This is a genomic window from Cytobacillus oceanisediminis (assembly GCF_004366035.1).
GTDB classification, from domain to species: domain Bacteria; phylum Bacillota; class Bacilli; order Bacillales; family Cytobacillaceae; genus Cytobacillus; species Cytobacillus oceanisediminis_C.
Window position 1 is genome coordinate 285,300 of sequence record NZ_SOEE01000007.1, and the last position, 92,552, is coordinate 377,851.

Consider the following 92,552-nt stretch of genomic DNA (forward strand, 5'->3'; position numbering starts at 1 on the left):
AGAGGCCCATTAATATGTGAGACAGCCGCAGCCTGCTGTTCATCCAAAAAGACTCCTGCTTGTGAAAGGGACTTTAAGTATTCATCAGGGAAACTTTGATTGTGAGTGCTTTCCTGGATATAAGGGGGGATATTTTTTGCTGGCTGAGCTTTTTTAAAGGCTGATTCGATTTCTTTTACAGCAGCAGAAGCAATTGGCCTTGAAACAGGAATTTTAAAGCCGTTTCTTTCTATATATTCTTCAGTTTCAATCGTGGCTGATTCTTTTTTCGTCACTATATCCTTGCACATTCTGCTGCTTTGCTGAATATGATAAAAATGAGGCTCATCCATAATTCCTAAATACAAACGGACAGAAACTCCACAATCAGGGCAATACAGCTTTCCTTTTTTGCCTTCTTCATAAATATGCTGAAAACTTTCCCGATTCAATTGTTCCAGATTCACTGCTTTATTATGTAAAATTGCTGTCTTCATAAAAAATACCCCATTTTTATAAATTGCCGAGTTTAAATTATTAATCATCTTCCTTACAACAAGACAAATTTTATCATAACAAACCGGCAAAGGATTCTAAAGTGCTTTTCTGTTTAAAATTTTATGTAAACGGGTACATAAAAGTAAATATTGTTTCGTATACCTTTAATAATCACATACATAGAGAAAAGAGAGGGGAGCATTCATGGGCTACATTTTACCTGTAACTTCATATCAATATAGTCAGTATGCAGAAAGAGAGATTGACACAAAATATGATCCATTTCATTTCGTGCCAGTTGCCAAAATATCGGCACAATCCAATTCAAAAGATTTTCGTCATGAGCTTCCTCTTAATATTCAAAGAAGGCTAACCAAATTAAATTCTCAGCAGCGGGCTGACATCCAAACACGGAGCACCAGAAAGAAGGCAGAAGAAACATACGGCGAGCTGACGGGTAAAGGCCGCTATATTAGTGAATGCATATAGGAAAAGCGGAAGCGCATCCAAGGAAGCTTTCCCTTGGTGCTCACCCCTGACACCTCGAGGTGGTAGGCGGCCTCCTAAAAGATGCCGAAACCTTATTAGACAGTTATCTTAATTTCAGCAGTTTCTATCCAAAGAGAAGGAGAGGCTCAGTACGTTTGCACGTGCAAAGCCTCTCCTTTTTTCCACTCTGCATATAAGACATCTTTGACATTATTGGCGCCGTTGCTTTTAATTTCATGGATCAGGTTTGTTTCATCCCAATTGATGCTTTTGAGATTATCCCAAATCACTTCTCCGTCTAAAATTAAAGTTACTGGCAGCTCAATCTTATTTTTAGGGAGTTTTAAATCCCTAATGGTTGGGGTCGAGTAAAGAGGTTTTTTTAATGCACTTACCGTTCCATCTGTTTCAAGAATGGCATATTCGCATTCCCTGATAGAAAAGACGTCCTTTGAACGGAGGAGGTGCTGAAGCTGATTAAGGTCAAGATGATTTTTCTTCAGTTCTTCATAGACGATTCTTCCTTTTTTTATAACAATAGAGGGCTCACCTTCAAGAAGCTTGCGTGCCCGTTTAAATTTCTGGGTAAGGATTTCTGTTGCGTAAATGAGAGTCCCCCATACAGCAACAGCAAAGAATATTTCGGGGATTCCAGTCTCCTGATCGTATAAGGCATTACCCACCAGCTCGCCTAAAACGATGGCAGAGATAAAATCAAAAGGAGTAATCTGTGTGATCTGAGTTTTTCCCAGGAGTTTTGCCATAATAAATAAGAAAATATATCCTATCACAAGTACATTTATGATATGTAAATATTCCATTCAAACCACTCCTTAAAATGCTGTATCTGGAATAGTATTTGCTGATTGCCCCAAAATTATTGCATACAAAAAAGCTCCTGCCATCCTGGCAGAAGCTTGTCCGTTATATCTTTTTTTTCATTGTACGGTGGGGAATCCCGGCATCCATGAATACTTCCGAGATTACCTGATAGCCCAGCTTTTCATAAAAAGGGATAGCCTGCGTCTGGGCATTTAATTTTAAGGCAGGCAAGCCTTGTTTCTTAGCATGCTCTTCAATTTTATCCATTATTGCCTTTCCTGAGCCGCTCTGACGGTTCTCCTTCAGAACGCATATTCTTTCCACTTTGCCATTGCCGTCAACTGTACGAAATCTTCCGGCACCTGCAGGCATGCCATTATTATATAGTACAAAATGGACTGCTTCGTCTTCGAACTGATCGATTTCCTCTTCCTCGGGAACATTTTGCTCGTTGATAAAAACTTGTTTCCTTACTGAGAAGGCATCATGCAATTCTTGTTCAGATGAGACTACTTTTACTTCCACTTTTCACTATTCCTTTCCTAGCCTGAATGTTTCATAAACGGTCCATGAACCGTTATCCAGCTGATATAAAAGATGAAAACGATCCACAACCTCTTCGTGATTAACAGGCTGCATTCTTAAGCTCCCATATACATCGGAATGTTCATCATTGGAGAGTTTTTGTCCGATGGTAATATGGGGAACAAAATTATATTCAGGTGTATCGCCGCTAATATGATCATTCAGTTCAATATGTAACTCTTCAAGCTGGGCTGAAGGCTCAATTTTAAAATAAATGACATTGTTGACAGGCTGGAAAGAGCTGATTTTTGTAGCATTAATATGAAATGGCTCGTGTTTATCAGCTATTCCATGAAGTGTTTCCGTCAGCTGTTTTATTTCTTCTTCAGATGCTTCAAAGCGCGATCTTAATGTTACATGCGGAGGAATTAAAGCATAATGCGGATCATATCGCTTTCTATAAGAATTGGCCAAATCCTGCAATTTTTTTGACGGGAAAATAACTATGCCGTAATTAGTGTTCATACAACAACCTCCATGTTCATTAATGTTTTTTATAACTGGCAGGCTAAAATGAAATGAAAAACACTTGGTTGGTCTATTATAGCAAATTTTCTAAATTCATTATATAATTATACCTTTTTTCATAATAAAAAACAGTATGTCAAGATAATCTTTTTATAGCGAATGAATAGGTCTTTTTACATAATTCTGAAGTTAAAACATAGACTTTAGCGCCCTTTTTAAATCAGGCTGCCAGTATGTCCATGTATGATCGCCATCGAATTCATCATAGAAGTAAGGGAATTGTTTCTGCTTAAACAAACTGGAAAGATCCCGATTTGGTGTAAGGAAATCTTTCTCTTCACCTCCTGTGGTTTTTACAGATGTCTCGCCTTTCCCGATAACGTGATAAATATTAAGAAGGTGGGCCTGCGTAAATTCCTGCACTGCCTCTGTAACGGAGGTGTCAACATAAGGTGATTGAAGAATTAACCTCCCAAAAGTATTAGGGTATTGCAGGGCTGCCATTAATGAAACAGTTGCCGCAAGTGAGTCTCCCATAAGGGCACGTCCCATTCCCATTTGATAAGTAGGAAATTCACGGTCAAGATATGGAACCAGTTCGTGTGCAAGGAAACGAATATAAGCATTATGCTGTTCACCGTCCGGATGATATTTCTTCCATCTGTCTTTGACGTTTTTATAAGGGACTCCAACAATGATAATATTTTCAATTTCTTTTTTGTTTAATAATTCATCCGCTATGCGTCCGACTCTTCCAAGCTGGAAGTAATCTTTACCATCCTGGGCTATAACAACTGTGTATTTATATAAAGGTGAAAAGGAAGCGGGCAAATAAATGAGCAGTTCAACCTCTTCGCCCAGTTCCTTGCTTTCGATTGCAATATCTTGTATTGAACCTCTAGGGTAATCCATCATTTTTGTTCCTCCGTTTAGTTCTAATGTGTTATGTAAGAGTTTACAATGAGATTTTATCATATATATATAGGAATTGCTTTTTACATGCATTCTCATGCATGAGGCATGCCGCTTTATTTTGGATAAAATTCACAGAGAGGGTGAATCAGCATTCAAAAAGACAATTAACGGCAAATTTTAAAAGCAGGGAAGGATCATTTGACAATTCAGATAAGGTTTATGTTAGTATATAATTGATAAAATCTAATCTTTATAAGGGGGAAATAGGATGAAAAAGAGAAGTATATTCCTAGCCACAGCTCTTCTGTTAGCGCTTTCTATGGTTCTTGCAGCATGCGGCGGCGGAAAAGATGAAGGCGGCGGCGATGGAGAAGGCGGCGCAGACAAGCCTAAATTCATGAGCATCGTAACTGGTGGAACAGGCGGTACATACTATCCGCTGGGCGGATCATTCGCTGAGATTATTTCTGATGCTACAGGCATTGATACAAATGCTGAAGTTTCAGGTGCATCTGCAGAGAACATGAACACACTGAAAGATGGCAATGCTGAGATTGCTTTCTCTCAAACAGATATTGCTTCATATGCACAAGAAGGAAAATTAATGTTTGAAGGTGCAGCTGTGGATAATGTGAGTGCGGTCGGCACGCTTTACCCGGAAACGATTCAGATCGTTACTACTGCAAAATCTGGCATTAAATCTGTTGAAGACTTAAAAGGCAAAAAAGTTTCAATCGGAGCTCCTGGTTCAGGAACTGCTGCGAATGCAGAACAGATTCTTGAAGTGCACGGAATCAAATTGGATGACATTCAAAAGCAGGATCTTTCTTTTGATGAGTCAACTGCCGGAATCCAGGATGGCAATATTGATGCAGCATTCGTTACAGCTGGAACTCCTACAGGTGCTGTTGAAGGACTTTCTGCAACTGAAGATGTTGTGATCGTTCCGATTGAACAGGATAAAATCGATGCATTAATCGAAAAATATCCTTACTATGTACAAGATGAAGTGCCATCTGGAACATATAAGCTTGCAGAAGCTGTGCCAACAGTAGCAGTACAGGCAATGCTTGTTGTTTCAAATGACCTTTCAGAGGATGTAGTTTACGATGTTACGAAAGCAATCTTTGAGAATCTTGACAAAGTTACACATGCCAAAGGAAAAATGATTAAGGCTGAAAATGCTGTAAAGGGTACTGGCATTGAACTGCACCCTGGTGCTAAAAAGTACTTTGACGAAAAAGGCTTTAAAGCTGAATAATCTTTCAATAACATAATCCAATGATTAAATTTGGCCGGCTGTAAAACCTAATAAGGTTATTGCGCCGGTCAATTAATTTTAAAATGAAATGGCAATCAATTGTAAAAGCTGACAATATTTTTTAGGTGGAGGTTTCATGAAATTTAATAAGCCAGGGAACAAAAAAGCGGTCCTGGCACTCCTCGTAATCATTACCATCGCAATCATGTTCTTCATACCCATTAAGCAGGCAGTTGTTTTTGAGTATCAAAACAAAGGAAAGGTGATTGCTTATTTCCCGATTAAAGAGGACAGAACCTTTAAGATAAAGTATACACATTCCATCCACCTTACAGATGTTGTAGAAAGCTATACTATAACCGAGGATGGAAGTATTAAATTGTTCGAACTCATGTATGAGGATTTTGCCATCGGCATGCCTGAGAATGCTTCAGATGGAGAAACATTTGAACAAAAGGACGGCAAATATTATATTAAGAATATGAAAAGGGTTTTTCCTTCATTTGACTTAAGGCTGGGTAAGGTCAGAGCGAATCACAGATTGATTTTGCAGGGCGAAGAATATGTCCTTGCAGATTATATCGAACCTGGCACATGGGTACGGATAAAGGCAAAAAAAATAAACTTATTCGAGGTGTTGAAAGGAGTGAATATCCTTGGAAAATAAAGGAGAAACATTATCTCTTGAGGAACAGCAAAAATTGCTGGAAAAATACGATCCAGAGGCTGGTACAAGGAAATTAGGAGGAGTATTAGGCTGGATCGTCTTTTTTGGGCTTTTAGCATTTTCACTGTTCCATCTATATACAGGGGTTTTCGGAATGCTTACAGCCCAGCTGCAGCGTTCGATTCATTTAGGCTTTGCTTTAGCCCTAATATTTCTATTATTCCCTGCAAGGAAGAAAGATAGAGGCCGAAAGCATAGAGTTGCCTGGTACGATATCATTTTAGCTATACTGGGTATTGCTGTCGGAGCTTATTGGCCTCTATTTATTGATGAAATTGTCATGAGAGCTGGCCGTCTGACCGAGATTGATTTTTATGTAGGATTAATTGCAGTACTTCTGGTTCTGGAAGCGACAAGGCGCGCAGTTGGACTTCCAATTACCATTATTGCCGTCATTTTTCTTGCCTATGCTATGTTCGGGCCGTATATGCCGGCATTTTTAGCGCACCGCGGTCTTGATTTAGAAAGATTGGTGCAGACCATGTTCTTTACGACAGAGGGGATCCTGGGTACCCCCTTAGGCGTATCTGCCACCTTTATATTTTTATTCTTATTATTTGGTTCATTCCTTGTAAAAACGGGTGTAGGTCAATATTTTAATGATTTGGCTGTGTCCATCGCCGGAAAGAGAACTGGCGGACCGGCGAAAGTGGCCATTTTCTCAAGTGCTCTCCAGGGGACTATCAGCGGAAGTTCCGTAGCTAACGTAGTAACCTCTGGATCTTTCACCATTCCAATGATGAAAAAGCTTGGGTACAAGAAAGAATTCGCTGGCGCAGTTGAAGCGACTGCATCAACCGGCGGCCAGATTATGCCTCCAATCATGGGTGCTGCTGCATTCCTGATGGTTGAGTTTATTGGCGGCGGCATTACATACTGGGATATTGCAAAGGCAGCTGCTATTCCGGCACTTCTATATTTTGCCGGGGTCTGGATCATGACTCACTTCGAAGCAAAACGTGTAGGTCTCAGAGGGCTGAAAGATGAAGAGATGCCTAACCGTAAAGAAGTATTGAAAAAGATTTATCTGCTGCTGCCTATTTTGGCAGTTATCATCCTGCTAATGAGCGGAATGAGTGTAATACGTGCTGCTCTTTGGTCAATTGTAATTACGGTTGCAGTAAGTATGATAAGCAAGGAAACGCGCATTGGATTCAGAGATGCTATCGATGCCTTGGTTGATGGTGCGCGCACCGCTTTGGGCGTTGCTGCAGCAACAGCTGCGGCAGGTATAATTGTTGGAGTTGTTGTAAAGACAGGTCTTGGATTAAAGATGGCGAATGGTCTTCTTGATCTTTCAGGCGGTCTGTTGATTCCGACTCTAATGCTGACAATGGTTGCAGCGATAATCCTGGGAATGGGTTCACCAACAACTGCAAACTATGTTATTACATCAACAATAGCCGCCCCTGCGATCATCTTGCTGGGTGTACCTGATTTATCTGCTCACTTATTTGTTTTCTACTTCGGTATTGTGGCAGATGTCACACCGCCAGTTGCTCTTGCAGCGTTTGCGGCGGCGGGCGTATCCGGTGGAGATCCGATAAAGACAGGAGTAACAGCATCCAAGCTTGCTATCGGAGCTTTTATTATTCCATACATGTTTGTCCTTTCACCTGAGTTATTGATGATTGATACAACCTGGTATTACTTAATCTGGGTAGTATTCACCGCCTTGGCAGGTATGATGGCAATTGGGGCTGGCGTAATTGGCTTCTGGCTGCGTAAATTAAATATTATTGAAAGGCTGCTGGGAATTGCAGGCGGACTAATGCTAATATATCCTGAAGGGGTAACTGACATTGTTGGATTAGTTATTTTTATCCTGTTGATAGCACTGCAGGTTTTCATTAAAAAAGACGATCAGGCAAAGCCTCAAACAGCTTAATAAATGTAGAAGGAAGGATGCTCACATGATGAGATCCTTCCTTTTTTGCTTCTGCATCCTTAGACTTTCAGGCCCCCTGATCGCTATGGCCGATTGAAAGGGTTGCATTAACATAATCTTCTTCGCTGCTGGTTAATAACACAGTGAATGTGCCTGTTTCTTCTCCTTCATATACTTCATAACTGAGGGCTTCTTTTAATAGTTCGCTTTTATACTCAATGATCTCACGCTGATTGTTATCTTCTTTAAATCTGTTAACTTCTTCAGCATCTTTTGGAATGCGTTTTTCGATAAAAGCAAGAACCTCTTCATTACTCATATCTTTTTCCATATTTTTAAATTGCATCTCAACTTTTATTGCACGATGCGTTTCAAACTCTTCCAGCATACTGTCTCCGTTGAAGCGGGCAATTTCATCATTATTTTTATTTTCCCCATAAGCCTTTGTGAAAAGGTCCCGTATGTCTCCTAAACCAACTTCTTCAGTTATCTTTTTGTTATCTTCCGGAGCTTTCTCTGTTTCCTCCCGCTGTTCCTCCGTAGAAGGATTATTTTTGTCTTCATCCTCGACAATTTGCTCTTCACTCTGATTACAGCCTGCCAGTATAAGGATTGCTGAACACAAAGCAGCAATCAATGAGTTGCTTTTAATAAAATACTTCCTTTCTTCAGTTTAAATTATTTAAGGGCCAAATCCCGGTTAGAGAGTATATACCCGGATGAAGACCAAATAATCGGAGAATGAAAGGAGCATAGTAAAAAGCCGTACTCCCCAAGTGAAATACAGGCTTTGAATGAATAAAATGAAATATTTTGAAAGAAAGCTCCTTTTAGCTGATTTGGCGAGCTTTCTTTTCGGGCAAAATGGACATGATATGGTTCAAGTTGAAGATGCGCATTTGTTTTCTATATAAACAATAGGCTAAAATCGTGCTGCCTCGAAGTTCTTTGATTAATATTTTTCTTTGTGTAAATGAATTGCGTTTGGAGAGATAAATGATTTCCACAGGCTTTCTCTCTTCCATAGCTCGATAAAGAATTCCTTTCATATAGAAATCCCTCCTTACTTTTATTTACATTATATACGAACGCACGTTCCTTTTCAAGCAAAATACGAAAATTTGTTCGCATAAAAAAAGACTTCACAAATGAAGTCTTTTAAATAATCTTTAACCCCTTGTTTTTCAAGTGATTAAGCAAAACAGTGCCGTATTGTATGGCATAGCCTAAAAAGACGGCTACGAACAATGTGCCTAATCCAACGGGACCGCCTAAGATAAGGCCAATGGCCAATGCTAGAAATTCATTAATTATACGTGCAGTCTTAATGCTGATATTGAGCCTTTTGGCAGTTGCGATCATTAATCCATCAATGGGGCCGCTGAATAATTGAGGACGGATATATATAGAGACCCCGAAGCCAAGTAATGAGACGCCTGTAATGAAGGCAAGGATCTGAAGGGATAAGTTTGTAACTGTGATGCCGCTAAAAACAAGCTCCATCCAAAAATCGATCCCCGCACTCGCTAAAATGGTTCCAATAAATGATTTAAACTGGGGCTTTTCCCAGGTCAGCAGAGCATTAAAAAATATAAGAGATGCTGTGACCAGAAATGACCATGTTCCAATTGTCAGACCGAACTTATTAAACAGGCCAACATAAACAGTGTCCCAGGCACCTGCACCAAGGTTGGATAAGATAATTAATGAGACACCGAGAGTGAGAATTAAATATCCTGCAATTATTTGAATGAGTGTTGTATGTTTAATCATGTTGCATCCTCCCCAATACATATTACCGTATTTAAATAAATTCTCAAGGGAAAGAAAAGGAAGAAAATTATTTAGTATTCCAAACAGTCCAGTATAGGAATAGCACATTTTTTAATCCTTAACATATAAAAACAGCTCCCATATATGGGAACTGCTTTAAAAATACTTAAACCTTAATATCGATTTTTGCACTTTTCTTCAATTCTTCTACATGCTTAACCAGCATATCCTGCTGTTTTTGCTGTTCAAGCTGTTGCTTGATCTGAGGTTTTACTTCCTCTAATTTAGGGGGCTCCTGTCCTTCAGCACCACCCTGGCTGGCATATTCATCATAGAATTTCTGAATTTCAGCATCTGTAACTTCTCCTGGTTTAATCTCGCCATTAATATATTTCGTATATTTAATATTGTTGGCAATTTCCTTCTCTAATGAGTCAGGGTTAAGGCCAGCCTGTTTCATTGCTGTTTCGAATTCCTTGTCGTCCTTGAATTGTCCTTTTGTTTCTTCCAGCTGCTTTTTGACTTCCTCATCAGAAGCTTTGTAGCCTTTTTTGTCGGCTTCCTGGAGAAGAAGTGTCTGGCCGACTAGACTGTCGAGTGTCTGCTCCTTGATTTTCTTTGCAGCATCTTTGGTAGTAGGGTCTTGTCCCATTTGCTGATACATCATTTGTGATGAAGTAAGCACACTGTTATACTCGCGGCCGAGAATTTTCTTTTCATTAACAATTGCAACAGTCTTTTCTTCATCAAGCTTTTGTTTGTCCATTTTCTTTTTCTTTTCTTCCATTTGCTTTTGCTGGTCCTGCTGGTCGGTTTCAGCTGTTTTCGTTTCCTCTTTTTTATCTGCACTTTTGCTTTCATCATCAGCTCCACAAGCAGCTAAAACGGCAGATATTAATACTAGTAAAAAGGGATACATTAGTTTCTTCATTAAAATTTCTCCTTCCGTAACCCTGTGTGGTTTGATTCAGCTAACAAAAGAATCATATAGAGGGCATTATAAAGCATTAATTCTTAAAAAGATACCTTTAAGGCATAAATGCAGGATTTGTAATGGGAATGTAATCTCGTTTTAAACCTGATAACCTTATAGTTTATGGTTGAAATTAAGGTATTGACTTTTATGAAAGAAAGAAGTATATTTTATATTGTCCCCAATACAGGGAAATATCCTAACGATTCCGTAGCTCAGCTGGGAGAGCGCTACCTTGACAGGGTAGAGGTCGCTGGTTCGAACCCAGTCGGAATCATACTTGAAGTGTCTGGCTGCAATAGCCAGGCACTTTTTTGTTTACAGGGATTTTGTTTTTGAACTGGGAACTCCTTGCAATGTTTTAACGAAATTATGATAGGGAATCGATAAAATATAAAAATTCACAAAATAATTTTTATTAAAAATCTATGCTATAATTTCATTGTGAAATTACAAGAGTTAGGGGATATTTCTATGTTGAAAGATCTGTTTATCGGCCTTTCCCAAAACGAATTGCTGAATAGCGCTGCAAAGAAATATGGGTTGAAATTGGGAGCGCAGAGTGTAGTTGCGGGAACAAATTTAGATGAAGCAATTCAAAGCATCAAAGAGCTTAATGCTCATGGCATCTCTTGTACTGTCGATAACCTCGGGGAATTTGTATATAAAAAGGAAGAGGCGGCAGAAGCGAAGAAACAAATAATTGAAGTGATAGAGGCCATTCATGAAAATCAGGTGGATGCACATATATCTTTAAAGCCTTCCCAATTAGGCCTGGATATCGACTACTCTTTCTGTCTTGAAAATGTTAGGGAGATAGTAGAGAGAGCAAGCAATTATGGTATTTTTGTGAATATGGATATGGAAGACTCTAAGCGTTTGCAGCCTTCCTTTGATTTACTGGATGAATTATCTAAAGAATATAATAACATAGGTACAGTTATACAAGCCTATTTCCTGGATGCTGAAGAAGATTTAATGAAATATAAAGATTTCCGCTTGCGCATTGTAAAAGGGGCTTATAAGGAGCCTGAAGAAATTGCTTATCAGGAAAAAAGTGACATCGATGCTAACTTTATAAAATTAATAGAATGGCATTTGCTGAATGGCAAATTTACATCTATTGCAACACATGACCATAAAGTAATTAATCATGTAAAAGATTTTGTAAGGGCTAACAATATCCCTAACGAGAAATTTGAATTTCAAATGCTTTATGGCTTCCGCAAGGATATGCAGCTGAAGCTTGCTGGTGAAGGCTATAATTTCTGTACGTATGTACCATTTGGAAATGACTGGTACGGCTACTTCATGAGGCGCCTGGCTGAAAGGCCGCAGAATTTAAATCTTGTTGCCAAGCAGGTATTTAATAAGAAAACCAATACTGTGATTGGTGTGGCTGCAGGAGCTTTCCTATTAGGAAGATTGACAAAGAAGCGGAAAAAATAATGCTGCGAAAGCCTCCCTGTTTTACTTAAGCAGGGAGGCTTTTTTGTCTTGAACGGGTACGGTATACCGGCTATTAGACTTGTGATAGAGGAAATGAAAGAGATGTATGCTTGTGATGAAATCTGCCTATTAGTCATCAAGGAGAATGAGCCGGCTATTCGTGTTTATACGAAAGTTGGTTTTGAACCAACAGGAGATCTTTCAGGCCTTCCATCCTGAACCCATCTATAAGCTAAAAGTGTAAAAAAAGTCCCTTACAGTATTGTCAGGGACTTTTGCCTATATTTCAATTTCAGCGCCATAATGATCTGAAATGATTGGTTTGTGTGTGCCGTTAAAAATTACCCGTGAATATTTCGGCTGGATAGGCTGAGCCGAAAGAATTAAATCAATCCGCATATCATGTTTAATGTCCTCCCAGCCGAAAATCCTTCCTTTAACAGTAACACCCGAATCCTACCTGGAAGCTAATTCATAAGTTTAGTAGAGCCCATTGCCTGTCAGAAAGTCATAACCTTCATTGCGGACACGAGCGGAGCTGTTGAAATCTCTCATTAAAATGGCGGATTAATCCTTTGCGGCTTGTGAAAGAAGAGATTCAACCTGGAATTTATAGGACTCTTCTTCATCGTGCCACCAGCCGAGATGACAAGTATAGAAGGAGATGGGCCTATCTTGATGAACTAATTTAATACCAACTATTTTTCGTGTCTTCCAGTGTTTTTGGTCTCGGTTATTTGTAATGAAAAATGAATGATCTTCCTTTATTTCATGCCTGGTCATGATTGCAGGCCCTCTTCATATATATCATAGCAATATGTGAGAACTCCCATTATGGAAGAAGCAATCGTTCCAGTGTGCCAAAAAATGGGGAAATCACTGGTAGTAAACAATTGACCGAAATCTTTTAATAACCCTTAAATAAATGGCAAACAATTGATAAGATTAACGCTGCTCCAACCGAGCCGCCACAGTGAAGGGCACAAAGCCCTTTCCATTTGAAAAAGGAAAGATGCAACCGTTTATTGTGAAGTGTCTTTCTTAGAACTTTTATGGACATCGAAGTAATTTCCCTTGATAATATTTTTCCAAATCATCCATCTATAAAGAAATACCTTAGAGTTTAATGCATAAAAATAAATTATTTTTATTAAAAATACATTTTCCTCTTGCTAAAGAAGTATTTCATCCTTTAAAATTCTCTTAAAGAAGGAATCCCTTCATGTAAAAGGATAGATTTCTAGATGAATATAGATAAAAATAATTTTGAATAGTAGAAATTCTTCTTGTTAGAGAAGCATTTCATGCTTTATAATTTGCATAAGAAGTTTTTCCTTCACTATTCATGAGGAGCCGGCATGGATAAGAAAACAATGAGCCAGATGATTAAAGAAAGCTATTCCTCACTCTCGCCAGGACAGCGGAAAGCTGCTGAATTTATAATGGAGCATGCTGATGAAGCTGTTCTATTAACAGCATTTCAAGTTGGGAGAAATGCAGGGGTCAGTGAGACAACGGTCATTCGACTTGCGTACGCACTTGGGTTCAGCGGTTATTCCCAAATGCAGGATCGAATAAGAAAAGAGTGGCTTGCTGGGAAACAGGTGGATTACTTTGAACATGACTCTTCCATAGAAAATACTGCGGAAGAGAACCTGTTTAGGAGAGTCATTGATCAGGAGAGGAAAATACTTCGGCAATTGCTTGATCAGGTTGATGAAAGGGAAATTTGGAAAGCGATTGATGCATTAATCCGCTCAGACAGGGTTTATGTGGGGGGGTTTGGCAGCTCTTTTGCCGCAGCATACTGGTTTTATTACACGCTTAAACAAATAAGGGGAAATGTTTATATCTCAAGCCCTAACGGTTTTCTTCCTGAGGATGTGTGTGATTTAACAGATCAATCGGCCGTTGTCATTTTTTCTTTTCCTCGTTACCGGAAAGAAGCGTTAAAGCTTGCATCTTTTGCTGAAAGGCAAGATTCAAGGATTATTGCCATAACAGACCGCCAGCTGTCACCAATCGGGCAGTTGGCAGAAGTTACGCTTACTACGGATGAGCTTATGGATTCTGGGCATCATTCGGCAGCTTCCGTAATAAGTTTACTGGAGGTGCTGATTGCAGGTATCGATGAACGGGATCATGAAAGAGCTGCAAAAAGACAGCAGGAACTGGAAATCTTATATGCTGAACAAGAGCGGTTTTTTGAGTAAGTTTGAACAGCAGGGGAGTTAATACCAGAAATAAAGGGGGCAAAATGAATGAGCAGTTTATCAAAGAAGATGGTTCAGCAGGAGGGAAGGCCATCCTACACAACCGGGGACTATTTAAAATTTTTAATTCCTTCTCTGGTCGGGGTTTTACTATTTATGGTACCGATTCAAGGAGCTGATGGAATTACAATCCCAGTTGCTTATTTAGCAAATCAAATTAATGGATTACTGGGAGATTCCATACCTTCAATTACTGTTTTTATCATGGCACTTTCAGTAATTGGCTCACTGATAGCAGTAATTTTTAAACCGGGCTTTATCTTGGACAGCCCATATCTGAACAAATTACTGAATGTGAGCAAGTTTTGGGTGGCAGCCCGTTTACTTGGAACAGTTTTTGCTATTATTACATTATTTGAGTTCGGTCTGGAACCGATATATTCAGAGAATACGGGTGCACTCTTAATCTATGATTTAATTCCAATACTATTTACTACATTTCTCCTGGCAGGTTTATTGCTTCCGCTTCTATTAAATTTCGGTCTCCTCGAATTTTTTGGTGCATTATTGATTAAAGTTATGAGGCCTGTTTTTAAGCTGCCCGGGCGTTCTTCGCTTGATTGTCTGGCATCGTGGGTAGGTGACGGGACAATCGGGGTCCTGTTAACGACAAAACAATACGAAGAAGGCTATTACACAAAGCGGGAGGCAGCAGTGGTGGCAACAACCTTCTCAGTTGTTTCCATTACTTTTACGATTGTAATTATTCAATATTTAGACTTAGAGCAATATTTCATTCATTACTATTTTACGATTATCCTGGCTGGTTTGGTGGCAGCTATAGTAATGCCTCGAATACCGCCTTTATCAAGGAAAGCAGATACGGCTTATGAAGGGACAGAGCTCAAGGCGGAAACGAATATCCCATCTCATACTACACCTGTTAAATGGGGATTCAATAATGCTATTAAGAAAGCGAGTACAAATAATAGTGCTGCGGCTGTTGTAAAAGAAGGTGTTGAAAATGTTTTGGACATGTGGATGGGTGTTCTGCCAATTGTTATGGCGATTGGAACGGTTGCCCTGGTAATAGCTGAATTTACACCTGCTTTTACTATTCTTGGCAAGCCGTTTGAACCAATCCTCGCCCTGATGCAAATTCCGGAGGCGGCAGAAGCAGCTCAGACAATGGTGGTGGGATTTGCAGATATGTTCCTGCCAGCTGTCATCGGCAGCGGCATTGAAAGTGAAATGACAAGATTTATTATTGCCTGTGTCTCCGTAACACAGCTGGTATACATGTCTGAAATGGGCGGCCTGCTATTAGGTTCAAATCTGCCTGTCAGCATTAAGGATTTAATTCTAATTTTCCTTCTGCGCACTATGATAACACTGCCAATAGTAGCAGCTGTGGCTCATATTATTTTTTAAAACTTTATTGCATTCATAAAAAAGGCAGCATAGAGGCCGGAAAGTCTTTGGATATTCATGGAAAGGGGAAGGTTATGAAGCAAGAAGCATTAACATCACTGGCAATTAAAAACCTTCACACAGTTAAGGACCTTGAAGCTGTATACGAACTTGAAACCCGCATATGGAGTGTGGAAGAAGCTGTGCCGGTTAATCATACGGTGGCAACGGTTAAAAATGGCGGGTTTGTCTTGGGAGCTTTCCTGGAAGAGGAACTGATCGGCTTTCAATACAGCTTTCCTGGCTTTGACGGCACAAGGATATATCTTTGCTCTCACAGCCTTGGGGTTCAAGCGGAGTACCGGGCGTTCGGGATTGGAGAAAAGCTGAAAAATGCTCAAAAAAAGACAGCGCTTGAGAAAGGCTATGATCTGATTTCGTGGACATATGACCCGCTTGAGACGGTTAATGCTAATCTCAATCTGCATAAACTCGGAGCGGTATGCACTCAATATATCGAAAATGCTTATGGTGAAATGTCAGACCATATGAATGCAGGCATACCATCTGACCGATTTGTAGTGGAGTGGCGAATTAAAGGGGAATGTCCTGAACGTCAATGGTCTGAAGAGGTTCTGCCGAAGGCATTGGAAACAGGTATGTCGGATGGCTTTTATTTTCCTGAAAATACACAGTTGTTTCATGAAAATGAAAAAATTCTTATCCCGGTTCCGGGGAATTTTCAGGATATTAAAAAGCGGGATTTTGAATTGGCTTTGAAATGGAGAGAGAGCACGAAAGAAGTATTCATTCATTATCTCAGCAAAGGCTGGATTGTAACGGATTTGATAAGGGACATAACGGCGGAAAACCAATACTTATATCTCTTGGAAAAAGAAAAGGGATACTGCTAGGAGACTGGGAATATGGACATTAAAAGCGTCGTTTTAAGGCACGTCAAAATGGAGCTGCTGAATCCATTTACAACAAGTGTCGGAACGGAAGTGGATAAGGACTTTATTCTGGTAGAAGTAAAGTCAAAAAGCGGAGAGTCAGGCTGGGCTGAATCGGTTTCCATTATGGAGCCTATTTACAATGAAGAAACAGTTAAAACAAATTGGCATATAATGAGTGATCATTTAATACCGATCCTTTTTGCATCAGAAATTCGTCACCCTGATGATGTTTCAGAGGCATTCAGGCCTATCAGGGGAAACTTTAATGCCAAAGCAGCGCTGGAGGGTGCTGTCTGGGACCTTTATGCCCGGGAGAAGGGGATATCTCTCGCAAAAGCTTTAGGTGGAGTAAAGGAAAAAATAGAAGTGGGCGTAAGTGTGGGCATACAGGAGTCAGAAGTAAAGATGCTCAAGCAAATTGAAGGTTATGTAAATGAAGGCTATCGGCGGATTAAGGTGAAAATCAAGCCCGGCTGGGATGTGCATATTTTAAAATCCATCCGTGCCCAATTTCCTGAAATACAGCTTATGGCTGATGCCAATTGTGCCTATACACTTAATGATATTGATCATCTACAAAGGATGGAGGAGTTTAATCTAATGATGATTGAACAGCCTTTAGATCATGATGATATTATCGACCATGCCAAACTTCAAAGTCATCTGAAAACGCCAATTTGCCTTGACGAAAGTATACATACCTTTGAGGATGCAAGAAAAGCGATTGAGTTTGGAAGCTGCAGAATCATAAATCTTAAAATCGGCCGTGTTGGAGGACTGACAGAGTCCAAAAGAATTCACGACCTTTGCGAAGATCATGATATTCCGATGTGGTGTGGCGGAATGCTTGAAGCTGGAATAGGCCGTGCGCACAATATTGCCATTACTTCACTGTCCAATTTCACGCTTCCTGGAGATACGGCCCCATCATCCCACTACTGGAAGGAAGATATCATCCGTCCTGAAGTCATTATGGAAGATGGATTTATATTTGTGCCTCAAAGGCCTGGAATAGGGTATGAACCTAATCGTTCTAAAATGGAGGATGTCACCCTTTATAGCCGTACTTATTCAAAATAATGACATGCATAGCTGCGCCAGGGGGAACTCTGGCGGTTTTTTTTATGTTGAATATTGCATTAGGGCCCGCTTTAATTTGTGATTCATATCACCGAAAGATATTCCGCCTTTTGATAAACTGAATGAAAAATTCTAAATATTGAAATATAAGGGGTGTGGAGTTTGAAGGTAAAACGGCTGGCATTTTTAACAATTGTCATTACCTATTTTCTAATTGTATTCGGAGGGTATGTGGCATCTTCGGAGTCGGGCATGGGATGCGGGCCGGAATGGCCTTTATGCAATGGTAAGGTAATCCCGATATTAGAAGGGGATACCTTAATTGAGTTTGCTCACAGGGTCATCGGTGCAGTACTTGGAATAATGACGGCGGTGTTGTATTTTAGTATTCAAAAGTCAAATCCGGTGCGAGAACTTGATATAGTTTCGAAGGTGCTGATGCTGCTTTTACTAATTCAAATTTTACTGGGGGCTGCTGTCGTTTGGCTGGATTTGCCTGCTGTGGTTGTCTCTGTTCACCTGATGGTGGCAATGCTTTTCCTGGCTGCGCTAATCTGGATCTGGCGCAATGCTGGTGAACAGCGATCACTTGCTGTATTCAGAAAACAAAAGAGTTTCCAAAAAAATTTTAATGGATTGCTGATTGTGACTCTTCTTACATTATTCCTTGGTGCGTATATTAAGCATCAATCATTAGGATTGTCCTGTGGATGGCTTGAATGTGCAAATGGTTTAATGCCTGTATCCATATCTGGGATGATCCAGACCGGACACAGGATTCTAGCTGGAGTTCTGGCATTCTACATACTTATTCTTACATATCTATCATTTAAAAATAAATGTGAGGCTGGGCTGCAGAATCGGCTTATGGCTGCCTCCTTGCTTGTTTTAACCCAAATCATTATTGGAGTTCTTACCATTATAAGTTACATTGAATTATCCTGGGCAGTTCTCCACCTTGCTTTTGGGACAGCGTTGTTTGCAATTGTTTTTGAGGCAAGAGTATTTGTGTCACAATCAGGAGGGGTAAACAGTACATGGAAAATAACCCGTAATCAGAAGTATTTTGTAAATTCAGAATGAATAATAACCACCCAAAAAAAGGCAGTCAAGTGACGTGCCTTTTTTTGGTGTGACGGTTTATTTTTGCAGATCTTTTTTTGTTATTTCGCTTCTGATATTTGCCTCTCTTGAAAACTCCGTATCCTGTTTTTGGTTTTTAGGATATTTGTTTTTTCTTTCGCGGTTATCATTTTTGTTGGTCATAGGTATGCCTCCGTTGGTAATTCAGCTTTTGAGTGAAAGTATTTTATTAATAACCGGCCCATGGGCAGGGCCGGTTAAGTCCAGCAAAAAACATCCTCTACTGATTTTGCTGGTTTTTAAGCTGCTGTTCTGCCATTGCGACAAGGCGCTTTGTCATCTCCCCGCCGACAGAACCGTTTGCTCGTGCGGTCGTATCAGCACCAAGCTGAACTCCAAACTCATTGGCGATCTCCTGTTTCATTTGATCCAATACATTTTCTGCACCGGGTACCAAAAGTTTGTTTCTTGCCATGATACAACACTCCCGACGATTATTTGAGCAAATTAATGCTCGTTTTTAACTTAACCGATTAATGAAAGACAGATGCAACTATAAAATTTCCAATCATTTTAATCTGATAGTAAGATTAATGTTAGATAATATAACATAAAAATTATAAATTTTCTAAAAATAGATTGACTTATGTAAAATTTAGAGTAAAATAAGGATTAAATTTCAAGATGTTAGATAATATAACATCGTTTTTGTATTAATTATTACATTGTAAACAATAATAGGGAGGAATGACAATTGGATGCCACATTTTTAATGAACAGCCTGTGGGTTATGCTGGGAGCAATTTTAGTCATTTTTATGCTTGGCGGTTTTATTATGCTGGAAGCCGGTTCTACCCGGATGAAAAATGCGGGGCATATTGCAGGAAAAACGATCTTTACCTTTGGTTTATCATCATTAGTGTTTTGGGCAGTGGGGTTTGGCTTCATATTTGGCGGTAATGCAAATATCCTGGTCGGGCTTACAAATTTCTTTTACTCAGGTGCTGAACTTGAGGGAATGGGCTTATCATCTTCGGTATTCTTCGTATTCCAGCTGGCATTTGCCGGTATTGCCATCACGATTGCACTAGGCGGATTTGCTGAACGTGCAAAACTATCCGTTTACCTCATTTTCACCGTATTATTTTCCGCAATTGTTTATCCTGTGGTTGCACATTGGATTTGGGGAGGGGGCTGGCTTGCAGAACACGGCAAGCAGGACTTTGCCGGGTCAACGGTTGTTCACTTAACAGGTGCTATGGCAGCCTTGGCCGCTACTATTTTACTTAAGCCCCGAATTGGAAAGTTCAACAAAGACGGTTCGGCTAACAATATCTATGGCCATAACCAAGTATATACAGCCCTGGGTGTGCTGATCCTGTGGGTTGGCTGGTTCGGTTTTAACGCTGGGAGTACATTGACTGTGGAAGATGGGTTCTTTGGATTTGTAGCTCTTAATACAAATCTTGCTGCAGGAGCAGGCGCCGTATCAGCATTGATTATTTCCTGGGTAGTTATGGGGAAATCCGATGTGCCGACAATGCTCAATGGTGCTCTTGCAGGCCTTGTCGCTATTACAGCTTCCTGTGCATTTGTGGATACATGGGCGGCTGTTGTCATAGGGTTTGTAGCAGGGATCCTTGTTTTCTACAGTGTGCGTTTCTTTGAAAAGAGGTCAATTGATGATCCCATCTTTGCACTATCTGTCCACGGTGCAGCTGGGGTTTGGGGGACATTATCCACTGGATTCTTTGCAACACCTGAATTGGCATCAGTCGGAAAGCCTGGATTGTTTTATGGGGGCGGTTTTGAACAGCTGGGAGTTCAGTTCATGGGTGTAGCTGTATCCGGTCTTTATGCTTTTGCTGTATCCTTCATTATTTTGGCAGCTGCCAAGAAAGTATTGGGAGGACTTCGGGTAACAGAAGAAGAAGAAATTATGGGATTAGATTTAAGTGAACATGGAAGCTACGGATATCCGGAAGTCTTCATGGCTGAGGAAAACAAAAGTTTAAGCTCATAAGCAAGAATCGAGCTTTCTTTTAAAGGAAGTGCCTGAATGGAATCATCATTTAATTCTTATCAAACCCTGAAAAAGTGGAAAGAGGAACAGATAATAAAATATCGCTATGATGCCAGTGCTCTGAATGAATTTCACGACCTTATCATGAAAGATGTTATTCGCATAGCTTTGGAGCGATTGAAAATAGAAAGATCACCTTCATGGAAGTTTGCCTGGTTTACGATGGGGAGCGGCGGGCGAAAGGAACATGGCTTTCTGAGTGACCAGGACCATGGATTGGTGTTTGAACCGGAAGAGGATGAAGCAGAAGCGTATTTTTTGCAGCTGGGGGAGGAAATTTCAAAAGGTTTGCATGCAGCTGGATATCCCTATTGCGAAGGGAATGTGATGAGTTCAAATCCACTGTGGTGCAAGTCCATATCTAAATGGAAAAGACAGATCCAAGCATGGATGCAGGAGGAGAGTCTGCAGACGATAAGAAATCTCCACATTTTCTATGACAGCAGAGTGCTTGCAGGCGAGGAGGGATATATAGGTGAATTGAAGTCCATTATCCACATGAACATTCAAAAAAGCCCTCATTTGCTGACCAGGATGATGGAGACCAGTATGCATATAAAAAAATCAGTTGGTCCATTTGGCCAGCTTCTGACAGAGGAAAAGGGGAGCCATCAAGGAGAGTTGGATCTAAAATATGCCGCATTTATACCATATGTAAATGCGGTTAGAATTCTTGCTGTCAAAGAAGGGGTATTGGAGACTTCCACTATTGCCCGAATGAGCAAGCTCAAAGAAATGGATGGCTATGATGAGGAAATGGGTAAATATACAAGTAATTTTGCTGCTTTGTTAAAATGGAGACTTCAGTCTTACAGGCAAACAGATACTTATGATGATACCCACTACATTCAGCTGAAATCCTTATCAAAATCTGAAAGAAATGAATTGAAAAATATTTTAAAGGATGGCAAAAAGCTTCATCAGTTTGTGATCAGGGCCATTGAAAAGGGTGCAGGTTGATGGGATTCCATCCTTTTGTTCAATTTGTCAGAGGTATTCAAGGTAAACTTCAAACGAATATGTTTGGTGGGATGAATGGTCAAAATCCACAGCAAATGGCTTTTATAAGGCAAATGCAGAGGGAACTGGAGAATACCGATTCTATGGCTATTCCATTCGGAAATTTGAATGTTGCTGTCTTTGATATTGAAACAACTGGATTTTATCCGTATAAAGGGGATCAGATTATATCGATTGGTGCGGTTAAAATTATTAAAGGGAAAGTCAGTGAAGACAGTTTTTATTCACTTGTCCGTTTTGAAAAGCCACTTTCAAACGAAATTAAGGAGCTGACGGGTTTATCTGAAGCTGTTTTAGAAAAAGCTCCTCCACTCTCGGAAGTGTTGATTAGCTTCCTTGAATTTGTGAAGGATATGCCGCTTGTAGCCCATCATGCGAATCACGAAAAAAGCTTTATGCAGCACAGCTGCTGGAAGCTATTCCGTACGCCATTCAAGTATAGGATATTAGATACTTCCTTCCTATACAGAATAGCTGATCCTAATAAATCATTCTGGAGATTAGAAGACCTTTGTGAATTTTATAGCATCCCTGTTAAAGACCGACATCATGCGCTGGGGGATGCAAAGCTTACAGCTCTCTTATGGTGCCGATTGATCGAGGAAGTTCATAAATTAGGATGCTCCAACTTAAAAGAGGTTTACGAACGTATAGCAAGGTTTAACTAAGAAGAAAATGGCCTAACACTGCCAAAGTTTGCGTGTAAATCAATAGATAAGTTAAAGCCCCAATCACTATGAGATTGGGGCAAATTTGTTATTCCTAAGGCTCACAGCAAAAAGCACAATGTTCTCCCTTAGAATTCCCCGTCAAAAGGAGTAAAAGGGATGTTAAGTCTATTCTCAACTGCTCTTAGCCTTTGGTTCAGCCGATTAAGCCTTCGTGTATGGCGGTCAACGGTCTGGTTCAGCATTTTAACCTGGTCAGCCAAATTTACCAGCTGCCTGTTCAGCCGTGTAATCTCTCTGGATTGGTCCTGATTTTGCCTTTCTAAAGCTGTAACCCTTCTTTCGAGCTGCTGTGGCTGTCTGTCAGAATCATATTGTTCGAACTGCTGAAATTCATATTCAGGGGTGAAGTGGGCTGCTGGCTGAGGAAGATAACCTTGATAATAGCCATATGGATACATTGGGCACTCTCCTTATATGCAAATATCCTAAAACTCCTTATACTTTATGCATAAATGGGCGGAGAGACACGGCATATGCCTATTTTAATTGCCTGCTGCTAATTTGTGATCGGTATCATCATAGAAGGGAAGGTCTTTAAACAGCCGCATCTGTTTTTACATGAAGGGGGGGACGCCTTTGCTGATTTCTGAAACAAGGGAAGTGAGTGATTGCATCTGCTGGTCATCGAGGTCAAAAGCAATTTTGATCTTATTTTCAAGATCAGCTGTTACTCTTCTCTTGCCTACCTCAACCAGAGCTATTAGAGAGAAGCTGCAGCTGACAACTCTTGCGAAATCACGCTGTGTCATATTATAGCTTTTTCTGATTAGCTTAATAATTTCTTTGTTCATTCATATTCATCCTTTAAAAATTCTCCCTATTTTATCAGGGCAAGATTTTTTTAGTCTTATAGCTATTAAATTAGCATTGTGCTATAGGTTTGTCAAAGTAATTTAATTACAATGGAAAAGCAGGTTAATAGATTGGCTGCAGGTATAATTACTAAAATAAGGGGATAAAAAGGAGTTTGAAGGGAGCTTTGCGTGTTGAATATACTTTGGGATTTTGACGGCACTTTGTTTGATACATACCCAGCTTACACAGCGATTTTCAGGGAAGTAATGGGGGATGAAAAGATCTCGGAAGATGAGATTTTTTGGCAGTTAAAGGTTTCATTCAGCGATGCATTTGAACATTTCAGCTTAAATGATGAACAAATTAAAGCAATCAGGAAGATGGCGAGACAGCTCCAGCCCGAAGATTTAACGCCTTTTCCTGGGGTTGAGCATGTATTAAAGCAGGCTGATAAGAATGTTATTATGACTCATAAGGAAAGAGATGATGTTCTATCTATATTGAAGTTCCATAATTTAGATGGATACTTTACCGATATGGTAGCAGGAGATGACGGCTATCCCCGCAAGCCTCACACCGCTTCATATGAATTTCTGCATGAGAAGCATAAAGTGGATTTAGCAATTGGAGACAGGGAAATAGACATTCTGCCGGCAAAGGACCTTGGCATAAGGACTTGCCTCTTTCAGAATAATACTCCAGGAGCAGATTACTATTTGAGTCACTATAGGGATTTTAATAAGATAATAAAATAGAGCATTCATAGAAAATATGCTACTGGCTAATATGATGGAAGCATACAATAAAAGACGCCTGGCACGTTATTCGATGCCAGGCGTCTTGGTTTATAAATCAAGTGTTCTTGTAGAATTTTCCTTTATGTTCATCAGTGTTATTTTATCCGGGTTAATTTCAAGAACAATTAAATTGGAATCGTTTGGACCATCGAACCATGGTTCCATATTTTCATTCCATAGTTTTTCTTTTAAATCATCCGAATCATTAATAGAAGCGGTTCCTTCAATTTCTACATAGGAATCACCAAACCCTTCACCTTCATATCCTGCTAAGATATGAACGTTTGGGTTGGCTTTAATTTCATCTGCTTTATCTGTCTGAATGCTGGTGGGTGTAAACAAGGTAAGATTATCGTTAAAAAATGTCATGTAGCGCGAATATGGTTTGTTGTTTTTTACGGTAGAAAGGGTGCCTATTTTGCTGTTTTCCAATACATTCATGATTTCTTCCTTTAGGTTATTTTGACTCATACCCTCCTGCCTTTCTTATGTCCTTGTTCCATCGTCATATTTATCGCCAAACAGCTTTTTCTTTTTTATCGTTTCAAAGTCAGCTTTGTACTTTTCCTCTGTAGAAGAGCTGCTCTTAATTTTTGAGCCGTTTTTTTCTTCTTCTTTTTCCTGTTTTAAGTCTTCCACTGGGATAGGATCTACATTCTTCTCACTTTCATACTTGTCAAATAAACTTTCTTTTTCGGTTTTATATTGTTCGGGGTTATCCATCTTTCCATCCTGAATGTTTTTGTCAGCCATTTTAGACATCCTCCTTAATTCCGCTGTTCTTCCTGAGGTTTTTCAGGCTCTCTTTGGGGCTCAATATCATTGTTGTCTTCTTTCTTTTTTTCTTGTTCTATAGAATTATTTTTTTCTGACTTGTATTTATCTGCCATCGTAAAAAACCTCCTTTAACTGTTAGTATTCATTACCCGCTTCATGAAGAGTAAAACGTAACGGGACAGATATCCAGAGTGCGGGGCTAACCGAAAAGAAAGACAGACAACAACTGAAATCTGAAAAAAGGGGATTGAGCTGAAGGTTATCAGCCAATTAAAAAATGCACCTTCACTCTTGTGAATGAGGTGCATTTTTACAGTTAAGCCGCTGTTAAGCTGGTACTATTTTTGCCAAGCTGTCTATGTTTTATTATCTGGTAAACATACCACACTGCAATTGCAAGTGTAATGACTGAACCGATAATCATCGACAATTGATAATCCATCTGAAAGCCTTCGGGTGCATAGAAAATATACGTGGATACTACACCAGTCATAAACAATGCAGGCACACCGCAAATCCAGTGAAATTTCTTATTTTTCAAGAGATACATCGTGGCGGTCCAAAGCATGACTGCAGCTGTAACCTGATTTGTCCACCCAACATATCTCCATAAGAAAGAGTAATCGATTGTTGCAAGGTATAAAGTTGGAAGAGCCACTGGCAAAGTGGTGATGACAACCTTCCATCTTCCATCTATTTTCATAAAAGAGGACAGCGATTCAGCCAGCATCATTCTTGAAGAGCGGAGAGCTGTATCACCGGTTGTAATCGGGAGAATAATAACGCCAAAAATAGCAAGTATCCCACCGAATGTACCTAGGAGGCTGCTCGAGATTTCATTAACAACTCCAGCTGGGCCTCCAGCAGCTAAGGCTTCCTGCAGACCTCCTGTTCCCCCGAAAAAGGTCATGCCCGCTGCAGCCCAGATTAAAGCGATTATTCCTTCTCCAATCATTGCTCCATAGAATACCTTTCTTCCGTCGCTTTCCTTTTTCAGTGTGCGTGAGACAATCGGACTTTGTGTTGAATGAAATCCAGAAATGGCACCACAGGAAATGGTGACCATCAGTAAAGGCCAGATAGGAAGCTCTCCGGGATGATAGTTAGAAAGCGTTACATTCGGTATGGATTTTTCGCTGAAAAGCAATGCGACTGCAATGGATACAGCCATAAAAATTAAAATTGCTCCGAGAAAAGGATAAATTTTTCCGATAATCCGGTTTACAGGCAACACAGCTGCCAGGATAAAGTAAGCAAAAATAATGAACAATGAAGCCATAAAACTTAATGGTGTTAAGCTGGAAATAAGCTGTGCGGGTCCAGCGGTAAATGCAGCGGCAACCAGTACCATTAAGAGAATAGAAAAAATATTAATGGCTGTTTTGGCCGGTTTTCCTAAATATCTGCCAACAATAGAGGGAAATTGCTCACCTTTATGCCTCAAAGAGAGCATCCCTGAAAAATAATCATGAACGGCACCGGCAAAAATGGAACCGGCCACTATCCAGATAAAAGCAACTGGTCCATATAAAGCCCCCATGATAGCACCGAAAATCGGCCCCAGTCCTGCAATATTCAATAATTGGATCAGGCTGCCTTTCCACCAGCTCATTGGAGCATAGTCCATTCCGTCATTTTCTGTGTATGCCGGTGTTGGGATACTGTCATTTATACCAAAGATTTTCTCTACTAATTTCGAATAAGTGGCATATCCTGCCACCAGCAAAACAATCGATCCTAAAAAAGTCACCATGTAATATGCCTCCTGTTGTAAATGAATTGTATGTAAAGTCTGAAACTTATGAATATGTGGAATATTGTACAAGCAAAATAGAAGGAAAAGCAAGTCTATTTCAGAAAAAAGATATTTTCCGATAATAAATAACGCTTACATTTTTCAGAGAGTAAAAAAAGAGAAGAAAAATAATGAAGGAACCCTCCTGCAAAAGAAACCATAAGCTACTATAAGTTCATTTGAAGGGGGGAAGACAATGATTATCCTTTCGAATAATCAAAATAAACCGGGGGCTTCCAGCTTTTTTGGTGTTCAGCGTGAAATTTATCTGGCCCTGGAGAGCAGTCCGGAGACTCATCAATATGATTCAATGCATGAACTGCTGTTTGATATCCTTCTAAGGGAGAATATCATCAAAGCAGCCAGACAGCTTTATGCGAGCCGGGTTGAATTTGCACCCTTTAACACATCACGTTTCAATCCGCGCATATGGAGAGGGACAAAATATGGATACCTGCTCGATCCATCCGTTTTACCGTCAGATGCGATTATGGATGTGTTTACGAACAGCTGGGAATATGCTTTTGAATGTACAACAGCCATTGTGCTGATTTTTTATAAAGCTGTCTTGGACTCCATCTCTGTCAGCCGCTTCAATACAATATTTCAGGGGCTTCTTGTATGGGACTGGAATTATGATTATGATCTATCGATTGTTACAAAAAGAGGCAGGAATTTCATACCAGGTGATGTCGTTTATTTTTATAATCCTGACTATGATCATCCAGTTTGGACAGGTGAGAATTCCGTTTATTTGGGAGGAGGCATGTTCTTTGGTCATGGGGTTGGCATGGAAAGTGAAGCAGGGATGATAAGAGCTCTTAATACGTTAAGAAAACCTGGTGCTACAAGAGATGCTTATCTTATTTCGCAGCACAGCCGGTTGAATGTGAAGTATTTATCCCAGTTTGCAAAGCGGCCATTGTCTATCGTCTAATACGGAAGTAAGCTGGCATTTCAATAGGGTGAATCGCTTATTTTCAGAAAGCCATTCACCCAAATTTATCCTCAATTCTAGTATATTAAGACGATTTTCCCGTTCCCCCGTTATTTGTGTCCTTTAGAGGGCATATTTCCTGTAAATGTGGGAAAACAAAAGATAATGAATATAGATATATACACCAAATTACTTGTTGTTTAAACATTAAAGGAGACAGAAATATGAAATTATCCCAGGTTATTAAGTGCCTAAAGGATAGCGGGGAGATGGATGTTTTTACAAACGACCCTGAAATTAGAGGGGTAGAAATGGATTCACGCAAAGTAGGGAAAGGAAGCCTTTTTGTTGCGATAAAAGGCTTTCAGACAGATGGACATCATTTTATTGGACAAGCTGTTGAAAATGGCGCGGCTGCCGTGGTGGGTGAAGAAGCCCTTGAATTGAATGTGCCATATATACAAGTAACGGATAGCAGAACCAGTCTGGGGAAGCTGGCAAGCTGTTTTTATGATCGGCCATCAAGGAAACATAAAATAATTGGCATAACAGGAACTAACGGGAAAACGACCACTGCCTATATATTAAAGCATATCTTGGAGGCTGCAGGCAGGACATGTTCCCTCCTGGGAACTGTTTCCAACATTATTAATAACAAGGAATATAAGACCAGCAATACTACACCAGATGCTTTACAGATCCAAAAAATGCTGAGTAAAAGCCTTGATGAGTTTGTCGTTATGGAGATTTCTTCTCATGCGCTGGAACAATCAAGAACAGAAGGTCTGGAATTAGACTACGGGCTATTTACTAATCTGGCTCATGACCATCTTGATTATCATGAAAATATGGATCAGTATTTTCATGATAAAAAGAAAATCTTCACCTTGTTAAAAGACGGCGGTAAAGGAGTTATAAATTTCTATAATTCATGGGGAGAAAAAATGGCAGAGGATCTTCAAAAAGAAAAGATTCCTTTGATTATGCTTGGTGATGAAAAGTTCTGTTCAATAAAAGACGTTGCTATTAATGGGAGAACAGTATTTATTTTGGAGATGAAAGGCCAGTCTTTTGAAATTGAATTTCCTCTTCCGGGACACCATAATGTCTATAATGCAGCAATGGCTTTTATGACAGGCTTTGATCTGGGGATAGACCCTGCAGATATAATTAAGGCCCTGGCTGCATTCCCGGGCATACCGGGCCGCTTTGAAACGATTATCCACCCTTTAGGAGCTAAGTTCGTTGTGGATTATGCACATACAGTGGATGCGTTTGAATATTGCCTGGAAGCAGCAAGGGAACAGGGAGCGGAAAGAATCTCTCAAATCTATGGATTCCGCGGCGGCAGAGATCAATCTAAACGCATGGACATGATTAAGGCATCCGCAAAATACTGCCATAAATTTTACTTAACGGCTGATGATTTAAACGATGAATCTGAGGATGAGATGATAAGCCAATTGCAACGGCTGAATAAAGAATTTGGATGCGGAAAGGGTGAAGTGATTCCCGACCGTACTTTGGCTATCCAGAAGGCATGGCGGGAAGCCAGGGAGAATGACTGGATTTTTATTACGGGAAAGGGGCCGGAAGCTTATCAAAAGCCATTTGCTCTTCCGGCTGAAAGTGATTTGGAAACCCTGAATTTGCTCCTGGAATCTGGAAGAAAACAGGCGGTGCTATAAGAGAAGCGGAAGTGCCTTGCCCTGTGGCAACGTCTGCATGACGCCCATCCTCCCAAAAGCTGCCGCTTTTGGTCGTGCGATGAATAAGCTGGCGAAGTCATCCTTTTCCTGGGAGCCTCACCTCGAGGGGCAGGCTGCTTGTGCTAGACAGTTATCGACCTTCGGAATTTTATATATACTTCCTCATCTCTCAAAACAAAGGATGCAGACCCTCATCGGTCTGCATCCTTTTTGTTATTCAATAAGATCTAAATAATCGGCCACAATCCCATCCAGTGGATAATGCTTCAATTTTTCTGCTTCTTTCCTGGAACGCACAGTCCAGGCGATTGCTTTCATGCCATTTGAGTGAATCAGATCGATCACGCGTTTGTTAACCACAGTCCATTTGGGGTTCAGGTAACTGGCATATTTGGCAATATTTTTAATCTCAACAGTGTCAGGCGGATAGTTAATTAAGATGGCGACAGGGATTTCCGGCACCAATTCATGGAATCTTTTCATTGATTCGGTTTCGAATGACTGCACAATAATATGGTCGTCCCCTTTTGTGTGAAAATTTCTTTTCTTTAGTTCCTCTGCAATCATTTTTTCAATGCCAGGGTATAGGGCCGGTTTTTTTAATTCAATTAAAAGCCCGACTCGATCTGCATATTTGTCTAAAACCTCTGCAAAAGAAGGGATGCAGGCACCGCGGAATTTTTGGGAAAACCAGCTTCCGGCATCCATCTTTCTAAGCTCATCAAAGGTAAAATCGGACACCTTGCCTTTATGGTCAGTTGTACGGTCGACAAGTGAATCGTGAATCACAACAATCTTTCCATCCTTGCTTAATTGGACATCAATTTCCAGATAATCTGCACCCATTTCGATCGCGCGGTCATATGAAGGGAATGTATTTTCAGGACAGTAGCCGGCTGCTCCCCGATGTCCGATTCTTTTCATTTTGTGAGTGGTGCTTGTCATTTTCTTTATGCCGAAAAATGAAATAACTGTAGCTAAAGCTGTAAAAAAAACATTTTTCATTACCTTCAAAGTCATTTCTCCTCGCCATTTTTTGCTCATCTTAAAGGATTTGAAAACATTTTGTCAACTGCAGAGGATTTCTTCAAAATAAAATGACTCTGCCCTCGGGATGAGGAACAGAGTATCTTATCTCTGTTTATTCCCATTCTTCATAAACAATAGTACCGCCAGTCAAATCCAGTGTATTTCTTTCTCCCTTATAAAAAAGCTTTCCATCTTCTTTAACAACCAAGTTCTCATATGTAAATACACTCTTTCCGGAAGGAAGCTGGATAATAATTTTCTCACCTAGTTCTTTTTTAGGGGCTTCTATAGTAATGAGACTTTGAGAATAAAAATATAATGCTGTAAAGACAGCAAAAAAGCCCAATAGGACAATTGTCATCAGCATAAATTTGCTCTTTGGCTTCTCTATGTGCAATTCAGATCTTGTCATGTTCCCTATCCCTCCGCTAACTAGATATATTCGTCTATTCCACCGATTTTCGGCATTTAATCCCCCGTGGCGAATGTTAATCCCAAAATAAGGTATGCAGAAATAGAGATGAAAATGACAAAAATGGGCTGAAAGTTAGACAAGCTGAACAAATTGAAGTATGAATATGGAAAAAACTGCGAAAATTGAAACAATTACAGGTTTTTGTCCGTATATAAATTAATCCGTTAAGAGAAAAGGGAAAGGAGGCATGGGATAGAACAGCTGGACAATAAAATATGGATAGGGTGCATGTAATGGAACTATTTGGTTTTCCTATTCACACAATATATCTCTTCACACTTGTTTTTTCGGGCATCTTAATTATTTTGTATGTGTTTTTTGGAGATATTGCTGACGGAATTGCGGAGGGAAGCTTTCTAAATCCTGTACTGATTCTTGCATTTATCACTTTTCTTTCCGCTGCAGGCTATATCTTTGAAATGACAACCTCTCTTAATAGCGTGGTCATTCTCTTGATAGGAGCTGGAATAGCAGGACTGCTGGATATAATGCTGAATATTTTTGTTCTTATACCATTATCAACTGCTGAAGAATCTCTCGTTTACACAGATGAATCCTTAAGGGGAAGATTAGGTACGGTATTAATTCCTATACCAGAGAATGGTTTCGGTGAGGTTTTGATTGAAAATATTAGCGGGAGAATTTCCAAGCCTGCTCTAAGCTATGAAAATACGTTCATAGCAGAAGGCAGCAATGTGCTGATAGTTGAAGTGGAAAATGGAGTTATTAAAGTTATCGATTATAAAGAATTATAGACAGGGGGACATAAAATGATAATGATTTGGGTTGTAATTGGAATTGCAGCATTTTTGCTAATTGCGCTGCTTGGTGTGTTCATTACAAAATATCGGACTGCAGGGCCAGATGAAGCGTTGATCGTAACAGGAAGTTATTTGGGCAGCAAAAATGTCCATGTGGACGAATCAGGAAATAAGATAAAAATAATCCGAGGCGGAGGAACATTTGTACTGCCGGTCTTTCAGCAGGCAGAGCCATTGAGTCTCCTTTCTAGCAAACTGGAGGTTACCACTCCTGAAGTATATACCGAACAGGGAGTTCCTGTTATGGCAGATGGTACTGCGATCATAAAAATTGGAGGGAGTATTGGAGAAATTGCTACTGCTGCAGAACAATTCCTTGGTAAATCAAAGGAAGATCGTGAAAATGAAGCGAAAGAAGTTCTTGAGGGGCATTTACGATCAATTCTGGGTTCTATGACAGTCGAAGAAATATACAAAAATAGGGATAAATTTTCCCAAGAGGTTCAAAGGGTTGCTTCACAGGATTTGGCTAAGATGGGCCTGATCATCGTTTCTTTCACAATCAAAGATGTCCGCGACAAAAATGGCTATCTGGACTCACTGGGAAGGCCAAGAATTGCCCAGGTAAAGCGGGATGCGGATATTGCCACAGCTGAAGCTGAAAAGGAAACCCGGATTAAACGGGCGGAAGCAGCCAAGGATGCCCAAAAGGCAGAACTTGAAAGAGCGACAGAAATAGCGGAAGCTGAGAAGGAAAATCAAATGAAAATGGCTGACTACAGAAGGGAACAGGATATTGCCAAAGCCCGGGCTGACCAGGCATATGACCTTGAGACAGCCAGGGCAAAGCAAGAAGTTACGGAGCATGAAATGCAAATCAGGATCATTGAACGCCAAAAGCAAATTGAGCTCGAAGAAAAAGAAATCTTAAGAAGAGAACGCCAATATGATTCCGAAGTGAAAAAGAAAGCTGATGCAGACAGGTACGCTGTTGAGCAGGCAGCTGAGGCTGAAAAGAAAAAGCAGATTGCCGAAGCGGATGCAAACCAATATCGAATTGAATCACAGGCCCGTGCTGAAGCAGAAAGAGTTAGGGCTGATGGGATGGCGAAGGCTGATTCACAGCGCGCTCAAGGTGAATCAGAAGCCGAAATCATCCGCCTCAGAGGACTAGCGGAAGCGGAGGCAAAGAGGAAAATCGCGGAAGCGTTTGAACAGTATGGCCAGGCGGCCATGATGGATATGGTCATTAACATGCTACCGGAATATGCGAAGCAGCTTGCAAGCCCACTATCAAATATTGATAAGATTACAGTGGTTGATACAGGAAGTGACAGCAATAATGGCGGGGCCAATAAAGTAACCGGCTATGCCACTAACCTGATGTCCACGATGCAGGAAAGCCTGAAAGCTTCGTCTGGCATAGACGTGAAGGAGCTGCTCCAAAATTTTTCTGGCAAAGGAAACGTCCGGCAAAGCCTGGAACAGCTGACTGAGGAAATTAAAGAAAAAGAACCCGTCCAATCCTCTAAAGGAATCCAAGCCACTCTCTCTCATAAAAAATAATGAAATTGCCTATTTTTCTCAAGGAAGATAGTCAGGAAATACTGTTATATCAACAAAAATCAGAAGCCTTCCCATGGAAGGCTTCTTTTTTGCGATAAAAACTGTGTATTCGTCTATCGCACAAATTGGGTGAATTGAATAGGATATATTGAATCAAACAAAGGAGGTAATTGACTATGTCAGACGGATGCGGATACGGCGGCGGTTTCGCCCTTTTAGTTGTATTGTTTATTTTACTGATTATTATCGGTGCTTCTTGGGGTTACGGTGGTTTCTAATAATAAAACATGGTGACATAGTTTATTAGTAAGGGAGGGGATTCTATAATGTATGGCTACGGATATGGCGGCTGTGGATATGGTGGAGCTGGATACGGCGGCGGTTTTGCGCTAATCGTTGTTCTGTTCATCTTGTTGATCATCGTAGGTGCTTCTTGCTTTAAGTGGTAATAGATTAAAAGAAAAGCAGGGGGACCTGCTTTTCTTTTGTATGCATATATATACCTTTGGATGTGAGTGCTGGAAGCCCCGGCAAATTCCGCTCGAAAATGGAAAATACCCGCGCGCAAAGAGTCTGTCTCCGCGCAATAATACAAGAAAGCGCGTGCAAAAGGAAAAGCACCGCCCAAAATAACCAAATACCTAGCGTAAAAATCCGTCTCCGCATACAAAACCTGAAATCAGCCAGCAAATTCACCAATTGCAAACTCGTGTTTCCTAATAAGTCAAATAGGGAAAAGAAGCTGCATAAACGAAATTGGGAGGTTTGCAAAATGGATGAACTTAAAACACAGGATCGGGAAAATACGATGAGGGAAATATACTCCATATTGGAGGGCGGACTTCAGCGGAAAATGCATAAAAGCGAGTACAAGCTTGTTTCAGAATGGGTAAGCGGTTTTAATCTGGAGGAAAGAGCAACGATATTAAATATGCTTAAGGAGCTAACCAACAAGCATATCCGGATTGATTAATGAAAGCAGGCAGATGCTTGCATTCAAGCTGCCGATCATTTGCCTATTGACAAAAAAAGCCAGAAGCTTATATACTACAAGCAAAGAGTTTGAAAGGATGATTTAGGGGCATGAAGTTATAATCTTATTTTTTCTGGTATCTTTTTATATTTAAAAAGTTTAACCCGGAGAACATAGGATTAGTGTGCCTTTTTTAGTCATCCCGTATCGGAACGGATGTTTACTATATTTGTCTGTAAGCGGCAAATTTTATTTAGGCGCATGTTTTTTTATGTATTTGCACCATTTCCAATGATGGGTGCATAATCCTCTCCGGGTATGGGGAGGTTTTTTTATGTGTGCAAATAAACGTTTAATCGGCAATCAGAACAATAATAACCTGCCGATTCTCATGGCCAGGGATCTTCAAAAGTCATTCGGTGATAAAACGGTGTTTTCTAATTTGGCCTTCGATATTTATCAGCAGGACCGCATCGGCCTTGTTGGCTTAAATGGTACAGGTAAAACTACATTGGCCAATATATTGTTCGGCAGTATTCAAGCGGATAAAGGCACGATCGAGCGGATGAAGGAGCCATGCAGAATTGGCTACCTGCATCAGTCGGCAGATTATTCTGTCAGTGAAATTTCCGATTTTAACCAATATCACAATGAAAAGATTCTTCAGCAGGCAAGCAAACTAGGCCTTTCAAAACTCCATGAATGGGAACCGGATAGACTTGATTCTTTGAGCGGCGGCGAAAGACTGAAGCTTTCTTTGGCTAAAGTCTGGTCAACAAACCCGGATATGCTGATTTTGGATGAACCTACTAATCATTTGGATTTACAGGGCATCGAATGGCTCATTAGCGAAATCTGCAATTTCAGCGGCCCGGTTCTGATCATTTCCCATGACCGTCATTTCCTTGATCAGGCTGTCCGGAAAATTTTTGAATTGCAGGAAGGCATCCTCACCATTTATCAGGGTAATTACACAGACTACCGGGAGCAAAAACGGAAAGATTTTGATGATCGGCTTCATCAATTTAATGTCCAGCAGAAGGAGATCGAACGAATCGAAAACCAGATGTCCAATTTAAAAAAATGGTCTGAAAAAGCTCACAGGGACTCAACTAAAGGCGGAAGTCCTTCTGAGAATAGGCAGATGGGCTTTAAAGAATATCACAGAGTAAAAGCCAAAAAGATGGATCAGCAGATTAAGTCAAAAATGAAAAGGCTTCAGCAGGAGCTGGATAAAAATAAAGTTGAGAAGCCGGAAGAAGAGGCGAAAGTACATTTTCAATTTGATTCGTCAGGCAAAAGAGGGAAGAGAATCATCGAAGCTAAAAACCTCTCAAAAAGCTTTGGCGATCGGACTCTTTTCGAGGATAGCCAATTTTATATCAAGCATGGTGAAAAAATAGGGATTCTTGGAGCAAACGGGGCAGGCAAGACCACATTTATCCGTATGCTTTTAGATAAAGTACCACCTTCTGATGGAGAACTTTGGGTCAGCAGCACTTTAAAGATTGCTTATTTAAATCAGGATGTCAATGATTTGCCCTTAACAAAAAATGCCGTTGAGGCACTTGATCTCACCGATCGTATGATGATTTACAAGGCAAGGACCCTGTTAGCGAATTTGGGGATGAAGGAAGCAAAGTTAAATCAGCCGATTGAACAGCTTAGCATGGGAGAGCGAATCAGGGTCAAGCTTACAGACATGCTTTTAAAAGAATATGATGTGCTAATACTAGATGAGCCGACAAATCATTTGGATTTGCCGAGCAGGGAACAATTTGAAAAAACGCTCAAAGAATTTTCAGGGACGCTTATCATTATTTCTCATGATTTATACTTTTTGGAGAAGTTAAGCTCAAGGTTACTTGTATTTGAAGAAAATAAAATTACCAGATTTGAAATGGACCTGAAGGAATATCAGAAGAAATCCAGGACTTCCAAACAGGAAAAAGATCATCACTCCACCAAAGAGCAAATTATGGTTATTGATAACCGCATCAGTGCGATACTGGGAGAACTCAGCCTGCTTGTTCCGGGTGACAGCAAATATGCAGAATTGGATAAAGAGTTTAATGGCTTAATAACTAAAAAAAGAAAATTATTAAATCAATAAGTGCAAAAAGGCGGGCCCTTATAAAAATGGCCCGCCTTTTCATCTGATTTTTACTTCGTTTTAGTGCTATTATTATTCTTTTTCGCATTAATCCACAGTTTGCCTTCTGCTGTCTTGCGAGTTTCATTGCCGTAGTCATCCGTTACTTTCACTTCGATTTCGGCACTAGGTGCCTTTACATTTGATGTGGCGGTATAGTAGCCGACATAATGGCCTGGGGAAGTTTCCATCATTGGAAGCTCAGTAGCGTTATTCAGCTGTCCCCCAGCATTTGTTAAAGGCATTCTGATGGCAAACGCCGCTTTTAACCCTGGTTCGCTATCAAATTCGATTTTTACCGATTCGCCTTTCTTAAGTTCCTTGTCTTCTGCAGGAAGAAGATTTTCTATGGCTGGAGCGGTGTATTTAGCATCGACCGTGATTGTTTTTTCTTCGGTGTTTTTCGCTTTATCCTGTGCTGTTACCGTAATGGTGTTTTCACCTTCATCCAGCAGGATGCGAAGGGTGTATTCACCATCTGTAATCTTTGCTGCCTGGCCGTTGACTTTAACCCAATCAAGGTTATCGTCTGAAACGGTTCCTTTAACAGTGACTGTTTCTTTGTTTGTTTTGGATTTATCTGCCGGACTTGTTATTGCCAATTCCGGCTTTGTTTTGTCATATATTACTTTTACAGGTTCAGAGGCATCGGTAGATCCTGACTCTGTAGATGCCTTCGCTGTAAGAGTATTTTCCCCTTCAGAAAGGGAAACTTCACTTGAGAATGTACCTTCCTCAGTTGTTTCTGATGATGCGACTTCTTCACCATTATTAAATACTTTTACAGTAGTTGTAGGGGCTGAAGTACCTTCAACTGTAACTTTCCCTTGGTTTGTGAAGCCTCCGTCAGCTGGAGAAGTGATGACTGGTGCAGTTACTTCATAGTTCACTGTGGCACGGATCATATAGTTTCCTTCATCCTCAGGAGCAGGAGACCATGCTCCGCCTACAAGCTGCCAGCTCCGTCCTGCATTTTCTCCATCCTCATCTGTACCAAGACCTGGAGCATTAGGATTCGGTGCTGATTGGATATATACCAGATAGAAGTCGCCATCTGTAACGATTCCTTCGTCACTAAGATCGACATGTGTCCATTCACCGTTTCTTAGGGCTGTTGCTTCAAATGGACCTGCCAGCTTTTTGCCAGGTGCTCCATCTGGTCCGCTTGCATCGTATACTTCTACTTTGAAGTCTGTTCCGCCCGGAGTCGGCCAGGTGGTATCCCAGAAGCGGAATAAACCGCCAGTAACCATCGCACTGTCATGGCCGGATGCAAGGGACATCTTAACTGCCCAGCCGTTGCCGGCATCGTAGAATGCACGTGCATTTTCAGCTGTACCATCATCATATCCGATTTCACCCGGGTATCCGATAAATGGCTTTAGCTCAATATTTTGCTCTAAAGAAGAGCCGCCTTCGATCGTGATGCTCTGCTCCTTGCTGTAGTAGGAAGGTGCCATAGCTTTTAAAGTGTATGTGCCTTCATAGGCTGTGATTGTATATTCACCGTTTTCATTTGTTGTTACTGGCTGTACTGCTGCATCTTCTATTAAAAGAAGCGCAGTATTTGCAACAGGGTCTCCAGTTGCTTCATTTGTCACAACACCTGTGACTGTCCCTTTTGGTATTTCCTCAAGGACGAAATTTGCAGTCGCTTCTCCATCCTGCGGGATATTTACGTTCTGCGTTTGAGAACGATAACCGTAAGCTTCCGCTTTTACAGTGAAATCTCCTGAAGCATGTGTCATTTCAAACGCTCCATTTTGAGGATTAGTAAATACGGACCTGCCTGATTCCAGCACACTTACTTCGGCAGTAAGCGGAAGCAGCATAGGCGCAGGCTGTTGCTGTTTATCATCATCTTTTGCAGGTGTATCCTTTTTAGGAACAATGCTATCCGGATTTACCTTTTCTTTCTTTAGTTCTGCAGAAGGTTTATCCTTGCTGATGCCAAGCTGAGCTTTACCTGCAGGTTCAACTGGAGAATCAGATAATTGGACATCATCGATATACCAGCCTTGCTTCTGTACTGATCCATCGGTAGTCACATTGAATGCTACATAAATTCTCTGTCCTGCATACGCACTTAAATCCACTTCTGCATTAACCCAGCCTGTTGTATTACCGTTTACGCGAAGAGCCTGTTCCCAGTTTTCCATGTCAGTTGAAACGAATACATGGCCGTAATCATAACGGTTTTCAAGCTCGTGCCATTGCTTGAACTGGAGGTAGGCATTGCCTTCCGGCAGGTCAATAGGAGGCATCTGCAGATTCATGTTTGCTCTATTTGCATAGTTGCCGTCAAGTTTAGTTGCATATACATTGTCCCCGGATGCTGCATTGCCAGGACCTGAAGATGGAACACCCCACTCCCAGCTGTTTTCCGGTCCATATGAAGTCCAGCCGGCCGGCTGTGATTCAAAGTCCTGAGAATAGCCGATGCTGATTCCAGGTCTTACCGCAACTTCATAGGAGTCAGTTTCAGTTAAATTTCCGCCAAAATCATTTACCTTCCATTTATAAGTTACGGAAGGCTCGGCGATGTCTTCTCCAGGAATAACTGCCTGGTAAGTACCTTCTTTATAGTTTCCAGCTGTTCTTTTGGCCTCAATGGCTGCCCAGCTGCCGTCAGCTTTTAAGTATTCAAGATCAACTCTTGTGACGCTTACATTATCTGATGCCGACAATTCAAGTGCCAGATCCATTCCTGTATATGTTTCCTGAGGTGCTTCGTGATTGGCTGCAGGAGCTTCTGAGTCATCTCCTTCTTTTGCAACCTGGCCTTTAATTTTCCCAAGGCCAGTCAGTACGGAAGAAACCGCATCGAACGCATTGATGAGCCCATATCCAAAACCATTATTTGGCGTCTCAGGATAAGTACCATTTGTCAATGGAGTAGAGGTAGTCAGTAAAATTTCCTCCATCTCTTCAACAGTCAGACTTGAATCAACCTGGCGGAGCAGCGCGGCAACCGCAGAAACATGCGGGCCAGCCATGGAAGTTCCATTCCAGCCGCCTTCATATCCGCTTCCAGGAACTGACGAACGAATGTTGACTCCGGGTGCAGATACATCAGGTTTAATCTCATCGTATGGTGACGGTCCCAGCAATGAGAAGCTGCCTAAACCATTATTAATGTCTGTCGCACCAGTTGCGAATGATTCCGGGTAGTTAGCCGGTGTAGCAACGGAACCAGGCCCGCCTGGATTAAACAAAGTTGTGTTTCCGGCAGAGAACTCTGGGAAAATTTCAGCTGCTCGCCATGCTTGAACCATTGGACGATACCACTCATCCAGCCCAGGTCCGCCGCCCCATGAATTGTTGACAACATCCGGAGCTTTTTCAGGATGAGGGTTTCCTTCAGCATCCTTTGGAGCTAGAATCCATTCACCTGCTTCAAGCAGATCTATATCAGTTCCGCCGCTTGCAGTGAAGGCTTTTACTGCAATCCACTTTGCACCAGGTGCAACCCCAATCTGATTGGCTCCATTTGGCTCGGAACCCACCATTGTTCCAGTTACGTGGGTACCATGTCCCTGATCATCATATGGTGCTGTCTGACCTGCAGTGGCATCAAACCAGCTGAATTCATGCGTTGGTGAATCGGGTTGTGCTGCGTTATAGCCCCGGTATTTTTCTTTTAACGCCGGGTGGTTCCACTGAACACCTGTATCAATGGACGCAACGACAGTACCCGAACCGTCGATTCCCATTTCCCATACAGCAGGAGCGCCGACACGGTCAATATTCCACTCGATTGAATTTGTTTTTGCTTGTGTTTTTAGAGTCTTTGCGGCTTCCTTTACTGGCTTATGAAGCTGTCTAGTTTCGTTTGGAAGGATTTTTTCTACTTCAGGGAACACGGCGATTTGTTCCATAACGTCCTTTGTAGCTGTTACTGCAATGGCGTTGACGATGTAGAAGGATTGAACATCTTTTGCCTTGCCGTCTTTTTCCTGCTTTTTAAGGAAATCTGTGACTTGGCCTTGAGTTTCAATAGCTGTAGATCTTAGTGAGGATAGGACTGCAGAACGTTTCATGTACTTGGATTTAGAGGCTGTCAGTTTTTGGGATGCAGCCGATTTTTGAGCTTTCTTGGCTGCTGCTGAAGTATCAGCTTGTTCTTTAAATTTTATCAGGAATGTTACTTTATCTTCTTTATCAAATTGTTTCAGCAATGAGCTGTTTATTTTGCTTTTTGCTGTCTGAGGTGCAGCTTCCTTAACTGAGGTATGCGGAGAGCTTTTACTTTCTGCTGATCCCATGCCCGGGAACATCAGCGGCAAAATCAAAAAAGCTGTCAGCATCACATAAAGAATGCGATTCAATGAGTTTCTTTTTCTTTTCAAAAAATTCCCTCCTTGTTTTGTTTAATTTCTTAAATAGTTTTCCGGCAGAATGAACTCGATCACCTCCTAAGGGTTTCTTCCAAAAATGGAAAACCCTTCCGTTAACAAGAACTTTAGCTGAAGAATCAGCTGGAGATTGTCGAAAAATGAAGTTTATTGCTGTGGAATGAATAAAATAGCTAGAAGGTTTTAGAGCATTCATAAGGTTACAGTCTTAAAGAATCAACTTAACCTGGTTTTATCTAGATGAAAGGAATCATTTATACCCAGGAATATTGAAATAATAATAATTTTTGGAAAAAATAAGAAAAAGGAGGGAGGCAGTATTTTCCCAGAATGATAAAATGAATAAAAAGAGGGGGATTTTTAAAAGATGCCTTTCGTCAATCCAATAGGAAAATAGCAAGTAAATTATATGAAAATGGGTATTTTGAAGTGTAACTTTCTTTGTATTTACTTGTGAATTGTGGCTGGAAGAATGGTTACAGGGAAAATGACTCTTTCTTCGGAATTCGTCTTAATTAATACAATAGAATCAGGACATTTAGAAAAAATAGGATAAATGAACAAAATTTGGATTCTTGGCCTGCATGAAATTTCTTTTGACTATTTTACATAAATATTGGAAAAGTGTTTCTTTTCTATTTTTCATTCGTCTAATAATACGCGAGGGGGCGCCGCAATGGAGAGAATATCGGCTGAAGCTTTTGAAGATATATACAGCGAATACAGCGATCGAATTTATGGATACATATTTCTTCTCGTGAATGATAAGGAAGTCGCCGAAGATTTGACACAGGACACCTTTATTAAAGCTTATAAATATATGAGCCAATTTAATGGGGAGTCCCAGATCTTTACATGGCTGGTCCGAATATCAAGAAATGTAGCCATTGATTATCTGCGTAAAAAAAACAGATTCAAATTTTTCTCAATTGAAAAATTCCAGCTCCAATCAGATGAAGAGACCCCAACCGAGATTATGATTAAGGGTGAAAAAGTTACACTCTTATATGAAGCAATCCGACATTTGAAATTAAGCTATCAAGAAGTGCTGATTTTGAGAAAAATAAAGGAGTTTTCCATCAAGGAAACGGCAGAAATCTTGAATTGGAACGAAAACAAAGTTAAAATCACCACTTCCAGGGCACTCGCAGCACTAAAAAAAGAATTGCAGAAAAGGGGGGAAATCCATGAAGAGCTCATTCGGATTCGATAATTCTTTTCGTGAATTAGACCGTATTCCGCGATCGCAAAAGCAAAAGCAGGATAGCCTGCAAAAAATATGGAGTGGCATAGAGGATAGGCCAAAAAGAAAGAAAAATATTTTCCCTGAATTTTTATCTGCCGCCGCAGTAATGGCTGCTTGTATTATGTTCGCTTTCATTATTTTTTCTGAGGATTCAACGACAAGAGGCAGCAGCAGTACAGATATGCTTGGGGATAGTTTTATCAGTCAAACAGCTATTGCTCTATCAGAAACTGAGAATTCCTTCTCTGCTGATGGAACGTATTCTGCTGAAACCGCGACTGTAAAAGATGAAAAGTGGGAAAACACGGCAAGAACTGCCATAAATTCAGCAATGCCTGCCGAGGCCGTCATCGACTCAAAACCATTATATGATATCCAATTTATTATGAAAGGCAAAGACCCTGTAAAGGTGAAGGTCTGGAACGAGCGTGGTGAGGTATATTTCAAGTCAATGGACAGTGAGATAATGTATGCAGTTCCCTCTGAAGAAGGTGCCATATTCATTGAGTATTTGGAAGCCATTGCGCAAAGCATTCAAAAAACTCCTTAATTCAGACTCCTTTTTAGGGGTCTTTTTTTTATTAGGCGTAAAGTCCTGGAGATTTACAAATTACGAGAATTTTTTCAAAATAATGTTTTATCCCCAAATAACAGGGTAGTACTATCTTAGTTGATTATTAATTTATTTGCTGGCCAGTATTTTTCCTTGCGCAGGGGTTAGGCACAAGCTTAAAGCAGAAGATTAAATATTATTTAGGGGGAGCATTATGAAAAAGGGATTAATCTTTATCATTTCCGCCATCCTGCTTATTGGTACCTTGGCAGGCTGTTCAGGTGGGGAAAGTGTTCAGGCAGAAAAAACGAAGGATGGAAAAGTAATTGTTGATTTTTGGAGCTTCTGGGGTTCAGAAACGAGGCGTCCGATCATTGAAAAAATCATAGAGGATTTTAACAATTCACAGGATGAAGTTTTTGTAAAGCATACATATTTGCCCTGGGGAGATATTTGGACCAAGAACCTGGCATCCGTTGCAGCGGGAAACCCGGCGGATGTTATTATAAACGATATCAATTCAGTCGCCCAGCGAGCTGAAAATGCCCAATCGGAAGATCTGAGCAAGTATATCGATGAATCCTTCAAAGATCAATTTTATCCTCATTTATGGGAAACTGTAATGTACGGGGACAAACCTTATGCAGTTCCATTCAATACAGATACAAGATTGCTATTTTACAATAAAGATGCTTTTAAAGAAGCTGGACTTGATCCGGAAAAGCCGCCAGCAACATGGGCGGAGCTTGAGGAGTACGCCGCAAAGCTTGATATAAAGGATGGAGACCGCTATGAGAGAGTTGGCTTTTATCCGCTATGGGGCAGCATTGGTGCTGCTAGCTGGATGACAAGCGCTGACGGCGGAAAAGGATTCATTCAAGATGGAGAACTTTACATCAATACACCTAAAAAGCAGGAAGCGCTTCGATGGCTGCTGGGATGGAAAGAGCGTCTTGGTGAGAAGACAGTTCAATCTTTTGAAGCTGAATTTGGCAGTGAGCAGTCAAATCCATTCATTGCAGGCAAAGTGGCAATGTGGGTTGATATCGGTACTTTTTATACACAGATTCGTGACTATGGAGAGGATATGAACTTTGGGGTAGCCCCTATTCCTGCATATGAAAAAGGTTCGGGGAATTGGAGCGATGGAGGCGGTTTCGTAGCTGAAATACCGAAAGGAGCCAAACATCCTGAGGAAGCTATGAAATTTATCAAGTATTTAACTGGCCAGGAGGCACAAAAATACTGGGCTATGAAAAACTATGATAATGTTGCAAACAAAGAAGCTGCAGAAGCAGTTGTTAATGATCTTAAGGGTGATGATAAGTACGTATATGAAGCTTCGGTGAAAAACCTGGATCAAACGCAATTGTTTCCGGTTCCAGTAAAGTATCCTGATTACCAGAGCCGCATAAATCCGCATATTGACAGTGTGCTGCTTGGAAAAACGAAGCCGGAAAAAGGACTGGCGGAAGCAGAGAAAGATGTTGAAAAACTAAAGAGAAAATAGAACAAAGAGAGAAGGGGGCCTCCTTCTCTCTTTAAAAATAAATAAAAGAAGGTGTATGGGTTGAAATCATATGATACAACGATTGCGCGCCGGGGAGCGGGACTTGCGGGAAAAAAAGAAAAGACATCACGCAGACGGATGTCCCGCCAAACAAGAGAAAATATCTTTGGCTATCTATTCATCAGCCCGTGGATTATTGGTTTCCTTGGACTGACATTTGGTCCGCTATTATTTTCCTTATTTGCCAGTTTTACAGATTATAATATTACTTCAAGAATGAATTTTATCGGCCTTGATAATTTTAAACGCATGTTTACAATCGATGATCTTTTTAAAACGTCTTTATGGAATACCCTTTATTACGTTTTATTCTCTGTCCCGCTGACTACTGCAGGGGCGATTTTTCTATCGGTTCTTTTAAATCAGAAAGTAAGAGGCATGAAATTCTTCCGCACACTTTATTATCTGCCTGCTATCCTCTCGGGTGTTGCGGTTTACTTTTTGTGGATGCAGCTGCTAAGTCCTTCGACAGGACTGGTAAATACGTTTCTTGCATGGATTGGGATTGAAGGGCCAGCCTGGCTGTTTGATCCTGAATGGACGAAACCGGCTTTGATTTTGATGAAAATGTGGAGTGTCGGCGGCGGGATGCTGCTTTACCTTGCAAGTCTGCAGGGAGTTTCAGCTTCACTGTATGAAGCAGCCGATCTTGATGGGGCAGGTGTTATGAAGAAATTCTTTTATATCACACTGCCAATGATTTCACCAATCATTTTCTTCGATGTGCTGACTAGTACCATAGGTGCCTTTCAGATCTTTCAAGAAGCATATGTCATGACAGAAAACGGAAGCGGGGGACCAGGAAATTCACTCCTATTCTACAATCTGCATATGTGGAATAACGCGTTTGAAGTGTTTGACATGGGCTATGCATCTGCAATGGCCTGGCTTCTGTTTATTGTCGTTATGGTACTGACAATCATTAATATGAAACTCGGCAAAAAATGGGTTCATTATGAGGGGGGGGGATAATAAATGAGAACTGCCGCAGCACCTAAGTTTTATGAGACAAAAAAATTCAAAGATAAATTAAAGCAGACGATTATTTTTACCGTTTTATTAGCAGGAAGTGTACTGTTCTTATCTCCGCTGTGGTGGATGATTTCGACATCATTGAAATCTCCTGCTGAGATTGCCCAATATCCGCCTACCTTTGTGCCAAAAGAATTCCATTTTTCCAATTATGTTGAAGCCTGGAAAACAGCGCCGTTTACCCGCTGGGCAATGAATACGTTTTTTATTGCCTTTTGCGGAATGGCTGGAAGTGTTCTTGTCAATTCGCTAGTTGCTTATGCGTTTGCAAAAATCCGTTTTAAAGGAAGAAATGCTTTGTTTATAGTTGTGTTATCAACCATGCTGATTCCGGGGTTTGTCACGATGGTGCCTCAGTACATTTTATTCTCGAAGCTCGGCTGGGTAAATACGTACCTGCCGCTGATTGTTCCAGCTTTTTTGGGGAGTGCCTTTTTCATCTTCCTATTGCGCCAGTTTATGATGACCATTCCTAATGAACTAATAGAGGCGGCAGTACTTGACGGCGCGAATCATCTGCAGATCTGGTGGCATGTCATGCTGCCGCTGACGAAGCCAGCTCTTATTACAGTGGCCATTTTTTCATTTAATGGGGCATGGAATGATCTTCTCGGACCATTATTGTATATAAATGATGAAAGTCTGTACACACTGCAAATCGGGCTTCAGACCTTCAAGGGAACAGTTCAGACACAATGGAATTACCTGATGGCCATGTCAGTCATGGTTCTCCTGCCAGTTGTACTGCTATTTTTCTTCTTCCAGAAGCACTTCATAGAAGGTTCAAATATCACATCAGGCACAAAGGGATAACAAAACCGGCTAAGCATCTGCTTAGCCGGTTTTATAAATGCCTGGCTCCAGGCGCGATTTGCTTATACATGTCGAAGGTAAGCATAAGCGTTCCGCTTTTCTTTTATTGAATAGGGCAATATGTTCTCCATTCCCCGCTAACACATACTTTATGGCGGGGTACATAACAGTCAATGATTACCGAATCTGGATTAAGTCCACTTTCTTTCAGCTGGGAAGAAACTGAAACTTCAGGCTCAGTATTTGCGGATGAGCAAGGGTATCCGCCGCGCCATTCATATTTTGTACAGTAGTAGCATAACTCGCCAGCTGCAGTGATTTTATCGGAAGTGACAGCATTGCTTACTGCTGCTTCTTCAATCAAATGCATTTTCTTCATTTCTACCTCTGTCAAATATTCAGTAAAGGTGCTGTCTTTTGAGATATCTATTTTGGTTTCTTCATCAGATTTCAGGTCTTTTACATAAAAAGCCTGATCTTCAATAAGTCTGCTGTAATCAACAAGCCGGACCTTTAATCCTTTTCCGTCGGACTCATACGAAAACGATAGAAGGGAGGAGAAATTTACAAGTGCTTTTTCATTTAAGAAAACATGCTTTTCATTGTAATCAATTTCATATTGAACTGTCCAGCCATATTGTTTTCCTTTTTCATCAATAAGAGCTTTTGGCTGGCTGCGTGCATCTTTTAAAATGGAGGATTTAAATTCCTTAAATTCATCAGCCATCATCACGGCTTTTATGAAATCTTTTTCAGTCAATTCAGCAGAAAAGCTTTTGGGCTGTGCAGAAACATTGCCTGAGAAGACTAGTAAAATAGTCAATAACAAGAAAATATACTTTTTCATCACATACCTCCTAAAAGTAGTGTCCAATATAAGATTAACTTATATTTCCAAAATTAGGAATGGTGCGAAGTGATTATATTTATCTGGTATTTTTTAACTAACCTGTATTTTAAAAAGCTCTGCGGTAATAGACCATAAAGCCATTTAATTAATCTATATTATAGAAGCTTTTCGTATTTTCATATACCTGGTTAAGAGCGCTGTTGAAAGATATTTCTTTTATTTCAGCCAGGGTGCTGATAGAATGTGCCATCATGGCAGGATGGGTTGGCTTGTTTTTAAAAGGTCCCTCAAATGCCCATGGCCCATCTGTTTCAGCCATCATTTTATCCAGTGGATAATCCCGGATAAGATTCTGTATTTCTTTTTCGTATACAATATCTGGGGTAAAAGAGATGGAATAATCATTGGAAATAAGCCTGCTGACAGCGGAAATGTCACCTTTAAACCAGTGAAAATGAGCTTTTTTAATCGAATGTTTTTCCAATAAATCACAGACAACCGGTGTATCTTCATAAACAGCGTGGAGGACGATGGGCTTATCCCACCTTTTAGCAAGCTTAATAAATTCTTCGAGGAGTTCAATATATCCATCAAGCTTTATGTCCTCTTCAGACCTTAAATAGTATGGAAGCCCAACCTCCCCAACAGCAGCCATCTGGTCTTTGTGAGCGTTTATCCAGCTGAAAAGATCTGAAATATCGTTATCACTGGGTAAACCTTGTTCAGGGTGAAAACCAAAGGCTGGTTTAACAAAAGGATAAATCTCTGCAAGAGCAAGATTCCTTTTACAGGATTCTAAATCGCATGAAACTGTAACAAGCGAAAGCTGGAACGGCAGCTCATGAAACATTTTCTTTAATTCTTCATTGCTGTACTTATCAAGATGAATATGGGCATCAATATACTTATCCATTGCTGTTGCCTCCTATTGATTCTTCAGCGCATGATGAATGTTTCTTTTGCAGGCGAGGAAATTTTCATCGAGAAAAAGCTCCTCCATTCTTGGCCTGTTAAAGGGTACATTATATTCTTGAGTTACTTTAGCAGGTTTGCTGCTCAGTATTAAAATTCGATCAGAGAGGTAAATGGCTTCTTCTATACTGTGAGTTACAAACAGAATCGTCGGTTTATGCTCACTCCAAATATCGAGCAGCCATTTTTGCATTTCAAGGCGGGTAAGCTCATCCAATGCTGAAAAAGGTTCATCCAGTAAAATGATTGGCTGAGGGCTCAATAGTGCCCGGATAAAGGCTGCCCTTTGCTTCATGCCCCCTGATAATTCATGAGGATAAGCATTTTCATAGTCGCCGAGGCCAGCTTTTTGAAGCATTTTTCTGGCGGTTTGTGAGTCGGTTTCTCCTTTTAGTTCCTGGCCAAGCAGAACGTTTTGGAGAATGGTTCTCCATGGCAAAAGGGAAGGTGTCTGAGGCATATAGCTGATTGAACCGCGTTTTCCGTCGATCTTCTCACCACCAAGTATTATGCTGCCTTCGTCAGGCAGGAGCATGCCGCCAATCAGATTAAAAATAGTGCTCTTTCCGCTCCCTGATGGACCTAAAATCGAAACAAACTCCCCAACATTTACATGGAAACTCAAATTATTTAAAACCTGATTTGTATCAAAACTTTTTGTTAAATGTTCAACAGATAATTGTATCATTTCACGGCACTCTCCCGGGACTTCCATTTAATAAGCAAACGTTCAGCCAGTAATATGCCTCCAAAAAACAGCAAGCTTAACAGCATAATCGCAAAAATGGCAACGAAAACACGGTCTGTCCGAAATGAAGAAGAGGCCAAAGTCATATAAACCCCTATTCCAGCTTTAGCTCCGAGCCATTCGGATATTACAGCACCCATCACACTATAGGTTGCGGAGATTTTTAGCCCTGAAAATAAAGAAGGAAGGGAATAGGGAAGCTCCAGCTTCCAAAACAGCTGTCCTTTGCTGGCCCCTGCCATCAGCATATAATGCTTAAATTCATCAGGGGTTTGACGAAAGCCATCTAATGCTGCAACAGTAATGGGGAAGAAGCAAACCAGTGTGATGACAATCAGCTTTGGAAGCAGGCCGAAACCAAACCAAACAACCAGCAAAGGGGCCAGAACAATTATAGGCACATTTTGTGAAAGTATAAGGATAGGGTAAACCGACTCCCTTATAAAAGGCAATAAATGCAGTGTAACAGCTGTGAGTAATCCTATGCCGGTGCCAATGGCAAATCCTAATAAAGAAAGCATGACTGTCGATTGAAGATGAAAACGGAAGCCCTCCCAGCCCGAAATCGCTTCCTGAACAATATCTGTCGGCGGGGGCAGGAGCCATGCAGGGACTTCTGCCAGATTTACCGCCAATTCCCAGGCAATGAATAAAAGGAGGAGAACCGAAGCCGGCCTCCATCCTTTTCTTAACACATTTATCATGGGCGGTATTTCTCCGTTAAATCACTCATTTCAATACCGTCCGGCTGATATAGAATCTTAACCTGTGAGATTACATTTCGGCTTCCTTTTTCAATCATTTGTTTGTTCATATCGGCAATGATTTTCAATAAATGTTCTAAATCGCCTTCCATTGTTGTTTCGAGGGGGTGTACTTCGTACTTGACACCGGATTGCTGAATAATACTAATTGCTTCATCGACGTAAGGGATAACATCTTCCCCATCTTTTGTTTTTGGAATGATTTGAATGCTTACAAGTGCGTTTGCCATATTTCTAAACTCTCCTTATTCCGGCAGGAAGTCGTTTGTAAATGCTTTGCCGGCATCTAATTCTTTATCTAAAAGACCATTTTCATGCATCCAGTCTGCATAGTTTTCCCAGACCGCAAGCTTTTGTTCACCCCATCTGGAAGCATCATCCTGATATCGGGGGGATAGCCATTCCTGGCTTTTTTTGACCAGTTCGCTGTCCAGGTCAGGAGCATTCTTGATTAAAATATCTGATGCTTGGCCAGGCTGTTCGATTGCAAATTCATAACCTCTGGATGCAGCTTTAACAAAAGCTTTTACGGTATCCGGGTTATCTGCAATCATTTTTTCACTGGTTGCCAGGACAGGCGTGTAGTAATCCAGTTTTTCTGAGTAGTCGGTAAGGTAGACCATATTAATCTTTTCCCCCCGAAGCTCTGCTTCTACACCTGTCCATCCGTAATAAATCCATGCGAAGTCTATATCTCTTTTAACAGCTGTAAAGAAGTCCGCATCCCCCATGTTAACAATGGAGACCTTATCAACATCAGCATTTTCTTTTTTCATTAGGGAGTCTATTACCGATTTTTCCACAGGAGCTCCCCAGCCGCCATAGGTTTTTCCTTCAAAATCCTTTGGCGATTTAATGTTTTTTTCAGCAGGGGATGCAAAACCGGAAGTATTATGCTGAATAACAGCTGCTATCGATACAAGCGGAACACCCTGTACACGTGCTTCCGTGATGCTTTCCTGATAGCTGACACCAAAATCCGCCTTGCCTGATGCAGTCAATTGATCTGCACCTGCTTCACCTGGCATTATAATTTCAACATCAAGTCCTTCTTCTTTAAAATAGCCTTTGTCCTTTGCGACATATAAGCCAGTGTGATTGGTATTGGGCGTCCAATCCAGTACAACAGTAACTTTTTTCAATTCTTGTTTGCTGTCTGTATCTTCATTTCCAGTCTGAGCATCCTGGCCATTGCCGGCACATCCTGAAAGAATAAGCAGCGCAGTGATAGCTGCAATCCATTTCTTCATAATGAAACCTCCTATAAGCTTTTATGTAACAAGGAAAGTCAATGATAGTTTGCCCTGAAAAAATAAAAACGCCCCGGCATAAACCGGGACGCATATAAAAAACATGTAGTATGTTTAAGAATATGTTCCCTACGCCGGTATTAGCCAGATCAGGTTCAAAGGGTCATCATCATAAGGATGAAGTCTCAACCGGCATACCGGTTCCCCTACATTTCTTGCTATTTAATTTTTACAGGCATGAATACTTTCCATCATTATTATAGCAAATAATATCAAAAACGACAGCATATGATATTTATTTCATTTCATTTCAATAGTCCGACCGTCTTTCCATGTTTTGAATTTCTCAAGTTCACCTGTAATTTGGCTTACGGCGAAGCCAAGGACTGCTGCATCATCCAAGATCCCCATCCCAATTAAAAAGTCTGGAACAAGGTCGATAGGGGACACAAAGTATAGGATGGAAGCAATAATAAAGATGATCGATTTTTTTGAGATGTGCCGGTAATCGCCTTTTGACCAAGCCTTAACTAAATCGGTCAGAAGCTGAAACTTTTCCCATATATCACTTAATGAAGATTTGTTTTTATCTGCTTTAAGTGTCGCCTTTCTTAGCAGTCCTTTTGTTTTTTCAGGGTCGTTTGCATACCGTTTGGCCCTGGAAGAAAATCTTTTATATCCGTCCTTATAATCTGTCGTTTCTATTTTAGGCATAGCTATCACTCCTATATTGATAATTCGCATAAAAGGTTATAATCTAGTATTTACCGCATATCTAACATGACATAAACATTTCACTTGGAGAAATAAATGGAAGTCCTATTTAACCTGTGACAAAACCTTATTGGGAGCTGATATCTTTGCTTGAGCAATGGCTGAAGGAATCAAATTATACAGTAATATTAACTGGAGCAGGAATGTCGACGGAAAGCGGACTGCCTGATTTCAGGTCTGCCAATAATGGATTATGGAGTGTGAAAGATTCTAGAAAAATAGCCAGTACAGACGCACTAAATGAAAATGTGAACGAGTTTATAGAATTTTATCGGCACAGGGTAATCGGGCTAAAGGAGTGCAATCCCCATGAAGGACACTATATTCTAGCAGATTGGGAAAAGAGAGATATTATTAAGAGCATTATAACCCAGAATGTGGATGGTTTTCATGGACTGGCTGGGAGCAAGAATTTATCAGAGCTCCATGGGAATTTGCAGACACTCCATTGCCAGAAATGTAAAAAAGAGTTCCCGAGCGAGGGGTATTTGCATGGACAATTCCAATGTAGTTGCGGTGGTGTACTCCGTCCTTCAGTAGTCCTTTTTGGGGAAATGCTACCTGAGGGAGCTTTAGATTTCGCAGCAGATGAAACAGAAAAGGCAGAACTTTTTATTGTTCTGGGATCATCCTTGACTGTAACACCGGCAAATCAATTTCCGCTCATAGCCAAACAAAACGGAGCAAAACTAGTGATTATTAATATGGAACCTACAGATTTCGATATCTATGCTGATGATGTGATCCATAATCGCAAAATTGGTGAAGTGCTGGAAGAACTTGATAAAGCACTTAAATAGTGAAAAAACGAGAATTCATAAAAATAGCTCTCATGCTATGATTTTTTTAGCCAATCCACTATAATGGACAATGAACATGATTATTACTGCCTCAAGCGATATGATAAATAAGGAGTGTTCAGCATGTTATCAAACATCGGTATTCCAGGTTTAATTCTCATCCTGGTTCTGGCTCTTATTATTTTTGGTCCTAAGAAACTACCTGAAATAGGGAGAGCTTTCGGAGAGACCTTAAAGGAATTTAAGAAATCTACCCGTGAACTCACAAAAGATGATGACGATGATAAAAGGAAATAACCTATTCAATAGGTTTAGAACCGGCTTTGCAGACAAATTAGTCTCGAAGCCGGTTTTTTTATTTTCTGGCTTCTGAAGCGATTGAGTGGGTATATAAAATAGTGAATGAAAAAAATGTTGACTAACATGTATATACAAGATAGAATGAAAGCGTAAACAGTTCATGTATATACAAGTTGGTTTGCGTCAATAGATAGATGTATTAAGGGCGAGAACAATAAATAAGAACCTTATAACTGTTTTTTTTCTTTAATATGAAAACGGTAACAGGAGGAGAGCGAAGAATGGCTACAAATAAAGAGTCAGCAGAGCAAATTGTAGAAGCTATAGGGGGCAAGGATAATATCGCAGCGGCTACTCATTGTGTAACACGGCTGCGTTTTGCCTTAAAAGATGAACGAAAAGTCAATAAAGAAAAGCTCGAAAATATAGATATTGTGAAAGGTTCTTTTTCCACAAATGGACAATACCAGGTTGTCATTGGACAAGGCCTCGTTGATAAAGTGTATAAAGAAATGACAGAAGCAACAGGAATTGGCGAATCGTCAAAAGAAGATACAAAAAGTGCTGCTGCTGAAAACTTAAATCCATTGCAGCGCGGCATTAAAACTCTTGCAGATATATTTATTCCAATCCTCCCAGCTATTGTAACAGCTGGTTTGCTGATGGGGATCAACAACATTATGACAGCACCGGATATTTTCTTCGATGATAAGTCATTTGTTGAAGTTTATACAAACTGGGCTGATCTGGCTGGCATCATTAACCTGATAGCCAATACTGCTTTCGTATTCCTTCCCGGTTTGATTGGATGGAGTGCTGTGAACCGGTTTGGCGGAAGTCCACTTCTTGGTATTGTGCTAGGTTTGATGCTAGTGCACCCGGATCTTTTAAATGCATGGGGCTATGGTTCAGCAGAAGAAGTTCCGAAGTGGAATTTATTCGGTCTTGAAATTGAAAAGGTGGGTTACCAGGGACAGGTATTGCCTGTATTATTTGCTTCATACGTATTGGCTAAGATAGAAGTATTTCTGCGAAAAAGAATTCCTGATGCTTTTCAGCTTCTGACTGTCGCGCCGATTGCATTACTGATCACTGGATTTCTTTCTTTTATTGCCATTGGACCGATTACATTCACGATCGGCAGCTGGATTACAAATGGGGTTGTAGGAATCTTTGATGCTGTTCCAGCCCTTGGAGGCTTGATTTACGGAGGATTATATGCTCCTCTCGTTATCACTGGTATGCATCATACCTTCCTGGCAGTTGACCTGCAGTTAATTGGGAGCATTGGCGGCACGTTTTTATGGCCGATGGTTGCACTGTCTAATATTGCACAGGGTTCCGCGGCTTTTGCCATGATGCTGTTAAGCAAAGGGAACGAAAAGCTGAAAGGGCTTGCACTTACTTCTTCAGTATCAGCGTGGCTTGGAGTAACCGAACCGGCTATGTTTGGGGTAAATCTTCGCTTTAAGTACCCGTTCTTTGCAGCGATTATTGGGTCAGCAATTGCAGGAATCTTCATTACTATTAATGGAGTTAAGGCACCGTCGATAGGAGTAGGAGGCTTGCCTGCATTCTTCTCCATCTTTGCGGAAAACTGGGGTGCTTTCTTTATCGGAATGGGTATTGCACTTGTCGTACCTTTTGTATTGACTTTAGCTTTCTCGAAATTTAAAAAAGCAGAATAGAAAGATTGATGCCATGGGGTTCTAAAATTCCATGGTATCTCCATTTTACCGAGGATTGCAGAAAAATGTAAATATAGGAGGTCCACATATGAAGAAGCATTGGTGGAAAGAAAGTGTAGTTTACCAAATATATCCTCGGAGCTTCATGGATAGCAATGGAGATGGAGTAGGAGATTTGCAGGGAATCATCTCCAAGCTGGATTATTTGAAGGAGCTTGGGATTGATGTAGTCTGGCTTTCGCCAGTTTATAAATCGCCAAATGATGATAATGGCTATGATATCAGCGATTATCAGGACATTATGATGGAGTTTGGAACAATGGAAGATTGGGAAGAACTTCTCCGAGAGCTGCATAAGAGAGAGATTAAACTCATTATGGACCTGGTGGTGAACCATAGTTCGGACGAACATATCTGGTTTGCAGAGTCAAGGAAATCAAAAGACAATCCATACAGGGATTATTATATATGGCGCGAAGGAAGGAATGGAAAAGAGCCGAATAACTGGGGAAGTAATTTCGGCGGATCTGCCTGGGAATTTGATGATCATACAGGAGAATACTATTTGCATCTGTTTTCAAAGAAACAGCCAGATTTAAATTGGGATAATCCAGAACTAAGAAATGAAATATACAGCATGATGACTTGGTGGCTCGGAAAAGGCATTGATGGATTTAGAATGGATGTGGTTAACTTTATCTCCAAAGAGGAGGGACTTCCTGATGATGAACCAAAGCCGGGTAAGAAATATGCTTCAGGAAGCAGGTATTATCGAAACGGTCCAAGAATTCACGAATACCTGAAGGAGATGAATGAAAAGGCCTTATCAAAGTATGATGTTATGACTGTTGGTGAAATGCCTGGTGTAACTCCTCAGTTGGCCAGGCAATATACAGGAGAATCACGCAATGAGTTAAATATGGTCTTCCAATTTGAACATGTTAGCCTGGATAACGGGCCGGGTGGCAAGTGGGATCTTAAACCCCTTGATCTGCGTGACTTAAAAGCTAATCTGACAAAATGGCAAAATGAGCTGGATGAAGTTGGCTGGAACAGTCTTTATTTTAATAACCATGACCAGCCTCGCTCTGTTTCAAGATTCGGTAATGACGGAGAGTATAGGGAAAAGTCGGCTAAGATGCTCGCAACATTGCTTCATATGATGAAGGGAACTCCTTATGTTTATCAGGGCGAAGAAATTGGAATGACGAATGTCCGTTTCTCACGTATTGAAGAATACAGGGATATAGAAACACTAAATTTTTATAAAGAAGCTCTTAATGGTGGCTGGACAGAGGAAAAGACCCTTGAAAGCATCTATGCCAAAGGACGTGATAACGCCAGGACACCAATGCAGTGGGATTCTTCCGATCACGGAGGATTTTCGCATGGAATCCCCTGGATAAAAGTAAATCCTAACTATAAAAACATTAATGTGGAAAAGGCCTTGAATGACCCTGACTCTGTTTTTCATTATTATAAAAAGCTTATTGAACTCAGAAAGAAAAATGAAATTATTGTTTACGGCAAGTATAACCTAATACTTGATAACCATCGTGTGGTGTACGCCTATACAAGAACATTGGGCAATCAGATTCTTCTTGTTTTGTGCAACTTCTATGGAGGAAACCCCGAAGTCGAACTCCCTGCTGACATCCAGGAGAAGAAATTTGAGGTGCTGATAGGGAATTATAAAGATACACAAGTTAGCAGAATAATTAAGCTGCGCCCCTATGAAGCTCAGGTCCTTCTTTTTAACAGCTAAAAGATAAAATGTTGATGAGTACCATGATCACTGATTAAATATAGTATTAAAATTTTATAGTCAGCCAACTAAATTTAACCACTGTGTGGATAGGAGCGGAAAGTGAATGCCTGCAGCGGAAATCAACGGGCAGAATAATAAGCATAATACATCATTTATAAGCCAACAGCTTAAAAAAACTCAATTTCAAAAAAACTAAAACAGGTGTGATTATAATGAAACAACCGTGGTGGAAAAAATCAGTAGTATATCAAATTTATCCGAAAAGCTTTAACGATACGACAGGGAATGGGCTTGGAGACATCCCTGGAATTATTGCCAAACTTGATTACTTAAAAGAGTTGGGTGTCGACGTCGTTTGGCTGACACCAATCTATAAATCTCCGCAGCGTGACAATGGATATGACATTAGTGATTATTTCAGCATTCATGAAGAGTATGGAACAATGGAAGACTTTGATAAGCTTCTTGAAGAGGCACATAACCGGGATATTAAAATCATTATGGATATTGTAGTAAACCATACTTCCACTGAACATCAATGGTTCCAGGAAGCTAAAAAATCAAAAGACAATCCATACCGAGATTTTTATATCTGGAAGGATCCTAAGGATGATGGAAGCGAACCGACGAACTGGGAATCTAAATTTGGCGGTAATGCATGGCAATATGATGAAGCAACCGGCCAATACTATCTCCATCTATTTGATGTCACACAGGCGGATCTAAATTGGGAAAATGAAGAGCTTCGCCAAAAAGTGTATGACATGATGGAGTACTGGTTTGAAAAAGGTGTAGATGGATTCAGACTTGATGTAATCAATCTGATTTCTAAAAACCAGGATTATCCCGATGATGACGGGTCTGTGCCTCCGGGTGACGGCAGAAGATTCTATACAGACGGACCTCGTGTGCACGAATTTATGCATGAAATGAATGAACATGTTTTTTCAAAATACGATAGTATGACAGTTGGCGAAATGTCTTCCACTTCCATTGATCATTGTATAAAGTATTCCAATCCTGAGAGGGAAGAGTTGAGCATGACTTTCAACTTTCATCATTTAAAAGTGGATTACCCTAATGGGGAGAAATGGGCACTTGCTGAATTTGATTTTGGGGCGTTAAAGCAGATTTTATCCAAGTGGCAGACGGAAATGTACAAAGGCGGAGGCTGGAATGCTTTATTCTGGTGCAATCATGATCAGCCCCGTGTTGTATCAAGATATGGTGATGACAGACAATATCATCGTGAATCTGCTAAAATGCTAGCGACAGCCATTCATATGATGCAGGGGACCCCATATATTTATCAGGGTGAGGAGTTTGGCATGACAAACCCAGGCTTTGAAAGCATTGAAGACTACAGAGATGTAGAATCACTGAATGTTTATAATATCCTTAAGGAAAAGGGAATGGACGAAGAGGAAATTATAAACATTCTCAAAAGCAAATCTCGTGATAATTCCCGGACGCCAGTTCAGTGGGATGGTTCTGAAAATGCTGGTTTCTCCGATGGAACGCCATGGATTAATGTTGCATCTAATTACAGGGAAATAAATGCCGAAAATGCATTGAAGGACGGGAATTCTATTTTTTATCATTATAAAAAGCTGATCGAGCTTCGCAAGCAATATGATATTATCACGTTTGGAGAATATGAACTGATTTCTATGGATCATCCTGATGTGTTTGCTTATCTTCGAAATGGTGAAAATGAAAAACTTTTGGTCGTTAATAATTTTTATGGGAAAGAAACATCATTTGTCATCCCTGAACATATTCAAGCTGACGAATATAAGGGTGAAATCTTACTGTCCAATTACAATCAGTCACCTTCTGCAGCACAGACCATTAATTTAAGGCCGTATGAATCCGTTATCTATCATTTAAAGAAATAAGATCGAAAAACTCCTCCCGTAAACAGTGGGAGGAGTTTTCACATGATTTTTTTAAAATAGCATTCCAGCTATGGCAGCACTTAACATAGATGCTAAGGCACCCGCAGCAACTGCTTTCAGGCCAAGCCGTGCAATGTCCTGCCTTCGGTTTGGCGCCAATCCTCCAAGCCCTCCAAGCAGAATGCCCAATGAAGAAATATTGGCAAAACCGCAAAGAGCGAAGCTGACGATTGCCACAGTTTTATCAGATAAATTTGGGATATCAGGTGCAAAAGCAGAATAAGCAACAAACTCATTCAAAATTAATTTTTGGCCGATATAATTACCTGCCTGCACTGCTTCTGACCAGGGAACCCCTATAGCAAATGCGAGCGGAGAGAAAACATACCCGAGAATGGTTTCGAGCGTTAAGCCTTCTAAACCAAATAACCCTCCTGCCCATCCAAGAAGCCCGTTAATTAAGGCAACCAGAGCAATAAAGGCAAGCAGCATCGCACCGATATTCAAAGCGAGTTCTAATCCGACGCTTGCTCCTTTTGCGGCTGCATCAATGACATTAGCTGAATCGCTATCCACTTCCATATCAAATTCTTTAGGCTCTTCTTTTTCCTCCGTTTCAGGCAGCATAACTTTGGCCAGGATCAAACCTGCAGGTGCCGCCATAAAACTTGCTGCCAAAAGGTATTCTAGAGGCACTCCCAAAAGGGAATAACCAATCAAAACAGATCCTGCCACAGAAGCAAGCCCGCCTGTCATAACTGTAAATAGCTCAGATTTTGTCATATTGGCAATATAAGGGCGGACAACAAGAGGGGCCTCAGTTTGACCAACAAATATATTTGCTGCTGCTGACATTGATTCCGCTTTTCTGGTCCCCAGTAGCTTCGACAGACCTCCGCCGAGGATTTTAATGAAAAACTGCATAATCCTTAAATAATATAAGACGGATATTAATGAAGAGAAAAAGATTACCACAGGGAGAACCTGCAGTGCGAAAACGAAGGTAATTCCAGATTCATCTGTAAAAAGTCCGCCAAATAAAAAATTTATTCCCTGATTGGCGTAATTGATAATATCGTTTACCTTCATTGTGAGCCATTCCAATCCCTTTCTGCCGCCTTCCCATTTTAGAACGAGAAAGGCAAAAATCAGCTGAATGGCAAGCCCTCCTGCAACAGTTCTTAAACTAATCGCCCTTCTGTTGCTTGAGAGCAGGAAAGCTATCCCTAAAATGACAATAATACCGAATATCCCCCAAATAAAATTCATGTTTACACCTCTTAACTATGTAGTTTTTCCCTGCAAAAATCTTTAGGGAGTGTTCAGGCAGTACTTCTATTCCCTAATAACACTGCTTGTAAAGCTCAATAGTTGTATTATGTGCAAAAGGAATAAATTCATGAAAATTCTATGCATGTAAAATAAATGGGGTGAAATGAAAAAAAGATGAGCACCAGACTCATCTTTCAGTATTTTTCTCGATATATTCAAATAAAAAAGACTGACCGTTTCTGTAAAAACGGGGGTCATAAAGGCCAAGCCTGTCTGTATCATCAACAAGAACGACAAAAGGGGACCATTCATAAAGTGTTTTAGCTTCAGGGCGCTGAGAGAACAATTTGTCCAAATCAGCCGTTTCCTTTGATTGAAGCACGTATTGGGCTTCCTTTTCAATGAAAAGATTATCATTGAAAATGGTCACTTCATCATCTTTTTTTGTAATAACGGAAAAGGTCCATGGAATAAAGTCTGCAGACAGGGCCACTTGATCATAGTGATCATCATATTGCTTATAAATGATAAATCCCTGTGTGCTTTGGATTATCACATGAATCAGCAAAAAAGACCATGCCATTTTAAAGTAGTAGGGGGATTTAGGTCTATTTCTTTTTGAAAAAACAAAAGCTGTCCCCAGTATAATCCAAAATACTAAATCAACAATAGGAATGGTGCCAAAGGTAACCCGGATATCTGAAAATGGCTCCAAATATCCTGTGCCCCAAGCATTGAATAAATCACTTGTATTATGTATGAAAACGGAAAGCCATCCCAGCAGGAAAAGCTTCTTATCCTTAACTTTGAACAGCAGGAAGGACAGCAGAAAAAATAAAAGTGCCCAGAGAGGGGTTAGGAAAATAGAATGGGTAATGCCTCTGTGCCACATCTGATAAAGTCCTTCTGTGTCCCATAAGCGGGAAATGACATCAATATCCGGAATTTGGCTTGCACCTACAGCAGTCAGCAAATACGCTCTTTTCGTATTCTTATCCATGTCTTTTTTATCAACTGCTCCGTAAAGGCTCAAACCGAATAAAGTGTGTGTAATTGTATCCATCATTAACCTCCTTTTTTATATTTAGTTTCATTATTATAAGCCTGAAAAAGATTTATAAAAAGAAATATGCAATCTTAAAATGCGTTGCAAACTTTACTTTAGAGAGATAAAATTGAAGGTATTGCAATAATTAAGTGACACATGATTGCTTGATAAACAAATTTTCATATAAGTAAGTGAGGAACGAATATGTCCAAAAAATTTAAAGAAGAAGTTTTATCCCGCCGCACCTTTGCGATCATTTCCCACCCGGATGCCGGTAAAACGACGCTGACAGAAAAACTCCTGTTATTCGGGGGTGCCATTCGTGACGCGGGTACAGTTAAAGGGAAGAAGACAGGCAAGTATGCGACAAGCGACTGGATGGAAATTGAAAAGCAGCGCGGTATTTCTGTTACCTCCAGTGTGATGCAGTTTGAATATGATGGTGCGCGCGTTAATATTCTAGATACTCCTGGTCACCAGGATTTCAGTGAAGACACGTATCGTACGCTGACAGCAGTTGATAGTGCTGTTATGATCATTGACTCAGCAAAAGGCATCGAAGAGCAGACACTTAAATTATTCAAGGTCTGCCGCATGAGAGGAATTCCGATTTTTACATTTATGAATAAGCTTGACCGCCAGGGAAAGGCACCACTTGAGCTCCTTGCAGAATTAGAAGAGGTCATGGGAATTGAATCATATCCAATGAACTGGCCAATCGGGATGGGGAAAGAATTCCTCGGAATTTATGATCGGTTTAATAATCGAATTGAGCAATTCAGAGTAGAGGAAGAGGACCGCTTTATTTCCCTGAATGAGGAAGGTGAAATAGAGGGCAGCCATTCCATCAAGGATTCTGGGCTATATGATCAGACGCTCGAGGAAATTATGCTGTTAAATGAAGCGGGCAATGAGTTTTCAAGAGAGAGAATTGCAAAGGGAGAATTGACCCCTGTGTTTTTTGGAAGCGCGTTGACCAACTTTGGCGTACAGACATTCCTTGAGTCTTATCTCCAATTTGCACCGCCGCCGCAGCCGAGGGATTCTTCAGCAGGTGAAATAGATCCGCTGTCAGAAGAATTTTCTGGCTTCATATTTAAAATTCAGGCAAATATGAATCCTGCTCATCGCGACCGGATAGCATTTTTAAGAATTTGTTCAGGCCAATTTGAAAGAGGCATGGCTGTAAATATACCAAGAATCGGCAAGTCCATCAAGCTTGCGCAGTCCACACAATTCATGGCTGATGACAGAAGTACAGTAGATACTGCAGTAAGCGGGGATATCATTGGAATCTATGACCCGGGAACTTACCAGATTGGTGATACGTTAACGGCTGGTAAAAATAATTTCCAATATGAACGTCTTCCTCAATTTACACCTGAGTTATTTGTAAAAGTAACTGCCAAAAATGTCATGAAGCAAAAACATTTTCATAAGGGCATCCAGCAGCTGGTACAGGAAGGAGCAATCCAGCTGTTTAAAACAGTAAAAATGGAAGAATACCTTCTCGGTGCAGTAGGACAGCTGCAATTTGAAGTTTTTGAACATCGCATGAAAAATGAATATAACACAGAAGTTTATATGGAAAGGCAAGGCTCCAAAATCGCCCGCTGGGTAGAAGGCGATGAGGTCAACGAAAATCTTTCCAGCGGAAGAAGTCTCCTGGTTAAAGACCGTTATGACAAAAACGTTTTTCTATTTGAAAATGACTTTGCACTCCGATGGTTCCAGGAGAAAAATCCGGATGTTCAACTATATAATCCGATGGACTCAGAATAATCATGCGGCCTCTTTTAGGGGCCGTTTCTGTTTTTGGTCTCTGTAAATGATTGCCTCTTTTTTTTCTGCTTCAATTCCTGTATATTCCTCTGTCATTCTATTGACATATTCATCAATTGATAATATAGTATTAACACACGCGCTTTAGCACTAAAAAGCGTTTAAGTTAAAAAGCAGGAAGTTCAATCTCGATAAAAATATAGACATTGTCCGCAGAAGAAAGTAGAGCAGTTGCCGTCAGCAGATAGAAACTGGATGGGTGATGAAAATCCAGGCAGCAATTGGTCGAAATACAACTGCATTGCAACAGGACATTCTCTTTAAGCGGGTAAGCGTAAATGGCTTATCAATTAGGGTGGTACCGCGGAGCTCCTTCGTCCCTATTGGCGAGAGGGCTCTTTTTGTTTGCTCCCAACTTAATGGTAATTTTTAGGAGGAATACATTATGCATCAGGAACATGCAGCATTGAACTTGAAGCCGTTAGAGGCACTTATTATCACTCTATTAATCCTTGGAGGGATAAGTTATTCAATTATTTTCGCAGGGGCAGTACCTCATATTCCCGTTGTTTTCGCGATAATGGGGTTAATTGCTTACGGTTTAATAAAAAAAGTATCCATTACGCAGCTGGAAAAGGGGCTGATTGAAGGTGCCCAGTCCGGATTAGGGGCGATTTTCATTTTCTTTTTAATAGGCATGCTGATAAGCAGCTGGATGGCAAGCGGAACCATTCCTACATTTATTTACATGGCTTTGGAAGCTGTTAATGGAAAGTTCTTTTATGCCATTGTGTTTGTGGTAGCATCAGTGATTGGCATGAGCATTGGAAGCTCGCTTACAACGGCTGCTACATTGGGGGTGGCCTTTATGGGAGTCAGCTCTGCTTTGGGTCTTTCGGATGCTATTACGGCAGGTGCAGTTATTTCCGGTGCATTTTTTGGAGATAAAATGTCTCCGTTGTCCGATACAACTAATCTGGCATCATCGACAGTTAAGGTGGATTTATTTGAACATATAAAGACCATGGCATGGACAACGATCCCTTCGTTTATTATTTCTTTGGCAATTTTTGCTGTGCTGTCACCAGGCGAGGCAGCATCTGATTTTTCAAAAATTGCCCAGCTGAAAAAAACTCTGCTGGATGAGGGGCTTGTACATTGGTACTCCCTAATTCCATTTGTCATTTTGTCAATACTGGCCATTAAAAGAGTATCGGCTATCATCACACTTTCAGCCGGAATTTTATCGGCTTTAATCCTGGCGATCTTTGTTCAAAACAGTTTCGGTTTCGAAAAAGTGATGTCATTGCTGTTTTCAGGATATGCCTCTAAAAGTGGTTCAGAGGAAGTAGACGCACTATTATCAAGAGGCGGCATGGAAAGTATGATGTTTTCTATTTCTTTGGTATTGCTTGCACTTTCCATGGGAGGTTTATTCTTTAAGCTTGGCATTCTTCCAGCTTTACTAGAAGGCATCAAAGGAGTTTTGAATCGTGTGTCCGCTTTAGTAGCGGCAGCAGCAGGAACAGCAATCGGGATTAACTTCCTCCTTGGAGAACAATATCTGTCGATTCTCTTAACTGGGAATGCGTTCAGAGGGCCTTTTGAAAAAGCCGGGCTGCACCCGAAAAATCTTTCAAGGATTCTGGAGGATGCCGGCACCGTGGTAAACCCGTTAGTCCCGTGGAGTGTTTGCGGAGTTTTTCTAACAGGTGTACTAGGGGTGGAAACAGCAGCTTACATGCCGTTTGCGTTCTTCTGCATACTAAGTCCAGTTATTACTCTTATCTATGGATTCACTGGTTTAAAGATCGAAAAAATGGAGAAAAAAGCAGCTGTGTAATGCTGCTTTTTTCTGTGGACAAAAAATCCGTAGTTGTAGAATTTTGCATGATGGAACCACTTTAAAGTCAAATAGAATGTTCTTTTTCTCCATTTAACAGCACACTGATTTCTTGCATAGTGATTGCTGCTTTAATATAGTTATAATGTGTTTAAATCAATCATTGCCTGCCGTCATATATTTATTGACTTTGAAAGGAGCAGAGTGTGTGCGAATAAGTGATTTTTCAATCAAAAGGCCAATCTTTACATTGGTTACAATGTTCTTAGTGCTTATTTTAGGGGTTGTCTCCCTCTTGAATATTCCATTAAAGCTCATACCTGATCTGAATCCTCCTGTAGGAGTAGTAGTAACTTCGTATCCTGGAGCAAGTCCCGATGAAGTTGTGGAAAAAGTAACAAAGCCGCTCGAGGAAAATCTGGCAACATTGCCGGGGATTAAAACCTTAACCTCTACCTCGCAAGAGAGCGCAAATTTCATTCTGATGCAATTTTCCTGGACTACTGATATTGATGAAATACAAAATGAGGTTATTCAAAGACTGGACCAGACACAGCTTCCTGATGAAGCCGAAAAACCGCGATTTATGAAGTTTGATCCTGCCCAGTTTCCTATCATACAATTATCCCTTAGTGCAGATGAAGAGCCTGAAGCATTAAGAAGGCTTGCAGAACAACTGAATCTGGAGCTGGCCAAGGTTGAAGGAGTAGCAAGCGTAAATCTCTCCGGAACAGCCATTAAGGAAGTAAGGGTGGAACTTGACCAGGAAAAACTAAGAGATTTCAAACTAAGCCAGGCTGATGTTGTTGATGTAATTGAATCCAATAACATTTCAATGCCGGGTGATCCGGTATTAACTGAGGGAAAAGAACTGACAACCAGGATCATTAGTTCTATTGATTCCCTTGATACGCTGAAAAAAATTACTGTAACAGTTGACCCTGCAACAGGCGATAAAGTAAGCCTTGAAGATATCTCAGAGGTTAGGCTGGCCAGCCAGGATGATCGCACCATCACGCGCACAAACCAGTCTCCATCTGTTTTGCTAAGTGTCCTGCAGCAGTCAGACGCTAATACGGCAGAAGTTTCAAATCAATTCATACAGAAATTGGATGATCTTCTTGAGAAAGAACAGTTTGAAAATATTGAATCAGAAATTCTTTTTGACCAGGGGGATTACATAAACCTTGCAATAGGGAATATCTCCAATTCACTGATTCTTGGCGGTGCTTTTGCCATGATTGTGCTATTTTTCTTTTTGAAAAATGTTAAAAGCCCGCTTATTATTGGTATCTCTATCCCTTACTCTGTAATTTTTACGTTTGTTTTAATGTATTTTTCAGATTTCACCTTAAATATTATGACGCTAGGCGGATTAGCGCTTGGAATTGGGATGCTGGTGGATAATTCCATTGTAGTTATTGAAAATATTTACCGTCATTTATCAATGGGGAAAGATCCTAAAACAGCCGCCAGTGATGGAGCAAAAGAAGTAGGCGGTGCGATTACTGCTTCAACACTAACGACTGTGGCTGTATTCCTCCCAGTAGTATTTATTACTGGAATCATCGGTGAGTTGTTTAAGGAGTTTGCCCTGACCATTTCCTTTAGCCTATTTGCATCTCTAGCTGTTGCACTGACAGTTGTGCCCATGCTGGCGAGCCGGCTGCTGAAGTCTCCAAAAGCAAACATTGAGACAAAAAGGCAGGAATCAGGCTTAATGCGTTCACTTGAAAAATCAATTAAGTGGTCTTTGCGGAATCGCGCAGTGGTAATAGCGATCACCATGCTGTTATTGGCGGCGGGAAGCTTTGGAATGACCACTGTAGGTACACAATTTCTTCCAAATACAGATGAAGGCTTCTTTACGGTGCGGATGGAGCTTGAAAATGGCACTGCACTTTCAGAAACTGAAAAGGTTATATCTGCTTTAGAGGAAGAATTAAAGGATGAAGAAGAGGTAGATACATATGTCAGCCTCATCGGAACCACACAGGAAGGGTCCTTCCGGGGCTCGAAGAATGCCAATATCGCTGAATTGTACATCAAAATGAAAGAGCTTGATCAGCGTGAAAGATCAACCTTTGAATTTGCCGATGATATCAAAAAGGATCTGGAAAATGCTGCATCAAAGGTTAATGATACGGCCGAACTCTCATTTAACATGCAATCCTCAACCGGTACAACTCCGAATACACTGACTTTCAGTGTAAAGGATACAGATCCAAATCGCTTAACAGAAAATGTAAATAAAATCTATAATGCATTAAGAGACTTAGATGATGTAACAGATTTATCGACAGACCTTATGGATACAGTTGAAGAGATTCAAATAACTGTGGACCGTGAAAAGGCACTTAAGCAAGGACTGGCTCCTGCCCAGGTAGCCATGGCAGTAAATGATGTAACACGTGGAAATCGGGCAACACAAATGATAGATGAAGAATCGAATATATATGGCGTTTTTGTTGAGTATGATCGGGAAGTCACACAGGATATAGAGAATTTAAAAAAATTGCTTATAAAAAAGCCTGATGGGAATTATGCTGCTCTGAGTGACGTAACTAATATAGAACGCGGAGAAGGACCGGTCAATATTCAGCGCATCAATCAGCAGGACGCTGTTCAATTTACATTAAAATACAAGTCTTCAACAAACATGGGTGCCGTGTCAAAAGAAGTGGATAAAGAAATTGCTGACCTGGATTTGCCGGATGAAACGGAAATCGTTTTTAGCGGTGACAGGGAGTTGCTGGAATCATCCATTGATGACCTGATTCTTGCCTTTGTTCTGGCAATCATCTTTATATATCTAGTCATGGCAGCCCAATTTGAGTCGCTGAAATATCCGTTAGTTATCATGTTTACTGTGCCTCTCATGGTGATAGGGGTGGCAATTGCTCTTACAGCAACCCAAACACCTATTAGCTTAACAGCAATAATCGGGATTATTGTGCTGGCAGGAATTGTAGTTAATAATGCAATAGTCATTGTTGATTATATTAACCAAAAGAAAGGACATGGCCTTAAGACCTACGATGCCATAATCATTTCGGTTAAGGACCGTGCAAGGCCAATACTTATGACAGCTTTAACAACCATACTTGGGTTAGTTCCTCTTGCCCTTGGTATAGGAGAAGGAACTGAAATTAACCAGCCTATGGGAATAGCTCTGATAGGCGGGCTGATCAGCAGTACGTTCCTGACACTATTTGTGATACCTGTTGTATATAGTTTCTTTGACAGGGATACAAGGCGGTTAAATAAAATGTATGCAACACCGGATGGCCACTTAGTGCCAGCTTACCTGCTTGAAGAAAGAGTGGATAAAGACTGGATTCACAATAAAGGTGCAGAAGACAAAAATCAACTTCAAACCTCTGAAGCCAGTTCCTACAGCAGAGATGATATGGCAGCCATGCTGGAAGAGTTATTAAAAATTTTAAAAGAAGATAACAAGGAAAAAAAAGAACAAAACGAGGATGAAAACCCCTAATCCGTGCTGGCTCCTTCCGTAAGAAGGGGCCTTTTGGCATAGTGAGGTCAAAAGAGAAATAATTTTCCAATGGATTTTCAGGAAAATATCTGGAAAATTCATTGATAATTGGCTTATAAACAGAGCACAATAAAAGTATCGACTTGTAGCTGGTGGTAATGAAATGAAAAAATTCAGTAAACTAGAAGCAGTTTTTTGGAGTATTGCATTGCCTGGTTTTAGCCAATTATTAATGGGGCAGCTGTGGAAGGGAACTTTATTTGTCGCGCTTGAATTCATCATTAATGTATACAGCCATTTTAATTCAGCCATCATGCTCAGTTTCATGGGAGAAATTGATAAAGCGGTTCATGTCCTTAATTATCAGTGGCTCATGTTTTACCCATGTCTTTACATGTTTGCAATGTGGGATGCATATCGTACGGCTATGCCGGAAAATGAAGAATTATCTTTCCTTCCCTTTGTGTTCAGTGCCTATTTTGTAACAGTAGGACTTATGTACTCAACCAAGCTGAAATTATTTGGGGTTTTTTTCGGACCGGTCTTTCTTCCTATGCTCTTTGTTATTCCGGGTGTATTCACCGGTCTATTGATCAGGTGGATCATTTTGAAATGTAGAAAGCGCCCGGTGGAAAGTTAAGATGGCACATGATTTAATTATTGAAAAAAGCTTTGGCACACTAATCAATTTAGTGATTGTTAAAGCTTTTTATCTTTTTTTAAAATAATTTTTTTAATAACCCCCAAAAATCTCTTTCATGAAACCGTACAGTTGTAATGAACAAGCGGCCGCTTAAAATAATTTTTGGGGTGAAATCATTGGAATTTTTATCCAGTAAAGAAATGAATAAAATGGCAAAAAGCACACTTGCACTGGTGATTGCGGGAACATTCACATTTTCAGCCGCAACAGCCTTTGCAAGTGAGAACAAGGAAGATGAAGAATTTGAAACAGTTGAACTAAAAAATGATCCTTCAGCTGAAGCAACAGCTGAAACAAATAAAGATACAGCAGAATCCATTGAAAATGCTAAAGAAAAGCTTGATAAAATTGAATCAGAAGCCCCATCTCTGTTGCCTGGAAGCTTCTTCTACTTTGCAAAGCTTGCATTGGAAAAAGTGAAGCTTGCTCTAACTTTTGATGACATTAAAGAAGCAAAACTGCTTGCCGGCTATGCTGCAGAGCGTATGGCTGAAGCAGAAGCACTTTTTGCTGAAGGAAAGGAAGAGGAAGCTTTAGAAGCAATAGAAAAAGCACTGGAACAAATGGAAAACGCTGAAACCATCGTTGAGGAAGCGAATGAAGACCCAGGAAAATCAAAATCAGGTGATGAGGACAACGGTAATCTAATTAGTGAAGACGAATCAGCTGAAGAGGGTGCTCCTGATGAAGACGCTGCAGACGGTGAAGATTCTTCTGATAATGATAGCGCTGACAAGGAAACTGAAGATGAAGTAAAAGAAATCCTTGCACAGAATATCATTGCCCTCCAGGCAAATCTTGCTAAGTTTTCAGAAAGATTCGATGAAAACCATCCTGCAGTTTTAGCGATGCAAAAGAACATTGCTAAGTTCACTGAAAAATGGTCTGAACAATTGATAGATGAAAAAGAATATACTGAAATTGACCAGGCTGGGCAATCTGAAGAAAAGGCGCCTGCTCCGATTAAATCTGAAGACCCTGAAGCAGCAGGAGATCCGGCGAAAGAGATTGATGAATCAGCTTCTGAAGAGCAAACTGTGTCACCTGAAAATCCCGTGAAGGTGTCTAAAGAGGCAAAAGATGCAGCTAAAGCTGAGAAGAAAAAAGCACATGAAGAGGCAAAGGTTTTAGAGGCTCAAAAGAGAGCAGAAGCAAAGGCGGCACGTGAAGAAGCTAAAAAAGCAGAAAAGGAAGCACGCGAGGCAGCTAAACAAGCTGAAAAAGCAGCACGTGAGGCAGCCAGGAAAGAAGCAAAAGAACAGCAGGTAAAGAAAGTTCAAGAAAAGCAGGCAGAGGCAATGAGCCATGCCGGCAAAGGAAAAGAGAAAGCTGAAGAAGTAAAAGGTCAAGGAAAAGAGAATAAAGGCAACTGATTTAAGATGGAAAAGAAAGCGCCTCGAGGCTTACATTTCCTTTGCCAATACCACCCTAAAAAAAATAACCTGGACACCGTATGATATAATGTGTTTTGAAAAGAGGTGGGGCAATTGCTAAGTTTATTGTTTTTGGCAAAGAAGCGTAAAAGAACGCTCGAAGAAACGGTAGAGTTAATACAGCAGGGAGATACAGCATTAAATAATGAGCTAATAGAGTCATATAAGCCGTTTATTGCTAAAACAGTATCATCAGTCTGCAAAAGATACATACATGAATCAGATGATGAATTCAGCATTGGTCTCATCGCTTTTAATGAAGCCATTGAAAAGTATAGTCCTGATAAAGGGAGTTCATTGATCAGTTTTTCGGAAGTGCTGATCAAAAGACGGGTTATTGATTATATCCGCAAGCAATCCAAATTTCAGAATCTTAGTTTTAATGGAGGCTCTAATCTGGAAGATGATGATACGGGTTCTGCGATTGAAGACGAATTGTCCATAGAAGACTTCAGGAAAAAAACGGATGAAGAACTGAGAAAAGAAGAAATTCTCCAGTTTACACAGATTCTGCAGGAATTCGACCTTACCTTCAGCGATCTGATCGAGCAGTCTCCAAAACATGCTGATGCACGAAAAAATGCGATGACAGTAGCCAAGATTCTGGTTGAAAATGATGAACTCAAAAAAATACTTTATGATAAAAAAAAGCTGCCGATAAAGCAGCTGGAGAGCTATGTATCCTTAAGCAGGAAAACAATAGAGAGAAACAGGAAATATATAATTGCCATATCACTGATATTAACTGGTGATTATATCTTTCTAAAGGATTATATCAAAGGGGTGTTGGAAACGTGAAAACAGGAATTATCATGGAAATAAACGAACGTTTTTTAACACTATTAACCCCGGAAGGAGAATTTCTGCGGGCCCGAAAACAAGATGGGGCATATGCACTTGGCCAGGAAATTGAATTCTTCCCAATAGAACTGAAAAACGGAAAAAAGTCCTCGCCTTTAACTATTTTTAATCTATTTAAAGGAAAAGGATTAATGGCAGCAGCTTTTGCGCTAATGCTCGCAATCGTTTCTTTTTTGCCGTTCCTTCAAAACGACGAAGTGTATGCATATATGTCAATCGACGTTAATCCGAGTATTGAATTAGGGGTCAATGAAAAATATCAGGTAGTAGAGCTCGTTCCTTATAATGAGGAAGGAGAACTAATTATCCAAAACATCAAGAATTGGGAAAAAACCAGCATTCATGATGTAGCTGACAAGATTCTGCTTCAAATAAAGAAACAAGGCTATTTTAAGGAAAATAAAGAGGTAGTGATTGCTGCCGTTTATACAGAACAGAGTAAAGAAGCGGATAAGCGCATTCAGGAGGAGCTGGCAAATATTAAACAAGCTGCACAAAAAGAGCAGCTTGAAGTAACTTTACTGGAAGCAAGTGAAGAGGAAAGAGAAGCTGCTATTGAAAAAGGGCTCTCACCTGGAATATATAAAGAAAATAAATTAAAAGCTGACGCTGACAAGAAAGAAAGACCTGAACCTGCAAATCCGGATAAACAGACAGATAAAGAAACTCGTGCTCCGCAAAAGCCGGCAGAAAATACGCAAAGCCAGTTAAAAAAGCAGGAGAAAATAGAAGATAGTAAAGAAAAACCTGATGTTCCGGGGCAAATAAAGAAATCTGAGAACCAGCAAAATAACAGCGGTAAAAACAATGGAAACAATCCTGGAAAAAGGCAGGATAATAAAGAAAAGAAAGATCAAGAAAATAACGTAAAAGCCCAAAAACCTCAAAATCATTCAAGCGAAAAAAAAAATAATAAAGGTAATGAAAACAGAAATAGCCCCGAGAGAAATCCCAAAGAAAAAGATAATGGGAAAAACAGAGGCGGGAATGGACCTGAGAAAAACCAGAAAGACAGGGACAATCGAAATAATGCCAGCGGAAACAATCAAGGGAAGCATAATGACAGAGGGAAATGGTAAGAATAAAGTCCGGAGATGGCTCCGGACTTTTTCCATTTATATGAAGTTGTTATTGGTTATTTTGGCCGGACATTTGTGCCTGTGCCTGCTGGACTAGGCGCTTAGTAATTTCTCCGCCCACAGATCCGTTAGCCCGGGATACAGTATCAGAGCCTAATTGAACACCAAATTCCTGGGCAATTTCATATTTTACCTGGTCCATGTATTGTTCAATCCCAGGAACTAAAAGCTTATTGCTGCTTCTTGCCATTGTATTCAACTCCTTTTTATTGGTCTTACAGAGTTTATCTTCCCTCTGTATTTGTAGTATGAATTAAAAAGGGAGTTTCATAAGTGGTAATATTTCGGCATAAGCAATTTCTTTACTTTTTTTTATCAACAGCAGCTTCCAGAAGAATATCTGCAATATGAACGGCTTTTACGTTTCCTGATAAACCTTCACGTTCTATCCCCAGCTTCATCTGCAGAAGACAGCCCGGATTAGAGGTCACAATTACTGCTGCATCTGCCGACTTGGCCTGAATCATTTTATGATCAAGTATCTGCATTGACATTTCAGATTCAACAATATTATAAATACCGGCAGAACCGCAGCATCTGTCTGCATCCTTCATTTCCCTGAATTCGATGCCTTTAATTGAATTCAGAAGGGTGCGCGGGGCTGTTGATGTTTTCATGACATTGCGCAAATGACAGGAATCCTGATAGGTTATAATCTGCCCTGGCAGCTCAAGATTAACTTTTTTGTGGAATTCTAGTTCGTATAGAATCTCGCTGATATCTTTGAGCTTTTGAGAAAAATTTACAGCTCGTTCATGCCATTCCCGGTCATCTTTAAGAAGATGGCCATAGTCAATAAGGAATGCTCCACATCCACCTGCATTTGTAATAATATAGTCTGCGTCCAGCTTCTCAAAAGCCTCTATGTTCCGCTTTGCCAAACTTTTAGCCGTCTGTTTTTCACCGCTATGGCCATGAAGAGCGCCGCAGCAGGCTTGATTTTGAGAAATATGAATTTCACATCCTGCAAGCTGAAGAAGTTTTATTGTCGCATTATTGGTCTCCAGGAACATCGTATCCATTAGGCACCCAGTAAAAAAAGCGGCTTTTTTTATAGGTTTATCTGCTGAGAGATATGATGGCCTATTTTTCATTTCTTTTAATTTTGGCACTTGAGGAAGTACCTTTTCCATGGCCGTGAGGTTTTTTGGAAGCCAATTCAGCATTCCTGTTTTTCTGGCGGCCGATTGCAGACCTGAACGCTGATAAAAGCCCAATAGCCCGGCAGCTGCCCTCATTCTGTTCTGGTGGGGGAAAAGCCCATTAAAGACCAAACTGCGAACCGCTTTGACCGGAAGCGAGTGTTTCTTATTCTGAATAATAATATCTCTTGCTTCTTCCAGCAAGTGCCCATATTTTACTCCTGAAGGACATACAGGCTCGCAGGCCCGGCAGCCCAGGCAAAGATCAAGAGATCTCTCTACGTCTTCATCCGGTTCAATTAATCCGTCTGCAACAGCTTTCATTAACGCGATCCTGCCCCTTGGAGAATGTGTTTCTTTAAAGCCTGACTCGACATAAGTGGGGCAGGAAGGGAGGCAAAAGCCGCAGCGCATGCAATTCAGCAGCTCATCTTCATTCATTCGGTTCTTAAATTCTTCCTGAATGATTGTTTGTTCTTTTAATGTTGTCATTGGGCAACCACCACTCGTTTTCTGTCATCCTTGGCAAAAATTTTGCCGGGATTAAGAATGTTATTGGGGTCTAAAGCAGTCTTAACAGCTTTCATTGCATCAATGCCAGCCTGGCCAAGTTTCAGTTCAAGATAGGGAGCTTTCATGACCCCTACTCCATGTTCGCCTGTAATAGTCCCTCCAAGTTCAATTGCCTTGATAAAAATCTCTTCAAAAGCATTTTCAACCCGTTCCATTTCATCTTTATCCCGTGCATCTGCAGGGCAGGTCGGATGCAGGTTTCCATCACCGGCATGGCCAAATGTACAGATGGAAAGTCCGTATTTTTTTGAAATTTCACTTATTGCTTTTACCATGTTGGCAATTTCAGATCTTGGCACTGTAGCATCTTCAAGAATGGTTGTCGGCTTAAGGCGCGCAAGGGCGGATAATGCGGCACGCCTTGCAGTCCGCAAGGCTTCTGCTTCCATTTCAGAATTTGCAAGCTGTACAGATACAGCTCCTTGTTTCTTGCAGATTTCAGCCATCTTCTGCATATCTTTTTCCACGACCTCAATAGGACCATCCTGTTCAATAAGAAGGACAGCTTGGACATCGGTTGGCAATCCAATTTGGGCAAAATCCTCAACTGCTTTTAATGTAGGCTGATCTAAAAATTCAAGGGTGGCGGGTATGATTTTGTCTGAGATGATTTTTGAGACTGATTTTGCAGCTTGTTCGAGATCCTGATATAATGCGAGCATTGTCTTTTTTGACTCAGGAAGCGGGATTAATTTTAATGTTGCTTCCGTAATGATCCCCAAAGTTCCTTCAGAGCCAACCAGCAGTCTGGTAAAATCATATCCTGCTACATCCTTCGCAAGCTTGCCGCCGGTTCTAATAATGTCGCCGCCTGCAAGTACAGCTTCCAGCCCCATCACATAGTCCCTTGTAACTCCATATTTCAATCCACGCAGTCCGCCTGAGTTTTCATTTATGTTTCCTCCGATTGTGCTTATTTTCATCGAACTTGGATCAGGAGGATAAAAGAGCCCTCTTGCTTCAACCTCGTTTATCATGTCAAGCGTGATGACCCCAGGCTGTACTGTAACCGTAAGATTTTCTTCATCGATTTCAATGACCTTATTCATATGCTTAAACAGGAGTACAATTCCGCCTTCTGTAGGACAGGTGCCTGCACATAAATTGGTGCCTGATCCCCTTGGCACGATTGGAATTCCTGAGCTGCTGCAAATATTGAGGATACTGGATACTTCCTGAGTATTTCGCGGACTGATGACTGCATCGGGCATCGATTGGAAATTTGGAGTAGCGTCATATGAATAGACGAGGCGCCCTGCTTTGGAGTCATCATAATTTTCTGCGCCGACAACGGCAATTAATTTTTCTTTTATTTGAACGTCAACCAAATGGATCCACTCCTTTAATGGAAGCTGGCAATATCTATTTCTTTAAGTATAAAAAAACAGGGAGCGCCCTGCTATGGTTAACTATACAAATATTTATGGATATTTTAATTGTTTTTTGTGCCTTCCTCTAAAAGTTTAATCGCGATGTATAATTTCATTAAATCATTCAAATTGGATGTATATAGGCCGGAAAGATCCGATATTTTCTTGAGTCTGTAATGAAGGGTGTTAATATGTATATGCAAAGCTTCAGCAGTATTTTTCAAAGAGTGATTTTGCCTGAACAGTTCCTGAAGGGTTACCATAAGATCCTGTTCATTCATGAATGTCCCGATCGTTCTTTCAATGAAGTCCTTTTTAGTTTCTGGAGAGAGATCATCAAATATCATTTCAATGGTCAAATCCTGATCAAATATGATGGTGTCCCGGTCTTTTGCGATTTTTAAAGCTCGTTCTGCCTGCATAAATGAGTCGGAAAGGCAGAAGGGAGGCAATGGTTTACCGGTGCCAATACTTACTTCAGCAGCCAAAAGGTTTTCAAGAAAACGATGGAAGCGAGTGACCCTTTCTCTTAACCTATTTTCTTTTTTTGCTGAAGAAATACCTGATAAAAGTACAATCCGGTTGTTTCCCCAGCGAATTAGAATATCATGCGGACCCGCTTCTTTCCAGGATAAAATTCTATTCCAAGGATCCCTATGAAGCAATTGGCTATTTTGCCTGAATTCTGCGATGGAAACCTGTCTGTCCACAGCCAGATTAATTTTCAGAAGATGAGCCCGTTCTTTGAAGGCAGGATCCCATTCTTTTGCCTGCAGCCAGTCAAACATAAAACCTTCCAGTGCACGAGCCTGCCAATCGAACTGCTCTGCAAAGTAACTCTCACTGATAAATAACTCTGTTAGTTTGCGGATGATTTCCGCGAATGGGGAAATTTTATCGGGGTTTCCGGTTATGCCAATAACACCAACTGTTTCCCCTTTAAAAAAGATCGGCAGATTAATGCCGGCTTTTACACCTTGAAGGCGCGACTGATCCTCCCTGGTAATAATCAGCTTTTCTTTATTTTTTATGCAAATCAGTGCCCCTTCATGAAAACTGCCTATTCTGCCTGCATCTGTACTTGCAATGATCCCCCCGCAGGTATTGGCAACTATGATATCTTCCTGAAGAAACTGACGCACTTCAGCTATAATTTTTTCAGCCAGGTCAGGCAACAACATGTCATATCTCCCTTTGATTTTTTGACTTTATTATATATAAATAAAAAACTTCCTGCGAATTTTCTAATATCCCTTTTAAAAACCGGGTATATTCATTATGATAAGGGTTAGAAAAATTTTGAAGGGGACAGGTATGATATGTGGAAAGACGTAAGAAATTGGCTGGATAAACTAACACCTGCCCAAGTAATATCCGGATATTATTTATTGGCAGTATCTGTATCGGTACTTTTATTAAAAATACCGGCTGTACATAAACCAGGAGTGGAGGTTGCATTTATTGATACGGTTTTCACGGCTGTCAGTGCAGTAAGTGTGACCGGTCTTTCTGTAGTTGATATATCGGCAACATATAGTGTTTTTGGTTATTTTGTCATCATGTTTGTCCTTCAGTTTGGCGGAATAGGGATCATGGCGCTTGGCACATTCTTTTGGCTCCTGCTGGGCCGCAAGATTGGATTAAGAGGGCGCCGCCTCATCATGGTTGATCATAATCAATATGCCTTGTCCGGCCTGGTCAATTTAGTAAAAGAAATCATTAAAATTATATTAGTGATTGAAACGCTTGGTGCGCTCATATTGGGTTTTCATTTTCTTAAATATTATCCTGCATGGGATGACGCATTCCTGCATGCGCTGTTTGCATCTGTCAGTGCAACAACCAACGGGGGCATGGATATAACAGGAGCCTCTCTTAAACCATATGCCGGCGATTATTTCGTGCAGCTGATCAATATTATTCTGATTACTTTAGGAGCTATAGGTTTTCCTGTTCTTATCGAATTAAAGCAATATCTATTTAGGAATAAATGGGACCAGGAACCATCTTTTCGCTTTTCTTTATTTGCAAAATTGACGACCGTTACATACGCCGCCCTTCTTGTGTTTGGTACGGTTATTTTGCTCATCCTGGAATTCAATCAATATTTCAAAGACATGAATTGGCATGAAAGCTTCTTTTATTCCTTCTTCCAATCTGCTACCACCCGGAGCGGCGGTTTATCAACGATGGATGTTAATGAATTTACAATGCCTACTCTCATCATAATGAGTATTTTAATGTTCATCGGGGCATCACCGAGTTCTGTCGGTGGTGGCATCAGGACGACTACCTTTGCAGTGAATATCCTTTTTATATATCACTTTGCCAAAGGAAATCGGGATATAAAAATATTTAAAAGAGAAATTCATGAAGATGATATTCTGAAGTCTCTTGCTATCACATTGCTAGCTATTGGAATGTGTTTTCTCTCTGTAGTCATTTTAAGCATTACAGAAAAGCAGATGGAGCTAATTGAAATCATTTTCGAGGTCTGTTCAGCTTTTGGTACTACGGGGCTATCGTTAGGAATCACACCGGAATTATCAATGATCGGAAAATGTATCATAATGGCCTTAATGTTTATTGGAAGAATTGGATTAACTTCCTTCTTATTTATTATAGGCGGCAAAGAAAAACAGCCGAATTTTCATTATCCTAAAGAGCGTGTTATTATTGGCTAAAAAAGCAGCCCGGAAGATTATTCCGGACTGTTTTTTTTGTATCCCTTCACCTATACGGCTGGGCTTTTCTTATTAATCCGTCCCGCGGCTGACATCTTTAGTAGGATGCATGAATGGGTAGCCTTGAGGCGGCTTTTTGCTTTCAAGGAGTTCTTTGTTTTCCGTTGTATTCCAGCCGATATCATTTGTCGGATGAATCCAATCCTCACCTGCCATCACTGCAGGATCTGTTTCATCGCTCCAGTTTTCCAGCGGTGAACTGTCCGAAGAATAATAACTATCCCCAATGGTTACGCCAAAAGAATTCGTGAAGGGCGGCTGAAGTTTCATGCCTGTGTCTTTAAAGCTCGGTGCTTCTATTTGATGTGGAAGTGTCTCATCAATGCCAATGCTTCTGATATCTTTATTCCTTTTATTAGTCATATCGCTCATTCCTTTTTACTCTATTTTTTGCACCCCAGTAAAATTTATGATTGTAAAATAAGGAAGGCTCAGATAGGAATGAAACTGTGTTTTTTACTAAAAATAAAGCTGTGTTAAACCTGACAATGGATTTAGCACTATGAAATATATTTCAGGAGGAGATTGGGATGGCCAAACGAAAAGCTGAGTATAATGCCGTTGAAAAATACAGCAAGACGCCTAAAAAGAACCTGCAGGAATCTGAGTTTTCAGCAGAATTCAGCCAGGGCGAGAATCCCATGAAAATGGCTAACCGCAACTCCAAGCATGGGAGAGAGGGAAGAGCCTAGTGGATCATAATAAACCACGAAAAAAAGGACGGAAAAATGGCTCGGCCAATGTAGAATTCGGTATGGAGTTTGGTGATATAAATGCCGGAAAACTTTATGAGCTGCCATTTATGAACCGTGATAAAGATAAAAAGAAAGATCGGGATAAATGTTAAAAAACCGGCAGATTCCTGCCGGTTTTATCAATCATGTATAGGGCCGGTAAAGATGGAAACCTTTTCTGAGCTTGAGTCGAAATAGGCAAGCAGAACTGAGTCTCTCTTTTCAATTATTCCATCCTTAATATATTTTTCAATATCAAAAGATAATCTTTCACTTAAGGTATGTTTGTATATTTCTTTTTCATTCAGCTGAAGGCTTAAGAAGCCTTCACCCAGATGGATTGGATTTTCAAGCAGAGACTGGTAAAGCTTTGATCTCTCGGATTTTTCAAAGCTTGGCTGCCACCAGGGTTTTCTTGGCTTGTATTTTTGTTTTGAAATATAGTCAAACTTCATAAGGCCTTCTGCTATATCCAAATCAGCAATTTTTTTTGATTCCAGGAATTCAAAAAGACGTTTGAAAAGATCCTCAAGCTGATGGCCGATTCTGGACCATCCTTTTTGCTCCCAATAACTGCCGAATTCCTGGAAGAAATCGAATGGAGTCGGAAATACCTTTGTAACCAAATATTCAATAATCGCATCCATTCTATGATCATTCCAATACTTCTCTAAAACATCTTCAACCTGCTTAATGCGAATGATATCATCAAAGGACAAAACATTATTTCCAAGTATTTCATATGGAGAATGGTCCATATAAATATATTGATGATCTTCTGCTCTCAAGCGAAGCCCGGTGCCTCTCAGCATTTTTAAGAAGCCGAGCTGAAGCTCTTCGGGCCGCATTGCAAATACATCGTTGAATGTTCTTTTGAATGAATCATAATCTTCCTCAGGAAGCCCGGCAATTAAGTCAAGATGCTGGTCAATTTTCCCTCCATCCTTTACCATTGTGACCGTTCTGCAAAGCTTGTTAAAGTTCTGCTTCCTCATGACCAATTCATTTGTATAGTCGTTTGTAGATTGTACACCAATTTCAAATCGGAATAATCCTGCTGGAGCTTCCTTGTTTAGAAATTCAATCACTTCCGGTCTCATGATGTCGGCAGTGATCTCAAATTGAAAGACAGTACCAGGCAGATGTTCATCGATTAAGAATTGGAACATTTCCAAAGCATAACTGCGGCTAATGTTGAATGTGCGGTCCACAAATTTAAGGGTTTTTGCACCATTCCTCATTAAATATCGGATGTCGTCCTTGATTTTTTCCCTGTCGAAGTATCGCACACCTACTTCAATAGAGGAAAGGCAAAACTGGCAGCTGAATGGGCATCCCCGGCTGGTTTCTATATAAGTGACCCGTTTAGAAAGGTGGGGAATATCTTCATCAAATCGGAATGGTGAGGGAAGCTCACGCAAATCCAGCTTATTCCGCTGAGGATTAATACGAACCTGGCCATTTTCCCTGAAAGCAAGACCATGCACATTTTCCATATTCATTGTGCCATTCAGCTCTGTCAGCAGCTGTTTGAACGTTTCCTCACCTTCTCCGATAACAATGTAATCAAATTCTTTTACATTGTTCATCCAATCCGCAACATCATAGGTCACTTCAGGTCCTCCGACTGCAATATGAATGGAGGGGTCAATCTTTTTTATCATTTTAATTACCTTAATGGTCTCTTCGATATTCCATATATAGCAGCTGAATCCGATCACATCAGGTTTTTTGCGGACCAGATCTGTAACGATATTCATTACCGGATCTTTAATTGTATATTCGGCTAATTCCACATCGAAATCAGGCTGAGCGTATGCCTTTAGATAGCGGATCGCTATATTTGTATGAATGTATTTGGCATTAAGCGTACTGGCGATAACTTTCATTTATTTTTGAACTCCCTTTTTAGCAACTTAAACATCATATAATTGTATCATATTTTTTAATGAAAAAAAGGAAGTAAAACATTGACATATGATCTGTAAGGTGACTTATACTAATTATTAAAATATTTATAAAAATTCAACAATTTGTATTATAACTATAGTAAGATAGTAGAAAAATACAATATCTAGCTGGGAGAGGGAATGAATGAAGGTAAGTCTTTTTGCAACATGTCTTGTAGATATGTTTCAGGGAAATGCAGGCAAAGCAGCTGTTGAACTGCTTGAACGCCTGGGATGTGAAATAGATTTTCCGGATGAACAGGTCTGCTGCGGCCAGCCTGCCTACAACAGCGGCTATGTGAAGGAATCAAAGGAAGCCATGAAAAGGATGATCACAGCATTTGAACATGCAGAATATGTTGTTTCCCCTTCTGGATCTTGCGCCTATATGTTTCATGAGTATCCGCATGTTTTTAAAGGCGACTCTGTATGGGAACCCAAAGCAAAAAGGCTTGCTGAAAAGACATACGAACTTACTCAATTTATCGTTGAAGTTCTAAACGTTGACGATGTCGGGGCAAAGTTAGAAGGGAAAGCCACCTATCATACCTCCTGCCATATGACCAGGCTTCTTGGGGTAAAAGAAGCACCTATGAGGTTATTAAAAAATGTAAAGGGCCTGGAATTCGAAGAGCTTCCCGGCAAGGAGCAATGCTGCGGTTTTGGCGGTACTTTCTCCGTGAAAATGGCTCAAATATCTGAACAAATGGTAGATGAGAAGGTTGGGCATATAGAGGAGACAGAAGCAGATATTCTCATTGGAGCTGACGCAGGGTGCCTGATGAATATTGGAGGCAGGATCGGTAGGCAGGGAAAACCAATAAGGGTTATGCATATTGCTGAAGTGTTAAATTGCCGGTAAGCCATTAATGGTCATGCTTTCTTGCAAAGCAGGAAAGACAGTTTTGAACGTTGATAATTGTCTTGCGTAAGAGCCTGCCCCTCGTGTGTCAGGTAAGGTGCTTGCGCTTTTCTAAAGGGGGAATAGAAATGGCTATGAAAATAGGAACAAACGACTTTAAGGATCGTGTAGATTCCGGGATAAGCAATTCCTTTATGAGAGGGGCAGTTTCAGGTGCACAGGAAAGGCTTCAGACAAGAAGGCTTGATGCTGCCGCAGAACTTGGAAATTGGGAAGAATGGCGGTCGCTATCAGAAGAAATTCGCCAGCATGTACTTGAAAATCTTGATTTTTATTTATACCAGCTCAGCGAAAATGTAGCTAAAAGGGGAGGGCACGTTTATTTTGCTGAAACTGCTGAAGAAGCCTCTGCCTATATACGGGAAGTAATTGAAAAGAAGAATGCAAGAAAAGTAGTTAAATCTAAATCGATGGTAACCGAAGAGATTCATTTAAATGCCTCACTGGAAGAGGCCGGATGCCAGGTCATTGAAACTGATTTGGGGGAATACATCCTTCAGGTGGACGACCATGATCCCCCTTCACATATAGTGGCGCCTGCCCTTCATAAGAATAAAGAGCAGATTCGTGATGTTTTTGCAGAAAAACTGAACTATCAGAACACAGAAAAGCCGGAAGAACTTGCGTGGCATGCGAGAGAAATGCTGCGCCACGAATACTTAACCGCTGATGTTGGCATTACGGGCTGCAACTTCGCTGTGGCTGAAACAGGTTCAATCACATTAGTGACTAACGAAGGCAATGCAGATCTTGTCACTGCCTTGCCTAAGACGCAAATTACGGTAATGGGCATGGAAAGGCTGGTCCCGACTTACGAGGAAATGGAAGTGCTTGTAAGCATGCTGACAAGGAGCGCTGTTGGACAAAAGCTTACGAGCTATATTACTGTTCTGACAGGTCCAAAAGAAGAACTCGATGTCGATGGTCCTGAAGAATTCCACCTGGTTATAGTAGATAATGGCCGCTCTTCGATTTTAGGGGGAGAGTTTCACTCCATTCTCCAGTGTATCCGCTGTGCTGCTTGTGTAAATGTTTGTCCCGTATATAGGCATGTTGGCGGCCATTCCTACGGATCCATTTATTCAGGCCCGATTGGAGCGGTTCTGTCACCCCTTTTAGGCGGCTATGATGATTATAAGGAATTGCCTTATGCATCAACACTTTGCGGAGCCTGTACGGAAGCCTGTCCGGTCAAAATCCCTCTTCATGAACTTCTTCATAAACACCGGCAGGTAATTGTCGAAAAAGAAGGAAGGGCTCCCATATCGGAAAAAATGACCATGAAGGCTTTTGGGCTGGGAGCTGCTTCGCCGTCCCTTTATAAACTGGGGTCAAAGCTGGCACCGGCAGCCATGAATCCATTTACCGCCGGCGACAAAATTACAAAGGGACCAGGCCCCTTAAAGGCCTGGACAGAAATCAGGGATTTTCCAGCTCCTAATAAAGAAAGGTTTCGCGATTGGTTCAAAAACCGGCCGAAAGGAGGCGGACAGCAGTGAAGGGAACCATTCAGAATCGAGATGCTTTTTTAAATAAAATTGCAGGCAGATTGGGCAGAGAAAAAAGAGTTACTGGAGTAGAAAGACCAAAATGGAGCTATAACCCGCAGGATGCAGTCTTGAAAGAAGCAGATGCTGATGAGCTTCTTGAAGCATTAAAGACACAGTGTACGAAAATCCACACTGATCTTGCTGTAACCAATGCTGCCAATTTGACGGAAACGCTTAAAGAAATTGTAGCCCAGTATGGCGGGGGTCCAGTTGTGACCTGGAAGGATGACCGCTATAAACAGTTTGGGCTTACACCGCTATTTAAGGAAATTTGGCCAAAAGAGAAAGTGGAAGTATATGAATGGGATTATTCTGAAGAAGGAAGAAATATTGAATATGCAGAACATGCCAACATCGGCATTACGGTCAGTGAAATAACTCTCGCTGAATCCGGCACAGCAGTCTTGTTCAGCAGTAAGGATCACGGACGGACAGTCAGCTTTCTCCCTGCTGCTTCAATCATCCTTATTCCGAAGAGCACCCTGGTCCCGCGTATGACACAGGCTGCAAGGATCATTAGGGAAAGGGTAAACTCAGGGCAGCTGGCACCTTCCTGCATTAATTTCATTACTGGGCCAAGCAACTCCGCTGATATTGAGATGAACCTCGTTGTTGGTGTACATGGGCCTGTTAAGGCTGCGTATATTGTTATTGAAGATTTATAAAGCCTTAGACACCCGGCATCCTGGTTTGTAAGTACGAGAAAAAACGCCAACTTTTGTTGGCGTTTTTTTCTGAAAGCGTCCCAGGCGAGATTCGAACTCACGACCTACAGCTTAGGAGGCGGGCTATCCTAAAAGGAAAGACTTTGGGTAACTTTGAAGAACCCTTGTTAAATCAACTTTTTTGAACTGAGAACCGGATTGAGTTGGTTAGGATTTGGGGCTTAATGATGAGTTTCGACCCCAAATCGACCCCAACGACCCCAAATTAACTCTTTGCCTGAGAGTAATAAAACAATCTGCACTTAAACTAAGAATAATTTTGTTTAAGTGTAATACTTCACAATCTCCTGTTTAGTAAATAATCACTGTCACAGGAATCAGATATTCAAACTAATTGAATTGAAATGAAAAAAATTGGAATAATAATGACGATTATGAAGGGAGGATGATTTTTTTGTGTTTTGATGTAGGTAAATTACAGCAAAAAGGTATGGATACATTAAAGGAAATTAATGGAAAAGCTAGTACTCTGATAGAAAATACAGAAGCTGATGGTACCGCATTACAATTAATGATGAAACCCTTGAACCTGGTGTTGGAACTGATGTCGATATTGATGCTATTACTTGCTCTTGGGTTTGGTCATCATGGGATTATTATACAGTTACAGCAGACTGGAAAGCAGGGACTCAAGTAGTTACTCAAGCCATTCTAAGCTTAATACCAAAGGTTGGATGGGCTGCAGGAGCATTGGCTAATGTATGGATTCAATTTCAACTAAAGACCGGATACTTTAAGAGACGTGGAGCAACAGCTGCCGACACAGATCCTAATTATCTTTGGTCAAAAATGCAAGTAAACCTGTATAAAGATAGTGCTAGAACTATACTATTGAGTTCTAAAACTTCTTCTCCTCAGAAAGTAAGAGTTTACTAATAAAAAAGCCATTTCCTAAAAGTAGGAGAGGGCTTTGTTCTAACTTTTACTCGATTTTTTTCTTTTTGATAATAAAAAGAATTGATATAACCCAAATAGGATCGCTAATAAAATCAATGCGTAAAAACCATATTCACGTGGGACTGTAAAATAAACAATTATCATAGCAAGAACAAATACTAAATATCCCCCAAAATACCCTTTATTAAAAGTCACCGGCTAGACCTCCTTTGTAAAATTATAACATATTAAATTACAATATTTAACAGATGTTTGGTCTGACTTTTTTTGCTTTAACTTAAAAAAGGTATTTCATTGACCATTAAGATTATTTGGCCCCTTTTGAGTACATTTTTCTCTTTGTATTAAAGAATAGTAAGCTCAACTGTTCATCAGATTTAACATTTTTTAATTCTCATCAACTCAATTACATCCACAAATCAACGTCCTTTTTGTAATAATTTGTGAATAATATACAACCTTCATTTATTCTGTAATGTTTGATATATTATCTTCTGAGGTGACTACATGGAATACGATTACGATAATATTGATCTGGATAAAATCTACATTTATAATGAATTTCCTGATAAACAAGCTGGACGTTGGGACAACTGCGGTAATTCTCATTTTAAGTCAAAAGTTGGAAATGGGGAATTCCTTAGAAAGTGCAGTAATTGTGGATTGAAGAAGTCAATTTAATTATTGGCTTTTTTGTTTACTTAAAAAGGTAAATCGTCCTCAACAACCGGCTCGATTTCTTTAACAATTTCAGTAATATCATTCTCCTCGTTCCAGGTAACCATCTCAATAATCAAATCCCTGCAGCCAGATTCCCTCCATTGTTGCTGGATCCATTCGTAGGCTACAACTGCTACTGCAAAGTTTGGATCATCCTTAAAATCTCGGTCTCGAACGAAAAACTTTCCGCGGCTTGAACCTCTATTGCCTTCAATATTGAGCTTTGTTTCAATTACTACCCTCATTTAGATTTCCTTTTTAATTTAATTATATACAAACAAATGTTCTGTTTTCGATAAATACAAAGCATTAATGTCTTATTCAACTAACGGGGCAGCATTCCTGTAATGAAGGAAAATGAAGTTTGAACAAAAAAATAACCTCTTGGTAGAATGAGAGAGTCCTGAAGCCGGCAAGCGAAAAGGACATTACTCAAATACCAGGAGGCTTTAAAATGAATTATAACCAGAATAAGAAGATTGCTCAAATTACTCCTTACACCCTGATTATAGGGGTGGATATCGCGAAATTCAAGCATGTGGCACGTGCCCAGGATTTCAGGGGAATGGAGTTTGGAACCCCTTGTTATTTTGAAAATACAAAAGAAGGTTTTGAGCATTTTCTTCATTGGATTTCGGAAACGAAGAAAGCACGTAGTATGGAGAATGTGATTGTCGGTATGGAGCCAACAGGTCATTATTGGTTTAACCTGGCTCATATTTTAAAAGAGAACGAGATTAAGTTTGTAGCTGTAAATCCCTTACACGTAAAGAAAAGTAAGGAACTTGATGATAATTCTCCAACTAAAAATGATGTAAAAGATGCCAAGGTCATTGCCCAACTGGTCAAGGACGGAAGATACGCCGAACCTACCATACCGCAAGGTGTTTATGCCGAACTCCGTGTGGCAAAGAAAATACGCGATCTTTTAACGGAGGACCTTCAAACGGTCCAGGGCCAGGTGCATAACTGGATTGACCGGTATTTCCGGAATTTCTTAAGGTCTTTAAGAAGTGGGAGGGCAAGGCTGCATTACAATTCTTACGGCTTTATGCTCTACCGCATGAAATAGCCAATTTCACAGAAGATGAATTGCTTATCCATTTAAGAAAATCCGTAAAAAAAAGTGTAGGTGCTAATAAGATTCGGAAGTTAAAGCAAGCAGCGAGTCAGTCCATCGGACTTCGCCAAGGCTCTGAGATGGCAAAAATGGAGCTGAAAACTCTTCTGGCTAAATATGATTTGATTCAGAAGGAATTCGAAGAATTGGACGGAAAAATAGATTACCTGCTTGATGAAATTCCAGGTGTAGCCCAAATGTTAGCGATCAAGGGTGTTGGAAGAGATACAGTCGCTGGTTTCTTTGCGGAAGTGGGTGACCTACGTGAGTACACTCACCCCCGACAAATTATTAAGCTGGCTGGCTTGAGTCTGAAGGAAAATACGTCTGGAAAGCATAAGGGAAAAACCACCATCTCCAAGAGAGGACGGAAGAAGCTAAGGGCTCTGTTGTTTAGAGTTTGCATGATTCTCGTTGCCAAAAATTCAGCTTTTAAGGCCCTGCATGCTTACTTTACTCAACGGCCAGACAACCCGCTAAAGAAGATGCAGTCCCTTATCGCTTTGTGTAATAAATTGATTCGTATTTTCTTTAGTATAAGTAAAAAGCAATTTGAATTTAGTGAAGAAAAGATGTTAAAAGATATCCCTCACTTGGCAGGATCAAAGAAGGCAGAACTGGCCGCTTAATTCTGGTTTCGTTTAGATTAGAAATGGTTCTTGGCTTATAGTTTTGGAGACATTGAAGCACGGATTAGTCGGCAAAGCAACTAAATTACGGGCATGGACCCTGTGGGGCAGCATGGCCGACATCCACCTCATGGAAAGGTTGGACGAAGGAATTTGAGAGCGAAGACTCTGTGAGGCATGGGAGGGTTGACCTCCATGAGATATGTGGACATCTACCAGTGCGGTCATATTCTTACTACTCCACCAATTTCTGTAATAGATTGGTTAGAGGGATGTAGCTCGTTTTTCTCGGCGTGTCCGAATATATCCTTTTCAGTGACTATCCTCCAATTGAAACCCATTTACCGGCAGGTAAATAACTATGAAAATCTAAGAAATCAGGAGTAATCGGGTGTGTACGCTTCTTTTATTGAGGGAGGTTAGTTTATGTACAAAGAAAAAAGACATTCCTTTGGAATACCTTTTTTAACAGATATTTTCTTTAGTAGCAATATCCTTCACAACATCTTCTAAAGTAACATTTCTTAAAACCTTCTCCATTGCCAATTGTGCTGCTGCGAATAATGGTTCAATTGTATTCTGGATGTTCCTACCTACGAGACAATCAGGATGTGGACTTTCATGTATGCTAAACAATTCTTTCTCCTGTACAACATTCACTGCCTTATAAACGTCGAACAGTGTAATATCAGATAATTCTTTTGCGAGTTTAGCCCCTGCAATGCCTGGATGGACCTCTATCAAACCAGATTTTTTTAGCATTCCCATTAGTTTTCTTATCACCGCTGGGTTTGTGTTAACACTTGAAGCTAAGAATTCAGAAGATGTTACTCCTTCTTTATTTAATTCAATTAGAGCCAATATATGAATTCCGACAGCGAATCGGCTGCTGATGGACATGTTCGATCACCACCCATATTAACTATTCCGTTACTTAATTTTATTTCTTCATCGTGTAATTAATTTGATTACAAGTTTATTATACCAAATTATGAACAAAATAATAAATAGCATTTTCACATGTTGACAAATTGATTACATGTAACTAAAATGATTACATGTAATGAGTATTGTTACAGAAAAAGCCGAATGAGAGGAATACAAAATGAAAATATTAATTACAGGAGCAACAGGGAAATTAGGTTCAAAGGTTGTAGAATCATTATTGAAATCTATACCTGCAAGTGAGCTAGCAGTGAGTGTTCGAAACCCAGAGAAAGCAGAAGGACTTCGGTCCCGTGGAGTGGAAGTTCGTCAAGGAGATTTTGACCGTCCAGAAACATTAGATAATGCTTTTACAGGGATTGATCGCTTATTAATTATTTCTGCCGATGGTGACAATGAAACAAGAATTCATCAACATACTAATGCTGTCCAAGCAGCTGAGCGTGCAGGGGTAAAATTTATTGCTTACACAAGTTTAGCAAACGCAACGGAAAGCAAAAATTTAATGGCTCCTCCTCATGTTGCGACAGAAGCAGCCATCATTAAAACGGGTATCCCATATTCTTTCTTACGTAATAATTGGTATTTGGAAAACGAAATCGGAAGCATTCAAGGTGCTTTGAAAGGAGCTCCATGGGTAACCTCTGCTGGAGAAGGTAAAGTAGGCTGGGCACTGCAACAAGATTACGCAGATGCAGCGGCAGCGGTTCTTGTTGGAAACGGTCACGAAAATACAGTGTATGAACTTTCTGGTCCTCTTTTAACTCAAGAAGAATTGGCATCTGCTCTTGGTAATGTATTGGGTAAAGAAGTACCTGTACAACAAGTTAGTGACGAAAAATATGCAGAGGTCATGAAAGGCTTAGGTTTACCTGATTTTGTGATTCCGATTGTAGTAGGAATTCAAGAAAGCATTCGGAACGGTTCACTAGGTGTTGAAAGCAATGATTTTGAGAAAGTTCTTGGTCGCTCAGTTACGCCGATCAACGAAGCACTGACCCAACTTGTTAATACAATTTCACATACAAAATAAAATTAAAAAAACCGACTTAAAGTCGGTTTTTTTGCAGAATTATGCAGTTGTAATCCTAAAACCGAGGAGGTTAAACATGAAAATTAATTATCAGATTGTGAAAAAATATACTTAAACTAAAGGGTGCTTATATTCAAGATCAGCTGCTGAACCAGGCAGCTTTTTCTTATTTAACAAACGGGGCAGGTTTGTATAATAAGCGGTATATTTAATTTCGTATAGATTATTTTTAATGTTACGAAACCTTTAAGGTGTTGTTCCGTATATATAGTGAAAAAGGAGATGTTAAAAAGTGAAAAAAGGTTTTTTGATTGGCATTTTACTAGCTTTTTTCCTTTTTCTCTTTGGTTTTTTTACAAATTTGGATGTGTTTATTTTGATTTCAGGCGGTATTGGATTAGGTTGCCTTTTAGTAGCAGGATTACTTTCTGGAGTTTTTATAAGTGGTGATAAAATCAGAGCTAATTTTACTACTGAAACAAGTTCTGAAGGGCAAAAAAGGTACAATAGAATGCTTACTCTGGTTGCTGTTGGAGCACCCAATTTTTTAGTTGCTATCTTATTGACAATGATTTCTTAATAGTGTTGATAATTAGAGCATTTCTGGACTCTATTAACTTATAACCCCCTCGGCGTTGTGTGAGAGTTCAAGAGTACAGAAAGAATTTTTAAATACTTTACTTTCTAAGCTACCAGTTGCAAAGGGGTCGAAAGATGTATAAGAAAATACTGGCTTTCATAGTCCTAACATTTTTAGTTCTTGTCGGTTGTGCAGACGGTCAAGAGAAATTCCCAACTGCATCGATTACAAAAGAAATGGAAGAAGCACTGGGAACGGACATTGTTATTCCAAACTTGGACGGTTATCAAATTAATTATGCCGAAATTCAGAATCCACCAGTCTTTGAAGGTAAGCCACTTGGAGACAGACAAGTTGCTACAATCACTTATACAAAAAATAGGGGGAAACTTGTTGAATTAACGGATAAGCAAAAAGAAGCTATTGAAAATGCTAATGAAAGAAAAATATTGTTCGGAGAATTTAAAGGCGAGCGACTCGTTACTTTAGAGGTCAGTAATTACGAAGTGTTGCAGGCAGATTCTGAAACAAAAAAAATTGAAGGAATCCTAGTGGATTATTCTTTCAAGGAAAGTGAAGATGGCGGCAGGTTTGAATTCTATGCAATTAATCTAGAGGGAGTTTCTTATGTCTTTACGGTAACTCCTTCTGACGATAATGACCCTTTGGAACTTGTTAAAAGTGTAATCAGACAAATTAAACAGTAAACACTAGTCGGGATGAAATTAAGGTCAGTCTTCTTCAACATAATGGAGCTTATGTTCAAGATCAGCTGCCAAACTAGGCGGCTTTTTTCTTGTTGAACAAAAGGGGCAGATTAATGAAATATAGATATACTCACTAATCAACAAAATGTTACAATTATTGGTAGAGGTGAAAGAGTTGAGTATTTTTCTTTTTGCTGTCATTCACATTTTGATAGGATTAGCCTTAATTTATTTTTATGGAAAATTGCCAAAGGCACTAACGGTATTTTTATCTGTGTTCTTTATTATGAGTTTTCTTTATTGGGGAACAATTTTAATAAATTCTTCGTTAAGCTAATGGGTGCTTATGTTCAAGAACAGCTGCTAATCAGGCATCTTTTTTCTTATTCGATAAACGGGCAGGTTAGTGGAAGAAGGGAATTATCCGTTTCTATTGAATAATGGTAAATGAACATAAATATAGGCGGTGGCATATGTTTAAGAAAAGCATCAGATTCCCTTTACTATATTTTATGGCAAACACAATTTGGCAATTAAGTGTTAAAGATAAAGTTACGTGGATAGAAAGTTTAATTATCTGTTTTATAATGTTTTTGTTTTTTCTACTTTATGAATGGTCAAAAATTCCTTATAAGTGGAATAAGGAAAAACATTGATTAGGTTACCTGGTAAGAATATAAATTGTTTCAGGTGCGTTCCTTTAAAGATCTGTTGCTAAGACTTTTAGAAATTCTACCGTCTGAGAACTCAGAACGCCTTCTAAAGGTACAAGAATTTGCAGGAGAATAAGGGGTTTTAATTGAATATTATTAAAACCTGGAGGTAAATTGGAACCGACTGGAGTAAGCTTGGAGCTGTCATTAAAGGCAGCTTTTCTTATTGAACTAAAGGGGCAGGATAGTTGAATTTGACCTAGAACGGGCAAGGTATCAGTGCTTAATAAATTGCAATAGGAATTGTAGAACAGAAGAAGTTAAAAGGGATCTTTGATAAATTCAGGGACTTTGTCAATAATAAAACGCCTAGAAAAATTCCCTAAGCGTTTTATTATTAATTATTTTTCATTCGGTATTGGCTTGCTTGTATTGTTTGGAGATGATGATATCATCTTCAAATAAAACATATGGATGAGTTTCCATCAAAATAGTCGTAAGGTAATCTGGCATCCTCTCTCCTTCATACGCACAAATTAATGGAAACGAAAGTGTATTAACAGCTTCGTCTACGATTTTCTCAAAGTCCTCAATTAAATGAAGCGGATCTTTCATGCTGGACCACTCCACATGTGCCCATGATCGAAATGAGATTTTATTATCTACAAACGGCTGTACCATGTTATTAAAATATTCAGTGATTGCAGGAGGATGGTAGCTTCCACTTGAATAATAGAAATCGTAGTTGTTTATACGATGAACGAATCTCAATTGTTCCTCATTGAACCGTCTGCTCAGTTCTTTTTGTATAATTGGGTAGACACGGTCATTTTCTATAAGAATAATGTAATCCCCTGCCGAGATACCATGCTGGATAAAGCTTACAACCTTTTCTATGTAATGCTCCATTCCATTATAGGAATATAGCACATGGACACTCTTTTGTTCCTCAAACAGCTGGTTCATATTTCTATTCAAGTGGTCTCACCCCAACTTCATTTTATCTGTCTTAGTTCCCGATCCTTTATAAAGGTCAGGTCACCAAGAAATGTCTAATCAATTCCTTTAACCTTAACATAGTGAAATTCACATATATATAGTAGTTTTGTCTGAAAACAATGTATAGTACACAGCATCTATGAAAAGGATATATATTTCATTCGGGCGTTTAGCCAACAGGGACGAATTAGTTTTGAATGAAGGGCTTATTGAAGAAACGGGCAGGTTAGTTTAATAAGGGTGTATTCACAGTAGATAATAAAGTATAAATAAAATAACTAGGAGCAAATATGACAGAAATATGGATTGTAGAAGAAAGAATTTCATGAGGAGAAATATTTTCCCCTTAATAAATTTGTTTCGAGCTTACCAAAAGGAACAGTCATAACACAAATAAACGATACATTGGTGACTGGTGATAACATTAAAGAAGAATAATGTTTTTTAACTAACAGGTGCTTGAGTTGAACAATGATTAAAAGGAGTAATTGGAAATGAGTTTGGCTTCTTACATTGGCTGTAATATAGAAATACCGATTAATGATCATGAATACTCAGATGATTTTTTTTACATTGGCGGTTGTTTCGCAGGTGATGACGAACTACAAAACGTAAAGAAATATCAATTTACTACGCCGTATATTTATGAAGTATCCAGCCATTGGGGAATTCAGATTTTTAAATATATGGATCCAGAAGCGTCTACCGAATCGAAAAAGAAGCTAATAGAACTATGTAAAATTATGGACAGTTACCTTGAAAAAGGTGATTTTTTTGAATTATATAGTTGTTGGGTAGGAGAAGAAACTGATAAACGGGAAGGTGAGTTAACTCTTCAAATCAATAACTTTGATATTAACCAGATTGAAATACCCGAAAAGACTTTAGTTAGATTTGAAAAATGAAGTTTTCTTCTTCAACTAACGGGGGCATTCCTTCAATAAGGGATGCTATTTGTAGCTAAAACATTGGTGTTGCTACATTAACTTACTTTGACGAAAATAAATAATGAAAGCTAAGCACCGTCCTTTCTCTACATTTTGTAATAGGGGAAGGGTGGTGTTTTATTATATAAATTACAGCCAACGGATCTTGATAGAAATAATTGTAACCTTTTATCTTCTTTTGTAGAAAACAACCAACTAATACATTAATCATGCTAAAGTGAACAAAACATATTTGAGGAGGAAGGGTAGTGCAGTATATTAATAGTTTTGGTTGGGTCCTAAATATAATTCTATTGATCTGTTTTGTTATAGCATTATTGGCGCTAATGAGAAAACCGAAAGAAAATCGAAAGAACACAAAGGAGAAAATGTGAAGGAATGTACTTAAACAAAACCAGCTAATAGTTTGTCAACATTTTTCAATGAAATAGAATTTTTAGTATGGTAAGCTAAAAATAAGCATGCCAAATAACCTTCCATTATGTC

91 protein-coding genes, 1 tRNA gene, 1 pseudogene and 1 riboswitch (1 of these 94 only partly in view) are annotated in these 92,552 nt (G+C 40.2%); of the genes and pseudogenes, 53 read left to right on the plus strand and 40 right to left on the minus strand.

What is annotated here, in order from left to right:
• A protein-coding gene (locus DFO72_RS18985) for a UvrD-helicase domain-containing protein (RefSeq protein ID WP_113883557.1) crosses the window boundary here: on the minus strand, positions 1-476 show its start. 1,843 nt of this gene lie to the left of the window's left edge; 476 of the gene's 2,319 nt are visible here — the first part of the coding sequence; the start codon lies at positions 474-476; its stop codon lies beyond the left edge, outside the window.
• A gap of 205 nt (positions 477-681) precedes the next feature.
• Between DFO72_RS18985 and DFO72_RS18990 the strand changes: the two genes are divergently transcribed.
• Positions 682-966: a hypothetical protein gene (locus tag DFO72_RS18990; protein WP_113883309.1), complete on the plus strand. Its 285-nt coding sequence runs from the start codon at positions 682-684 to the stop codon at positions 964-966.
• A gap of 146 nt (positions 967-1,112) precedes the next feature.
• Here the strand turns inward: DFO72_RS18990 and DFO72_RS18995 are convergent, their stop codons facing one another.
• From DFO72_RS18995 to DFO72_RS19010, 4 genes are all read right to left on the minus strand, one after another.
• Positions 1,113-1,787 (minus strand): DUF421 domain-containing protein, encoded by a 675-nt coding sequence (locus tag DFO72_RS18995; protein ID WP_113883308.1) that lies wholly within the window; start codon positions 1,785-1,787, stop codon positions 1,113-1,115.
• Between the two features lie 103 nt (positions 1,788-1,890).
• Positions 1,891-2,313, minus strand: a complete 423-nt coding sequence (locus DFO72_RS19000) for a GNAT family N-acetyltransferase (protein ID WP_113883307.1) — start codon at positions 2,311-2,313, stop codon at positions 1,891-1,893.
• 6 nt (positions 2,314-2,319) lie between these two features.
• Positions 2,320-2,838: a YjcG family protein gene (locus DFO72_RS19005; protein ID WP_113883306.1), complete on the minus strand. Its 519-nt coding sequence runs from the start codon at positions 2,836-2,838 to the stop codon at positions 2,320-2,322.
• 192 nt (positions 2,839-3,030) lie between these two features.
• Entirely contained in the window at positions 3,031-3,756 is a 726-nt protein-coding gene (locus tag DFO72_RS19010; protein WP_113883305.1) for an alpha/beta hydrolase, read from the minus strand.
• 268 nt (positions 3,757-4,024) lie between these two features.
• Here DFO72_RS19010 and DFO72_RS19015 point away from each other — a divergent pair, with 268 nt between their 5' ends.
• From DFO72_RS19015 to DFO72_RS19025, 3 genes are all read left to right on the plus strand, one after another.
• Positions 4,025-5,017: a TAXI family TRAP transporter solute-binding subunit gene (locus DFO72_RS19015; protein WP_113883304.1), complete on the plus strand. Its 993-nt coding sequence runs from the start codon at positions 4,025-4,027 to the stop codon at positions 5,015-5,017.
• 136 nt (positions 5,018-5,153) lie between these two features.
• On the plus strand, positions 5,154-5,684 hold the full coding sequence (locus DFO72_RS19020) for a DUF1850 domain-containing protein (RefSeq protein WP_113883303.1): 531 nt from the start codon (positions 5,154-5,156) through the stop codon (positions 5,682-5,684).
• Positions 5,674-7,632 carry a TRAP transporter permease gene (locus tag DFO72_RS19025; RefSeq protein WP_113883302.1) on the plus strand — a complete coding sequence of 653 codons (1,959 nt, stop codon included), beginning with the start codon at positions 5,674-5,676 and terminating at the stop codon, positions 7,630-7,632. Before DFO72_RS19020 ends, DFO72_RS19025 begins: the two co-directional genes overlap by 11 nt.
• Positions 7,633-7,699: 67 nt before the next feature.
• On the opposite strand, the gene DFO72_RS19030 is transcribed toward DFO72_RS19025, so the two are convergent.
• The 4 genes from DFO72_RS19030 to DFO72_RS19045 all read right to left on the minus strand — a co-directional run bounded on the left by DFO72_RS19030 (position 7,700) and on the right by DFO72_RS19045 (position 10,336).
• Positions 7,700-8,269, minus strand: coding sequence for a hypothetical protein (locus tag DFO72_RS19030; protein ID WP_243856205.1), 570 nt, complete (start codon positions 8,267-8,269; stop codon positions 7,700-7,702).
• Positions 8,270-8,462: 193 nt separating this feature from the next.
• Complete coding sequence (locus DFO72_RS19035) at positions 8,463-8,681, minus strand: hypothetical protein (protein ID WP_035327332.1); 219 nt, start codon at positions 8,679-8,681, stop codon at positions 8,463-8,465.
• Positions 8,682-8,790: 109 nt separating this feature from the next.
• The gene (locus tag DFO72_RS19040) at positions 8,791-9,405 is read right to left on the minus strand and encodes a YczE/YyaS/YitT family protein (RefSeq protein ID WP_113883300.1); all 615 of its coding nucleotides are present in this window, start codon (positions 9,403-9,405) and stop codon (positions 8,791-8,793) included.
• Between the two features lie 166 nt (positions 9,406-9,571).
• Positions 9,572-10,336 carry a SurA N-terminal domain-containing protein gene (locus DFO72_RS19045; RefSeq protein ID WP_113883299.1) on the minus strand — a complete coding sequence of 255 codons (765 nt, stop codon included), beginning with the start codon at positions 10,334-10,336 and terminating at the stop codon, positions 9,572-9,574.
• A 246-nt stretch (positions 10,337-10,582) separates the two neighbouring features.
• Here DFO72_RS19045 and DFO72_RS19050 point away from each other — a divergent pair.
• The 3 genes from DFO72_RS19050 (at position 10,583) to DFO72_RS19060 (ending at position 12,046) form a co-directional block, all read left to right on the plus strand.
• Positions 10,583-10,655: transfer RNA gene (locus tag DFO72_RS19050), tRNA-Val, on the plus strand.
• A gap of 197 nt (positions 10,656-10,852) precedes the next feature.
• Positions 10,853-11,827 (plus strand): proline dehydrogenase family protein, encoded by a 975-nt coding sequence (locus DFO72_RS19055; protein ID WP_113883298.1) that lies wholly within the window; start codon positions 10,853-10,855, stop codon positions 11,825-11,827.
• A gap of 48 nt (positions 11,828-11,875) precedes the next feature.
• Positions 11,876-12,046 (plus strand): GNAT family N-acetyltransferase, encoded by a 171-nt coding sequence (locus DFO72_RS19060; RefSeq protein WP_243856206.1) that lies wholly within the window; start codon positions 11,876-11,878, stop codon positions 12,044-12,046.
• A 348-nt stretch (positions 12,047-12,394) separates the two neighbouring features.
• Here DFO72_RS19060 and DFO72_RS30030 read toward each other — a convergent pair whose 3' ends face one another.
• The gene (locus DFO72_RS30030) at positions 12,395-12,610 is read right to left on the minus strand and encodes a hypothetical protein (protein ID WP_243856207.1); all 216 of its coding nucleotides are present in this window, start codon (positions 12,608-12,610) and stop codon (positions 12,395-12,397) included.
• 575 nt (positions 12,611-13,185) lie between these two features.
• On the opposite strand from DFO72_RS30030, the gene DFO72_RS19070 reads away from it, so the two are divergent.
• The 5 genes from DFO72_RS19070 (at position 13,186) to DFO72_RS19090 (ending at position 18,569) form a co-directional block, all read left to right on the plus strand.
• Positions 13,186-14,040, plus strand: a complete 855-nt coding sequence (locus DFO72_RS19070; protein WP_113883297.1) for a MurR/RpiR family transcriptional regulator — start codon at positions 13,186-13,188, stop codon at positions 14,038-14,040.
• A 48-nt stretch (positions 14,041-14,088) separates the two neighbouring features.
• Positions 14,089-15,471, plus strand: coding sequence for a YjiH family protein (locus DFO72_RS19075; RefSeq protein ID WP_113883296.1), 1,383 nt, complete (start codon positions 14,089-14,091; stop codon positions 15,469-15,471).
• A 74-nt stretch (positions 15,472-15,545) separates the two neighbouring features.
• Complete coding sequence (locus DFO72_RS19080) at positions 15,546-16,364, plus strand: GNAT family N-acetyltransferase (RefSeq protein ID WP_113883295.1); 819 nt, start codon at positions 15,546-15,548, stop codon at positions 16,362-16,364.
• Positions 16,365-16,376: 12 nt separating this feature from the next.
• Positions 16,377-17,486: an o-succinylbenzoate synthase gene (gene menC, locus DFO72_RS19085; RefSeq protein ID WP_113883294.1), complete on the plus strand. Its 1,110-nt coding sequence runs from the start codon at positions 16,377-16,379 to the stop codon at positions 17,484-17,486.
• A gap of 162 nt (positions 17,487-17,648) precedes the next feature.
• Positions 17,649-18,569, plus strand: a complete 921-nt coding sequence (locus tag DFO72_RS19090; RefSeq protein ID WP_113883293.1) for a COX15/CtaA family protein — start codon at positions 17,649-17,651, stop codon at positions 18,567-18,569.
• A gap of 57 nt (positions 18,570-18,626) precedes the next feature.
• On the opposite strand, the gene DFO72_RS30435 is transcribed toward DFO72_RS19090, so the two are convergent.
• Both DFO72_RS30435 and DFO72_RS19095 read right to left on the minus strand, forming a co-directional pair.
• Positions 18,627-18,752, minus strand: a complete 126-nt coding sequence (locus tag DFO72_RS30435) for a hypothetical protein (RefSeq protein ID WP_258549822.1) — start codon at positions 18,750-18,752, stop codon at positions 18,627-18,629.
• 97 nt (positions 18,753-18,849) lie between these two features.
• Complete coding sequence (locus tag DFO72_RS19095; protein WP_113883292.1) at positions 18,850-19,044, minus strand: alpha/beta-type small acid-soluble spore protein; 195 nt, start codon at positions 19,042-19,044, stop codon at positions 18,850-18,852.
• A gap of 279 nt (positions 19,045-19,323) precedes the next feature.
• Between DFO72_RS19095 and DFO72_RS19100 the strand changes: the two genes are divergently transcribed.
• The 3 genes from DFO72_RS19100 to DFO72_RS19110 are packed head-to-tail and all read left to right on the plus strand — an operon-like array spanning position 19,324 to position 22,340.
• Positions 19,324-20,592, plus strand: coding sequence for an ammonium transporter (locus tag DFO72_RS19100; RefSeq protein ID WP_113883291.1), 1,269 nt, complete (start codon positions 19,324-19,326; stop codon positions 20,590-20,592).
• 36 nt (positions 20,593-20,628) lie between these two features.
• Positions 20,629-21,612 (plus strand): DUF294 nucleotidyltransferase-like domain-containing protein, encoded by a 984-nt coding sequence (locus DFO72_RS19105; protein ID WP_113883290.1) that lies wholly within the window; start codon positions 20,629-20,631, stop codon positions 21,610-21,612.
• Positions 21,612-22,340 carry an exonuclease domain-containing protein gene (locus DFO72_RS19110; protein ID WP_113883289.1) on the plus strand — a complete coding sequence of 243 codons (729 nt, stop codon included), beginning with the start codon at positions 21,612-21,614 and terminating at the stop codon, positions 22,338-22,340. The genes DFO72_RS19105 and DFO72_RS19110 overlap by 1 nt, the downstream gene beginning before the upstream one ends.
• Positions 22,341-22,468: 128 nt before the next feature.
• Here DFO72_RS19110 and DFO72_RS19115 read toward each other — a convergent pair whose 3' ends face one another.
• On the minus strand, positions 22,469-22,801 hold the full coding sequence (locus tag DFO72_RS19115; protein ID WP_113883288.1) for a hypothetical protein: 333 nt from the start codon (positions 22,799-22,801) through the stop codon (positions 22,469-22,471).
• Positions 22,802-22,957: 156 nt separating this feature from the next.
• Complete coding sequence (locus DFO72_RS19120; RefSeq protein ID WP_009331127.1) at positions 22,958-23,194, minus strand: helix-turn-helix domain-containing protein; 237 nt, start codon at positions 23,192-23,194, stop codon at positions 22,958-22,960.
• A 195-nt stretch (positions 23,195-23,389) separates the two neighbouring features.
• Here DFO72_RS19120 and DFO72_RS19125 point away from each other — a divergent pair, with 195 nt between their 5' ends.
• On the plus strand, positions 23,390-23,953 hold the full coding sequence (locus DFO72_RS19125; RefSeq protein WP_113883287.1) for an HAD hydrolase-like protein: 564 nt from the start codon (positions 23,390-23,392) through the stop codon (positions 23,951-23,953).
• A 90-nt stretch (positions 23,954-24,043) separates the two neighbouring features.
• Here DFO72_RS19125 and DFO72_RS19130 read toward each other — a convergent pair whose 3' ends face one another.
• From DFO72_RS19130 to DFO72_RS19145, 4 genes are all read right to left on the minus strand, one after another.
• Positions 24,044-24,466 carry a pyridoxamine 5'-phosphate oxidase family protein gene (locus DFO72_RS19130; RefSeq protein ID WP_113883286.1) on the minus strand — a complete coding sequence of 141 codons (423 nt, stop codon included), beginning with the start codon at positions 24,464-24,466 and terminating at the stop codon, positions 24,044-24,046.
• 15 nt (positions 24,467-24,481) lie between these two features.
• Positions 24,482-24,748, minus strand: coding sequence for a hypothetical protein (locus DFO72_RS19135; RefSeq protein ID WP_113883285.1), 267 nt, complete (start codon positions 24,746-24,748; stop codon positions 24,482-24,484).
• Positions 24,749-24,762: 14 nt separating this feature from the next.
• Positions 24,763-24,885: a 3-methyladenine DNA glycosylase gene (locus DFO72_RS19140; RefSeq protein WP_113883284.1), complete on the minus strand. Its 123-nt coding sequence runs from the start codon at positions 24,883-24,885 to the stop codon at positions 24,763-24,765.
• A 203-nt stretch (positions 24,886-25,088) separates the two neighbouring features.
• Entirely contained in the window at positions 25,089-26,525 is a 1,437-nt protein-coding gene (locus DFO72_RS19145; RefSeq protein WP_113883283.1) for a carbon starvation CstA family protein, read from the minus strand.
• 238 nt (positions 26,526-26,763) lie between these two features.
• On the opposite strand from DFO72_RS19145, the gene DFO72_RS19150 reads away from it, so the two are divergent.
• Positions 26,764-27,504 (plus strand): protein-glutamine gamma-glutamyltransferase, encoded by a 741-nt coding sequence (locus DFO72_RS19150; protein WP_113883282.1) that lies wholly within the window; start codon positions 26,764-26,766, stop codon positions 27,502-27,504.
• Positions 27,505-27,728: 224 nt separating this feature from the next.
• Positions 27,729-29,192: a UDP-N-acetylmuramoyl-L-alanyl-D-glutamate--2,6-diaminopimelate ligase gene (locus DFO72_RS19155; protein ID WP_113883281.1), complete on the plus strand. Its 1,464-nt coding sequence runs from the start codon at positions 27,729-27,731 to the stop codon at positions 29,190-29,192.
• 234 nt (positions 29,193-29,426) lie between these two features.
• On the opposite strand, the gene DFO72_RS19160 is transcribed toward DFO72_RS19155, so the two are convergent.
• Both DFO72_RS19160 and DFO72_RS19165 read right to left on the minus strand, forming a co-directional pair.
• Positions 29,427-30,233 carry a glycerophosphodiester phosphodiesterase gene (locus DFO72_RS19160; RefSeq protein WP_243856208.1) on the minus strand — a complete coding sequence of 269 codons (807 nt, stop codon included), beginning with the start codon at positions 30,231-30,233 and terminating at the stop codon, positions 29,427-29,429.
• 121 nt (positions 30,234-30,354) lie between these two features.
• Entirely contained in the window at positions 30,355-30,654 is a 300-nt protein-coding gene (locus DFO72_RS19165; RefSeq protein ID WP_113883279.1) for a hypothetical protein, read from the minus strand.
• A gap of 296 nt (positions 30,655-30,950) precedes the next feature.
• Here DFO72_RS19165 and DFO72_RS19170 point away from each other — a divergent pair, with 296 nt between their 5' ends.
• From DFO72_RS19170 to abc-f, 6 genes are all read left to right on the plus strand, one after another.
• Complete coding sequence (locus tag DFO72_RS19170; protein ID WP_113883556.1) at positions 30,951-31,472, plus strand: hypothetical protein; 522 nt, start codon at positions 30,951-30,953, stop codon at positions 31,470-31,472.
• Between the two features lie 15 nt (positions 31,473-31,487).
• Positions 31,488-33,044 carry a flotillin family protein gene (locus DFO72_RS19175; protein ID WP_113883278.1) on the plus strand — a complete coding sequence of 519 codons (1,557 nt, stop codon included), beginning with the start codon at positions 31,488-31,490 and terminating at the stop codon, positions 33,042-33,044.
• Between the two features lie 176 nt (positions 33,045-33,220).
• Positions 33,221-33,322, plus strand: coding sequence for a YjcZ family sporulation protein (locus DFO72_RS19180; RefSeq protein WP_019381583.1), 102 nt, complete (start codon positions 33,221-33,223; stop codon positions 33,320-33,322).
• Between the two features lie 48 nt (positions 33,323-33,370).
• Positions 33,371-33,493: a YjcZ family sporulation protein gene (locus DFO72_RS19185; RefSeq protein ID WP_076256871.1), complete on the plus strand. Its 123-nt coding sequence runs from the start codon at positions 33,371-33,373 to the stop codon at positions 33,491-33,493.
• 323 nt (positions 33,494-33,816) lie between these two features.
• Entirely contained in the window at positions 33,817-34,017 is a 201-nt protein-coding gene (locus tag DFO72_RS19190; protein ID WP_113883277.1) for a hypothetical protein, read from the plus strand.
• Between the two features lie 334 nt (positions 34,018-34,351).
• A complete protein-coding gene (abc-f, locus tag DFO72_RS19195; RefSeq protein ID WP_113883276.1) occupies positions 34,352-36,130 on the plus strand; it encodes a ribosomal protection-like ABC-F family protein in 1,779 nt (592 codons plus the stop codon).
• A 50-nt stretch (positions 36,131-36,180) separates the two neighbouring features.
• Here the strand turns inward: abc-f and DFO72_RS19200 are convergent, their stop codons facing one another.
• Positions 36,181-40,518, minus strand: coding sequence for a S8 family peptidase (locus DFO72_RS19200; protein WP_113883275.1), 4,338 nt, complete (start codon positions 40,516-40,518; stop codon positions 36,181-36,183).
• Positions 40,519-41,200: 682 nt separating this feature from the next.
• Between DFO72_RS19200 and DFO72_RS19205 the strand changes: the two genes are divergently transcribed.
• From DFO72_RS19205 to DFO72_RS19225, 5 genes are all read left to right on the plus strand, one after another.
• Positions 41,201-41,737: an RNA polymerase sigma factor gene (locus DFO72_RS19205; protein ID WP_019381590.1), complete on the plus strand. Its 537-nt coding sequence runs from the start codon at positions 41,201-41,203 to the stop codon at positions 41,735-41,737.
• The gene (locus DFO72_RS19210; RefSeq protein ID WP_113883274.1) at positions 41,712-42,320 is read left to right on the plus strand and encodes a hypothetical protein; all 609 of its coding nucleotides are present in this window, start codon (positions 41,712-41,714) and stop codon (positions 42,318-42,320) included. Before DFO72_RS19205 ends, DFO72_RS19210 begins: the two co-directional genes overlap by 26 nt.
• 217 nt (positions 42,321-42,537) lie before the next feature.
• Positions 42,538-43,833: an ABC transporter substrate-binding protein gene (locus DFO72_RS19215; protein WP_113883273.1), complete on the plus strand. Its 1,296-nt coding sequence runs from the start codon at positions 42,538-42,540 to the stop codon at positions 43,831-43,833.
• 60 nt (positions 43,834-43,893) lie between these two features.
• Positions 43,894-44,865 carry a carbohydrate ABC transporter permease gene (locus DFO72_RS19220; protein WP_113883272.1) on the plus strand — a complete coding sequence of 324 codons (972 nt, stop codon included), beginning with the start codon at positions 43,894-43,896 and terminating at the stop codon, positions 44,863-44,865.
• A gap of 3 nt (positions 44,866-44,868) precedes the next feature.
• Positions 44,869-45,738 carry a carbohydrate ABC transporter permease gene (locus tag DFO72_RS19225; protein WP_113883271.1) on the plus strand — a complete coding sequence of 290 codons (870 nt, stop codon included), beginning with the start codon at positions 44,869-44,871 and terminating at the stop codon, positions 45,736-45,738.
• 103 nt (positions 45,739-45,841) lie between these two features.
• Here the strand turns inward: DFO72_RS19225 and DFO72_RS19230 are convergent, their stop codons facing one another.
• The 7 genes from DFO72_RS19230 to DFO72_RS19260 all read right to left on the minus strand — a co-directional run bounded on the left by DFO72_RS19230 (position 45,842) and on the right by DFO72_RS19260 (position 51,036).
• Entirely contained in the window at positions 45,842-46,585 is a 744-nt protein-coding gene (locus tag DFO72_RS19230; RefSeq protein ID WP_113883270.1) for a hypothetical protein, read from the minus strand.
• Positions 46,586-46,733: 148 nt separating this feature from the next.
• Complete coding sequence (locus tag DFO72_RS19235; RefSeq protein ID WP_113883269.1) at positions 46,734-47,501, minus strand: TatD family hydrolase; 768 nt, start codon at positions 47,499-47,501, stop codon at positions 46,734-46,736.
• Between the two features lie 12 nt (positions 47,502-47,513).
• Complete coding sequence (locus DFO72_RS19240; RefSeq protein WP_113883268.1) at positions 47,514-48,248, minus strand: ABC transporter ATP-binding protein; 735 nt, start codon at positions 48,246-48,248, stop codon at positions 47,514-47,516.
• The gene (locus DFO72_RS19245) at positions 48,245-49,012 is read right to left on the minus strand and encodes an ABC transporter permease (protein ID WP_113883267.1); all 768 of its coding nucleotides are present in this window, start codon (positions 49,010-49,012) and stop codon (positions 48,245-48,247) included. Before DFO72_RS19245 ends, DFO72_RS19240 begins: the two co-directional genes overlap by 4 nt.
• A complete protein-coding gene (locus DFO72_RS19250) occupies positions 49,009-49,302 on the minus strand; it encodes a thiamine-binding protein (RefSeq protein ID WP_113883266.1) in 294 nt (97 codons plus the stop codon). Before DFO72_RS19250 ends, DFO72_RS19245 begins: the two co-directional genes overlap by 4 nt.
• 15 nt (positions 49,303-49,317) lie before the next feature.
• Positions 49,318-50,322 (minus strand): ABC transporter substrate-binding protein, encoded by a 1,005-nt coding sequence (locus tag DFO72_RS19255; RefSeq protein ID WP_113883265.1) that lies wholly within the window; start codon positions 50,320-50,322, stop codon positions 49,318-49,320.
• A 109-nt stretch (positions 50,323-50,431) separates the two neighbouring features.
• Positions 50,432-50,540, minus strand: a riboswitch (TPP riboswitch).
• Between the two features lie 82 nt (positions 50,541-50,622).
• Positions 50,623-51,036 (minus strand): YkvA family protein, encoded by a 414-nt coding sequence (locus tag DFO72_RS19260; protein WP_113883264.1) that lies wholly within the window; start codon positions 51,034-51,036, stop codon positions 50,623-50,625.
• A gap of 146 nt (positions 51,037-51,182) precedes the next feature.
• Here DFO72_RS19260 and DFO72_RS19265 point away from each other — a divergent pair, with 146 nt between their 5' ends.
• From DFO72_RS19265 to treC, 5 genes are all read left to right on the plus strand, one after another.
• Entirely contained in the window at positions 51,183-51,896 is a 714-nt protein-coding gene (locus DFO72_RS19265) for an NAD-dependent deacylase (protein WP_113883263.1), read from the plus strand.
• A gap of 123 nt (positions 51,897-52,019) precedes the next feature.
• Entirely contained in the window at positions 52,020-52,193 is a 174-nt protein-coding gene (tatA, locus tag DFO72_RS19270; protein ID WP_113883262.1) for a twin-arginine translocase TatA/TatE family subunit, read from the plus strand.
• 284 nt (positions 52,194-52,477) lie between these two features.
• Positions 52,478-53,884, plus strand: a complete 1,407-nt coding sequence (gene treP / locus DFO72_RS19275) for a PTS system trehalose-specific EIIBC component (RefSeq protein WP_113883261.1) — start codon at positions 52,478-52,480, stop codon at positions 53,882-53,884.
• Positions 53,885-53,972: 88 nt separating this feature from the next.
• Complete coding sequence (locus DFO72_RS19280; RefSeq protein WP_113883260.1) at positions 53,973-55,649, plus strand: glycoside hydrolase family 13 protein; 1,677 nt, start codon at positions 53,973-53,975, stop codon at positions 55,647-55,649.
• Positions 55,650-55,864: 215 nt separating this feature from the next.
• On the plus strand, positions 55,865-57,550 hold the full coding sequence (gene treC / locus DFO72_RS19285; RefSeq protein WP_113883259.1) for an alpha,alpha-phosphotrehalase: 1,686 nt from the start codon (positions 55,865-55,867) through the stop codon (positions 57,548-57,550).
• A 51-nt stretch (positions 57,551-57,601) separates the two neighbouring features.
• Here the strand turns inward: treC and DFO72_RS19290 are convergent, their stop codons facing one another.
• Together DFO72_RS19290 and DFO72_RS19295 are read right to left on the minus strand one after the other, a co-directional pair.
• A complete protein-coding gene (locus tag DFO72_RS19290; RefSeq protein WP_113883258.1) occupies positions 57,602-58,819 on the minus strand; it encodes a NupC/NupG family nucleoside CNT transporter in 1,218 nt (405 codons plus the stop codon).
• 190 nt (positions 58,820-59,009) lie between these two features.
• Positions 59,010-59,885, minus strand: coding sequence for a metal-dependent hydrolase (locus DFO72_RS19295; protein WP_113883257.1), 876 nt, complete (start codon positions 59,883-59,885; stop codon positions 59,010-59,012).
• 189 nt (positions 59,886-60,074) lie between these two features.
• Here DFO72_RS19295 and DFO72_RS19300 point away from each other — a divergent pair, with 189 nt between their 5' ends.
• From DFO72_RS19300 to DFO72_RS19330, 7 genes are all read left to right on the plus strand, one after another.
• A complete protein-coding gene (locus DFO72_RS19300; protein ID WP_113883256.1) occupies positions 60,075-61,652 on the plus strand; it encodes a peptide chain release factor 3 in 1,578 nt (525 codons plus the stop codon).
• A gap of 445 nt (positions 61,653-62,097) precedes the next feature.
• Positions 62,098-63,495 carry a Na+/H+ antiporter NhaC gene (gene nhaC / locus DFO72_RS19305; RefSeq protein ID WP_113883255.1) on the plus strand — a complete coding sequence of 466 codons (1,398 nt, stop codon included), beginning with the start codon at positions 62,098-62,100 and terminating at the stop codon, positions 63,493-63,495.
• A 208-nt stretch (positions 63,496-63,703) separates the two neighbouring features.
• Positions 63,704-66,991 carry an efflux RND transporter permease subunit gene (locus DFO72_RS19310; protein WP_113883254.1) on the plus strand — a complete coding sequence of 1,096 codons (3,288 nt, stop codon included), beginning with the start codon at positions 63,704-63,706 and terminating at the stop codon, positions 66,989-66,991.
• A 163-nt stretch (positions 66,992-67,154) separates the two neighbouring features.
• Positions 67,155-67,631, plus strand: coding sequence for a hypothetical protein (locus DFO72_RS19315; protein ID WP_113883253.1), 477 nt, complete (start codon positions 67,155-67,157; stop codon positions 67,629-67,631).
• Positions 67,632-67,801: 170 nt separating this feature from the next.
• Complete coding sequence (locus DFO72_RS19320; RefSeq protein WP_243856214.1) at positions 67,802-69,067, plus strand: DUF5667 domain-containing protein; 1,266 nt, start codon at positions 67,802-67,804, stop codon at positions 69,065-69,067.
• A 114-nt stretch (positions 69,068-69,181) separates the two neighbouring features.
• A complete protein-coding gene (sigI, locus tag DFO72_RS19325; RefSeq protein WP_113883251.1) occupies positions 69,182-69,925 on the plus strand; it encodes an RNA polymerase sigma factor SigI in 744 nt (247 codons plus the stop codon).
• Complete coding sequence (locus DFO72_RS19330; protein WP_113883250.1) at positions 69,922-71,067, plus strand: anti-sigma-I factor RsgI family protein; 1,146 nt, start codon at positions 69,922-69,924, stop codon at positions 71,065-71,067. Before sigI ends, DFO72_RS19330 begins: the two co-directional genes overlap by 4 nt.
• A gap of 49 nt (positions 71,068-71,116) precedes the next feature.
• Here the strand turns inward: DFO72_RS19330 and DFO72_RS19335 are convergent, their stop codons facing one another.
• The 4 genes from DFO72_RS19335 to DFO72_RS19350 all read right to left on the minus strand — a co-directional run bounded on the left by DFO72_RS19335 (position 71,117) and on the right by DFO72_RS19350 (position 75,393).
• Positions 71,117-71,317: an alpha/beta-type small acid-soluble spore protein gene (locus tag DFO72_RS19335; RefSeq protein ID WP_009331086.1), complete on the minus strand. Its 201-nt coding sequence runs from the start codon at positions 71,315-71,317 to the stop codon at positions 71,117-71,119.
• Between the two features lie 112 nt (positions 71,318-71,429).
• Positions 71,430-72,761, minus strand: a complete 1,332-nt coding sequence (locus DFO72_RS19340) for a (Fe-S)-binding protein (RefSeq protein WP_113883249.1) — start codon at positions 72,759-72,761, stop codon at positions 71,430-71,432.
• Entirely contained in the window at positions 72,758-74,170 is a 1,413-nt protein-coding gene (gene glcD / locus DFO72_RS19345) for a glycolate oxidase subunit GlcD (RefSeq protein WP_113883248.1), read from the minus strand. The genes DFO72_RS19340 and glcD overlap by 4 nt, the downstream gene beginning before the upstream one ends.
• Positions 74,171-74,274: 104 nt before the next feature.
• Positions 74,275-75,393, minus strand: a complete 1,119-nt coding sequence (locus DFO72_RS19350; RefSeq protein WP_113883247.1) for a CdaR family transcriptional regulator — start codon at positions 75,391-75,393, stop codon at positions 74,275-74,277.
• Between the two features lie 138 nt (positions 75,394-75,531).
• On the opposite strand from DFO72_RS19350, the gene DFO72_RS19355 reads away from it, so the two are divergent.
• A complete protein-coding gene (locus DFO72_RS19355; protein ID WP_113883246.1) occupies positions 75,532-76,896 on the plus strand; it encodes a TrkH family potassium uptake protein in 1,365 nt (454 codons plus the stop codon).
• Between the two features lie 72 nt (positions 76,897-76,968).
• Here the strand turns inward: DFO72_RS19355 and DFO72_RS19360 are convergent, their stop codons facing one another.
• The gene (locus DFO72_RS19360; RefSeq protein WP_113883245.1) at positions 76,969-77,319 is read right to left on the minus strand and encodes a DUF3905 domain-containing protein; all 351 of its coding nucleotides are present in this window, start codon (positions 77,317-77,319) and stop codon (positions 76,969-76,971) included.
• A 167-nt stretch (positions 77,320-77,486) separates the two neighbouring features.
• On the opposite strand from DFO72_RS19360, the gene DFO72_RS29585 reads away from it, so the two are divergent.
• Complete coding sequence (locus DFO72_RS29585; RefSeq protein ID WP_166672519.1) at positions 77,487-77,648, plus strand: hypothetical protein; 162 nt, start codon at positions 77,487-77,489, stop codon at positions 77,646-77,648.
• Positions 77,648-77,803 (plus strand): hypothetical protein, encoded by a 156-nt coding sequence (locus tag DFO72_RS29590; RefSeq protein ID WP_166672520.1) that lies wholly within the window; start codon positions 77,648-77,650, stop codon positions 77,801-77,803. The genes DFO72_RS29585 and DFO72_RS29590 overlap by 1 nt, the downstream gene beginning before the upstream one ends.
• A 27-nt stretch (positions 77,804-77,830) precedes the next feature.
• Here DFO72_RS29590 and DFO72_RS19365 read toward each other — a convergent pair whose 3' ends face one another.
• Positions 77,831-79,579: a B12-binding domain-containing radical SAM protein gene (locus DFO72_RS19365; RefSeq protein ID WP_113883244.1), complete on the minus strand. Its 1,749-nt coding sequence runs from the start codon at positions 79,577-79,579 to the stop codon at positions 77,831-77,833.
• Between the two features lie 205 nt (positions 79,580-79,784).
• Between DFO72_RS19365 and DFO72_RS19370 the strand changes: the two genes are divergently transcribed.
• The 4 genes from DFO72_RS19370 (at position 79,785) to DFO72_RS19385 (ending at position 83,473) form a co-directional block, all read left to right on the plus strand.
• Positions 79,785-80,501, plus strand: a complete 717-nt coding sequence (locus tag DFO72_RS19370; RefSeq protein ID WP_113883243.1) for a (Fe-S)-binding protein — start codon at positions 79,785-79,787, stop codon at positions 80,499-80,501.
• Positions 80,502-80,629: 128 nt separating this feature from the next.
• A complete protein-coding gene (locus DFO72_RS19375) occupies positions 80,630-82,060 on the plus strand; it encodes a LutB/LldF family L-lactate oxidation iron-sulfur protein (RefSeq protein WP_009331076.1) in 1,431 nt (476 codons plus the stop codon).
• Positions 82,057-82,776, plus strand: a complete 720-nt coding sequence (locus DFO72_RS19380) for a LutC/YkgG family protein (protein WP_113883242.1) — start codon at positions 82,057-82,059, stop codon at positions 82,774-82,776. The genes DFO72_RS19375 and DFO72_RS19380 overlap by 4 nt, the downstream gene beginning before the upstream one ends.
• 454 nt (positions 82,777-83,230) lie before the next feature.
• Positions 83,231-83,473, plus strand: coding sequence for a hypothetical protein (locus DFO72_RS19385; protein WP_113883241.1), 243 nt, complete (start codon positions 83,231-83,233; stop codon positions 83,471-83,473).
• A 278-nt stretch (positions 83,474-83,751) separates the two neighbouring features.
• Here DFO72_RS19385 and DFO72_RS29595 read toward each other — a convergent pair whose 3' ends face one another.
• Both DFO72_RS29595 and DFO72_RS19390 read right to left on the minus strand, forming a co-directional pair.
• The gene (locus DFO72_RS29595; RefSeq protein ID WP_166672521.1) at positions 83,752-83,928 is read right to left on the minus strand and encodes a hypothetical protein; all 177 of its coding nucleotides are present in this window, start codon (positions 83,926-83,928) and stop codon (positions 83,752-83,754) included.
• A gap of 506 nt (positions 83,929-84,434) precedes the next feature.
• Positions 84,435-84,698, minus strand: a complete 264-nt coding sequence (locus DFO72_RS19390; protein WP_113883240.1) for a hypothetical protein — start codon at positions 84,696-84,698, stop codon at positions 84,435-84,437.
• Positions 84,699-84,907: 209 nt separating this feature from the next.
• Between DFO72_RS19390 and DFO72_RS19395 the strand changes: the two are divergent.
• A pseudogene (locus DFO72_RS19395) lies at positions 84,908-86,202 on the plus strand (IS110 family transposase).
• 465 nt (positions 86,203-86,667) lie between these two features.
• On the opposite strand, the gene DFO72_RS19400 reads toward DFO72_RS19395, so the two are convergent.
• The gene (locus tag DFO72_RS19400; RefSeq protein WP_113885666.1) at positions 86,668-87,102 is read right to left on the minus strand and encodes an Rrf2 family transcriptional regulator; all 435 of its coding nucleotides are present in this window, start codon (positions 87,100-87,102) and stop codon (positions 86,668-86,670) included.
• Positions 87,103-87,307: 205 nt separating this feature from the next.
• Here DFO72_RS19400 and DFO72_RS19405 point away from each other — a divergent pair, with 205 nt between their 5' ends.
• The 3 genes from DFO72_RS19405 to DFO72_RS19415 all read left to right on the plus strand — a co-directional run bounded on the left by DFO72_RS19405 (position 87,308) and on the right by DFO72_RS19415 (position 89,467).
• Positions 87,308-88,180, plus strand: coding sequence for an SDR family oxidoreductase (locus DFO72_RS19405; RefSeq protein WP_113885665.1), 873 nt, complete (start codon positions 87,308-87,310; stop codon positions 88,178-88,180).
• Positions 88,181-88,472: 292 nt separating this feature from the next.
• On the plus strand, positions 88,473-88,760 hold the full coding sequence (locus tag DFO72_RS19410) for a DUF5316 domain-containing protein (RefSeq protein ID WP_113885664.1): 288 nt from the start codon (positions 88,473-88,475) through the stop codon (positions 88,758-88,760).
• Between the two features lie 134 nt (positions 88,761-88,894).
• A complete protein-coding gene (locus tag DFO72_RS19415) occupies positions 88,895-89,467 on the plus strand; it encodes a hypothetical protein (protein WP_113885663.1) in 573 nt (190 codons plus the stop codon).
• Positions 89,468-90,528: 1,061 nt separating this feature from the next.
• Here the strand turns inward: DFO72_RS19415 and DFO72_RS19420 are convergent.
• Positions 90,529-91,098 carry an MEDS domain-containing protein gene (locus DFO72_RS19420; RefSeq protein WP_113885661.1) on the minus strand — a complete coding sequence of 190 codons (570 nt, stop codon included), beginning with the start codon at positions 91,096-91,098 and terminating at the stop codon, positions 90,529-90,531.
• A gap of 515 nt (positions 91,099-91,613) precedes the next feature.
• Between DFO72_RS19420 and DFO72_RS19425 the strand changes: the two genes are divergently transcribed.
• Entirely contained in the window at positions 91,614-92,024 is a 411-nt protein-coding gene (locus DFO72_RS19425; protein WP_113885660.1) for a hypothetical protein, read from the plus strand.
• The last annotated feature ends 528 nt before the right edge of the window (positions 92,025-92,552 follow it).

Excerpts from the sequence above, each read along its gene's own strand:
- DFO72_RS19015 (WP_113883304.1), top strand. The coding sequence starts at position 4,025 with ATGAAAAAGAGAAGTATATTCCTAGCCACAGCTCTTCTGTTAGCGCTT.
- DFO72_RS19315 (WP_113883253.1), top strand. The coding sequence starts at position 67,155 with ATGAAAAAATTCAGTAAACTAGAAGCAGTTTTTTGGAGTATTGCATTG.
- DFO72_RS19005 (WP_113883306.1), bottom strand. The coding sequence starts at position 2,838 with ATGAACACTAATTACGGCATAGTTATTTTCCCGTCAAAAAAATTGCAG.
- DFO72_RS19245 (WP_113883267.1), bottom strand. The coding sequence starts at position 49,012 with ATGATAAATGTGTTAAGAAAAGGATGGAGGCCGGCTTCGGTTCTCCTC.
- DFO72_RS19045 (WP_113883299.1), bottom strand. The coding sequence starts at position 10,336 with ATGAAGAAACTAATGTATCCCTTTTTACTAGTATTAATATCTGCCGTT.
- DFO72_RS19080 (WP_113883295.1), top strand. The coding sequence starts at position 15,546 with ATGAAGCAAGAAGCATTAACATCACTGGCAATTAAAAACCTTCACACA.
- DFO72_RS18990 (WP_113883309.1), top strand. The coding sequence starts at position 682 with ATGGGCTACATTTTACCTGTAACTTCATATCAATATAGTCAGTATGCA.
- DFO72_RS19170 (WP_113883556.1), top strand. The coding sequence starts at position 30,951 with ATGGAACTATTTGGTTTTCCTATTCACACAATATATCTCTTCACACTT.
- DFO72_RS19010 (WP_113883305.1), bottom strand. The coding sequence starts at position 3,756 with ATGATGGATTACCCTAGAGGTTCAATACAAGATATTGCAATCGAAAGC.
- DFO72_RS19070 (WP_113883297.1), top strand. The coding sequence starts at position 13,186 with ATGGATAAGAAAACAATGAGCCAGATGATTAAAGAAAGCTATTCCTCA.
- DFO72_RS29585 (WP_166672519.1), top strand. The coding sequence starts at position 77,487 with ATGGCCAAACGAAAAGCTGAGTATAATGCCGTTGAAAAATACAGCAAG.
- DFO72_RS19120 (WP_009331127.1), bottom strand. The coding sequence starts at position 23,194 with ATGAACAAAGAAATTATTAAGCTAATCAGAAAAAGCTATAATATGACA.
- DFO72_RS19230 (WP_113883270.1), bottom strand. The coding sequence starts at position 46,585 with ATGAAAAAGTATATTTTCTTGTTATTGACTATTTTACTAGTCTTCTCA.
- DFO72_RS19185 (WP_076256871.1), top strand. The coding sequence starts at position 33,371 with ATGTATGGCTACGGATATGGCGGCTGTGGATATGGTGGAGCTGGATAC.
- DFO72_RS19150 (WP_113883282.1), top strand. The coding sequence starts at position 26,764 with ATGATTATCCTTTCGAATAATCAAAATAAACCGGGGGCTTCCAGCTTT.
- DFO72_RS18995 (WP_113883308.1), bottom strand. The coding sequence starts at position 1,787 with ATGGAATATTTACATATCATAAATGTACTTGTGATAGGATATATTTTC.
- DFO72_RS30030 (WP_243856207.1), bottom strand. The coding sequence starts at position 12,610 with ATGACCAGGCATGAAATAAAGGAAGATCATTCATTTTTCATTACAAAT.
- DFO72_RS19165 (WP_113883279.1), bottom strand. The coding sequence starts at position 30,654 with ATGACAAGATCTGAATTGCACATAGAGAAGCCAAAGAGCAAATTTATG.
- DFO72_RS19300 (WP_113883256.1), top strand. The coding sequence starts at position 60,075 with ATGTCCAAAAAATTTAAAGAAGAAGTTTTATCCCGCCGCACCTTTGCG.
- DFO72_RS19020 (WP_113883303.1), top strand. The coding sequence starts at position 5,154 with ATGAAATTTAATAAGCCAGGGAACAAAAAAGCGGTCCTGGCACTCCTC.
- DFO72_RS19360 (WP_113883245.1), bottom strand. The coding sequence starts at position 77,319 with ATGACTAATAAAAGGAATAAAGATATCAGAAGCATTGGCATTGATGAG.
- DFO72_RS19210 (WP_113883274.1), top strand. The coding sequence starts at position 41,712 with ATGAAGAGCTCATTCGGATTCGATAATTCTTTTCGTGAATTAGACCGT.
- DFO72_RS19095 (WP_113883292.1), bottom strand. The coding sequence starts at position 19,044 with ATGGCAAGAAACAAACTTTTGGTACCCGGTGCAGAAAATGTATTGGAT.
- DFO72_RS19180 (WP_019381583.1), top strand. The coding sequence starts at position 33,221 with ATGTCAGACGGATGCGGATACGGCGGCGGTTTCGCCCTTTTAGTTGTA.
- DFO72_RS19215 (WP_113883273.1), top strand. The coding sequence starts at position 42,538 with ATGAAAAAGGGATTAATCTTTATCATTTCCGCCATCCTGCTTATTGGT.
- DFO72_RS19205 (WP_019381590.1), top strand. The coding sequence starts at position 41,201 with ATGGAGAGAATATCGGCTGAAGCTTTTGAAGATATATACAGCGAATAC.
- DFO72_RS19260 (WP_113883264.1), bottom strand. The coding sequence starts at position 51,036 with ATGCCTAAAATAGAAACGACAGATTATAAGGACGGATATAAAAGATTT.
- DFO72_RS19190 (WP_113883277.1), top strand. The coding sequence starts at position 33,817 with ATGGATGAACTTAAAACACAGGATCGGGAAAATACGATGAGGGAAATA.
- DFO72_RS19390 (WP_113883240.1), bottom strand. The coding sequence starts at position 84,698 with ATGAGGGTAGTAATTGAAACAAAGCTCAATATTGAAGGCAATAGAGGT.
- DFO72_RS19355 (WP_113883246.1), top strand. The coding sequence starts at position 75,532 with ATGTGGAAAGACGTAAGAAATTGGCTGGATAAACTAACACCTGCCCAA.
- DFO72_RS19110 (WP_113883289.1), top strand. The coding sequence starts at position 21,612 with ATGGGATTCCATCCTTTTGTTCAATTTGTCAGAGGTATTCAAGGTAAA.
- DFO72_RS19075 (WP_113883296.1), top strand. The coding sequence starts at position 14,089 with ATGAGCAGTTTATCAAAGAAGATGGTTCAGCAGGAGGGAAGGCCATCC.
- DFO72_RS19160 (WP_243856208.1), bottom strand. The coding sequence starts at position 30,233 with ATGACTTTGAAGGTAATGAAAAATGTTTTTTTTACAGCTTTAGCTACA.
- DFO72_RS19055 (WP_113883298.1), top strand. The coding sequence starts at position 10,853 with ATGTTGAAAGATCTGTTTATCGGCCTTTCCCAAAACGAATTGCTGAAT.
- DFO72_RS19295 (WP_113883257.1), bottom strand. The coding sequence starts at position 59,885 with ATGGATACAATTACACACACTTTATTCGGTTTGAGCCTTTACGGAGCA.
- DFO72_RS19225 (WP_113883271.1), top strand. The coding sequence starts at position 44,869 with ATGAGAACTGCCGCAGCACCTAAGTTTTATGAGACAAAAAAATTCAAA.
- tatA (WP_113883262.1), top strand. The coding sequence starts at position 52,020 with ATGTTATCAAACATCGGTATTCCAGGTTTAATTCTCATCCTGGTTCTG.
- treP (WP_113883261.1), top strand. The coding sequence starts at position 52,478 with ATGGCTACAAATAAAGAGTCAGCAGAGCAAATTGTAGAAGCTATAGGG.
- DFO72_RS19115 (WP_113883288.1), bottom strand. The coding sequence starts at position 22,801 with ATGTATCCATATGGCTATTATCAAGGTTATCTTCCTCAGCCAGCAGCC.
- DFO72_RS19350 (WP_113883247.1), bottom strand. The coding sequence starts at position 75,393 with ATGTTGTTGCCTGACCTGGCTGAAAAAATTATAGCTGAAGTGCGTCAG.
- DFO72_RS19375 (WP_009331076.1), top strand. The coding sequence starts at position 80,630 with ATGGCTATGAAAATAGGAACAAACGACTTTAAGGATCGTGTAGATTCC.
- DFO72_RS19145 (WP_113883283.1), bottom strand. The coding sequence starts at position 26,525 with ATGGTGACTTTTTTAGGATCGATTGTTTTGCTGGTGGCAGGATATGCC.
- abc-f (WP_113883276.1), top strand. The coding sequence starts at position 34,352 with ATGTGTGCAAATAAACGTTTAATCGGCAATCAGAACAATAATAACCTG.
- DFO72_RS19040 (WP_113883300.1), bottom strand. The coding sequence starts at position 9,405 with ATGATTAAACATACAACACTCATTCAAATAATTGCAGGATATTTAATT.
- DFO72_RS19250 (WP_113883266.1), bottom strand. The coding sequence starts at position 49,302 with ATGGCAAACGCACTTGTAAGCATTCAAATCATTCCAAAAACAAAAGAT.
- DFO72_RS19155 (WP_113883281.1), top strand. The coding sequence starts at position 27,729 with ATGAAATTATCCCAGGTTATTAAGTGCCTAAAGGATAGCGGGGAGATG.
- nhaC (WP_113883255.1), top strand. The coding sequence starts at position 62,098 with ATGCATCAGGAACATGCAGCATTGAACTTGAAGCCGTTAGAGGCACTT.
- DFO72_RS19405 (WP_113885665.1), top strand. The coding sequence starts at position 87,308 with ATGAAAATATTAATTACAGGAGCAACAGGGAAATTAGGTTCAAAGGTT.
- menC (WP_113883294.1), top strand. The coding sequence starts at position 16,377 with ATGGACATTAAAAGCGTCGTTTTAAGGCACGTCAAAATGGAGCTGCTG.
- DFO72_RS30435 (WP_258549822.1), bottom strand. The coding sequence starts at position 18,752 with ATGACCAACAAAAATGATAACCGCGAAAGAAAAAACAAATATCCTAAA.
- DFO72_RS19365 (WP_113883244.1), bottom strand. The coding sequence starts at position 79,579 with ATGAAAGTTATCGCCAGTACGCTTAATGCCAAATACATTCATACAAAT.
- DFO72_RS19140 (WP_113883284.1), bottom strand. The coding sequence starts at position 24,885 with ATGGCAGATAAATACAAGTCAGAAAAAAATAATTCTATAGAACAAGAA.
- DFO72_RS19105 (WP_113883290.1), top strand. The coding sequence starts at position 20,629 with ATGGAATCATCATTTAATTCTTATCAAACCCTGAAAAAGTGGAAAGAG.
- DFO72_RS19240 (WP_113883268.1), bottom strand. The coding sequence starts at position 48,248 with ATGATACAATTATCTGTTGAACATTTAACAAAAAGTTTTGATACAAAT.
- DFO72_RS19235 (WP_113883269.1), bottom strand. The coding sequence starts at position 47,501 with ATGGATAAGTATATTGATGCCCATATTCATCTTGATAAGTACAGCAAT.
- DFO72_RS19255 (WP_113883265.1), bottom strand. The coding sequence starts at position 50,322 with ATGAAGAAATGGATTGCAGCTATCACTGCGCTGCTTATTCTTTCAGGA.
- DFO72_RS19415 (WP_113885663.1), top strand. The coding sequence starts at position 88,895 with ATGTATAAGAAAATACTGGCTTTCATAGTCCTAACATTTTTAGTTCTT.
- DFO72_RS19370 (WP_113883243.1), top strand. The coding sequence starts at position 79,785 with ATGAAGGTAAGTCTTTTTGCAACATGTCTTGTAGATATGTTTCAGGGA.
- DFO72_RS19400 (WP_113885666.1), bottom strand. The coding sequence starts at position 87,102 with ATGTCCATCAGCAGCCGATTCGCTGTCGGAATTCATATATTGGCTCTA.
- DFO72_RS19130 (WP_113883286.1), bottom strand. The coding sequence starts at position 24,466 with ATGAGTCAAAATAACCTAAAGGAAGAAATCATGAATGTATTGGAAAAC.
- DFO72_RS19335 (WP_009331086.1), bottom strand. The coding sequence starts at position 71,317 with ATGGCAAGAAGCAGCAATAAGCTTTTAGTTCCTGGGATTGAACAATAC.
- DFO72_RS19280 (WP_113883260.1), top strand. The coding sequence starts at position 53,973 with ATGAAGAAGCATTGGTGGAAAGAAAGTGTAGTTTACCAAATATATCCT.
- DFO72_RS19175 (WP_113883278.1), top strand. The coding sequence starts at position 31,488 with ATGATAATGATTTGGGTTGTAATTGGAATTGCAGCATTTTTGCTAATT.
- DFO72_RS19290 (WP_113883258.1), bottom strand. The coding sequence starts at position 58,819 with ATGAATTTTATTTGGGGGATATTCGGTATTATTGTCATTTTAGGGATA.
- DFO72_RS19340 (WP_113883249.1), bottom strand. The coding sequence starts at position 72,761 with ATGACAACATTAAAAGAACAAACAATCATTCAGGAAGAATTTAAGAAC.
- DFO72_RS19035 (WP_035327332.1), bottom strand. The coding sequence starts at position 8,681 with ATGAAAGGAATTCTTTATCGAGCTATGGAAGAGAGAAAGCCTGTGGAA.
- DFO72_RS19135 (WP_113883285.1), bottom strand. The coding sequence starts at position 24,748 with ATGGCTGACAAAAACATTCAGGATGGAAAGATGGATAACCCCGAACAA.
- DFO72_RS19425 (WP_113885660.1), top strand. The coding sequence starts at position 91,614 with ATGAGTTTGGCTTCTTACATTGGCTGTAATATAGAAATACCGATTAAT.
- treC (WP_113883259.1), top strand. The coding sequence starts at position 55,865 with ATGAAACAACCGTGGTGGAAAAAATCAGTAGTATATCAAATTTATCCG.